This is a genomic window from Ruegeria sp. BF8, assembly GCF_056538625.1.
In genome coordinates this window covers 107956-216229 of record NZ_JBQFTL010000004.1, presented here as the reverse complement: position 1 = coordinate 216229, position 108274 = coordinate 107956, and the positions used below count along the sequence as shown (strand labels likewise).

General features: G+C 62.6%; 119 protein-coding genes (2 of these 119 running past the window's edge). 67 read left to right on the top strand and 52 right to left on the bottom strand.

What is annotated here, in order from left to right; translation table 11 throughout:
* The 4 genes from ACR0LD_RS14715 to pheT all read left to right on the top strand — a co-directional run.
* On the top strand, positions 1-553 hold the final stretch of the coding sequence (locus ACR0LD_RS14715; protein WP_170342329.1) for a glutamate--cysteine ligase. Its footprint begins 818 nt before the window's first position; the window shows 553 of its 1371 coding nt (coding positions 819-1371); its start codon lies beyond the left edge, outside the window; the stop codon is at positions 551-553.
* A gap of 112 nt (positions 554-665) precedes the next feature.
* Positions 666-1733 (top strand): Hint domain-containing protein, encoded by a 1068-nt coding sequence (locus ACR0LD_RS14710; RefSeq protein WP_480637628.1) that lies wholly within the window; start codon positions 666-668, stop codon positions 1731-1733.
* 73 nt (positions 1734-1806) lie between these two features.
* Positions 1807-2880, top strand: coding sequence for a phenylalanine--tRNA ligase subunit alpha (gene pheS / locus ACR0LD_RS14705; protein WP_093963563.1), 1074 nt, complete (start codon positions 1807-1809; stop codon positions 2878-2880).
* A 74-nt stretch (positions 2881-2954) separates the two neighbouring features.
* The gene (gene pheT / locus ACR0LD_RS14700) at positions 2955-5351 is read left to right on the top strand and encodes a phenylalanine--tRNA ligase subunit beta (protein ID WP_480637626.1); all 2397 of its coding nucleotides are present in this window, start codon (positions 2955-2957) and stop codon (positions 5349-5351) included.
* Positions 5352-5397: 46 nt separating this feature from the next.
* Here pheT and ACR0LD_RS14695 read toward each other — a convergent pair whose 3' ends face one another.
* A complete protein-coding gene (locus ACR0LD_RS14695) occupies positions 5398-6282 on the bottom strand; it encodes a LysR family transcriptional regulator (protein WP_480637624.1) in 885 nt (294 codons plus the stop codon).
* 84 nt (positions 6283-6366) lie between these two features.
* Here ACR0LD_RS14695 and ACR0LD_RS14690 point away from each other — a divergent pair, with 84 nt between their 5' ends.
* Both ACR0LD_RS14690 and ACR0LD_RS14685 read left to right on the top strand, forming a co-directional pair.
* Positions 6367-6999 carry a class I SAM-dependent methyltransferase gene (locus ACR0LD_RS14690; RefSeq protein ID WP_170359999.1) on the top strand — a complete coding sequence of 211 codons (633 nt, stop codon included), beginning with the start codon at positions 6367-6369 and terminating at the stop codon, positions 6997-6999.
* 89 nt (positions 7000-7088) lie between these two features.
* Positions 7089-7538 (top strand): YtoQ family protein, encoded by a 450-nt coding sequence (locus tag ACR0LD_RS14685; protein ID WP_093963775.1) that lies wholly within the window; start codon positions 7089-7091, stop codon positions 7536-7538.
* A 48-nt stretch (positions 7539-7586) separates the two neighbouring features.
* Here ACR0LD_RS14685 and ACR0LD_RS14680 read toward each other — a convergent pair whose 3' ends face one another.
* The gene (locus ACR0LD_RS14680; protein ID WP_170461071.1) at positions 7587-8285 is read right to left on the bottom strand and encodes a glutathione S-transferase family protein; all 699 of its coding nucleotides are present in this window, start codon (positions 8283-8285) and stop codon (positions 7587-7589) included.
* Positions 8286-8499: 214 nt separating this feature from the next.
* Here ACR0LD_RS14680 and ACR0LD_RS14675 point away from each other — a divergent pair, with 214 nt between their 5' ends.
* The gene (locus ACR0LD_RS14675; RefSeq protein ID WP_170367577.1) at positions 8500-9306 is read left to right on the top strand and encodes a mechanosensitive ion channel family protein; all 807 of its coding nucleotides are present in this window, start codon (positions 8500-8502) and stop codon (positions 9304-9306) included.
* A gap of 88 nt (positions 9307-9394) precedes the next feature.
* Here the strand turns inward: ACR0LD_RS14675 and ald are convergent, their stop codons facing one another.
* Entirely contained in the window at positions 9395-10513 is a 1119-nt protein-coding gene (gene ald / locus ACR0LD_RS14670) for an alanine dehydrogenase (protein ID WP_170342313.1), read from the bottom strand.
* Positions 10514-10648: 135 nt separating this feature from the next.
* Between ald and ACR0LD_RS14665 the strand changes: the two genes are divergently transcribed.
* Together ACR0LD_RS14665 and ppk2 are read left to right on the top strand one after the other, a co-directional pair.
* The gene (locus tag ACR0LD_RS14665) at positions 10649-11107 is read left to right on the top strand and encodes an Lrp/AsnC family transcriptional regulator (protein ID WP_093963556.1); all 459 of its coding nucleotides are present in this window, start codon (positions 10649-10651) and stop codon (positions 11105-11107) included.
* A 150-nt stretch (positions 11108-11257) separates the two neighbouring features.
* Complete coding sequence (ppk2, locus tag ACR0LD_RS14660) at positions 11258-12175, top strand: polyphosphate kinase 2 (protein WP_170360005.1); 918 nt, start codon at positions 11258-11260, stop codon at positions 12173-12175.
* A gap of 46 nt (positions 12176-12221) precedes the next feature.
* On the opposite strand, the gene ACR0LD_RS14655 is transcribed toward ppk2, so the two are convergent.
* Both ACR0LD_RS14655 and rpsU read right to left on the bottom strand, forming a co-directional pair.
* Positions 12222-13298, bottom strand: a complete 1077-nt coding sequence (locus ACR0LD_RS14655) for a CAP domain-containing protein (protein ID WP_480637621.1) — start codon at positions 13296-13298, stop codon at positions 12222-12224.
* 308 nt (positions 13299-13606) lie between these two features.
* A complete protein-coding gene (rpsU, locus tag ACR0LD_RS14650; protein WP_005614280.1) occupies positions 13607-13813 on the bottom strand; it encodes a 30S ribosomal protein S21 in 207 nt (68 codons plus the stop codon).
* A 111-nt stretch (positions 13814-13924) separates the two neighbouring features.
* On the opposite strand from rpsU, the gene ACR0LD_RS14645 reads away from it, so the two are divergent.
* Together ACR0LD_RS14645 and ACR0LD_RS14640 are read left to right on the top strand one after the other, a co-directional pair.
* Positions 13925-14617, top strand: a complete 693-nt coding sequence (locus tag ACR0LD_RS14645; protein ID WP_170342311.1) for a COQ9 family protein — start codon at positions 13925-13927, stop codon at positions 14615-14617.
* Between the two features lie 64 nt (positions 14618-14681).
* Positions 14682-15668, top strand: a complete 987-nt coding sequence (locus tag ACR0LD_RS14640) for an NAD(P)H-quinone oxidoreductase (protein ID WP_480637619.1) — start codon at positions 14682-14684, stop codon at positions 15666-15668.
* Between the two features lie 35 nt (positions 15669-15703).
* Here the strand turns inward: ACR0LD_RS14640 and ACR0LD_RS14635 are convergent, their stop codons facing one another.
* Positions 15704-16561, bottom strand: a complete 858-nt coding sequence (locus ACR0LD_RS14635) for a DUF2189 domain-containing protein (protein ID WP_170343022.1) — start codon at positions 16559-16561, stop codon at positions 15704-15706.
* Positions 16562-16753: 192 nt separating this feature from the next.
* Here ACR0LD_RS14635 and ACR0LD_RS14630 point away from each other — a divergent pair, with 192 nt between their 5' ends.
* Positions 16754-17737 carry a quinone oxidoreductase family protein gene (locus ACR0LD_RS14630; RefSeq protein ID WP_480637618.1) on the top strand — a complete coding sequence of 328 codons (984 nt, stop codon included), beginning with the start codon at positions 16754-16756 and terminating at the stop codon, positions 17735-17737.
* Positions 17738-17785: 48 nt separating this feature from the next.
* Here the strand turns inward: ACR0LD_RS14630 and ACR0LD_RS14625 are convergent, their stop codons facing one another.
* The 9 genes from ACR0LD_RS14625 to ACR0LD_RS14585 form a co-directional block, all read right to left on the bottom strand.
* A complete protein-coding gene (locus tag ACR0LD_RS14625) occupies positions 17786-18319 on the bottom strand; it encodes an outer membrane protein (protein ID WP_480637616.1) in 534 nt (177 codons plus the stop codon).
* Positions 18320-18575: 256 nt separating this feature from the next.
* Positions 18576-19049, bottom strand: coding sequence for a YHS domain-containing (seleno)protein (locus ACR0LD_RS14620; RefSeq protein ID WP_093963550.1), 474 nt, complete (start codon positions 19047-19049; stop codon positions 18576-18578).
* 197 nt (positions 19050-19246) lie between these two features.
* A complete protein-coding gene (locus ACR0LD_RS14615) occupies positions 19247-19516 on the bottom strand; it encodes a hypothetical protein (protein WP_480637614.1) in 270 nt (89 codons plus the stop codon).
* The gene (plsY, locus tag ACR0LD_RS14610; protein ID WP_170360019.1) at positions 19513-20118 is read right to left on the bottom strand and encodes a glycerol-3-phosphate 1-O-acyltransferase PlsY; all 606 of its coding nucleotides are present in this window, start codon (positions 20116-20118) and stop codon (positions 19513-19515) included. The genes ACR0LD_RS14615 and plsY overlap by 4 nt, the downstream gene beginning before the upstream one ends.
* Positions 20118-21398 carry a dihydroorotase gene (pyrC, locus tag ACR0LD_RS14605; RefSeq protein ID WP_170445466.1) on the bottom strand — a complete coding sequence of 427 codons (1281 nt, stop codon included), beginning with the start codon at positions 21396-21398 and terminating at the stop codon, positions 20118-20120. The genes plsY and pyrC overlap by 1 nt, the downstream gene beginning before the upstream one ends.
* Positions 21395-21781 (bottom strand): hypothetical protein, encoded by a 387-nt coding sequence (locus tag ACR0LD_RS14600; RefSeq protein WP_367646421.1) that lies wholly within the window; start codon positions 21779-21781, stop codon positions 21395-21397. The genes pyrC and ACR0LD_RS14600 overlap by 4 nt, the downstream gene beginning before the upstream one ends.
* A complete protein-coding gene (locus ACR0LD_RS14595; RefSeq protein WP_480637612.1) occupies positions 21766-22284 on the bottom strand; it encodes a hypothetical protein in 519 nt (172 codons plus the stop codon). The genes ACR0LD_RS14600 and ACR0LD_RS14595 overlap by 16 nt, the downstream gene beginning before the upstream one ends.
* Entirely contained in the window at positions 22281-23216 is a 936-nt protein-coding gene (locus ACR0LD_RS14590) for an aspartate carbamoyltransferase catalytic subunit (protein ID WP_480632373.1), read from the bottom strand. Before ACR0LD_RS14590 ends, ACR0LD_RS14595 begins: the two co-directional genes overlap by 4 nt.
* 65 nt (positions 23217-23281) lie before the next feature.
* The gene (locus ACR0LD_RS14585) at positions 23282-23983 is read right to left on the bottom strand and encodes a scavenger receptor class F, member 2 (RefSeq protein ID WP_254438978.1); all 702 of its coding nucleotides are present in this window, start codon (positions 23981-23983) and stop codon (positions 23282-23284) included.
* On the opposite strand from ACR0LD_RS14585, the gene ACR0LD_RS14580 reads away from it, so the two are divergent.
* The 6 genes from ACR0LD_RS14580 (at position 23982) to ACR0LD_RS14555 (ending at position 31480) form a co-directional block, all read left to right on the top strand.
* Positions 23982-24749, top strand: coding sequence for a uracil-DNA glycosylase (locus ACR0LD_RS14580; RefSeq protein WP_480637609.1), 768 nt, complete (start codon positions 23982-23984; stop codon positions 24747-24749). The two genes, ACR0LD_RS14585 and ACR0LD_RS14580, sit on opposite strands and share 2 nt — an antisense overlap.
* Complete coding sequence (locus ACR0LD_RS14575) at positions 24746-25345, top strand: metallophosphoesterase family protein (RefSeq protein ID WP_170367588.1); 600 nt, start codon at positions 24746-24748, stop codon at positions 25343-25345. The genes ACR0LD_RS14580 and ACR0LD_RS14575 overlap by 4 nt, the downstream gene beginning before the upstream one ends.
* Positions 25342-25962, top strand: coding sequence for a LysE family translocator (locus tag ACR0LD_RS14570; protein WP_480637607.1), 621 nt, complete (start codon positions 25342-25344; stop codon positions 25960-25962). Before ACR0LD_RS14575 ends, ACR0LD_RS14570 begins: the two co-directional genes overlap by 4 nt.
* Before the next feature lie 6 nt (positions 25963-25968).
* A complete protein-coding gene (gene moaB, locus ACR0LD_RS14565; protein ID WP_170360033.1) occupies positions 25969-26511 on the top strand; it encodes a molybdenum cofactor biosynthesis protein B in 543 nt (180 codons plus the stop codon).
* Between the two features lie 107 nt (positions 26512-26618).
* On the top strand, positions 26619-28073 hold the full coding sequence (locus ACR0LD_RS14560; RefSeq protein WP_170365470.1) for an efflux RND transporter periplasmic adaptor subunit: 1455 nt from the start codon (positions 26619-26621) through the stop codon (positions 28071-28073).
* A 5-nt stretch (positions 28074-28078) separates the two neighbouring features.
* Complete coding sequence (locus ACR0LD_RS14555; protein ID WP_480637605.1) at positions 28079-31480, top strand: efflux RND transporter permease subunit; 3402 nt, start codon at positions 28079-28081, stop codon at positions 31478-31480.
* On the opposite strand, the gene ACR0LD_RS14550 is transcribed toward ACR0LD_RS14555, so the two are convergent.
* Together ACR0LD_RS14550 and ACR0LD_RS14545 are read right to left on the bottom strand one after the other, a co-directional pair.
* A complete protein-coding gene (locus ACR0LD_RS14550) occupies positions 31447-31878 on the bottom strand; it encodes an NUDIX hydrolase (protein ID WP_170367592.1) in 432 nt (143 codons plus the stop codon). The genes ACR0LD_RS14555 and ACR0LD_RS14550 overlap by 34 nt on opposite strands.
* Positions 31879-31882: 4 nt before the next feature.
* Positions 31883-32695, bottom strand: a complete 813-nt coding sequence (locus ACR0LD_RS14545) for a protein-disulfide reductase DsbD domain-containing protein (protein WP_480637604.1) — start codon at positions 32693-32695, stop codon at positions 31883-31885.
* 141 nt (positions 32696-32836) lie between these two features.
* Here ACR0LD_RS14545 and ACR0LD_RS14540 point away from each other — a divergent pair, with 141 nt between their 5' ends.
* A complete protein-coding gene (locus ACR0LD_RS14540; RefSeq protein ID WP_093963536.1) occupies positions 32837-33391 on the top strand; it encodes a YqgE/AlgH family protein in 555 nt (184 codons plus the stop codon).
* Here the strand turns inward: ACR0LD_RS14540 and ACR0LD_RS14535 are convergent, their stop codons facing one another.
* Positions 33392-34342 (bottom strand): L-threonylcarbamoyladenylate synthase, encoded by a 951-nt coding sequence (locus ACR0LD_RS14535; RefSeq protein ID WP_170360045.1) that lies wholly within the window; start codon positions 34340-34342, stop codon positions 33392-33394.
* Between the two features lie 135 nt (positions 34343-34477).
* On the opposite strand from ACR0LD_RS14535, the gene ACR0LD_RS14530 reads away from it, so the two are divergent.
* The 7 genes from ACR0LD_RS14530 to ACR0LD_RS14500 all read left to right on the top strand — a co-directional run bounded on the left by ACR0LD_RS14530 (position 34478) and on the right by ACR0LD_RS14500 (position 41009).
* Positions 34478-36181 (top strand): acyl-CoA dehydrogenase, encoded by a 1704-nt coding sequence (locus ACR0LD_RS14530; RefSeq protein ID WP_480637850.1) that lies wholly within the window; start codon positions 34478-34480, stop codon positions 36179-36181.
* Positions 36181-37227: an MBL fold metallo-hydrolase gene (locus ACR0LD_RS14525; RefSeq protein ID WP_170452200.1), complete on the top strand. Its 1047-nt coding sequence runs from the start codon at positions 36181-36183 to the stop codon at positions 37225-37227. The genes ACR0LD_RS14530 and ACR0LD_RS14525 overlap by 1 nt, the downstream gene beginning before the upstream one ends.
* Before the next feature lie 4 nt (positions 37228-37231).
* The gene (locus ACR0LD_RS14520; protein WP_170342276.1) at positions 37232-37684 is read left to right on the top strand and encodes a DUF6173 family protein; all 453 of its coding nucleotides are present in this window, start codon (positions 37232-37234) and stop codon (positions 37682-37684) included.
* 64 nt (positions 37685-37748) lie between these two features.
* A complete protein-coding gene (locus ACR0LD_RS14515) occupies positions 37749-39587 on the top strand; it encodes a glycerophosphodiester phosphodiesterase family protein (RefSeq protein WP_480637601.1) in 1839 nt (612 codons plus the stop codon).
* Positions 39574-40134, top strand: coding sequence for a hypothetical protein (locus ACR0LD_RS14510; RefSeq protein ID WP_480637599.1), 561 nt, complete (start codon positions 39574-39576; stop codon positions 40132-40134). Before ACR0LD_RS14515 ends, ACR0LD_RS14510 begins: the two co-directional genes overlap by 14 nt.
* A 91-nt stretch (positions 40135-40225) precedes the next feature.
* The gene (locus ACR0LD_RS14505; protein WP_093963530.1) at positions 40226-40360 is read left to right on the top strand and encodes an aa3-type cytochrome c oxidase subunit IV; all 135 of its coding nucleotides are present in this window, start codon (positions 40226-40228) and stop codon (positions 40358-40360) included.
* A 16-nt stretch (positions 40361-40376) separates the two neighbouring features.
* Positions 40377-41009: a hypothetical protein gene (locus tag ACR0LD_RS14500; RefSeq protein ID WP_093963529.1), complete on the top strand. Its 633-nt coding sequence runs from the start codon at positions 40377-40379 to the stop codon at positions 41007-41009.
* Here the strand turns inward: ACR0LD_RS14500 and ACR0LD_RS14495 are convergent.
* Both ACR0LD_RS14495 and ACR0LD_RS14490 read right to left on the bottom strand, forming a co-directional pair.
* Positions 40998-41330 (bottom strand): AzlD domain-containing protein, encoded by a 333-nt coding sequence (locus ACR0LD_RS14495; RefSeq protein ID WP_170360054.1) that lies wholly within the window; start codon positions 41328-41330, stop codon positions 40998-41000. The genes ACR0LD_RS14500 and ACR0LD_RS14495 overlap by 12 nt on opposite strands.
* The gene (locus ACR0LD_RS14490) at positions 41327-42043 is read right to left on the bottom strand and encodes an AzlC family ABC transporter permease (protein ID WP_170342980.1); all 717 of its coding nucleotides are present in this window, start codon (positions 42041-42043) and stop codon (positions 41327-41329) included. The genes ACR0LD_RS14495 and ACR0LD_RS14490 overlap by 4 nt, the downstream gene beginning before the upstream one ends.
* On the opposite strand from ACR0LD_RS14490, the gene ACR0LD_RS14485 reads away from it, so the two are divergent.
* From ACR0LD_RS14485 to ACR0LD_RS14465, 5 genes are read left to right on the top strand one after another with little or no spacing between them, the layout of a single operon-like run.
* A complete protein-coding gene (locus tag ACR0LD_RS14485; RefSeq protein ID WP_480637596.1) occupies positions 42042-42986 on the top strand; it encodes a formate dehydrogenase accessory sulfurtransferase FdhD in 945 nt (314 codons plus the stop codon). The genes ACR0LD_RS14490 and ACR0LD_RS14485 overlap by 2 nt on opposite strands.
* Positions 42976-43632, top strand: coding sequence for a molybdenum cofactor guanylyltransferase MobA (mobA, locus tag ACR0LD_RS14480; protein WP_480637594.1), 657 nt, complete (start codon positions 42976-42978; stop codon positions 43630-43632). The genes ACR0LD_RS14485 and mobA overlap by 11 nt, the downstream gene beginning before the upstream one ends.
* Positions 43629-44138, top strand: coding sequence for a molybdopterin-guanine dinucleotide biosynthesis protein B (gene mobB / locus ACR0LD_RS14475; protein ID WP_480637592.1), 510 nt, complete (start codon positions 43629-43631; stop codon positions 44136-44138). The genes mobA and mobB overlap by 4 nt, the downstream gene beginning before the upstream one ends.
* 20 nt (positions 44139-44158) lie before the next feature.
* Positions 44159-45418 (top strand): molybdopterin-binding protein, encoded by a 1260-nt coding sequence (locus ACR0LD_RS14470; RefSeq protein WP_480637590.1) that lies wholly within the window; start codon positions 44159-44161, stop codon positions 45416-45418.
* The gene (locus tag ACR0LD_RS14465; protein ID WP_480637589.1) at positions 45415-46011 is read left to right on the top strand and encodes a GNAT family N-acetyltransferase; all 597 of its coding nucleotides are present in this window, start codon (positions 45415-45417) and stop codon (positions 46009-46011) included. The genes ACR0LD_RS14470 and ACR0LD_RS14465 overlap by 4 nt, the downstream gene beginning before the upstream one ends.
* Here the strand turns inward: ACR0LD_RS14465 and ACR0LD_RS14460 are convergent.
* The 3 genes from ACR0LD_RS14460 to ACR0LD_RS14450 all read right to left on the bottom strand — a co-directional run bounded on the left by ACR0LD_RS14460 (position 46008) and on the right by ACR0LD_RS14450 (position 48102).
* Positions 46008-47000 (bottom strand): hypothetical protein, encoded by a 993-nt coding sequence (locus ACR0LD_RS14460; protein WP_480637587.1) that lies wholly within the window; start codon positions 46998-47000, stop codon positions 46008-46010. The two genes, ACR0LD_RS14465 and ACR0LD_RS14460, sit on opposite strands and share 4 nt — an antisense overlap.
* Positions 47001-47012: 12 nt before the next feature.
* Positions 47013-47483, bottom strand: coding sequence for a transcription elongation factor GreA (greA, locus tag ACR0LD_RS14455; protein ID WP_005978981.1), 471 nt, complete (start codon positions 47481-47483; stop codon positions 47013-47015).
* 238 nt (positions 47484-47721) lie between these two features.
* On the bottom strand, positions 47722-48102 hold the full coding sequence (locus ACR0LD_RS14450; RefSeq protein ID WP_170526097.1) for a VOC family protein: 381 nt from the start codon (positions 48100-48102) through the stop codon (positions 47722-47724).
* 89 nt (positions 48103-48191) lie between these two features.
* Between ACR0LD_RS14450 and soxR the strand changes: the two genes are divergently transcribed.
* The 4 genes from soxR (at position 48192) to ACR0LD_RS14430 (ending at position 53059) form a co-directional block, all read left to right on the top strand.
* A complete protein-coding gene (gene soxR / locus ACR0LD_RS14445; RefSeq protein WP_480637584.1) occupies positions 48192-48647 on the top strand; it encodes a redox-sensitive transcriptional activator SoxR in 456 nt (151 codons plus the stop codon).
* 136 nt (positions 48648-48783) lie between these two features.
* On the top strand, positions 48784-50430 hold the full coding sequence (locus ACR0LD_RS14440) for an electron transfer flavoprotein-ubiquinone oxidoreductase (protein ID WP_480637582.1): 1647 nt from the start codon (positions 48784-48786) through the stop codon (positions 50428-50430).
* Positions 50431-50535: 105 nt separating this feature from the next.
* Positions 50536-52248, top strand: a complete 1713-nt coding sequence (locus tag ACR0LD_RS14435) for a tetratricopeptide repeat protein (RefSeq protein ID WP_480637580.1) — start codon at positions 50536-50538, stop codon at positions 52246-52248.
* Positions 52238-53059, top strand: a complete 822-nt coding sequence (locus tag ACR0LD_RS14430; RefSeq protein WP_480637578.1) for a 4-(cytidine 5'-diphospho)-2-C-methyl-D-erythritol kinase — start codon at positions 52238-52240, stop codon at positions 53057-53059. Before ACR0LD_RS14435 ends, ACR0LD_RS14430 begins: the two co-directional genes overlap by 11 nt.
* On the opposite strand, the gene ACR0LD_RS14425 is transcribed toward ACR0LD_RS14430, so the two are convergent.
* A complete protein-coding gene (locus ACR0LD_RS14425; protein ID WP_170342960.1) occupies positions 53052-54050 on the bottom strand; it encodes a polyprenyl synthetase family protein in 999 nt (332 codons plus the stop codon). The two genes, ACR0LD_RS14430 and ACR0LD_RS14425, sit on opposite strands and share 8 nt — an antisense overlap.
* A 56-nt stretch (positions 54051-54106) precedes the next feature.
* On the opposite strand from ACR0LD_RS14425, the gene ACR0LD_RS14420 reads away from it, so the two are divergent.
* The 3 genes from ACR0LD_RS14420 (at position 54107) to ACR0LD_RS14410 (ending at position 55377) form a co-directional block, all read left to right on the top strand.
* Positions 54107-54322 (top strand): putative signal transducing protein, encoded by a 216-nt coding sequence (locus ACR0LD_RS14420; protein WP_093963516.1) that lies wholly within the window; start codon positions 54107-54109, stop codon positions 54320-54322.
* Positions 54319-55092 (top strand): tRNA1(Val) (adenine(37)-N6)-methyltransferase, encoded by a 774-nt coding sequence (locus ACR0LD_RS14415; RefSeq protein ID WP_170367608.1) that lies wholly within the window; start codon positions 54319-54321, stop codon positions 55090-55092. The genes ACR0LD_RS14420 and ACR0LD_RS14415 overlap by 4 nt, the downstream gene beginning before the upstream one ends.
* A 120-nt stretch (positions 55093-55212) precedes the next feature.
* The gene (locus ACR0LD_RS14410; protein WP_093963770.1) at positions 55213-55377 is read left to right on the top strand and encodes a YdcH family protein; all 165 of its coding nucleotides are present in this window, start codon (positions 55213-55215) and stop codon (positions 55375-55377) included.
* Here the strand turns inward: ACR0LD_RS14410 and yddG are convergent.
* The 10 genes from yddG to ACR0LD_RS14360 all read right to left on the bottom strand — a co-directional run bounded on the left by yddG (position 55374) and on the right by ACR0LD_RS14360 (position 63374).
* A complete protein-coding gene (gene yddG / locus ACR0LD_RS14405; RefSeq protein ID WP_480637577.1) occupies positions 55374-56240 on the bottom strand; it encodes an aromatic amino acid exporter YddG in 867 nt (288 codons plus the stop codon). The two genes, ACR0LD_RS14410 and yddG, sit on opposite strands and share 4 nt — an antisense overlap.
* Entirely contained in the window at positions 56237-57184 is a 948-nt protein-coding gene (locus ACR0LD_RS14400; protein WP_480637575.1) for a transcriptional regulator GcvA, read from the bottom strand. The genes yddG and ACR0LD_RS14400 overlap by 4 nt, the downstream gene beginning before the upstream one ends.
* Before the next feature lie 298 nt (positions 57185-57482).
* Entirely contained in the window at positions 57483-58205 is a 723-nt protein-coding gene (gene phbB, locus ACR0LD_RS14395) for an acetoacetyl-CoA reductase (RefSeq protein ID WP_480637574.1), read from the bottom strand.
* Between the two features lie 186 nt (positions 58206-58391).
* Entirely contained in the window at positions 58392-59567 is a 1176-nt protein-coding gene (locus ACR0LD_RS14390) for an acetyl-CoA C-acetyltransferase (protein ID WP_093963511.1), read from the bottom strand.
* Positions 59568-59763: 196 nt separating this feature from the next.
* On the bottom strand, positions 59764-60597 hold the full coding sequence (locus ACR0LD_RS14385; protein WP_170360083.1) for an EAL domain-containing protein: 834 nt from the start codon (positions 60595-60597) through the stop codon (positions 59764-59766).
* A gap of 101 nt (positions 60598-60698) precedes the next feature.
* Entirely contained in the window at positions 60699-60890 is a 192-nt protein-coding gene (locus ACR0LD_RS14380) for a hypothetical protein (protein WP_093963509.1), read from the bottom strand.
* A gap of 92 nt (positions 60891-60982) precedes the next feature.
* Positions 60983-61954, bottom strand: coding sequence for a sterol desaturase family protein (locus ACR0LD_RS14375; RefSeq protein ID WP_170360087.1), 972 nt, complete (start codon positions 61952-61954; stop codon positions 60983-60985).
* Positions 61951-62337 carry a hypothetical protein gene (locus tag ACR0LD_RS14370; RefSeq protein ID WP_170391838.1) on the bottom strand — a complete coding sequence of 129 codons (387 nt, stop codon included), beginning with the start codon at positions 62335-62337 and terminating at the stop codon, positions 61951-61953. Before ACR0LD_RS14370 ends, ACR0LD_RS14375 begins: the two co-directional genes overlap by 4 nt.
* 59 nt (positions 62338-62396) lie before the next feature.
* Complete coding sequence (locus tag ACR0LD_RS14365; protein WP_170367613.1) at positions 62397-62726, bottom strand: hypothetical protein; 330 nt, start codon at positions 62724-62726, stop codon at positions 62397-62399.
* A gap of 81 nt (positions 62727-62807) precedes the next feature.
* Complete coding sequence (locus ACR0LD_RS14360) at positions 62808-63374, bottom strand: TlpA disulfide reductase family protein (RefSeq protein WP_170360092.1); 567 nt, start codon at positions 63372-63374, stop codon at positions 62808-62810.
* A 21-nt stretch (positions 63375-63395) separates the two neighbouring features.
* On the opposite strand from ACR0LD_RS14360, the gene argH reads away from it, so the two are divergent.
* The gene (gene argH / locus ACR0LD_RS14355; RefSeq protein ID WP_480637570.1) at positions 63396-64787 is read left to right on the top strand and encodes an argininosuccinate lyase; all 1392 of its coding nucleotides are present in this window, start codon (positions 63396-63398) and stop codon (positions 64785-64787) included.
* Positions 64784-64966, top strand: coding sequence for a hypothetical protein (locus ACR0LD_RS14350; protein WP_480637568.1), 183 nt, complete (start codon positions 64784-64786; stop codon positions 64964-64966). The genes argH and ACR0LD_RS14350 overlap by 4 nt, the downstream gene beginning before the upstream one ends.
* A gap of 242 nt (positions 64967-65208) precedes the next feature.
* Here the strand turns inward: ACR0LD_RS14350 and ACR0LD_RS14345 are convergent, their stop codons facing one another.
* Together ACR0LD_RS14345 and ACR0LD_RS14340 are read right to left on the bottom strand one after the other, a co-directional pair.
* Positions 65209-65595, bottom strand: a complete 387-nt coding sequence (locus tag ACR0LD_RS14345) for a glycine zipper family protein (RefSeq protein ID WP_480637566.1) — start codon at positions 65593-65595, stop codon at positions 65209-65211.
* A gap of 93 nt (positions 65596-65688) precedes the next feature.
* The gene (locus ACR0LD_RS14340) at positions 65689-66078 is read right to left on the bottom strand and encodes a DUF8051 family protein (protein ID WP_480637848.1); all 390 of its coding nucleotides are present in this window, start codon (positions 66076-66078) and stop codon (positions 65689-65691) included.
* Positions 66079-66260: 182 nt separating this feature from the next.
* On the opposite strand from ACR0LD_RS14340, the gene ACR0LD_RS14335 reads away from it, so the two are divergent.
* The 3 genes from ACR0LD_RS14335 to ACR0LD_RS14325 all read left to right on the top strand — a co-directional run bounded on the left by ACR0LD_RS14335 (position 66261) and on the right by ACR0LD_RS14325 (position 70792).
* The gene (locus ACR0LD_RS14335; RefSeq protein ID WP_480637564.1) at positions 66261-66848 is read left to right on the top strand and encodes a TetR/AcrR family transcriptional regulator; all 588 of its coding nucleotides are present in this window, start codon (positions 66261-66263) and stop codon (positions 66846-66848) included.
* Positions 66849-66946: 98 nt separating this feature from the next.
* Complete coding sequence (gene lysA, locus ACR0LD_RS14330) at positions 66947-68212, top strand: diaminopimelate decarboxylase (RefSeq protein ID WP_170367620.1); 1266 nt, start codon at positions 66947-66949, stop codon at positions 68210-68212.
* A 36-nt stretch (positions 68213-68248) separates the two neighbouring features.
* The gene (locus ACR0LD_RS14325) at positions 68249-70792 is read left to right on the top strand and encodes a TIGR02302 family protein (RefSeq protein ID WP_480637562.1); all 2544 of its coding nucleotides are present in this window, start codon (positions 68249-68251) and stop codon (positions 70790-70792) included.
* Positions 70793-70801: 9 nt separating this feature from the next.
* Here ACR0LD_RS14325 and ACR0LD_RS14320 read toward each other — a convergent pair whose 3' ends face one another.
* Positions 70802-71575 (bottom strand): zinc-ribbon domain-containing protein, encoded by a 774-nt coding sequence (locus ACR0LD_RS14320; protein WP_480637560.1) that lies wholly within the window; start codon positions 71573-71575, stop codon positions 70802-70804.
* A gap of 181 nt (positions 71576-71756) precedes the next feature.
* Here ACR0LD_RS14320 and ACR0LD_RS14315 point away from each other — a divergent pair, with 181 nt between their 5' ends.
* The 4 genes from ACR0LD_RS14315 to ACR0LD_RS14300 are packed head-to-tail and all read left to right on the top strand — an operon-like array spanning position 71757 to position 74662.
* Complete coding sequence (locus ACR0LD_RS14315; protein WP_170342228.1) at positions 71757-72434, top strand: cell division ATP-binding protein FtsE; 678 nt, start codon at positions 71757-71759, stop codon at positions 72432-72434.
* Positions 72431-73330 (top strand): cell division protein FtsX, encoded by a 900-nt coding sequence (locus ACR0LD_RS14310; protein WP_170342226.1) that lies wholly within the window; start codon positions 72431-72433, stop codon positions 73328-73330. The genes ACR0LD_RS14315 and ACR0LD_RS14310 overlap by 4 nt, the downstream gene beginning before the upstream one ends.
* Positions 73330-74073, top strand: a complete 744-nt coding sequence (locus ACR0LD_RS14305) for a lysophospholipid acyltransferase family protein (RefSeq protein WP_170360110.1) — start codon at positions 73330-73332, stop codon at positions 74071-74073. The genes ACR0LD_RS14310 and ACR0LD_RS14305 overlap by 1 nt, the downstream gene beginning before the upstream one ends.
* Positions 74057-74662, top strand: a complete 606-nt coding sequence (locus ACR0LD_RS14300) for a pyridoxamine 5'-phosphate oxidase family protein (RefSeq protein WP_480637558.1) — start codon at positions 74057-74059, stop codon at positions 74660-74662. The genes ACR0LD_RS14305 and ACR0LD_RS14300 overlap by 17 nt, the downstream gene beginning before the upstream one ends.
* On the opposite strand, the gene ACR0LD_RS14295 is transcribed toward ACR0LD_RS14300, so the two are convergent.
* On the bottom strand, positions 74663-75256 hold the full coding sequence (locus tag ACR0LD_RS14295; protein WP_170445556.1) for an NAD(P)H-dependent oxidoreductase: 594 nt from the start codon (positions 75254-75256) through the stop codon (positions 74663-74665). It lies immediately after the preceding gene.
* Positions 75257-75358: 102 nt separating this feature from the next.
* Between ACR0LD_RS14295 and ACR0LD_RS14290 the strand changes: the two genes are divergently transcribed.
* Positions 75359-75937 carry a TetR/AcrR family transcriptional regulator gene (locus ACR0LD_RS14290; protein ID WP_480637557.1) on the top strand — a complete coding sequence of 193 codons (579 nt, stop codon included), beginning with the start codon at positions 75359-75361 and terminating at the stop codon, positions 75935-75937.
* Positions 75938-75955: 18 nt separating this feature from the next.
* Here ACR0LD_RS14290 and lpdA read toward each other — a convergent pair whose 3' ends face one another.
* The 7 genes from lpdA to sucC all read right to left on the bottom strand — a co-directional run bounded on the left by lpdA (position 75956) and on the right by sucC (position 84898).
* Positions 75956-77344: a dihydrolipoyl dehydrogenase gene (gene lpdA / locus ACR0LD_RS14285; RefSeq protein WP_480637555.1), complete on the bottom strand. Its 1389-nt coding sequence runs from the start codon at positions 77342-77344 to the stop codon at positions 75956-75958.
* Between the two features lie 72 nt (positions 77345-77416).
* Complete coding sequence (locus ACR0LD_RS14280) at positions 77417-77686, bottom strand: hypothetical protein (protein WP_170342212.1); 270 nt, start codon at positions 77684-77686, stop codon at positions 77417-77419.
* A 2-nt stretch (positions 77687-77688) separates the two neighbouring features.
* Positions 77689-79191 carry a 2-oxoglutarate dehydrogenase complex dihydrolipoyllysine-residue succinyltransferase gene (gene odhB / locus ACR0LD_RS14275; RefSeq protein ID WP_170436057.1) on the bottom strand — a complete coding sequence of 501 codons (1503 nt, stop codon included), beginning with the start codon at positions 79189-79191 and terminating at the stop codon, positions 77689-77691.
* A gap of 6 nt (positions 79192-79197) precedes the next feature.
* Positions 79198-82152 carry a 2-oxoglutarate dehydrogenase E1 component gene (locus ACR0LD_RS14270; RefSeq protein WP_480637553.1) on the bottom strand — a complete coding sequence of 985 codons (2955 nt, stop codon included), beginning with the start codon at positions 82150-82152 and terminating at the stop codon, positions 79198-79200.
* The gene (locus ACR0LD_RS14265) at positions 82149-82691 is read right to left on the bottom strand and encodes a DUF805 domain-containing protein (protein ID WP_170360119.1); all 543 of its coding nucleotides are present in this window, start codon (positions 82689-82691) and stop codon (positions 82149-82151) included. Before ACR0LD_RS14265 ends, ACR0LD_RS14270 begins: the two co-directional genes overlap by 4 nt.
* Before the next feature lie 44 nt (positions 82692-82735).
* Positions 82736-83620 (bottom strand): succinate--CoA ligase subunit alpha, encoded by an 885-nt coding sequence (gene sucD, locus ACR0LD_RS14260; RefSeq protein WP_170360120.1) that lies wholly within the window; start codon positions 83618-83620, stop codon positions 82736-82738.
* Between the two features lie 84 nt (positions 83621-83704).
* Positions 83705-84898, bottom strand: a complete 1194-nt coding sequence (gene sucC, locus ACR0LD_RS14255; protein WP_093963486.1) for an ADP-forming succinate--CoA ligase subunit beta — start codon at positions 84896-84898, stop codon at positions 83705-83707.
* 372 nt (positions 84899-85270) lie between these two features.
* Here sucC and ACR0LD_RS14250 point away from each other — a divergent pair, with 372 nt between their 5' ends.
* Positions 85271-86263 (top strand): zinc transporter ZntB, encoded by a 993-nt coding sequence (locus tag ACR0LD_RS14250; RefSeq protein WP_480637551.1) that lies wholly within the window; start codon positions 85271-85273, stop codon positions 86261-86263.
* A 104-nt stretch (positions 86264-86367) separates the two neighbouring features.
* On the opposite strand, the gene mdh is transcribed toward ACR0LD_RS14250, so the two are convergent.
* A complete protein-coding gene (mdh, locus tag ACR0LD_RS14245) occupies positions 86368-87330 on the bottom strand; it encodes a malate dehydrogenase (RefSeq protein WP_480637549.1) in 963 nt (320 codons plus the stop codon).
* 160 nt (positions 87331-87490) lie between these two features.
* Between mdh and ACR0LD_RS14240 the strand changes: the two genes are divergently transcribed.
* Positions 87491-88246: a sulfite exporter TauE/SafE family protein gene (locus ACR0LD_RS14240; protein ID WP_170342199.1), complete on the top strand. Its 756-nt coding sequence runs from the start codon at positions 87491-87493 to the stop codon at positions 88244-88246.
* 3 nt (positions 88247-88249) lie between these two features.
* Here the strand turns inward: ACR0LD_RS14240 and ACR0LD_RS14235 are convergent, their stop codons facing one another.
* Entirely contained in the window at positions 88250-88555 is a 306-nt protein-coding gene (locus tag ACR0LD_RS14235) for a hypothetical protein (protein WP_170436065.1), read from the bottom strand.
* Between the two features lie 168 nt (positions 88556-88723).
* On the opposite strand from ACR0LD_RS14235, the gene ACR0LD_RS14230 reads away from it, so the two are divergent.
* The 11 genes from ACR0LD_RS14230 (at position 88724) to ACR0LD_RS14180 (ending at position 97153) form a co-directional block, all read left to right on the top strand.
* On the top strand, positions 88724-89581 hold the full coding sequence (locus ACR0LD_RS14230; RefSeq protein ID WP_170440285.1) for an HpcH/HpaI aldolase/citrate lyase family protein: 858 nt from the start codon (positions 88724-88726) through the stop codon (positions 89579-89581).
* A 6-nt stretch (positions 89582-89587) separates the two neighbouring features.
* A complete protein-coding gene (locus ACR0LD_RS14225) occupies positions 89588-90142 on the top strand; it encodes an NnrU family protein (RefSeq protein WP_170343328.1) in 555 nt (184 codons plus the stop codon).
* A 12-nt stretch (positions 90143-90154) separates the two neighbouring features.
* A complete protein-coding gene (locus ACR0LD_RS14220; protein ID WP_170343327.1) occupies positions 90155-90361 on the top strand; it encodes a DUF1737 domain-containing protein in 207 nt (68 codons plus the stop codon).
* Entirely contained in the window at positions 90361-91389 is a 1029-nt protein-coding gene (locus ACR0LD_RS14215) for a MaoC family dehydratase (protein WP_480637546.1), read from the top strand. Before ACR0LD_RS14220 ends, ACR0LD_RS14215 begins: the two co-directional genes overlap by 1 nt.
* Before the next feature lie 60 nt (positions 91390-91449).
* Positions 91450-92112, top strand: coding sequence for a DUF1194 domain-containing protein (locus tag ACR0LD_RS14210; protein WP_170420745.1), 663 nt, complete (start codon positions 91450-91452; stop codon positions 92110-92112).
* 215 nt (positions 92113-92327) lie between these two features.
* Positions 92328-92714 (top strand): succinate dehydrogenase, cytochrome b556 subunit, encoded by a 387-nt coding sequence (gene sdhC, locus ACR0LD_RS14205; protein WP_170343324.1) that lies wholly within the window; start codon positions 92328-92330, stop codon positions 92712-92714.
* A gap of 11 nt (positions 92715-92725) precedes the next feature.
* Entirely contained in the window at positions 92726-93097 is a 372-nt protein-coding gene (gene sdhD, locus ACR0LD_RS14200; RefSeq protein WP_093963475.1) for a succinate dehydrogenase, hydrophobic membrane anchor protein, read from the top strand.
* Between the two features lie 19 nt (positions 93098-93116).
* Positions 93117-94922 carry a succinate dehydrogenase flavoprotein subunit gene (sdhA, locus tag ACR0LD_RS14195; RefSeq protein WP_093963474.1) on the top strand — a complete coding sequence of 602 codons (1806 nt, stop codon included), beginning with the start codon at positions 93117-93119 and terminating at the stop codon, positions 94920-94922.
* Between the two features lie 12 nt (positions 94923-94934).
* Positions 94935-95714 (top strand): succinate dehydrogenase iron-sulfur subunit, encoded by a 780-nt coding sequence (locus ACR0LD_RS14190; RefSeq protein WP_170343321.1) that lies wholly within the window; start codon positions 94935-94937, stop codon positions 95712-95714.
* A gap of 136 nt (positions 95715-95850) precedes the next feature.
* Positions 95851-95991: a hypothetical protein gene (locus ACR0LD_RS14185; RefSeq protein ID WP_170343320.1), complete on the top strand. Its 141-nt coding sequence runs from the start codon at positions 95851-95853 to the stop codon at positions 95989-95991.
* Positions 95992-96307: 316 nt separating this feature from the next.
* Positions 96308-97153, top strand: a complete 846-nt coding sequence (locus ACR0LD_RS14180) for an urea carboxylase-associated family protein (protein ID WP_480637542.1) — start codon at positions 96308-96310, stop codon at positions 97151-97153.
* A gap of 29 nt (positions 97154-97182) precedes the next feature.
* On the opposite strand, the gene deoD is transcribed toward ACR0LD_RS14180, so the two are convergent.
* The 3 genes from deoD to ACR0LD_RS14165 form a co-directional block, all read right to left on the bottom strand.
* Positions 97183-97893 (bottom strand): purine-nucleoside phosphorylase, encoded by a 711-nt coding sequence (gene deoD, locus ACR0LD_RS14175; protein WP_170367636.1) that lies wholly within the window; start codon positions 97891-97893, stop codon positions 97183-97185.
* 17 nt (positions 97894-97910) lie between these two features.
* Positions 97911-98228 carry an H-NS histone family protein gene (locus ACR0LD_RS14170; protein ID WP_170436077.1) on the bottom strand — a complete coding sequence of 106 codons (318 nt, stop codon included), beginning with the start codon at positions 98226-98228 and terminating at the stop codon, positions 97911-97913.
* A gap of 114 nt (positions 98229-98342) precedes the next feature.
* Positions 98343-100310 (bottom strand): protein meaA, encoded by a 1968-nt coding sequence (locus ACR0LD_RS14165; protein WP_480637539.1) that lies wholly within the window; start codon positions 100308-100310, stop codon positions 98343-98345.
* 146 nt (positions 100311-100456) lie between these two features.
* On the opposite strand from ACR0LD_RS14165, the gene ACR0LD_RS14160 reads away from it, so the two are divergent.
* The 6 genes from ACR0LD_RS14160 (at position 100457) to ACR0LD_RS14135 (ending at position 107353) form a co-directional block, all read left to right on the top strand.
* Positions 100457-101842 (top strand): 1-acyl-sn-glycerol-3-phosphate acyltransferase, encoded by a 1386-nt coding sequence (locus tag ACR0LD_RS14160; RefSeq protein WP_480637537.1) that lies wholly within the window; start codon positions 100457-100459, stop codon positions 101840-101842.
* A gap of 112 nt (positions 101843-101954) precedes the next feature.
* Positions 101955-103241, top strand: a complete 1287-nt coding sequence (gene ccrA / locus ACR0LD_RS14155) for a crotonyl-CoA carboxylase/reductase (RefSeq protein WP_170372225.1) — start codon at positions 101955-101957, stop codon at positions 103239-103241.
* Between the two features lie 362 nt (positions 103242-103603).
* Positions 103604-104323, top strand: coding sequence for a helix-turn-helix transcriptional regulator (locus tag ACR0LD_RS14150; protein ID WP_170342173.1), 720 nt, complete (start codon positions 103604-103606; stop codon positions 104321-104323).
* Positions 104324-104405: 82 nt separating this feature from the next.
* Positions 104406-105044: an acyl-homoserine-lactone synthase gene (locus tag ACR0LD_RS14145; RefSeq protein WP_170360153.1), complete on the top strand. Its 639-nt coding sequence runs from the start codon at positions 104406-104408 to the stop codon at positions 105042-105044.
* 51 nt (positions 105045-105095) lie between these two features.
* Complete coding sequence (locus tag ACR0LD_RS14140; RefSeq protein ID WP_480637534.1) at positions 105096-106628, top strand: ATP-dependent DNA helicase; 1533 nt, start codon at positions 105096-105098, stop codon at positions 106626-106628.
* Positions 106625-107353: an SDR family oxidoreductase gene (locus ACR0LD_RS14135; RefSeq protein ID WP_480637532.1), complete on the top strand. Its 729-nt coding sequence runs from the start codon at positions 106625-106627 to the stop codon at positions 107351-107353. The genes ACR0LD_RS14140 and ACR0LD_RS14135 overlap by 4 nt, the downstream gene beginning before the upstream one ends.
* Positions 107354-107356: 3 nt before the next feature.
* On the opposite strand, the gene ACR0LD_RS14130 is transcribed toward ACR0LD_RS14135, so the two are convergent.
* Both ACR0LD_RS14130 and ACR0LD_RS14125 read right to left on the bottom strand, forming a co-directional pair.
* Positions 107357-108121: a TIGR02186 family protein gene (locus ACR0LD_RS14130; protein ID WP_170360158.1), complete on the bottom strand. Its 765-nt coding sequence runs from the start codon at positions 108119-108121 to the stop codon at positions 107357-107359.
* Position 108122: 1 nt separating this feature from the next.
* A protein-coding gene (locus ACR0LD_RS14125; RefSeq protein WP_170343309.1) for a sulfite exporter TauE/SafE family protein crosses the window boundary here: on the bottom strand, positions 108123-108274 show its 3' end. Its footprint extends 769 nt past the window's final position; the window shows 152 of its 921 coding nt (coding positions 770-921); its start codon lies beyond the right edge, outside the window; the stop codon is at positions 108123-108125.

The following is a 108274-nucleotide window of genomic DNA, read 5'->3' as shown; positions in this document are numbered from 1 at the left end:
CGACGCCCTGGGCATGTCGTTCCGAGATTTTCTGCAGGGCAAGCTGCCCGCGCTGCCGGGCGAGACGCCGACGCTTTCGGATTGGGCCGATCACCTGACCACCGCCTTCCCCGAGGCGCGGATCAAGAAATTCATGGAAATGCGCGGGGCCGACGGCGGCCCGTGGCGCCGTCTGTGCGCGCTGCCCGCCTTCTGGGTAGGGCTGACCTATGACCAGTCCGCGCTGGATGCCGCATGGGATCTGGTCAAGGGCTGGGACGCCGAAACCCGCGAGGGGTTGCGCGTCGCCGCGGCCCGGGACGGGCTGCAGGCGCAGGTCGGCGGTATCAACATGCACGATCTGGCGCGCGAGGTGGTGGCCATCGCCGAGTCCGGCCTGAAGGCGCGGGCGCGGCCGGGTGCAGGCGGGCTGGTCCCGGACGAGACCCATTTCCTGAACGCGCTTAAGGAAAGCATCCAGTCCGGCAAGGTGCCGGCCGACGAGCTGCTGGAGCATTACCACGGCGACTGGCAGGGCGATCTGACGCGGATCTACCCCGAATACAGCTACTGACCGCGACCTGTTGCAATTAGGGGCCTGTTAGCCACATTCCCGGATCGCGCCTTGTTCGGCGGCGGCGTTTGCGCGATACATTCGGGTCAGGTTTTCCGGTCGTGGTGCTTTCATGGCGCGTATCAGTGAGTTGCATTATTCCAATGCCTATGCCGCGAATTCGGGCGTGTCCGAATTCTTGGAGGTGTCCCTTCGCCCCGGCGAAGATCCGGCGGATTTCACCGTGTCCTTCTATCAGGCGAACGGGCAGGTTGGGATCGAGATCCCACTCAACGATCCCTCCGTTCAGGTCACCGTCGACCCCGACAACAACGAGATCGTCTATGTCATCTCGGCCGATGATTTTCCGATCTTCCTGACCGATCCGGATGGTGGCGGCCCAACCAATTACGAAGCCTATGCGCTGACCAACACCGCCACGGGTGAGGTAATAGATTTCTACGACATCGGTGGCGGCACGCAGAACATCGTCGCGGTCGATGGGTTGGCGGCCGGGGAAACCTCGGTCAACCTGCCGGTGCTGGTCGGGCCGAACCAGACCACGACGACCCTGCAGTTCAATCAACCCGATCCTGACACGCTGACCTATGGCCCCTTGTCGCCCGGGGATACCGGGGCCGCCTGTTTCACGGCCGGAACCCTGGTGGATACCCCCGAGGGGCCGCGCCGGATCGAGACGCTGCAGCCCGGCGATACGGTCCTGACCGTCGATGACGGCCCCTGCCGGGTGCGCTGGATCGGCGGCCGCACGGTGCGCGGCGTGGGTCGTTTCGCGCCGGTGCGCATCCGCGCGGGTGTTCTGGGCGCCAAGACAGACATTCTGGTCTCGCCCCAGCACCGCATTCTGGTCGGAGGCTGGCAAGCCCAGCTTCTGTTCGGCGAGGATGAGGTTCTGGTCCCCGCCAAATCGCTGGTCTACGGCGATACCGTCACCGTGCAGCCCTGTGACATTGTCCGCTATGTCCACCTGTTCTTCGACCAGCACCAGCTGGTCACCACTTCAGGTCTTGTGTCCGAGAGCTTCTTTCCGGGGCAGGAGGCGCTCTCGGGGCTGGAGCAGGAGGCCGCGCGCGAACTGTTTGCGCTGTTCCCCGAACTGCAGACCCATCCGCAGGGCTATGGCCCCACGATCCGCCCGGTCCGGTGTGATCGACAGGCAGCGGTTCTGCGCGCGACCTGATCGCGCGGCCCGGCCCTCTTGCTTTCGCGCGCTGCTGTGATAGCAGGACAGCAACAGAATTCAGGGGACCGTCATGGACGATCTTAAGGCAAAATACCTGGGTCAGATCGCTGACGCAGGCGACGAAAGCACGCTGGAAGCGATCCGCGTGGCCGCGGTGGGCAAAAAGGGCGAAGTGGCGCTGAAGATGCGCGAACTGGGCAAGATGACGCCCGAGGAACGCCAGGTCGCCGGCCCCGCGCTGAACGCGCTGAAGGACGAGATCAATTCGGCGCTGGCCGCCAAGAAGGCCGCATTGGCCGATGCCGCGCTGGACGAACGTCTGCGGACCGAGTGGCTGGACGTGACCCTGCCCGCGCGCCCGCGCCGCCAAGGCTCGATCCACCCGGTCAGCCAGGCGACCGAGGAACTGACCGCGATCTTTGCCGAACTGGGCTTTTCCGTCGCCGAAGGTCCGCGGATCGAGACAGATTGGTACAATTTCGACGCGCTGAACATCCCCGGCCACCACCCCGCGCGGGCCGAGATGGACACGTTCTACATGCACCGCGCGCCGGGCGACAATCGCCCGCCGCATGTGCTGCGCACCCATACCTCGCCGGTTCAGATCCGCTCGATGGAAAAGCAGGGCGCGCCGATCCGCGTGATCTGTCCGGGCGGTGTCTATCGCGCCGACTATGACCAGACCCACACGCCGATGTTCCACCAGGTCGAAGGCCTGGCCATCGACAAGGATATCTCGATGGCGAACCTGAAATGGGTGCTGGAGGAATTCGTCAAGGCGTTCTTCGAGGTCGACGACGTCGAACTGCGCTTCCGCGCCTCGCATTTCCCGTTCACCGAACCCTCGGCCGAGGTCGATATCCGCTGTTCTTGGGAAGGCGGCCAGCTGAAGATCGGCGAGGGCGACGACTGGATGGAGATTCTGGGCAGCGGCATGGTCCACCCCAAGGTGATCGCCGCCGGCGGGATCGACCCCGAGGTCTATCAGGGCTTTGCCTTCGGCATCGGCATCGATCGTCTGGCGATGCTGAAATACGGCATCCCGGATTTGCGGGCGTTCTTTGACAGCGACCTGCGCTGGCTGCGGCACTATGGGTTTGCGGCGTTGGATATGCCGAACCTGCATGGTGGCTTGTCACGATGAAATAGCGTGGGGCTTGCCCTGCTGCCCAAGAGAATTCGGCGGGCTGGCCCGCCTAACCGGACAGGAAAACAGAAATGAAATTCACCCTCTCCTGGCTGAAAGACCACCTGGACACCGACGCCTCGGTTGATGAGATCGCCGAGGCGCTGACCGATCTCGGGCTCGAGGTCGAAGAGGTCATCAACCCGGCCGACAAGCTCAAGGATTTTACCCTGGGCTATGTGAAACATGCCGAGAAACACCCCGATGCAGACAAGCTGCGCGTCTGCAAGGTGGACACTGACGAGGGCGAGTTGCAGATCATCTGCGGCGCCCCCAACGCGCGCGAGGGCATCACCGTCGTAGTCTGCAAGCCGGGCATGTATATCCCCGGTCTGGATCTGACGATCAGCGTTGGCAAGATCCGCGGCGTCGAAAGCTTTGGCATGATGGCGTCCGAGCGCGAGCTGGAACTGTCGGACGAACATGACGGCATCATCGAGCTGCCCTCGGGCGAGGTGGGCCAGCGGTTCGTCGACTGGCTGGCCGAGAACGACCCCGCCAAGATCGACCCGGTGATCGAGATCGCCATCACTCCCAACCGCCCCGATGCGCTGGGCGTTGCAGGCATCGCGCGCGATCTGGCGGCGCGGGGTCTGGGCACGCTGAAGCAGCGCGACTATGCCCCGGTGCCGGGGGATTTCGAAAGCCCGATCAAGGTGACGATCGACGACGACACGCTGGATGGCTGCCCGCATTTCACCGGCCGCCTGATCCGCGGCGTCAAGAACGGCCCCAGCCCGCAATGGCTGCAGGATCAGCTGAAGGCGATCGGCCTGCGTCCGATCTCGGCCCTGGTGGATATCACCAACTACATGACCTTCGACAGCAACCGCCCGCTGCACGTCTTTGACGCCGACAAGGTCAAGGGCAACCTGCGGGTGCACCGCGCCAAGGGCGGTGAGAAACTGGTGGCGCTGGATGAAAAGGAATACACGCTGCAGCCCGGCATGATGGTGATTTCCGACGACAACGGCCCGGAATCCATCGCCGGCATCATGGGCGGGCAAGAGACCGGCTGTACCGAGGATACGGTGAACGTGTTTTTGGAAAGCGCCTTCTGGGATCATGTCCAGATCGCGTTGGCGGGGCGCGCGCTCAAGATCAACTCGGACGCGCGTTACCGGTTCGAGCGTGGAGTCGATCCGGAATACACGCTGGAAGGGTTGGAGCACGCAACCCAAATGATCCTGGATATCTGCGGCGGCGAGGTTTCCAAGGTGGTCGAGGCCGGCAAAGCGCCGGACCATTCGCGCGCCTATCGGCTGGATGCGGCGCGGGTGCAGTCGCTGGTGGGCATGGACATCCCCGAAAGCGAGCAGCGCCAGACCCTGACCCGGCTGGGTTTCCGTCTGGAAGGCGACATGGCCCATGTGCCCAGTTGGCGCCCCGACATCCAGGGCGAGGCCGATCTGGTCGAGGAGGTCGCCCGCATCGCCTCGCTGACCAAGCTGCAGGGCAAGCCGCTGCCGCGTGTCACGGATGGTATTCCCAAGCCGGTCATGACCCCGGCCCAGCGGCGTCAGTCGATGGCGCGGCGCAACTGCGCGGCGCTGGGGTACAATGAATGCGTCAGCTACACTTTCATCGATCAAGCCTCGGCCGCGCTGTTCGGTGGCGGCGATGACGCGACGATGCTGGAAAACCCGATCTCGTCCGAGATGAGCCACATGCGCCCCGACCTGTTGCCCGGCCTGTTGCAGGCCGCGGCGCGCAACCAGGCGCGCGGCTTTGCCGATCTGGCCCTGTTCGAGGTCGGCCCGGTCTTTCATGACGGGGAACCCGGCGAGCAACGCACCCAGATCGCAGGCCTTCTGGTCGGGCGGACCGGTCCCAAGGATGTGCACGGCGCCGCTCGCTCAGTCGACGTGTTCGACGCCAAGGCCGATGCCGAGGCCGTGCTGACCGCCATCGGGGCCCCCGCCAAGGTGCAGATCCTGCGCGACGGCGACGCCTGGTGGCATCCGGGCCGTCACGGCAAGATCTGCCTGGGCCCCAAAAAGGTGCTGGGCGTGTTCGGCGAACTGCACCCACGCGTGCTGCAGCAGCTGGACATCAAGGGCCCGGCCGTGGCCTTCACCATCTGGCCGGACGAGGTGCCGCTGCCGCGCAAATCCGGCACCACCCGCTCGGCGCTGGAGCTGCGTGACCTGCAGGCGGTTGAGCGTGACTTTGCCTTTGTCGTCGATGCCGATGTCGAGGCGCTGACGCTGGTGAATGCCGCCGCCGGGGCCGACAAGGCACTGATCGAAGAGGTGCGCGTATTCGATGAATTTATCGGCGGCAGCCTGGGTGAGGGCAAGAAATCTCTGGCCATCACCGTGCGTCTGCAGCCGACCGACAGCACGCTGAAGGAAAAAGACATCGAGGCGGTGGCCGAAAAGATCATCGCCAAGGTCACCAAGGCAACCGGCGGCGTTCTGCGCGGTTGAAGCGGCTTCAACCCGAAGTGGCACGCGCGCCAATGGCGCGCGTGTTTCATTTTGCGAAGAACTCTGCCAGCAGGTCAAAGACTAGCCGGATGCGCCGGCTGGTATGCAGCTCGCGGTGGGTGGTCAGCCAGATCGGGAACCGTAGCGGCTCCATTTCGGGAAGGACCCGCTCCATACCCGAAGTGGCATCGCCCACCGGCTCGGACATGGGCGCGATGCCAAAGCCCTGCCGGGCAAACTCCCACGAGACGATGCCGTTCTGCGACCCCAGGCGGAAGTTTTCTTCGGTCAGGCGCAGCCCGATCGGTTCGAAATAGGCGATCATCTGCGCGGTGTCGCCGAAACTGATGAACTCGTGCCGGGACAGGTCCGACAGGGACTTGGGGCGTCCAGCGCGGTTCAGGTAGGCGGTGGCGGCATAGAAATGCCCGTCAGCCTCCTGCACCAGTTTTGCGATCAGGTCGGGCTGGTCGGGGCGGACATGGCGGATGGCGATATCCGCCTCGCGCCGCATCAGATCGCGAATGTCGTTCGCGGCGATCACGTCGATCCGCAGTTTCGGAGCCTGCGCGCGGATCTCGCGCAGCAGGTCCGGCAGGATATAGGCCGACATCACGTCGCTTGCGGTGATCCGCACCTGCCCCTCGATCGACTGCGCCTGACCGGACGCGGCCAGCGCAATGCGATCTGCGGCGGCGCCCATGGTCCGGGTGTGCTCCAACAGCTCGATCCCGGCGGTGGTGATCTGAAGTGATCGGCCGACCCGTTCGAACAGCATCACGCCCAGGTCGGATTCAAGCGCGGCGATCTGGCGGCTGAGGGTCGGTTGCGTCTGGTCCAATCGCCGTGCCGCCGCCGAAAGCGAGCCGGTCTCGGCCGTGGCCAGAAAGGCGCGGATATGGTTCCAGTCGAATTTGCGCGGATCATCCATGCAAGAATGTATAAGGATTCTGCGAATTTCGGCAATTCACCTTTGAAACGCGTATCACTAGCTTGCGCTCAAAGGAGAGCCGACATGACCGCCACAGCCAAATTCTGGGACGGAATCGCCGAGAAATACGCGAAATCCCCGATCCGGGACATCGAGTCCTACGAGCACACGTTGCAACGCACGGTGTCCTATTTGAAGCCAACCGACCAGGTGCTGGAACTGGGCTGCGGAACCGGGCGCACCGCGCTGCGGCTGTCCGGCCATGCGGATACGATCACGGCGAGCGATGTCTCTCCGGGCATGTTGGCCGTGGGCCGCAGGTTGGCACAAGAGGAGCAGATCGAAAACGTCGTCTTTGTCGAGGCCGACGCGAACCGCCCCCCGAATTGGGCCTATGATGTGGTGATGGCGTTCAATCTGCTGCACCTGATCCGGGATCTGGAGGCGACGCTGGCCGGGGTTCATGAGGTGTTGAAACCCGGCGGTCTGTTCATTTCAAAAACGCCCTGTCTTGCCCAGGGTGGATTGGGGTTCAAGTTCGGCTTGCTCAAGCTGCTGCTGCCGATCATGCAGCTTTTGGGCAAGGCGCCATTCGTCAGTCAATTCGACATCAAGACGCTGGAAACCGCCATTGAAAAGGCCGGGTTCGAGATTATCGAAAGCGGGAACTTCCCGGCAAAACCGCCCTCGCGCTATCTGGTGGCCCGCAAGCTGTGACGCCAGCGCCGCATCGGCAGGCAACTTCCGCATTGGGCTTTGCGGGTTTGGACAGTAAACAGGGCCAGAAGCAAAAGGCGGAGGCTGCAATGGGTTTGAATGTCTACCTGTCGGGCGAGATCCACACGGATTGGCGCGAACAGATCATCGAAGGCGCGCAAGGGCTGGACGTCACGTTCAACAGCCCGGTGACCGATCATGCGGCCAGCGACGATTGCGGGGTCGCCATTCTGGGGGCCGAGCCGAACAAGTACTGGCACGACCACAAAGGTGCGATGGTCAACGCGATCCGTACCCGCAAGGGGATCGCCGATGCCGACGTCGTCGTGGTGCGATTCGGGGACAAGTACAAGCAGTGGAATGCGGCCTTCGACGCGGGCTATGCCGCGGCCCTGGGCAAGTCGATCATCGTGCTGCACGGTCCCGAGCATCAGCATGCGCTGAAAGAGGTCGATACCGCCGCGTTGGCGGTGGCCGAGGAGCCCCGCCAGGTGGTCGAGATTCTGCGCTATGTGCTGACCGGGAAACTGCCTGGTTGATGGAACGGAATGCCGACGCCGCTTGCAAGGCGGCGACGGCGTGATCCCTTACCCGCGCGGAGGCGTGACCAGACCCTTTTGAACCGCGGGCCGGTCCAGGAACCGGTTCAGATAGGCGATGGTGTTGCGATGATCGTCCCAGCCGACCAACTCTTTGGCGCCGTAGAAATCAAGGCCGCGCAGCCACGGGGCCAAAGCGATATCGGCAATTGAGTACTCACCGGCGATCCAGTCCTGCCCGTGCAACTGGGTCTCGACGACATTCAGCAGCCGTTTGGCCTCGTAGATATACCGCTCGCGCGGGCGCGGGTCTTCGATCGCGCTGCCGGCGAACTTGTGGAAGTAACCCAGCTGCCCGAACATCGGACCCACGCCGCCCATCTGGAACATCAGCCATTGCGTGATCCGATACTTGTCAGCCATGTTCTGGCCGAGGAACTTGCCGGTTTTCTCGGCCAGGTAAAGCAGGATCGCACCACTTTCGAACAGCGCCAAGGGCTGTCCGTCCGGGCCGTCAGGATCGATGATCGCCGGAATCTTGTTGTTTGGGTTCAGCGACAGAAACTCGGGGCTTTTGACGTCAGCGTCTGACAGGGTGACCTTGTGCGCCTCGTAGGGCAGGCCTGTTTCTTCGAGCATGATGGACACCTTCACGCCGTTCGGCGTCGGGAAGGAATAGAGTTGGATCCGCTCCGGCGAATGCGGGGGCCATTTGGTCATGATCGGGAAGGTGGCGGTGTCCAGCATGGCAAGCTCCTTGTTCGGGTACTATTGCAAGCTAGGCATTCAGGGGCGGATTGTTAGATGGCGGTCTGTGCAACCCCGGGCAGCGACTGTTTGCTGAAGCACAGCGGGGAAATCCGGGACATTTCAAACCTAGACCTGTGCGGTTTTATCGCCCAATGTTGAGGAAACCCCGCGCAAAAGTCGCGGGTTTGTTGCTGTTGGAAAGGAGACGCCCGTGGATGAGGTCGTGACGCAGGTAGGGGCATTTGCCCCATTGATCATGAGCGCGGTCAAAGCCCTGATCGTTCTTGTTGTCGGCTGGATAGCCGCTGGCATGATCGCAGGGATCGTTCGCCGCCGAATTAATTCGACCCCGCAAATCGATCCGACTTTGGGGAATTTCGTTGCCAGCACCGTCAAATGGGTGATCCTGGCCATTGTCCTGGTTGCTGTGCTTGGCATCTTCGGAATCGAAGCGACGAGTATCGTTGCCATTCTGGGTGCCGCTTCGCTGGCCATCGGCCTTGCGCTGCAGGGCACGCTCAGCGATCTAGCCGCAGGTGTGATGCTGGTGGTTTTCCGGCCATACAAGCTGGGTCAGTTCGTGGATATCGGTGGGACAGCCGGCACGGTGAAGGACCTGAACCTGTTCACGACCGAACTGGTCACGCCCGATAATGTGCAGATCATCGTTCCCAACGGTCAGGCCTGGGGGTCGATTATCACCAACTACTCGGCCCACGACACGCGGCGTGTCGATCTGGTGTTCGGGATCGACTATGGCGACAGTGCGGATGCGGCCATGAAGATCATTCTGGATGTGGCCAAGGCGGACAAGCGCATACACTCGGACCCCGAGCCCTGGGTGCGTGTGACCAACTTGGGAGACAGCTCGGTAGACCTGACCGCGCGGTTGTGGTGCGCGGCCGCCGACTATTGGGACGTCAAGTTTGATCTGACCAAGGCCGTCAAGGAAGCGTTTGACAGCAAGGGCATTTCGATTCCCTACCCGCACTCGGTGGAAATCCACAAAGAGGGCTGAATGCTCCCGCCCGTCCGTCGGGCATTGGAAATGCCCATCTCCGGATGGGCCAAGCGCCGCGCAGATGCGCGGCGCTGTTGCGTTTCGATCAGGCCTTGACGACCATTGCGGGCGAAACCACGTCGATCCCCAGTGCCTTGCCTACAGCATAGTATGTCAACTGGCCGGCGTGCACGTTGAGGCCCGCCAGAAGGTGGGGATCGTCCTGGCACGCCTGCTTCCAGCCCTTGTCGGCCAGCGCCAGCATGAACGGCATTGTTGCGTTCCCCAGCGCGATGGTCGAGGTCCGTGCCACCGCACCCGGCATATTGGCCACGCAGTAGTGCATGATGCCATCCACCTCATAGATCGGATCCGCGTGTGTCGTTGCCTTGGAGGTTTCGAAGCAGCCGCCCTGGTCGATGGCAACGTCGACAAGCACGGCGCCCGGCTTCATGGTCGACAATTGCTCGCGGGTGATCAGTTTCGGGGCGGCCGCGCCCGGGATCAGAACGGCCCCGATCACCATATCCGCCGACTGGATCAGCTCGGCCGTAGCACCGGCGGTCGAGTACTGGTTCTTGAACCGGCCACCGAAGACGTCGTCCAGATAACGAAGGCGCGGCAGCGAACGGTCCAGAACGGTCACATCAGCGCCCATGCCCGCCGCCACCTGAGCCGCATGCGTGCCGACGACGCCGCCACCGATCACGACAACCTTGGCCGGGCCCACACCGGGGACGCCGCCCATCAGAACGCCGCGCCCGCCATTGGCTTTTTGCAGGGTCCACGAACCCACTTGCGGGGCCAGACGACCTGCGACTTCGGACATCGGGGCAAGCAGCGGCAGACCACCGTTGGAATCAGTTACCGTTTCATAGGCGATCGCCGTGCAGCCCGAGGCCAGCAGATCGTGGGTTTGCTCAGGGTCGGGCGCAAGGTGCAGGTAGGTGAACAGCAGCTGGCCTTCGCGCAGCATCTTGCGCTCGACCGCTTGCGGTTCCTTGACCTTGACTATCATGTCGGCGGTCGCGAACACCTCTTCCGCGGTGTCCACGATGCGCGCGCCTGCGGCGACATAGGCGTCGTTGTCAAATCCTGAACCCAGCCCGGCGCCGGTTTCGATGATGACCTCGTGACCACGGGCAACCGCTTCCTGCGCGGCGTTGGGGGTCATGCCTACGCGGAATTCCTGCGGTTTGATTTCCTTTGGGCATCCGATTTTCATGGGGCTCTCCATTCATAAACTGCACAAATTATGTGCAGAAAGCGGTGCAATTTCTGTGAAACTCGGTGCGTAACTGCGCTAATATGTGGGAAATTTTTCGATGAAATGAGAAAATCTTGCAACGGATGTGCGTGAATGTCACTTGATGCGACTGACCGAAAGATTCTGGCGGCCCTTCAGCGCAAGGGGCGTATGTCGAACGCGGAACTGTCCGAGCAGGTCAACCTGTCACCGTCGGCCTGCCATCGCCGGGTTCAGCGGCTTGAGGCGGAAGGCTATATCCGGGATTATGTCGCGCTGTTGAATGCGCGCAAACTGGGGGTGCCGACAACCGTATTCGTCGAAATCACATTGCAGGGTCAGGCCGAGGAGGTGCTCGAGGCCTTCGAGCGGGCGGTCCGGCGCATTCCGGACGTTCTGGAGTGTCACCTGATGGCCGGGTCGGCGGATTATGTCCTGAAGGTGGTCGCCGAAAACACCGAGGATTTTGCGCGCATCCACCGCCAGTATCTGTCGCGCCTGCCCGGAGTTGCGCAAATGCAAAGCTCGTTCGCCCTGCGGACCGTTTTCAAGACGACCGCACTGCCTGTTTGACCCTGGTGCGGCAGTCTTGCCGATGCGGTTGTATCTGCCGTTGAGCCGGTTCAATATTGGCCTTCGGGGCGGGAAAAAGGTCGGCATGACATTGGCCGGTTACACGTACCCGATATGGTCCGAGACTGTTGAAAGATAAGGAGCAGGCCCTTGGCTGAAGACTATGAGAACACAGTCGACGATTGGCTGGAAGCCGAGTTGCAGGACACACTGGACGAGGATTTTGAGATCGAGTTCAGTGAACCCATGCTGTCGATGGAGGTCCGCAAGATCTATCGCGAACAGCATCCTGAAATGCTGGATCGCAAGGTCTATTTCCGCAACCTGTTGCGCCTGCAGGCCGAACTGATCAAGGTTCAGGACTGGGTGCAGCATACCGGCGCCAAGGTTTGCATCCTGTTCGAAGGGCGCGACAGCGCTGGAAAGGGCGGGGTAATCAAGCGGATCACCCAACGGCTGGACCCGCGGGTTGCACGTGTCGTTGCTTTGCCTGCCCCCAGCCGGCGCGAGCAGAGCCAGTGGTATTTTCAACGCTATGTGCCGCATTTGCCGGCGGCGGGTGAGATCGTTCTGTTCGACCGGTCGTGGTACAACCGGGCGGGCGTTGAACGGGTGATGGGCTTCGCCACCGAGGCCCAGGTCGAGCAGTTCTTTCAGGACGTTCCCGAATTCGAGCGCATGTTGGTTCGGTCGGGGATCATCTTGCTGAAATACTGGTTCTCGATCACGGACGAAGAACAGCAACTGCGCTTTCTGATGCGAATCCACGATCCGATGAAGCAGTGGAAACTGTCACCGATGGACCTGGAATCGCGGATCCGCTGGGAAGACTATACCAAGGCCAAGGAAGATATGCTGTTCCGAACCAACATTCCCGAGGCCCCCTGGTACATTGTCGAAGGCAACGACAAAAAGCGGGAAAGGTTGAACTGCATGGAGCATATTCTGACCAAGATTCCGTACGAAGAGGTGCCCCACGAAAAGGTCACTCTGCCGGATCGGAAATACAATCCCGAGTATGAACGGCGGGTTCTGCCGGACGAATTGTACGTGCCCAAGATTTATTGAAAGAAAGTGCCCCAGAATCGGGGCACTTTTTTCGGCCGCAACTGCCTCAGAAGATGAATGAGTCGCGGTCGAGATCAGCCAGCAAGGTATCCTCGAGGATCACCATGTGGCCTTTGCCATCGTCGATCACCACATCGTTGCCTGACTGAGAGATATGGTTGTTCATCAGATCCTTGTAGCTCTTGATGGCGGCGCTGCTGCGCAGCACAACCTGGTCGCCGTCTTCGAAATCGGTAACGCGGTTGATACCGTTGCTGAAGAAAAAGTCATCTGCGCCGGTGCCGCCGGTCATGATGTTGGTTCCGCTGCCGCCACGTAGAACGTCGTCACCCGTGCCACCCGACATCGTATCGTCGCCGGCCTGACCTTTCAGGATATCGCGATCATCGCCGCCTTCCAGAGTATCATTGCCCTGTCCGCCGAACAGCCTGTCACGGCCGCCTTCGCCGCGCAGAGTGTCATCCCCGGACCGCCCCAGAAGGGTATCTCGACCACTTTGCCCGGTCAGAGTGTCATCGCCGCCGCGCCCGTCCAGTCGCCCGGCTTTCCCGACTTCCAGGGTAAACCAGTTGTCTTCGGCATTCCCTGTCTTTCCGGGTTTGACAAAAATCTCCACAGGGCCGGCGGGTGTTGGGGCCGGGGCGGGGGATGGCAACGGAGTTCCTCCGCCGCCGGAACCGCCGGTATCCAGTTGGACCGCCGCCGAAGTCCGCGCGAAGTTCTGCGTGACCATGATGGCGTCGTAATTCACGCCGTTATGCAGGTATTTCCCGGTCTCGATCCCGATCCCGATCACGGCCACGTTCGGATCGAGTATGTTGGCCTTGTGGCCGGGGCTGTTCATTAGGCTGTCGTGCAGGTTCTGGACGTCATCGGCCAGACCTGGGGCACCGCGGACACTTTGCCATGCTATGTTTTCGGTCGCACGCCAGCTGCCTGAAAACACAAAGCCGGCATCTTCCATCCGATCCCACGGCTGGGACTTGCCGACACCCGTGTGGCTGAACTTGTATACGTCCAGCATCCATTGGCTGTGATCCTCAGCGGCGTCGTTCAGCCTCAGTTCCAGCTGGACGGGCTGCAGGCCTCGGCTGGCGCGCTCGGCATTTATGAGCTCCAGCATTTGCCTTTCAAGTGAACTTGCGACTGACGCGATTCTGCCTCCATTGGATTGCGTTATTTTGAGGTGACATTAGTGGCGAGAATTTGGCGTAGAAAAGTCACAAATCTGCCGGGTGGAATCGGACGGCGAATTGCCACCAAAACTTGCTGATTCATGTGCGGCAACTTGCTGAGTGATGCCAGACGGCGTCAGTTTTCGGGCTTGGATTTGCAGGCACACCGGGGATTTGTTCCCCAGAAACGACAAACCCCCGGGCGATGCCTCGGGGGTCGTCAAATAGTGTCATCCAAAGCTGGACGAGGAAGATCTTAGAGCAGACCTTCGCGCTGGGCTTTCTTGCGTGCCAGTTTACGGGCACGGCGGATCGCTTCAGCTTTCTCGCGCGCTTTTTTCTCGGACGGTTTCTCGAAATGTTGCTTCAGCTTCATTTCACGGAACACGCCTTCGCGCTGCAGCTTTTTCTTCAGGGCACGAAGCGCCTGATCGACATTGTTGTCGCGAACACTAACCTGCATGTGGTTGTCACCACCTTTCTAGATAGAGTTGCAAGGAAATTGCAGGAGTTGGCCGTATAGCAAAGCGGACCTAACTTGTCTAGTACTGGGCCCAACAGTCGGAGGACCGCCATGACCGTGACCTATGAAGATGCAAAACAGCAATTGCTGGACGCAATTCTGACCCATGTTCCTTTTGATGGTTGGTCCGAAGAGAGCTTTCGCGCGGCCATTGCCGACTGCGATCTGGACGAAGGTCTGGCCCGTGTCATCTGCCCGCGGGGCGCCGTGGATCTGGCGCTCGCATTTCACGCCCGCGGGGACGCCGAGATGCTTGAACGGCTGAAGTCCGAGGACCTGAGCGATCTGAAGTTCCGCGACAGGATTGCCGCCGCAGTGCGCTTCCGCCTGCAGGCTGTCCCCGACAGGGAGGCGGTGCGCCGAGGCGTGACTTTGTTTTCGTTGCCGTCATATGCAGCAGATGGCGCCAAAGCGGTCTGGGGCACCTGTGACCTGATCTGGGATGCGCTGGGCGACACTTCGGATGATGTCAACTGGTACACCAAACGCGCAACACTGTCGGGTGTGTATTCCTCGACCCTCTTGTTCTGGTTGGGCGATGACAGCCCGGACCACCAGCGGACCTGGGAATTCCTGGATCGCCGCATTGCGGATGTGATGCAGTTCGAGAAGCTCAAGGCGCAGGTGAACAACAATCCGCTGTTCAAACCGTTCCTTGCGGTTCCCAACTGGCTGGCAAGTCAGGTTCGGGCGCCAGTCAGGATGCGGGCCGATCTGCCGGGTCTTCTGAACCCGCGCAAGTAACCGCCTCTTGTTGCTGGGCCTTTCCCGATTCGCCTGATACCCATCGCGCAAAGGAGTTTTGCCAATGCCCCAGATGATGCGCGCCATTGAGATCACCACGCCCGGAGGTCCGGACGTTCTGCAACTGACGGAACGACCCATGCCCGAGCCGGGTCATGGTCAGGTGGTTTTGAAAGTGGCCTATGCCGGCGTCAACCGCCCAGACGCTCTGCAGCGGGCCGGGGCCTATGATCCGCCGCCGGGGGCCAGCGACCTTCCCGGGCTCGAGGCTTCGGGCGAGGTGGTGGCCATTGGCTCCGGGGTCTCGGGGTTGGCACTGGGGGATCAGGTCTGTGCGTTGTTGCCCGGCGGCGGGTATGCAGAATACGTGGTAACACCGGCGGCACATTGCCTGCCTGTGCCCTCGGGCCTGAGCCTTAAACAGGCCGCCTGCCTGCCCGAAACCTTCTTTACGGTCTGGTCAAACGTGTTCACTCGTGGCGGGCTGAAGGCTGGCGAACGGTTCCTTGTACATGGGGGATCGAGCGGGATTGGTACCACGGCCATTCAACTGGCCAACGCTTTCGGAGCCCGGGTCTTCGTGACGGCTGGTTCGGACGAGAAATGCCAGGCCTGTCTGGACCTGGGGGCCGAGAGGGCGATCAACTACAAGACCGAGGATTTTGTTGCTGCCATTCGGGTCGAAGGTGGGGCGGATCTGATTCTCGACATGGTTGGCGGCGATTACATCCCTCGCAACGTCAAGGCGTTGGCCGAAGATGGCAGGCTGGTTCAGATCGCGTTTCTGCAAGGACCCGTCGTCGAGTTGAACTTTGCGCTGATGATGGTCAAACGCCTGACCCTGACCGGCAGCACACTGCGGCCACAGAGCGACCTTGCCAAAGCGCGCATCGCGCAGGATCTGCGTGAGGCGGTCTGGCCGCTGCTTGAGGCTGGAAAAGTTGCCCCGGTCATGGACAGCGAATATGATCTGGCCGATGCCGTCGCTGCGCATGCCCGCATGGAAAGCTCCGGCCACATTGGCAAGATCGTTTTGAAAGTATCAGGCTAGGCGCTATCAGCGCGGAGGGTTGCCCCGCGCTTTGCTCAGGCGATGGCGCGTCTATACAGGTGCCATGTCGCGTGCCCCAAGACAGGCATTGCGACGATCAGGCCCAACAGCAGCGGGATCGCACCAAGAACCAGCAGCGCGGCGACGATGAAACCCCAGGTCAGGATCACGGTCGGATTGTGCCGCAGGACCCGGACCGAGGTGACCACGGCCACGGGCAGGCCGACCTTGCGGTCAAGCAGTAACGGGAAGCTGACAACGCTGACGGCCAAGGCCACCAGAGCAAACAGAAACCCAACCGCCGATCCGACGATGATCATGGTCCAGCCGGGGCCGGTGGTCAGAGCCCGTGTCAGAAATTGGCCCAGCGTCTCTGGCGGCTGCGGACCCAGTGTTTCGATATAGATGCCGTGTGCCACCATCAGCCAGACCAGCAACAGCATGACAAGGTAAAAGGCCAGTGCCAGTATGGCGCCGAACGAGGGGGATCGAAAAACACCCAACGCGTCCAGCCAGTGAACCTCGTGCCCCTGTTCCCGCTTGCGGCTGATCTCATACAAGCCCAGTGCAGCGACCGGACCGATCAGCGCAAACCCGGCCACCAGAGGAGCCAGAAGTGGCACCATGTTGGCTTGCATCGCGAATCCGAACATCAAAAGCCCCGCGATCGGGTAGATCAGAACGATGAAAATGGCATCGGCCCGGATCGCCAGAAAGTCTTCGTATCCGGCGCGCAGGCACTCTCGCAAGTCTTGCAACGTCAGCGTTTGTACCGTCGGCAGATGCTGGGTGTCAGCGCTGCCGATGCCCGTTACGTTTTCAGCGATGTGATCGCTGGTCGCGCCGAGTTGCTGCGCGGTCCAACTGATCGGGTTTCCGATTGTCTTTGCCATTGTCATCCCTTTCCTTGGCGCAGGTGCGCCGCAGGATGCATCCGGCGAAAAGTTGCCCGTGGCCGGATGACCCGGCAACGCCTGACCCTAGTGTACCACAGTTTTTTCCAATCCTGGTTCACCCTTGCGAGATCGCCGGATTGCCCTGCGGCGCCGAAGTGATAGCTTGGATCCAGGCAAAAGGAGGTCAGCATGCTGAAAACGGCGCGTACCGTAGTCATTCACGAAACCGGCGGCCCCGAGGTGCTGAAGATCGAGGATAGACCGTTGGGTGACCCGGGACCGGGTGAAGTTCGGATCCGCCATCACGCCTGCGGTCTGAATTTTATTGATGTCTACCAGCGGACCGGTCTGTATCCGATGGAACTGCCGCACGCGCTGGGAATGGAAGCCGCCGGGGTGATCGAGGCGGTCGGCGAAGGCGTGACGCATCTGAAACCGGGCCAGCGGGCGGCTTATGCCGCGGTGCCGGCCGGTGCCTATTGCGAGGCGCGGGTGATGCCCGCGTCGCAGGTGTGCCCCTTGCCCGGCGGAATCTCATTCGAGACCGCGGCGGCCATGATGCTCAAGGGCTTGACGGTTGAATACTTGTTTCACCGCACCACGCCGCTGAAACGTGGTGACACGGTTCTGTTCCATGCCGCCGCCGGGGGTGTCGGCCTGATCGCGTGCCAGTGGGCCAAATCCGAAGGCATCAAGCTGATCGGCACGGCCGGGACCGATGACAAGTGCCGTCTGGCCCAGTTCAACGGCGCCACACACTGCATCAACTACCGGACCGAGGATTTTGCGTCCCGCGTGGCCGAGATAACCGGCGGAAAAGGGGTCGATGCGGTCATGGACTCTGTTGGTGCCGATACGTTCGAAGGCTCGCTGGACTGCCTCAAGCCATTGGGGATGATGATTTCCTTCGGCAATGCGTCTGGACCCGTGCCACCGTTCAACATCGGCATTCTTGGGCAGAAGGGGTCGTTGAAGATCACCCGGCCGACGCTGTTCACCCATATCGCGGACCATTCCGTGTGTCAGGCCATGGCCCGGCGGCTGTTCGGCAAGGTGGCCGGCGCCGAGGTCAAGATTCACATCGATCAACGCTTTGAACTGGATCAGGTCGCCGATGCGCACCGCGCACTGGAGGCGCGGCAGACAACCGGAAGCACGATCCTGGTGCCATGAAAAAGGCCCGGCACGCTGTGCCGGGCCCGTTCGATTCTGCGCGAGGGATCAGAAGCGGTATGCCGCCCGGATCTGGAACGTGGTTGCATCCACGTCGACACCGGTCGAGTTGAAATTGTCGAACTCGTGGTACAGCAGCTCGCCCGCGATGCTGACGTTCGGCGCGACGATCTGTTCATAACCGGCGCCGATGAACCATCCATCGTCGCTGCCCAGCGTGTCCGTTCCCGCATCCGCGTAACCGGCGACACCGTACAGCAGCCCCTGCGGGTTGACCTTGTAGCCGGCGCGGGCTTTCAGCCGCCAGACGTCTTCGACCGTTGCGGCACCCGAAAGGTCGACATCAGACCAGTCATAGTCAAAGCCGCCGCCCACGACCCAGTCGCCCAGATCATAGTCGTAACCAAGGATCAGACCGCCGATGGCCCCGTTTCCGTCCACACCGGACAGGCTGGTGCCGATATCCGCGTAGCCGACCTGCGCACCTGCATAGAACCCGGTCCAATCGCCCGAGGACTGCGCTATGGCGGTGCCGGCTGCAAAAGTTGCGACGGTGGTCAAAAGTGCCAGTTTGCTCGTCATCTTGCTATCCTTTCGTTGGAAGTTATCTGCCTCGGCCCTTGGTTGGCCTGAAGGTTTGTATTGATCTTTACGTTCCGGTCGGTGGGCCGGATCATTGGTTTTTCGCTGTGATTCCGACCCGGATTTCCGCAAGGTCGGCGTCTGGCCGCCCTATTGGAGTGTTGTTCTGATCAGATAGGTTCGGGGTCGTGGGGCTTCAAATCACGATCGGCGGCAGAAGCATTCTGCCGCCGATCCTTACCGCCAATTCAGCAGATTATTGCTGCAGTTCGGCCGGATCCTTGTCGGCGATCGTTTCCCAGTTGACGCTGGCTTTCTCGATGAAGCCGGGGATGTCGCCTTCCCAACGCTGCTGGATGTCTTCCGACAGGTTCAGGTACAACTTGTTGTCCACGATCTTCCAGTAGGTCGGATCGCCGTCAAACTTGAACCCCATGGCCGCTCCGAAGGCGCAGTAGCCGCCGTAGGCCGGCAGGTAGGCCTCGGGATTGGCTTCGAACGCAGCCTTGTTCTCTTCGGTGGCAAAACGGTACAGCGCATCGTTGTGCAACGCCGTGATCTTGTAGCTGCCTTTGGTCGGCTCGCCTTCAGTGAAATACGCCACCGGGTCGTAACCCTGCATCGCCAAACCGGTCGACGAGGCGTTGATTTCTACCCCGGCCGCCAGGGCCGAGCTTGCGATTGCCACAGACAGCGCAACGCCGCCCAACAGGGATTTGATCTTGTTCATGGTTCCACCTTTCGTGATCGGGCTGCCCGGCATGTCCAAGCGCGGGCGTTTCAGCACCGAAATTGCGTTTCGTGCACCCGGTAATTGAGCGTCACGAAAACTCAGGTGGGAAAGGCGGCGATCACGTTCAAAGCAATCAAACGTGAATGTGCGGAAATACCAGGCGGTCTGTTCGCAAGCGCAGATCGGTCTGCGGTTCAGCTGTCGGGTACCAGGGCCAGAACAAAGCGTACGACCTTGGCGGCAGGCACCTCGCAGGGGCGCAGCAAAGCGCCGCTTTGATCCGTCAGGTACAGGTTCATACTGATGTATTCCGCACCACCCCGTTCATGGGCGACCAGCTTGTGCGATTTGCCGCCGGCCATCGCCAGCCGCGTGACCGAATAGCTTCGACCGTTTGCGGTTCCGGTGAACGAACCCGCCGGCAAGGCAAAGAATGCGTCCAAAAAGTCGGCCGGCGCGGTCACGATTTCCCGATCTTGGGCTCTGTTCCCGCCTTGATGCGGGCCAGATTTTCGCGATGGCGCCAGTAAATCAGCAGCGTCAGAACGACGCCCAGCAAAAAGGTCGACCCGTCCGTCAGGATCATCACCCATGTTGTCGACAGGGCTGCCGCGGCCAGCGCGCCGAGGGACGAGATTCGCCAGATCGCAGCAGCGACCAGCCATGTCAGACAGCACGCAACGCCCACCCGCCAGTCCAGCGCCAGCCACAGGCCCAGGAAAGTTGCCACGCCCTTGCCGCCCTTGAAGCTCAGCCAGACCGGGTAGCAATGGCCGACAAAAGCCGCCAGCGCCGCGACCTGGGCGGCATCGTCGCCGGCCAGTGCCCGGGCCAGCAGGACCGCGACCACGCCTTTGCCGGCGTCGAACAGAAGAGTCAGCGCCGCCGCCGCCTTGCTGCCGGTGCGCAACACGTTGGTGGCACCAATATTGCCGGACCCGATCTGGCGCAGGTTGCCCAGTCCCATCACCCGCGCAACGATCATGCCATAAGGTACCGACCCCATCAGGTATCCGATCGCGGCCCAGATAATCAGTTGGGTCGTCGAGCTGTCGAAAACGGGCATCAGGATCTCCGGAAAATTTCTTTGCCTGCAACGTAGGTTGCGGTGACCTTACCCTGCATCCGCTGTCCGTCAAACGGGGTGTTCTGCGATTTCGATTTCAGCGTGAACCGGTCCAGCACGAAGGGCACATCCGGGTCGAACAGAACCAGATCGGCCGGGGCGCCCGCGCTCAGGCGGCCGCAGTCCAGCCCCAGTCGTTTCGCCGGATTCAGTGTCATGGCCCGGAACAGGGTCGGCAGGTCCAGTTGATCGGCATGATACAGGCGCAGTGCGGCCGGCAGCAGGGTTTCCAGCGCCACCGCGCCCGAGGCCGCCTCTTCGAACGGGAGGCGTTTGCTTTCCTCGTCCTGCGGCGTGTGCATCGAACTGATCGTGTCGATCAGGCCGGACCGAACGGCCTCGATAACCGCCTTCCGGTCGTCCTCGGAGCGCAGCGGCGGCTTGACCTTGAAGAAGGTGCGATAGTCGGCCACGTCCAGCTCGTTCAGCGTCAGGTGGTGGATCGAGGTGCCGGCGGTGATGTCCAGCCCGTTGCGCTTGGCCCGTTCCAGGGCGGGCAGGGCGCGGGCCGTGGTGATCTGATCGGCGTGATAGGCCGCGCCGGTCATTTCAAGCAAGGCGATGTCGCGGTCCAGACCCATGCGCTCGGCCATGGGCGAAACGGCGGGCAGACCGCGCAGGGCGGCGAATTTGCCGCTGGTGGCGGCAGCACCGTGGCTCAGCCCCGGGTCCTGTGGGTGGGCGATGACAAGCGCGCCGCAGGCCCGGGCATAGGTCAGCGCGCGGGAAAACACCTTGGTGTCCGTCACCACATGGTCGCAGTCGGTGAAAGCCACCGCGCCCGCATCCATCAGAAACCCGATCTCGGTCATCTCGCGCCCGTCGCGGCCCTTGGTCAGAGCGGCCATGGTCAGCACGTTGACGGGCGTGTCGGCCTGCGCGCGTCGGGTGACGAACTCGAGCGTTTCCGGCGTGTCGATCGCAGGCAGGGTGTCGGGGCGGGTGACCATTGTGGTCACGCCTCCGGCCGCGGCGGCAAGGCCCGCGGATTTGTAGCTTTCCTTGTGTCGCTCGCCCGGCTCGCAGACCTTGACGCCGATATCGACGATGCCGGGGGCCAGACACTGACCGCCGCAATCAATCACCTGCGCGTCCGCCTCGGGCGCCGGATCGTCGCCGCTGGCCAAGATGCGCCCGTCGGCCACATGCAGCCAGCCCAGGGCGTCGGTTCCGGCTTCGGGGTCGATCAGGCGGGCGTTGGTGAAGATCAGGTTGGTCATGCCATTGCCCTTTCAATCGCGGCTTTGGTGGCGGCCGGGTCGGCCTGGTACTTGATCAGGTGCTTGTCGCCGCCTTTGGTGACGATCTGCACGAAGCTGCCCATGATATTCACGGCCGCGATCTGGTTCAGCGGCACGCTGCGCCCGCCGGGTCCGGTCAGGGTGGTGTCGGTCATCTGCCAGTTGGCCACCAGTTCCTCCGAGGCCAGGTACCACGCCCGGACGCCCACCGCCGCCAGACCGGCCGGGGCGCCGGTCCAGACATAGGGATTTCCGATCAGCCACAGCACGAGCATCGCCCCCGCCATCGCGCCCGCGGCCAACCAGGCGTTGGTACGGACATAGGCGCCCTTGTCCGGCGCAAAGGTCACAGGATCAGCCACAGAGCACCTCCGATGACCAACAGGATGATCAAGGCAAGCAAGGCCGATCCCGTCCGGCGGGGTTGCTCGCTCGAAACTGGATTTTGCGCGGCCGAGTAGGGTCGGGCGCTTTCGGTCTCGATGGCGCCACCGCTCCAGTTCGTGGCCTCTTCGGTGTAAAGGCCTATCAGGCGCAGGCGCGGGTCGGGGCTCAGCGTGGCCGCGCGCGCGCTCAGGGCCGCGCTGCGCAGCACCAAAACCCAGCCGTCGACCGACTCCAGTTTGGCCCGGTCCAGCTGGTCCTCGGACACGCCGCAGCCCTCGCTGAGATAGCCGTAGAGGCCCAGGTCCTCGAGGTCGGACACCGGAAACACGTCGATCTGCTCGGGGTCCAGCCCCGAGACCCCAAGAACCTGATCCGCCGCGCCGGGCTCGCGCAGGAATTTCGCCTCTTCGGGGCGCATGTCCAGCGCGAACAGGCGGATCACGCCGCGCTCGCCAGCCGAGATGTCCAGATCGCTCATGCCGCCTCCTCCAGGTTGCGAGCCAGCAGTTCCATCGCGGCCATGCGCACGGCGACGCCCATCTCGACCTGCTCCTGGATGACCGAGCGGTTGATGTCGTCAGCCAGCGTGCCGTCGATCTCGACCCCGCGGTTCATCGGGCCGGGATGCATCACGATGGCGTCCGGCTTGGCCAGCGCCAGCTTGGCGGCGTCCAGACCATAGCGGTGATAGTATTCCCGTTCCGACGGGATGAACCCGCCATCCATCCGCTCTTTCTGAAGGCGCAGCATCATCACCACGTCCACGTCGCGCAGGCCCTCGGTCATGTCGTCATAGATCTCGGCCCCGAATTCGGCGAATTGCGCAGGCACCAGCGTCGGCGGGCCGATCAGGCGGATGCGGTTCTCCATCTTGCCCAGCAGGATCAGGTTCGATCGCGCGACGCGGGAATGGGCGACATCCCCACAGATAGCCACGTTCAACCGGTGCAGCCGCCCCTTGGCCCGCCGGATGGTCAGCGCATCCAGCAGCGCCTGCGTGGGGTGCTCGTGCCGCCCGTCGCCGGCGTTCAGCACCGCGCAGTTGACCTTCTGCGCCAGCAGGTCTACCGCGCCCGAATGCGGATGCCGCACTACCAGCAGGTCGGGATGCATGGCGTTCAGCGTCATCGCCGTGTCGATCAGGGTCTCGCCCTTTTTGATCGAACTGGCCTGCATCGCCATGTTCATCACATCCGCACCCAGCCGCTTGCCCGCCAATTCGAAACTGGCCTGCGTGCGGGTCGAGTTCTCGAAGAACATGTTGATCTGGGTCAGCCCCGCCAGAACGTCCGAGTGCTTGGCCGATTGCCGGTTCAGATCGACGTATTTTTCGGCCAGGTCCAGAATGGCGGTGATGTCGGATTGGGACAGATGCTCGATGCCAAGTAGGTGACGATGGGCGAAACGCATGGGCCGGGCTCCTGTCTGACAGTCGCGCCGCTTATAGAAAGCGCAGCGCGTCGGGGCAACTGGAGTCAGTCCCCGTCGGGCAGTTTCTCGCATCCGCCTTCGGGCAGGCACTGCTCGCCGGGCCGGCACCACTTGCCGTATCCGCAATCGACGGCCTTTCTGGGCACGCAGCCCTGATTAGCCGAGCATTTGAACCCGGTGCGGCATTGCGATCCGGTCTCTTCGCACAGATACCAGCCGGGGCGCGTACAGCCGCCGCCCGGCAGGCAGGTCGAACCGGCTGCGCAGGTCCGCCCGTCATCGCAGGGTGTTGCCGGTTTCGGTGAGGGGTCGAAATCCGGCGAACTGCGCTCGCATTCGCCGCGCGCGTTGCAGAAGGACCCGCTGGGGCAATCCAGCCGCGAGGCGCATTTGTTCGCGCCCGCGGGCGCACATCGGGTGCCCCCGGCCACGCATTTCTCGAACGGTCCGCAGGACCGCCCGCCGCCGCAATAGGTGCCCCCGGCCTGAATGCAGAACCCGTCATAGCTGCAGCGCTGGCCGACCGAGCAGCATTTCAGACCGCACTGAAACTGGCCCCCACGGCATTGGCCTTGATTGTTGAGAAACGACTGCGCCTCCGACCCGCCGGGCAGCAGGGCGAACAGAGTGATCAGCAGAAGGCCCAGGGTTCGCGTCATGACGGGGACCATCGTCGGCCCGGCAATGCGCCAAGGCAAGGCCAATTTGCTTTCCCTTCCCGCAAAGCTGAGTAGATTGATGGTCATGGAATCGGCCCTTGACCCTTACACCGCGCGTGCCCTGCTGGAATGGCAGGTTGAGCTGGGCGTAACCGACGCGATCGTCGACGCGCCGGTTGACCGCTATGCATTGCCGGATACCGCGCCAAAGGTCAAAAAATCCGCCGTAGCGCAGCCCGCGGTGCAAAAGCCCGCCAAGGCGGATCCGGTGGTCGAGGCAAAGAAGGCTGCGTCTGCGGCATCGTCTCTGGATCAGCTGCGCGCCGCTCTGGAGGCGTTCGAACACTGCGATCTGAAGCGTGGCGCGCGACAGTTGGTCTTTGCTGATGGGACACCCGGTGCGCCGGTCATGATCGTCGGTGAGGCCCCGGGCCGTGAAGAAGACCGCGCTGGAAAGCCGTTCGTTGGCCGCGCCGGGCAGTTGCTGGATCGGATGCTGGCCGCGATCGATATGGACCGCGCCCAAAACGTCTACATCACCAATGTCCTGCCCTGGCGCCCGCCGCAGAACCGGGACCCGCGGCCGGACGAGATCGCGATGATGCAGCCGTTTTTGGAACGGCACGTGGCCCTGTCCAAGCCAAAGGTCCTGGTAGTGATGGGCAACATCAGCTGCCAGGCGGTTCTGAACAAGCGCGGCATAACGCGTCTGCGCGGGCAGTGGGATCAGGCGCTGAATCTGCCGGTTCTGCCCATGCTGCACCCCGCCTATCTGCTGCGCCAGCCCCATGCCAAGCGCCAGGCCTGGGCCGATCTGTTGGATCTGCGCGCATATTTGGAGAACAAGGAATGAAGATTCTGGCCTTTTCCGACCTGCACATGGCCCGCAATCGGGCTGCGGAACTGGTGGCAGCCAGCGTCGAAGCTGACCTGGTGATCGGCGCGGGTGACTATTGCAACATGCGTCAGGGTCTGGACGAGGCGATGGATATGCTTTCCGGCATTTCCGCGCCGATGGTTCTGGTTCCCGGCAACGCCGAAAACGCCGAGGAGCTGGCGGCAGCTGTGCCGGACGGCGTGCATGTTCTGCACGGAACAGGCATGACCGTGGACGGGCTGCGCTTGTTCGGACTTGGCTATGGCGTACCGGTCACGCCATTTGGTGACTGGTCCTGCGACCTGACCGAAGCCGAGGCCGCAGAGCTGCTCAATCGCTGCGCGTCGGCCGACATCCTGATCACGCATGCCCCGCCCAAGGGCAAAGGCGACCGGACCTCGCAGGGGCAGTCGATCGGATCGAGCGCAGTGCGCGACGCGGTGGAACGGATTCAACCTGACTTTGCTCTGTGCGGTCATATCCACGACAGCTGGGGTTATCGCGGCGAGATCGGTCGCACCCGGATCGCGAATCTGGGGCCCAAGGTGAATTGGTTCGAGGTCGATCCATGATCGAATACGCAACGCTGTTGACCTTCATCCCAGCCGCCATAGCGCTGAACATGACGCCGGGGGCTGACATGATGTTTTGCTTCGGGCTTGGGCTTCGGTCGGGCGCCCGATCGGCCATCGTGGCCAGTGCCGGTGTCTCGACTGGTCTGATGGTTCATGTTCTGCTGGCTGGGCTGGGACTTGGCGCGGCGGTCGCGACTATGCCCTGGCTGTTCGACGTCATTCGCTGGCTGGGCGTGGCCTACCTGCTGTATCTGGCCTGGGGCACCATCCGGAACGGTGCGGTCCGGACTGACGCTCCAATGCAGCCTTCGGGCCATGCCTTTCGCGAGGGGATGCTGGTCAACATGACGAATCCCAAGATCATTCTGTTTGTTCTGGCTTTCATCCCGCAATTCGTATCGCCGGCCAACGGATCGGTTCTGGCTCAGTTTCTGCTGCTGGGCGCGATCATCGCTGTGGGCGGGTTCGTCGTGAATGCCCTGGTGGGGTCATTTGCCGGCGGCGCCGGGCGAGCGCTGATTTCAAGCCCGCGGGCTTCGCGAATTCTCGGCTGGGTCAGCGGCGGCGTGTTCGTCACTCTGGCGGCCCGGCTGGCCATCATGGAAAGAGCCTGACACGACATGTCCCGAATTGATGAAACCATGGAATTCATCCCCATCCGCATCGCTGTTCTGACCGTATCGGACACGCGGTCACTGGCCGAAGATCGTTCGGGGCAAACGTTGGTCGACCGGATCGAGCGTGCGGGGCACTCCGTGGCCGACCGCAAGATCATTCAGGACGAGCGCGCCCAGATCGCCGAGCAGTTGCGGGCGTGGGTCGCCGACCCCGAGATTGACGTGGTGATCTCGACCGGCGGCACCGGCTTGACCGGGCGCGATGTCACGGTCGAGGCGCATCGCGATGTCTACGAAAAGGAAATCGAGGCTTTTGGCACCGTCTTCACCCTGATTTCGATGGAGAAGATCGGAACCTCGGCTGTACAGTCGCGGGCCACAGGTGGCGTCGCCGGCGGAACCTATCTGTTTGCCCTGCCGGGCAGCCCAGGGGCCTGCAAGGATGCCTGGGACGGCATTTTGGAAAAACAGCTGGATTATCGCCACCGGCCCTGCAATTTCGTGGAAATCATGCCCAGATTGGACGAACATCTGCGACGGAAGTAGACTGGTCGTACGTTTAACGGCTCATAACCGCCTTGTGGGTTGGTATTTTTTCCGGCCCGGCTACCTATTAATAGACGGCGTCCCGTTGCAACCGGAGTGAAAGATCAATGCGATTTCTGCGGCAGAGCCTCATCGGTGTCTTTCTGGCATCCCTGATGCTTGCGCTGTTGATTGTCGCGGCGCAGATGATCACCGGCGCAGTGCAAGAGGTCATGACCCGCGACAACAAACCCCCGCAGGCGCGCGAACGCGTGTTCGCCGTCACGGTTCAGAGGGCCGAGCCACAAACCGCCACCCCCTATCTGGAAGCATTTGGCGAAGTTCAAAGCCGCAGGCGTCTGGAGTTGCGGGCGGCGCTGGGCGGCCGCGTCATCGGGCTGGCGGAAAACTTCGAGGATGGAGGGGTTGTGCGTGCAGGCGAAGTTCTGGTCGAGCTGGACCCGGCCGATGCGCAGGCGGCGCTGGACCGGGCGCGGTCGGACCTGCTGGATGCCCAGTTTGAAGAACGCGATGCCGAACGCGCCCTGCTTTTGGCACAGGATGAATTGAAGGCCGCCGAGTCCCAATCGGATCTGCGGGAACGGGCCCTGCAGCGTCAGAAGGATTTGCTGGACCGTGGCGTGGGCGCGACCGCCAGCGTTGAAGAGGCCGAATTGGCCGCGGCCTCGGCCCGGCAGACCGTGTTGTCGCGCCGTATCGCTTTGGCGCAGGCCGAGTCCCGCGTCGATCAGGCAACGACGTTGCTGGCGCGGGCCCGTATCGCTTTGGAATCGGCGGAACGCGATCTGGAAGACATGACCATCCGCGCCCGGTTCGACGGGACGCTGACTGGTGTCACGCTGGTTGAAGGGCGCCTGGTCACGGCAAATGAAAAGCTGGCCGAACTGGTCGACCCGTTCGCGCTGGAGGTCGCGTTCCGTGTTTCGACCGCGCAATACGTGCGGTTGCTGGACGATCAGGGCAAGCTGATCCCGGCACCGGTGACCATCTCGCTTGAGGTGACGGGCACGGACCTGAGCGCCACCGGTCGGATCAGCCGCGACAGCGGGTCGGCCGGCGAGGGCCAGACCGGCCGGTTGCTTTATGCCCGGCTTGATGACGCGCCGGGGTTCAAGCCCGGCGATTTCGTGACCGTTTCGGTCGAGGAACAGCCGCTGGATAATGTCGTGCGTCTCCCGTCTTCGGTTCTGGATGCGCAAGGCACCGTGCTGGTGCTGGGCGACGACGACCGGCTGGAAACGCTCCCGGTCGAGCTGGTGCGCCGGCAAGGGGACGAAGTTCTGCTGCGCGGCGCCGGGCTGGAAGGGCGCGAAGTCGTGGTGGGTCGGACCCCGCTGCTGGGATCGGGGGTCCGCGTGCGCCCGGTTCGCATCGAAGACAGCGCCGCGGTCGAGCCGGACATGGTCGAGCTGACCGACGAGCACCGCGCGCGGCTGGTGGCGCAGGTCGAGGCCAGCGACCGCATGTCCCAGGACGCCAAGACCCGTGTTCTTGCTCAGTTGAGCGAGGCGAAGGTGCCGTCGTCTCTGTTGCGGCGGCTTGAAAACCGGGCCGGGGGATAGGCGCCATGATGCGCGAGATCCCGGGCGCGGCCAGCGGCATCCTCAGCTATTTCACGCGTCACCGGACCATTGCCAACCTTCTGCTGGTGATCATGCTGGTCCTCGGCGCGGCTTCGGCGCCGAACATGCGGGCGCAGTTCTTTCCGGACGTGATCCTGGAACGGGTCAATGTCAACGTCGAATGGGATGGTGCGGGGCCCGAGGATGTGGACAACGGGATTGTCCAGATCCTTGAACCTGCATTGCTGGCGGTCGAAGGCGTTGCCAGCACCGAGTCGACCTCTCGCGAAGGATCGGCCCGCATCGCGCTGGAATTTGAACCCAACTGGGACATGAGCCGCGCCGTCGAAGAAGTGCGCACTGCGGTCGACAGCGTGACCAACCTGCCTGAGGACGCCGAAGAACCGTCCATCCGGCGGGCCGCGTGGCGAGACCGGGTGACGGATGTTGTCCTCACCGGCCCGATCGAGACCGGGCAGCTGGCCAAATTCACGGATGAGTTGATCAATCGGCTGTTCGCTGCCGGTGTCACGCGGACCACGATCCGCGGCCTTGCGGCCCCACGCATCGTGGTCGAAGTTCCCACCGCGCAGTTGATCGCCAACGACATCACCCTGTCCGAGATCGCCTCGGCGGTCGCGGCCGAGGTCACGGCCAATCCGGCCGGGGACGTGACCGGCGCAAACGCCCGGATCCGCACCGGTGTCGAAAAGCGCACCCCGGAGGAGATCGAGCGCATCGCTTTGCGCACCTATCCGGACGGGTCCAAGCTGGTGGTCGGCGATGTCGCGCAGATCCGGGTCGAGGGCGTTACCCGCAATCGCAGCTATTTCGTGGGCGAAAATCCGGCCATGTCCGTCCGGGTGGACCGGTCGAACCTGGGGGACGCGATCGACATTCAGCACACGGTCGAGGATGTGGTTGCCGAGATGCAGGCGAGCCTGCCGGATGGTATCTCGGTCGAGCTGATCCGTACCCGGGCGCAGGCCATCACCGACCGGTTGGACATTCTGATCGACAACGGGCTGGTCGGGCTGGGCTTGGTGGTGTGCCTGCTGTTCCTATTCTTGAATGCACGCATCGCTTTTTGGGTCGCAGCCGGTATTCCGGTGGCCATGTCGGCGGCCATCGCCTTCATGTATATCGGCGGGCTGTCGATCAACATGGTCTCGTTGTTCGGCCTTATAATCACGCTGGGTATCGTGGTGGATGATGCGATCGTGGTGGGGGAACACGCCGATTTCCGGGCCCGCCGTTTGGGCGAGCCACCGGTCGTTGCCGCCGAGCGCGCCGCCCGGCGCATGGCGATGCCGGTTTTTGCGGCCACGGTCACGACCGTGATCGCCTTTTTCGGTCTGACCGCCATTGGCGGACGGTTCGGAGAGCTGATCCGGGACATTCCCTTTACGGTGATCGCTGTACTGATCGCCTCGTTGATCGAGTGTTTTCTGATCCTGCCGAACCACATGGCGCATGCCATCGCACATTCGGCCAAGGAACACTGGTATGACTGGCCCAACCGGGTTGTGAACAGGGGTTTTCGCTGGGTGCGCGACACTCTTTTCCGACCTTTGGTGGCGTGGGCAATCTGGGCGCGATACGTGATCGTGGCCCTGATGATCGCCATTCTGGCCAGCCAGATAGCGCTGTTCATCAAGGGCGACGTCAATTGGCGGTTTTTCAACGCGCCCGAGCGGGGCTCGGTCACCGGCAATTTCATCATGGCCGAAGGCGCTACCCGCGCCGACACGATCGAAATGATGCACATTCTGCAGCGCGCCACCGAAGAGCTGGGCCAGATCTACGAAGAACGCCACGGTCGCAACCCGATCGACTATGTTCTGGCCGAGATCGGGGGCAGCGCCGGCTATGGTCTGTCCGCCGCCGATGGCAAGGATGGCGATTTGCTGGGCGGTATCTCGATCGAGCTGATCGATGCCGACCTGCGACCTTATTCCAGCTTTGAATTCGTGGGCGAGCTGCAGGAATTCGTTCCGCGCCATCCCAAGGTCGAATTGCTGACGTTCCGCGGCTGGCGCTCGGGTCCGGGTGGTGATGCCATCGACGTGCAGCTTTTCGGCGCGGACGTGAACACACTGAAATCCGCGTCCGAGGCCCTGCAGGCGGAACTGTCGAAATACCCCGAGGTTTCAGCGCTGGAAGACAATCTGGCCTATGACAAGGAAGAATACATTCTGGATCTGACGGCACAGGGTGAGGCGTTGGGTTTCCGCATCGAGACATTGGGCAGGGTTCTGCGTCACCGTTTGAACGGGATCGAGGCGGCGACATTCCCCGACGGTCCCCGCAGCGCCGAGATCCGGGTCGAACTGCCCGAAAGCGAGCTGACCGCAGATTTCCTGGAACGCACGTTGATGCGGTCACCGGACGGGGTCTATGTCCCGCTGGCTGACATCGTCTCGGTCAAGCGCGAGTCGGGGTTCTCGACGGTGCGCCGGGAAAATGGCCTGCGGGTGATCGCAGTGAACGGGGACATATCCGAGGATGACCCGGCCCAGGCCGCGGAAATCACCCGCGCCATGCGCGAGGAAATCCTGCCTGATATCGCCGCCGAGTATCAGGTCGAGTGGCGCATGGCCGGTCTGAGCGAACAGGAGGACGAGTTCCTGACCGAGGCGCGTACCGGTCTGATCCTGTGCCTGACCGGAATCTATCTTGTTCTGGCGTGGATCTTCGCCAGTTGGACAAGGCCGCTTGTGGTGATGGCGATCATTCCCTTTGGACTGGTCGGCACCATCTGGGGGCATTACATCTGGGGCGTTCCGCTAAGCATGTTCACGGTCGTCGGCCTGTTGGGCATGACCGGTATCATCATCAATGACTCGATCGTTTTGATAACGACCATTGATGGGTATCAGCAGGATCGCGGGCTGGTGCCCTCGATCATAGAAGGAACCGCTGACCGGTTGCGTCCCGTGATGCTGACCACGCTGACGACGGTGATGGGGCTGGCCCCGTTGCTGTACGAAGGGTCGCAGCAGGCGCAATTCCTCAAACCCACGGTGATCACACTGGTCTACGGGCTCGGGTTCGGCATGGTGCTAGTGCTGCTCCTGGTTCCCGCGTTGCTGGCGATCCTGAGTGATATTTCTCGCCCGATGACGGCCATGCGCCGCGCCTTGCGGGCGCCGGACAAGGTGGTCCGGGTCGCGGCCGCGGGGACGGGCGGTGCGATGATCCTCTGGCTGCTGGTCACCATGGTCTGGCCGGTTCTGGCCGGCGCGCCGCTGGGTGTGCTGTCCGGGCTGTACGGCGGCGAGGACGGTCTGGCGTTGCTGAGAATGGGGCTGGGAGCGTTCGCGGCCGGTGCGGTTGCCATTCTGGTCGTCAGCCTGATCGTGTCCGGGGCGCTTTATGTCAGGCTTTCATCCCGGGCCAGTGCCTGAGACAGAAGGTCGGGCACCCGGGCGCTCATGGCAAGGTCGCGGTCCAGCACCTGCCGGATTGGGAACCAACGCGCATCCTGCGCATCATCCGCTGCGACCGGAGTGCCGGATCCGAAGCGGCAGGACACGCCGACCAGCAAATAGTGGGCGGTGATCTGTCCGGCCGAATCCCGGACCAGCAGATCAAGGTTGCCCAGATATGCCTGCGGGGTTGCTTCGATACCGGTTTCTTCCATCAACTCGCGCGCGGCGGCCTGCAAGACGGTTTCGCCCCACTCCACATGGCCGCCCGGAAATCCCCAGAGACCGGCATCGGGGGCCTTGCTGCGTTGCACCAGCAGGACATGGCCCTGATCTACGACAACCGCCAGTGCGCCGATCCGGGGAACCTGCTGCATCCGCTCAGCCCGCGCTGCAGCCCAGAATGTCGACCGCGTGTTTGGTCCCCAGAACCGTGATCCGCACGGCGGACCGGTCCAGCGCAAAGGGCTGACCGTCTGGGCTGATCACCTCGGACGTGGCGGTCAGCCGGTTGCCTTGCCGCTTGGTTTCAGTCTGCGAGGCCCACAGGGCCGGGTTCCCCGGTTCGATCACCGCAAATTCGGCACCACCGGCCGAGGGCATGTCGATCTGTACCTGAACCTGCAAACCGTCCGCGGTCGGGCTCAGGCGACAGGCCGCGCCGGTAACGCCAGCCTCGCGTGCAGAGAAGGGCCTTTGCGCAAGCGCAGCCGCGATCGCCGGATTTCTTGCTGCGCCGGCGTCCAGTTCGTGGTCAAATTTCAGCGATGCGGGAATGCAGACATCATTGCACACTCCCAGATCGACCTCGCCGCGCAACCGTACCGGTTTGGATGCGTCCTTGGGGGTAATCCGAACCGGCAACACCAGCTGGGTTTCATAGCCGATGGACTTCAGGCCGTTCTGGTCAAAGACATGCGGCGTGGGCCAGGTGATCGCAACCGCGCCGACATTGCCGGAGCGGCGCCAGTCGAATTCAGGCGGAATGCCGGCGTCACCGGGGGCCCGCCAATAGGTCTTCCATCCGGGTTCCAGATCCAACCGGATCGCGGTGAGATAGGTTCCATCCTCGGATTGGCCGCCATCGATCACGTCCAGCCGGACGATCGAGTCGATCGATTGCCCCTGCGCAGGTGCGGCCAGGGCCAGACAAGCTGAAACAACGGTCAGGACGGGTTTGAACAGCGATCTCATGATCCATACATGCGACTTGCGGGCAGGTTTGCCAAGTCACGTTCTGGTCACCGGCAGAAATCGCGGGATTTCAGGCGTGATCCCTTGCCAATCCGGCTTCCGCAAGGTCATTGTAAGGGAATAAGCCGCACGAGTTTTTTGATGGATCTGACTGGAAAACTGTTGATTGCGATGCCCGGCATGGGCGATCCGCGCTTTGATCATTCAGTGGTGTATCTGTGCAGCCACGGCGATGACGGCGCGATGGGTCTGATCGTGAACAAACCGTCGGATTTGCGGATCAAGACGCTGCTTGAACAGTTGAACATCGCGTGCCGCATCCCGGTTGTCGGAGAACGCCTTGTGCATTTTGGTGGTCCCGTCGAATTGTCCCGGGGGTTTGTGCTGCACAGCGCGGACTACGACGCAAATCTGCATTCGCTGCACGTGGCCGGCGATTTCAGCATGACGGCGACGCTGGACGTGCTCGAAGATATCGCTTCTGGCAAGGGGCCGCTGAACTCGATGCTGATGCTGGGCTATTCGGGATGGGGGCCGGGGCAGCTGGAAGATGAGATCGCGGCCAATGGCTGGTTGACGACCGATGCCACATCGAAACTGGTTTTTGACGTTGCCGACGACGAAAAGTGGGAGGCCGCCTTGGCTACGCTGGGTGTCGATCCGCTGACGCTGTCGGCCAGCGCCGGTCGGGCCTGATCAGGAATTGCGCGGCGCCGCGGCCCGGCGCAGGCGGTCGTTGATGGCCGCCCCCACGCCCTCGGAAGGGATCGGGCTGACGGCAATCGGCCGCCCCGTACCGTCCAGTTCGTGCAGATACGCAAACAGGTTTGCCGCCGCTTCGATCAGGTCACCCCTGGCAGACAGGTTGCGGTCGCAATCGACATTGCCAAATCCCAGCAGCAGTTCGTCCCCGCGCCGCTCGGTGGCGTTCAGCCGCACCGGTGCATCCGGAGCATAATGTGACAGCAACTGCCCCGGAGCGGTCAGCAGATCTCCGGGCTTGTGGCGGGTCAGGCGCGTGCCCAGAACCGTTTCGATCTGTTCCAGTGCCACACCGCCGGGCCGCAGCAAAGCGGGGGTGCCGGCCAAGCCCACGATGGTCGATTCCAACCCGACTGAACAGGGTCCGTCATCCAGTACGGCGGCGATCCGACCGTCCAGACCTGCGCGCACATGCGCCGCAGTGGTCGGGCTGATCCGACCGGAGGGGTTTGCCGATGGGGCAGCGACGGGTCCGTCAACTGCGCTCAGCAATGCGCGCGCGGTTGGGTGGGCTGGCACCCGCACGGCCAGCGTCTCCAGCCCTGCCGTCACCAGCGAGGACACGCCATGCCCTGCGCGCAGCGGCAGCACCAGCGTCAGCGGACCGGGCCAGAACGCAGCTGCCAGTTTTTCGGCATTGTCCGACCACTCGACATAGCGTTTGGCGGCCTCGACCGAGGCGACATGCGCGATAAGCGGGTTGAAACTGGGTCGCCCTTTGGCGGCGTAGATCGCGGCGACGGCTTCGCCGTTGCGGGCGTCGCCGCCCAGCCCGTAGACGGTCTCGGTCGGGAAGGCGACCAACAGTCCCTGACGCAGCAGGTCGGCCGCGGCTGCAATCCCGGCGGGATCAGCATCCAGATATTGCGTGCTGTTGGGGATCATGGGTGGTGACGCGGCGTTTTGGTTGCTTGCAACAGGGGGACGGATAGGTAATCGAACAAGCTTAGATGAATACCGGCGCGGGCCATGGATTCCAAGCCCGCCATTGCGACCGACACACGATTTCCGGGGGAAACCATGCCATATCGCGCTCCTGTCACTGATTACGAGTTCCTGATGGACAAGGTGGTGGGGTTCAAGGACGTCGCCGCGACCGAGAAATTCGCCGAGGCCACCCCGGACGTGGTCAGCGCCATCCTGACCGAGGCCGGCAAGATGTGCGAAGAGGTAATGGCCCCCCTGCAGCGCCCCGGCGATCTTGAGCCGGCGCGACTGGAAAACGGGGTTCTGCGGACCTCGCCCGGCTATGCCGATGGCTGGAAGGCGATCGCCGAGGGTGGCTGGATCGGCATGAGCGGTGACCCCGAATACGGCGGCATGGGCCTGCCCATGACCGTGACCACCGCCGTCAACGAGATGATGAGCGCCGCCTGTCTGTCGCTGCAGCTGGCCCCGTTGATGAGCCAGGGTCAGATCGAGGCGCTGGAACACCACGCCAGCGAAGAGCTCAAGGCGCTGTACCTGCCCAAACTGATGTCGGGCGAATGGTCGGGCACGATGAACCTGACCGAACCGCAGGCCGGGTCTGACGTCGGCGCGCTGACGTCCAAGGCCGAACCCAACGGCGATGGCACCTATGCGATCACCGGGCAGAAGATCTACATCTCGTGGGGCGACAATGATTTCTGCGAGAATGTCTGCCACCTGGTTCTGGCCCGTCTGCCCGATGGCGCGCCGGGGACCAAGGGGATTTCCCTGTTCCTGGTGCCCAAGTTCATCCCCGATGAAAACGGTAATCCGGGCGTGGCGAATGACCTGAAGGTGGTGTCGTTGGAACACAAGATGGGACTGCATGGCTCGCCCACCTGCGTGATGCAGTATGACGGCGCCAAGGGCTGGCTGGTGGGCCAGGAACACAAGGGCATGGCCGCCATGTTCACGATGATGAACAACGCGCGCCTCGGCGTCGGCGGGCAGGGCGTGGGCGCGGCCGAGGGCTCCTATCAGCACGCGTTGGCCTATGCTCTGGAACGCAAGCAGGGCAAGACGCCTTCGGGCACGATCATCGATCATGCCGATGTGCGCCGGATGCTGATGGACATGCGGGCCGACCTGTTCGCCGCCCGTGCGATCATGCTGGCCAATGCCGCGGCCATCGACATGGCCAAGGCCACCGACAACGCCGACTGGGCCGCGCGGGCGGCCCTGCTGACCCCGATCTGCAAGGCTTTCGGCACCCAGACCGGCATGCGCGTGGCCGAGACCGGCCTGCAGGTGCATGGCGGCATGGGGTATGTCGAGGAAACCGGCGCCGCGCAGTATTACCGCGATGTTCGCGTCACCGCGATCTACGAGGGGACCAACGGCATTCAGGCCATGGACCTTGTCGGCCGCAAGATGATGGACGGGGGCGAAGCCGCCGCCCGCCTGCTGGACGAGATCGAAGATCATGCCGAGCGCGCCCGCGCCACCGTGCCCGAGCTGGCCGGCCCGGTATGGGAGGCGACTGAATCCCTGCGCGAGGCGACCGAGTGGCAGGTGGCGCAAGAGGACATGAACAATCGCTTTGCCGGGGCCGTGGCCTATCTGAACGCCTTTGCCCGCGTGCTGGGTGCGCATTACCACCTGATCGCCGCTTTGGCCGATCCGGATGGTCCGCGCGCCAAGCTCGCGCGGTACTACATCACCGCGCGCCTGCCGGAATACGCGGGCCTGCTGGATCAGGCGCAGATCGGGGCCAAAGACCTGTTCGCGCTCAGCGCCGACGAACTGGCCGCGTGATGGACGGCGCGCGGCCTCCGGCGTTTCGCCATCCCTGGCCCGAGCCGCCCGCGCCCGGACAAGCCACCGAGATCGCCGAGGGCGTGCTTTGGATGCGCCTGCCGCTGCCGATGGCGCTGGACCACGTCAATGTCTACGCGCTGGATGACGGCGATGGCTGGACGGTGATCGACACCGGGATTTCATCGAAAAAGACGCGCGGCCTGTGGTCCGACCTGATGGCCGGGCCGCTTGCGGGCAAGCCGGTGACCCGGGTGGTGGTTACGCATCACCACCCCGACCACGTCGGAAATGCCGGGTGGTTCCAGTCGGAGCACGGCGCCGATCTGGTTTCGAGCCGTACCGCATGGCTGTTTGCGCGAATGCTGACGCTGGACGTGCAGGAGAGCTGGCCGGAAGAGACGCTGGAATTCTACCGCAGCGCCGGCATGGCCCCCGAGATCCTGGCCAAGCGCATGTCCGAGAGGCCCTTCAATTTTGCCGACACGGTCTATCCGATGCCTCTGGGCTTTGTCCGCATCAAGCAGGGCGACGTGATCCGCATGGGCGGGCGGGACTGGGACGTGCATATGGGCAATGGCCATGCCCCCGAACACGCCACGTTCTGGAGCCGCGACGACAACCTGGTGATCTCGGGCGACCAGATCCTCAGTTCGATCAGCCCGAACCTGGGCGTCTATGCCACCGAGCCGATGGCTGACCCGGTGTCCGACTGGCTGGAGGCCTGTGAGCGCCTGCAACAGCTGGCACGGCCCGATCAGGTGGTGTTGCCGGGCCACAAGCTGCCCTTCATCGGCCTGCCGATCCGCATGAAGCAACTGATCGAGAACCATCACGGCGCTCTTGCACGCCTGCTGGACGATCTGGACGCGCCCAAGGCGGCCTCGGATTGTTTCGTGACCCTGTTCAAACGTCCGATCCGCGACGGCGAATACGGTCTTGCGCTGGTCGAAGCGGTTGCGCATCTGAACCAACTTTATCACACTGGAGCCGTGACCCGGGCGCGCCGTGAGGACGGCGCATGGGTGTATCAGCGCAAAGGTTGAGACGATGCAGGACAAGATCGAAACCTCGGCCGAGGCCGCCGAAGCGGCGGCTCTGCCCCGGTGCTATGAGGTTCATGCTGACCCGGACAGCACGTCGGGCACCAAGGATCTGCCCGAACCCCTGCGCCAGCCGGTCGACAGCAAAAGCCCCGCCCAATGGGCGTATGAGCGGCTGATCCTGTACATCCAGAACTTCGAGCAGACCCTCGATGCCGATCACGAGGTCGCCATGGGCTTTACCGGCGGTGACGCCGGGGTGATGCGGATCGAGGGGATGGGATATTTTGACCCCGACGTGATCACCTTCTACGGCTCGGACGGTTCGGGCGCACGCACCCAGCTGGTGCAGCATGTCAGCCAGCTGAACGTCATGCTGCGCGCCCTGCCCAAAACGGTCGAGGACAAGCCCGCCAACCGGATCGGCTTTCGCCTGGCCGCCAAGCTTGAGGAAAGCTGAGCGTCACGCTTGCAATTCACATCTGCGCGGCCTTGAATGAATTCAGCATTCAAAGGGGGCCGGCGTGTCACATTTCTCAACCGTAACAGATGCCTATCGCGGGGCCTGGGTCCGACGCCGGACCTTTGTTCCCATCTATCTGGCGGTGCGTCTGCTGCTCATCGCGCTGATCGCACCCGGCGTGGCCTTCACCGTGAACCTGGCGGTGATGCTGTCCGATCAAACTGCGCTGACCGATCAGGACATCGCCATGTTCATCCTGTCGCCGGTTGGCTTCGTGGCGGCGGTGGTCATTCTGGGCCTGTTCCTGTTGGCCGAGGTGTTCGTCTTTTCGGTCATGGCCGGATCGCTCAGGATGGGCGAGAGCGACCCGTGGCGGGCCGGCGGGTCGGCGCTGCGATTGATCCTGTCGCGCCTGCCGACGCTGTTTTCCTTCGCGGTGCGCTTCATTCTGCGGGTGCTTGTTCTAGCGGTGCCTTTCGTGGCGGTCGCGGGCCTGATCGCGTGGTGGACGCTGACCGAATACGACATCAACTATTACCTGACCTTCCATCCGCCCGCCTTCCAGGTGGCCGTCGCGCTGATCGGGCTGGTGGTGCTGGCTTTGGCTTGGGTGCTGATCCGCCGCCTGTCGGCCTGGGCGCTCGCCCTGCATCTGGTGCTGTTCGAGGGAATTGCGCCCTCGGACGCCTTCGCCGAAAGCGCCCGGCGAATGGAGGGCAAACGCGGCCGGTTGAAGATCGAACTGGCACTGTGGCTGGCCGTACGTCTGGCGATTGCTGCGCTGATTGCCGCTGTGGCCAGCCTTTTGTTCCACCTTGTACCTCTCGAACAGGGTACGAACCTGCGGTTTGCCCTGACGCTCAGCCTGCTGGTGGCCGGGCTGTGGTCTCTGGCCGGATTGGTGCTGGCGGCTGTGGCGCTGGGCGCGCTGGCGGTTCTGCTGGATGGGTTTTTTGAACCTCGCGCGGCAGAGCTTCCCCATCCCGAAGCCGGAAATCTGCGCGCCCCGGTTCTGGTGACCGTTGCCGCGGCAATCGTGGCCCTGCTGGCCGGGATCTGGTTCAGCCAGGACGTCCTGGACCAGATATCGGCACCCGATCATGCCGACGTGATCGGCCACCGGGGCGCGGCGGCGCTGCGGCCGGAAAACACGATGGCTGCGGTGCTGAAGGCCATCGAAGACGGGGCCGACTGGGTCGAGATCGACGTACAAGAAAGCGCCGACGGCGAGGTGATCGTGGCCCATGACAGCGACTTCATGAAGCTGGGCGGGGTCAATCTGAAAGTCTGGGATGCCACGATGGAGGATGTGGCGCAGATCGATATCGGCAGCTGGTTCGACCCCGAATATGCCGATCAGCGCACTCCGACCCTGCGTGAGGTTCTGAAGGCAGCGAAGGGCAATTCCAAGGTCATCATCGAACTGAAATACTATGGCCATGATGTCGACCTTGAAAACCGCGTGGCCGCCATCGTCGAAGAATTCGGGATGGAGCAGGACATCGCCACGATGTCGCTCAAATACCCGGCGGTGCAGAAGATGAAAGCGTTGCGCCCGGACTGGCGCGCCGGCGTTCTGGCTGCCACGGCGGTGGGCGATCTGACCGGGCTGGAGGGCGATTTCGTCGCGGTGAATGCCGGGATGGTCACGCCCGGGCTGATCCGCTCGGTCCATGATGCAGGCAAGGATATCTATGTCTGGACGGTGAATGACCCGCTGCAGATGTCGTCGATGGCCTCGATGGGTGTCGACGGTCTGATCACCGACCGCCCCGCCATGGCGCGTGAAGTGCTGCGTGTCCGCGCGGAAATGGAACCGGGCGAGCGCTTGCTGCTGTGGCTGGCCACGACCTTCGGCCTGTCGGTCGATACCGAGGCGATGCGCGATGAAAGCCCCTAGCTTCGGTTTTTTGCTCGCCTGCCTTGCCGGTTCGGCTTCGGCGCAGGATCTGATGCGCGGCGTCGAGATGCCCGCGCATCGGGCTTTGATCGCGCAATCGGTTGGGCAACCATTGAGCGCGTTTGAAACCGATGGCTGCTCGGGGGGCATGTCGTCCAGCTGGCGGCTGGTGGCAGAGACCTTTCCCAGATTTCGCGCGGTTTACGAAAGCCACCCGCCGTGGGAATCCTGCTGCGTAACTCATGATCGCGCGTATCACACCGCCGGGGGCGCCACGTCCGCCGACGCCAGTTTCGACGCCCGGCTGGAGGCTGACCGCGCCCTGCGCGCCTGCGTCAAGGAATTCGGAGCCGTGCATGCGCAGGACTATGCCACGCAGTACGACATGACGCCCGAGCAGGTGACGTCGGCCATGTCGATCACCGCCGAGGCGATGTTCATGGCCGTCCGATTCGGAGGTGGCCCCTGCACCGGCCTGCCGTGGCGGTGGGGCTTCGGGTATCCCGGCTGCTCGGTTTTTGCCACCGATGAGGCTACGGGCGACTGAACTCGGGCATCTGCGCGCGATTGACGTCGTGACAGGCCGGAAAATATGATTTATCCAAACCGGCAAACACGCGAATTGGGAATCTTTCGAAATGGCTGAACACAAGCACGGCGAGATGGACATCACAGTCCAGACCAAAACCTTCAACGGGTTCATCAAATTCACCACCTACAGCGTCGTGGTGATCTGCTTCATTGCCCTGTTTCTTGCGATCTTTGGGGCATAAGCCGGACTGACGGGTCATGTTTCGCATCTTGATTGCCTGCCTGCTGGCAGTGACCGTCGCAGGCTGTGCCACGTCGCAGCGCCCTCAGGCCGACCAGTCCGAGATCGTTGCGCGATCCTACCGTGACCCGGGGCCCTCAACGCTGACCCTGTACACGATGATCAACACGCGTACGGGGTCTGGCGCGCATACCTCGCTGATGATCAGCGCCAGCGAGCGGGTAATTTTCGACCCCGCCGGGTCGTTCCGCGCCGACGTGGTGCCGATCAAGGATGACGTGCTGTATGGCATCACCCCCGCGGTCGAGCGTGCCTATCGCAGCTCGCACGCACGCGAAACGCATTATGCGCGCATCCAGACCATCCAGGTGACCCCCCAGCAGGCCGAGATCGCCTATCAGCTGGCCAAACAGTCCGGACCGGTTCCGGGCGCCTACTGCGCCAACTCGACGGCTCGGCTGCTGCAGCAGGTTCCCGGGTTCGAGCAGATCCAGACCACCTTCTACCCGGTCAAGTTGTCCGATCAGTTCGGGCAGATTCCGGGGGTCGTCACGACCGAATATCGTGAAAACGACAGCGCCGATCTGCAGGCGGGGCTGGCGGCCAACAACGCCGCGCTCAACCAGCTGGAAGCGGCTTCAACCAACTAGGTACAGCAGACCATACAGCGTGCCGGCCCCGGCAAAGATGGCGGCCAGCACGTTCTTGGTGATCAACCCGACGCTCAGGGCAACCACGGCCGAGGCCATGCGCGGCAGGTCCGGCTGGCCCTCGGTGGCCGTGGGCCACATGACCAGAGGGGCAATCAGGGCCGGCAGGATGGCCACCGCCGTATAGCGTAGATGCCGCAGCAACCATGGCGGCAACGGACGGTCTCCGACAAAGCCGATGAACACGAAGCGCAGGGCATAGCTGCCGAGCGCCAGCCCGACGATGATCGTCCAGACCGTTGTCTGATCGGGGGTGGTCATAACGCTACCTTTCTGCGTTCCAGCATCACTTCGGCCTGCGCACCGGCCATCATGCCCGCGCAGCCCGCGATCAGCAGGCCAAGATTGTAGGGGATTGCCACGCATAGCAGCGACACGACGATGGCGACCAGAGCCGCGACCACATGGGCCGGAGTGCGCATCATCGGGCCGATCATGGCCAGAAAGGTGATCGGCAGCGCGAAATCCAGTGCCCAGCTATCCGGGATCTGCGTTCCCAGGTAGGCGCCAATAAAGGTTGCCAGTACCCACATGGGCACCAGCGGCGAAACCGACCCCATGAAATAGGTCATGCGCTGCGGAACCGACATGTCCGGTTCCTTTTCGAACTGGACGATCGAGCAGGCATAGGATTGGTCGACCGTAAGATAGGCGGCAAAGGCCCGTTGCCACAGGGGCGCCGCGCCCAGATAAGGCGTCAAAGACGCTGAATACATGGCCATCCGCAGGTTCACGGCCAGTGCCGAAACCAGAATGATGGCCGTGGGTGTGCCGTCCTGCAGCAGCTGCAGCGATGCAAACTGCGCGGCGCCGGCAAATACGGCTGCGGTGAACACCATGGTCTGCAGAATGCTCAGGCCCGCCTCAGTCGCGAAGACGCCGAACAGGGTGCCGAAGGGCACCGCCACGAAGATGAACGGGGTCCCGTCGCGAAAACCCTGCCAATAGTATGACTTGGATGTGGAGGTTGCCATGGCTAGATCCTATGGTGGTCTGCGCAGCAGTAGCGGGTCAGTGAGAGGGTTGCAATTGGCCACCGAAACCGATCTGTCGGAATACATCATCGCCCCCGATCCCGGCGCGGCGCGGTTGACCCGCGCGGTCGAGGGGGTGGACCAGAACGGCGAGGTCAGCCGCATCTCGGTTGTCGAGGAGCGCCCGCTGACGATCTTCCTCAATTCGCAAGAGATCGTGACGGCCATGACTATCGGCGATTACCCGGAATATCTGGCGCTGGGCTTTTTGCGCAACCAGGGCATGTTGCGCCCCGATGACGAGATCACGCGGGTCGATTACGATGACGATCTGGAAACCGTCGTGGTGCGCACGACCCGCGAAACCTCGTACGAGGACAAGCTGAAGAAAAAGACCCGCACCAGCGGCTGCGCGGTGGGCACGGTGTTCGGCGACATGATGGAGGGGCTGGAGGGCGTGCGCCTGCCGCAGGTTCAGGTGCGCACCTCGTGGCTGTATGATGTGGCGGCCAAGATCAACCGCACGCCGTCGCTGTACCTGCAGGCCGGGGCGATCCACGGCACGGTTCTGTGCCGTGAGAGTCGCCCGCTGGTCTATATGGAGGACGTGGGCCGCCACAACGCGGTGGACAAGATCGCGGGCTGGATGTTGTCCGAAGGCGAGGCGTCCGGCGACAAGATCCTGTACACCACCGGGCGGCTGACCTCGGAAATGGTGATCAAGACGGCGATGATGGGCATCCCGGTTCTGGCTTCGCGGTCCGGCTTTACCGCGTGGGGCGTCGAAATCGCGCGCGAGGTCGGCCTGACCCTGATCGGCCGGATGCGTGGCCAACGTTTCGTCTGCCTGTCGGGCGAAGACCGGCTGCTGCGCGACGCGGACCCGGCCACCGTCCCGGTCGAGGACAGGAAGCATCGAAGGAAAAGCGCCGATGGAAGTTGAAGCATCACGCCCCCTCGGCGTCATACTGGCCGGAGGTCTGGCCACGCGGATGGGCGGCGGAGACAAAGGGTTGCTGCAACTGGGGGGGCAAAGCCTGTTGGCGCATGTGATCGACCGGTTGGCGCCGCAGGTGGCCGGGCTGGCGCTGAACGCCAATGGCGACCCTGCGCGCTTTGCCGATCTTGGCCTGCCGGTCCTGCCGGACAGCATCACGGGTTACGCCGGGCCGTTAGCGGGCGTTCTGGCCGGGTTGGATTGGGCGGCGGGGCAGGGCGCTGATTGCATCGTCACCGCTGCCGCCGACACGCCGTTCTTTCCGCGCGATCTGGTCGAGCGGCTGACGCGGGCGGCGCAGGGGCAGGCTCATCCGCTGGCTCTGGCCACCACGCCGCGCACCGGTGACGCGGCGCTGAAATCGGGCGGTGGCCGCCGGGTGAACCGGCACCCGACCTTCGGCCTGTGGCCCGTCGCTCTGCGCGACGATCTGCGCGCGGCCCTGACGGACGGGTTGCGCAAGGTGGTCCTGTGGACCGACCGCCATGACGGGCGCGAGGCGCTGTTTCCGGCCGACCCGTTCGATCCGTTCTTCAACGTCAACACGCCCGAAGATCTGATCCGGGCGCAGCACCTGTTGGAGCAGGCATGAAGGTCTACGGCGTTACCGGCTGGAAGAATGCGGGCAAGACCGGATTGATGGAGCGGCTGGTGGCCGAGATCACCGGGCGCGGGTTCAGTGTCTCGACCGTCAAACACGCTCACCACGCGGTTGACGTGGACCAGCCGGGCACCGACAGCCACCGCCACCGAACCGCCGGGGCGTCCGAGGTTCTGCTGGCATCCAGCCGCCGCATCGCCGTGATGCAAGAGCTGCGCGGCGCGCCCGAGCCGCCGTTGGACGATCTTCTGGCGCGTCTGTCCCCGGTCGATCTGGTGCTGGTCGAGGGATACAAGCGCGCGCGCCACCCCAAGGTCGAGGCTTTTCGCGCCCAGCCTGGAAACCCGCTGATCGCCGCCGACGATCCGACGATCCGCGCGGTGGCCAGCGACACGCCGCTGGATCTGGACCGTCCGGTTTTCGATCTGAACGACACGCCTGCCATTGCCGATTTCATCCTGGCCGAGGTCGGCTTGGGGCCGCGGCCCAGCCCCTGACCATGCCCGAGGACCGGACCATGCCAAAGATTGCGCCTCCACCGCTGAAAAACGACTGTTTCGCCCTGCCGCCGGGGGTCGAATGGACCCCGGTCGATGACGCGCTGGCCCTGCTGCGCGACCGGTTGCACCCGGTTGCCGGCGTCGAGACCCTGCCCGTTGGTCAAGCCTGCGGGCGCGTTCTGGCGCAGGAAGTGATCGCGCAACGGTCGAATCCGCCGCTGCCCAACACGGCAGTGGACGGGTACGGTTTTGCCGGTGGTCGGCCCGAGGGTCCGCATGTTCTGCCGCTGGCCGAGGGACGCGCGGCGGCGGGCGTGCCGTTTGCGGGGGCCGTGCCGGAGGGGCAGGCGCTGCGCGTTCTGACCGGCGCGCCGCTGCCCGAGGGGGTGGATACCGTCATTCTGGAAGAGGACGTGACCGTGCAGGACGGTCACATCGCCTTCAACGGGCCTTTGAAGGCCGGTGCCAACACGCGCAAGGCCGGCGAAGACGTGCAGGCCGGGGCCTTGGCTCTGTCTGGCGGGCGACGCCTGACGCCTGCCGATCTGGCGCTGCTGTCGGCGGTGGGCGTGGCCGAGGTCCCGGTCCGCACGCCCTTGCGCGTGGGGGTTCTGTCTACCGGCGATGAATTGCGTGATCCGGGTCAGGCCGCGGGGCCGAGCCAGATCTATGATGCGAACCGCCCGATGCTGTTGGCGATGCTGCAACGGATGGGTTTTGTGGCGGTCGATCTGGGCCGCGTGGGCGACGACCGGGCCGCGCTGCGGGACCGGTTGGACCAAGCTGCGCAACAGACCGACGCGATCCTGACCAGCGGCGGCGCTTCGGCGGGGGACGAGGATCATGTCTCGGCCCTGCTGCGCGCGGCGGGGGCCTTGCAAGAATGGCGCATCGCGCTGAAGCCGGGCCGCCCGCTGGCGCTGGGCCTGTGGCAGGGCACGCCGGTGTTCGGCCTGCCGGGCAACCCGGTTGCGGCGATGGTCTGCACGCTGATCTTTGCCCGGCCCGCGCTGGGCCTGATGGCGGGCGCGGGGTGGCGGCAACCGCAGGGCTTTGACCTGCCCGCCGGGTTCGCCAAGCGCAAGAAACCGGGCCGCCACGAATACCTGCGCGCCCGGGTCCGCGAAGGCCGGGTCGAGGTGTTTCATTCGGAAGGGTCGGGTCGCATCAGCGGGCTCAGCTGGGCCGAAGGGCTGGTCGAGCTGCCGGACGGCGCGCAAGACATCCAGCCCGGAGACCCTGTGCGTTTCATACCCTATGGCAGTTTCGGCCTGTGACGGTTTCGGTCTCGCGCGGGTTTTCCCCTGATGAGCGCGCGCGGGCGGCCGCGCTGTTCTGGCAGGCGTTCTCGGGAAAACTGTCGCGCGTGATGGGTCCGGACGCGCGCGGGTTGGCCTTTTTTGAACGGGTGCTGAACCCCGATTTCGCCCTGGTGGCGCGGGATGCGGATGGGCGGATGCTGGGGCTGGCCGGGTACAAGACCCGCGACGGCGGGCTGACGCAGGGCGGGCTGGCGGATCTGGCCCGGGTCTATGGCTGGTTCGGCGCCCTGTGGCGGGGCCTTGTCCTGAGCGTTCTGGAGCGCGACCTGAAGCCGGGCGTGTTCCAGATGGATGGCATATGCGTGGCGACCGAGGCGCGCGGGCAAGGTGTCGGGACCCTGCTGCTGCGGGCGATCAAGGACGAGGCCCGGAGGTTGGGCATGCACGAGGTGCAACTGGACGTGATCGACACCAACTCGCGCGCGCGGACCCTGTACGAGCGCGAAGGGTTTCAGGCGATCGGGCAGGACTATACCGGCCCGTTCAAGCATCTTTTCGGATTCAGTTCGGCCACGAAAATGCGGTGGGTCGTGCCCAACGGTGGCTAGTCGAACGTTCCGGCCACTCGGCCCAGCAGCATGAAGGCGCGCGCCGTGCGCGTGTCGCCCAAGGCGGTCAGGTCGGCGTCGCTGGCCACAGGCTCGAACTCGACGATCATGGTGTCGAACCGGCGCAGGAAGTGATGCACCGCATCGCGAAAGATCGGGTCCTGTTTCATCCGTGCCGAGGTCAGCGCCAGGCACGACCGGTCGCGGATGCCGCCCAAAGCGGCGACCGCACGCCCGCGTTCGCCCTTGGCGAACTGCCGCCAGACCTCGGGGCGGGCCATGTCGGGGCGCAGGTCGTCCATGTAGATGCCTTCCTGGCTGAGCAGGGTCAGCACATCCTCGGCGGCCTGCACCAGTTGCGCGGTCTTGCGATCCTTCATCGCGCGGCGCAGGGCGTTGAAGCCTTCGGTATCCTCGGCGGTTTCGGGAAAGTTCAGCGCGCGGATGAAAACGTCGGTGGGCAGAGTAGTCGTGATCTCTTCGGCCGGAGTGCCCAGTTCCAACGAGGTCTGGCCCGAGGGTGCCGCAGGTCTTGCCAGCGGCGCAAGATCCCGCCGCTTGCTGGAGAACGTGGCCAGCGTGCTTTGGGTGTGCCGGGCGGCCGCGGCGATTTCATCCAGTTTCCGGGCCACCGCGGGTTCGTAGGTGCTGGCCGACCGCTGTTGCTGCGATACATAGGCCTGCCGGATCGCGTCGATCGCGGTCTGCAGCCGGGCGCTTTCTTCGCGCATGATGCGGCTGGCGCGCATGGCCAGCGCCGCGACCCAGATCATCGCGACCGGCATGAACACCGCCAGCAGCATCACGATGAAACTGCCGGCCTGCGTCTGCTCGGGCAGCACAAGAAAGGCTACGGCCACCACCAGCCAGATCAGGCTGAGGGCCGCGGCCGCAATCTCGATCCCGGTGACGCTGGGGCGGCCCGGACGGTCATAGATGCCCAGCCAGGTGGGGCGTTTGCTGTCCGGATCAGGGTCTTGGCCCGACATGGCGCGCTCCGATCAGGCGTAGTGGATGCTCAGCACTTCGTACGAGCGCACGCCGCCGGGGGTGCGCACCTCGACGCTGTCGCCTTCTTCCTTGCCGATCAGGGCGCGGGCGATGGGCGATTTGATGTTCAGCAGGCCCTTTTCGATATTGGCCTCATGCTCGCCCACGATCTGCCAGGTCTTCTCCTCGTCGGTGTCCTCGTCCACCAGGGTGACCTTGGCGCCGAACTTGATCGCGCCCGACAGTTTGGTCGGGTCGATCACCTCGGCCAGCGACAGAACGCCTTCCAGTTCCTTGATGCGGCCTTCGATGAAGCCCTGCTTTTCGCGGGCCGAGTGGTATTCGGCGTTTTCCTTCAGGTCGCCCAGTTCGCGCGCCGAGGCGATGGCCTCGATGATGGCGGGGCGTTCAACGGACTTGAGTTGCTTGAGCTCTGCCTCGAGCGCGGCAAAGCCCGCGGGCGTCATGGGGATCTTTTCCATATCTTCTTTTTTCCACGCACAAATTGAGTCGCCCCGCCGCATGAGACCAGCGTCGGGGCGAAAGATGGGTTGGCAATTACCTGACCCAAATATGGCGTGAAATGCAAGAGGCCAAGGGGTTTGGCCCCTGCAATCCGCAACTTAACGCCGTCGGGGCGGTGGGGGTTTCCGATTGTGCCGATGCCCCAGCAGATCACCGCGTTTCCAGCGATGCGCCTCGGCGCCGAACCAGAGCATCTCAATCATATTGAACGACCTCGAATTCGATTCCGTTGTCATCGTCGAAATAGAACCGGCGGCCGGGCTCATAGTCGGCGTGGTTGTGCGGCTCGAAGCCCGCGGCGCGGACCTTGGCCTCGGCCGCGTCGATGTCCTCGACCAGCACGCCCACATGGTTCAGTCCGCCGACGATGTCATAGCTGCTTTCGCCCGACGGTTTCGGGTCGGCCGGGGCGTAAAGCGCCAGATAGGTATGCGCGCTGCCCACATGCACGGTATAGCCGCCCGCGATGGCCGGGCCTTCCCAGCGGGTTTTCCATCCGAATACGTCCTGCATCCAGGCGGCAGTTGCCTGCGGGTTGCGGACGGTGAAGTTCGTGTGTTCCAGCGTCGCCATCATGGGGTCTCCTTTTCATGTTCAGGCTTGTTTCGACTCACCGTAATTCCTAAACCTAACTTTAGCTCAAGAGATTTTTTCGGGAGGAGATCATGCCCGCATCCGAAGGCCTTTCCATCGGCGCGCTGGCGCGCCGCACGGGGTTGGCGGTGTCCGCCATCCGCTATTACGAGGCGCAGGGGTTGATTTCCCCCTGGCGCAATCCGGGCGGTCAGCGGCGATATCAGCGCGCCGACATCCGTCGGTTGAGTTTCGTGATGATCGCCCAGCAGTTCGGTCTGACCCTGCCCGAAATCCGCGAGGTTCTGGCCGGGCTGCCCGACAACCGCACGCCCACGCCGGCGGATTGGAAAAAGATCAGCGTCAGCCTGCGCGCGCATCTGGACCAGCGAATCGATACTCTGCTGCGTCTGCGCGACAATCTGGACGGCTGCATCGGGTGCGGTTGCCTGAGCCTGCCGAAATGCGCGCTCTACAACCCCGACGATCGGGCCAAGGCCCATGGTAGCGGTCCCAGGTACCTGATGGGTGACGCGCCCGAGGGCTGATCTGCCGCATTGCAGCAATGTTACGCCGTGTTTTGATTGACCAAGGTCTTTTCCAGCAGGTAATCAGCCGGGAAACAAAATTTCGCCGAGCCCGCGCCCCAGGCGCCAATTCGGATAGTTAGCGGAGGAGCCCACGATGGCCGAAATTGAACGCGAAGCGATGGAATACGACGTGGTGATCGTGGGCGCAGGCCCGGCGGGCCTGTCGGCGGCCATTCGTCTGAAACAGCTGGACGCCGACCTGAACGTGGTTGTGCTGGAAAAGGGCTCGGAAGTGGGCGCGCATATCCTGTCGGGCGCGGTGCTGGACCCGTGCGGTCTGGATGCGCTGATCCCCGACTGGAAGGAAAAGGGCGCGCCGCTGAACGTGCCGGTGCGCGAAGACAACTTCTATATGCTGGGCGAGGCCGGCAAGCTGCGCATCCCAAACTGGCCGATGCCGCCGCTGATGAACAACCATGGCAACTACATCGTCTCGATGGGCAATGTCTGCCGCTGGATGGCCGAACAGGCCGAGGAACTGGGCGTCGAGATCTTCCCGGGTATGGCTTGTTCCGAACTGGTCTATGGCGACAATGGCGAGGTCAAGGGTGTCGTGGCAGGTGTCTTCGGGCTGGAACCCGACGGGTCCTATGGCCCCAACACCGAGCCGGGGATGGAACTGCACGGCAAGTACGTCTTCCTGTCGGAAGGGGTGCGCGGGTCGCTGTCCAAGGAAGTGATCACGAAATACGACCTGTCCGCCGGGAAAGAGCCGCAGAAATACGGCATCGGCATGAAAGAGATCTGGGAGATCGACCCCGCCAAGCACAAGGAAGGCAGCGTCACCCACACGATGGGCTGGCCGCTGGGCGGAAACGCCGGGGGCGGGTCGTTCATCTATCACCTGGAAAACAACCAGGTCTATGTGGGATTCGTGGTGCACCTGAACTACAAGAACCCGCACCTGTTCCCCTACATGGAATTCCAGCGGTTCAAGCACCACCCGGTGGTGGCCGACCTGCTGAAAGGCGGCAAGCGCGTGGCCTATGGCGCCCGCGCGATCACCGAGGGCGGATATCAGTCGATGCCGAAGCTGGTGGCGCCGGGCGTGGCGCTGCTGGGCTGTTCGGCGGGCATGGTCAACGTGCCGCGCATCAAGGGCAACCACAACGCGATGCTGTCGGGCAAGGCAGCGGCCGAGGCCGCGTTTGAGGCCCTCAAGGCCGACCGGTCTGGCGACGAGCTGTACGCCTATGAAGACGAGGTGCGCAACGGTACGATCGGCCGCGACCTCAAGAAGGTTCGCAACGTCAAGCCGCTGTGGTCGAAATACGGCCTGACCGCTTCGCTGGTGCTGGGTGGCATGGACATGTGGACCAACACGCTGGGCTTCTCGCTGCTGGGGACGCTGGGCCATGGCAAGAACGACGCCGAGGCGACCGAGGATGCCAGCAAGCACCCCCCCATCGACTATCCGAAGCCCGATGGCACGCTGTCTTTCGATCGTCTGACCAACGTGGCTTTTTCGTTCACCAACCACGAAGAAAGCCAACCCTGTCACCTGAAGCTGACCGACCCCGAGATTCCGGTGAAGGTCAACCTGCCCAAGTTTGACGAACCGGCGCAGCGGTATTGCCCGGCGGGCGTGTACGAAGTGGTGAAGGACGAGGCCGAGCCGCGATTCGTGATCAACTTCCAGAACTGCGTCCACTGCAAGACCTGTGACATCAAGGATCCCAGCCAGAACATCACGTGGACCACGCCGCAGGGTGGGGACGGACCGAACTACCCCAACATGTAGGCAAAAACCCGGGCAATGGCGGGGCCGTGAACGCTCGGCCATTGCCTCTGGCGGGCCAAGGCCCTAGCTTGTTCTGCAATCATAGGCAGACAAGGCAGGTATTAGGTGGTTTCACTGGTTCGTCGCACGGCGCTGGCCGTGTTTCTTGCGACAGCGGCTGTCGTTCCGGTTCACGCGGATTCCGGCGCGGGATCCTATCTGGCTGGACGCCAGGCCATCTATGAAAGCGACTACAAGGCTGCCGAGGAGTACTACTCCAAGGCCCTGATTTTCGATCCGGGCAACACCAAGCTCAAGGAAAGCGTGCTACTGGCGCGCGTGGCGCTTGGCGATGTGGAACGTGCATTGCCGATCGCCGAGGACATGGAGGCGAACGGGCAGCCCAACCAGGCCGCACGTATGGTTGTTTCCGCCAAACTGGTATCTGACGGAAAGTTCGACGAATTGCTGGCCCGTGACCCGGAAAATCAGGGCGTTGGCCCGCTGGTCGATGGGCTGATGACGGCCTGGGCGCATCTGGGCAAGGGCGAAATGACCAAGGCGATGGCGCAGTTCGATAAGGTCGCCCAGCAGGACGGTCTGCGGGAATTCGCGCTGTATCACAAGGCGTTGGCGCTGGCGTCGGTTGGCGATTTCGAGGGGGCCGAGGCGATCTTTGCGGCCGACGACAGTATCGTTGCGCGATTCTCGCGACGTGCAGCGCTGGCGCGGGTCGAAGTCTTGTCGCAGCTCAACCGCAATGACGAAGCTCTGCTATTCTTGGAAAACGTCTTTGCGGCAGGCAGCGATCCGTCGATCGAGTCCTACGTGGACACGCTCAGTGCCGGTGGCACCTTGCCATTCACCCATGTCGGATCGGCCACCGAAGGCGTGGCCGAGGTCTTTTTCTCGGTCGGGGCGGCGTTGAACACCGAGGCTGCACATGACTATGTGCTGCTCTACGCGCGGATCGCGACATACCTCCGGCCCGATCACATCGATGCGATCCTGCTGAGCGCGGAACTGCTTGAGCAGTTGAGCCAGTACGACCTGGCCGCCGAAGCCTATCGAAAGGTTCCCACGGGTAGCAGCGATTTCCACGCAGCCGAGCTGGGGCGTGCCGAAATCCTGGCTCAGTCGGGGAAACCGGATGCGGCGATCGAAGTGCTGGAAAATCTGGCGGCCCGGCAGCCCAACCTGCCCAGTGTCCACGTCGCCTTGGCCGACCTGCAGCGGCGTCAGGAAAACTACGCCGCAGCCGTCACCTCGTATGACCGAGCCATCGAACTGACCGAAACCGGTTCGGGTGGCAACTGGTTCCTGCACTACGCCCGCGGCATCTGCCACGAACGGCTCAAGGCCTGGGACAAGGCCGAGGCGGATTTCAGGCGTGCCCTGGAGTTGAATCCGGATCAGCCACAGGTTTTGAACTATCTCGGGTACTCGCTGGTCGAGCGGCAGGAAAAACTGGAAGAGGCGCTGGACATGATCGAGCGCGCCGTCGCGATCCAGCCTGACAGCGGCTATATCGTCGACAGCTTGGGCTGGGTCCTGTTTCGCTTGGGCCGGTACGACGAGGCGGTCGAGCATATGGAGCGCGCCGTTGAACTGATGGCCGTGGACCCGGTGGTCAACGACCATTTGGGCGACGTCTACTGGGCCGTCGGGCGCACTCGTGAGGCCGATTTCCAATGGCGGCGCGCGTTGTCCTTCATCGATCTCGAAGACACCGATGGCGAGGCCGACCCCGACCGGATCCGTCGCAAACTCGAGGTCGGGCTGGACGCGGTGCTGGCCGAGGAAGGCGCGGCCCCCCTGAAGGTCGCCAATGGCGACTGAGGCCTTTGCGCTCGCGAAGATCAACCTTTCCTTGCATGTGACCGGACGGCGGGCCGACGGATACCATATGCTGGACTCGCTGGTCGCCTTTGCCGATGTGGGAGACACGTTGATCCTGTCACCCGGGCCCGAGATTCGCCTGACCGTGACCGGCCCCCATTCCGCCGGGGTGCCGACCGACGACCGCAACCTCGTCTGGCGGGCTGCTCGGGCAATGGGATGGAGCGGGCAAATCCAGTTGGACAAGGTTTTGCCGCATGGCGGGGGAATCGGCGGCGGCTCATCGGATGCCGCTGCGACTTTGCGGGCCATCGCAGGGGAAGACGCGGAAGTTCCGCTGGAAACGGCTTTGGCCCTGGGCGCGGATGTTCCTGTTTGTGTACTGGGCAGAGCAGCACGGATGCAGGGCATTGGTGACCGGGTCGCCCCGGTTGCATTGCCCGCTTTGCCCGCGCTGCTGGTCAATCCGGGTGTGCCGGTTCCGACGGGGCCGGTGTTCAATGCGCTGGATTCGCGCGACAATCCGGGGATGCCGGATGAGATCCCGGCATTCGAAACGCCCGAGGCGTGTGCTGATTGGCTGGCCGGGCAACGGAATGATTTGCAGGAAGCGGCAATAGGCTTGGCGCCCCAGATTTCAGACGTGTTACAGGCGCTGGGTGAAACGCGGGACGTTCTGCTGGTGCGCATGTCGGGGTCGGGTTCGACCTGCTTTGCGCTGTACCCGTCCATGAAGGCCGCACATTTTGCGGCCTACGAGATTGGTGTTTCCCAGCCGGACTGGTGGTGTCGCGCAAGCGTCCTCAGTTGAGGCGGGATACGACGTAATCGGCCAGATCACCGAGCAGGTCGCGCAACTCGTGATCGGGCAGCGCGGTCAGAGCGGTTTTGGCCTTTGCTGCCCATGCCAGAGCGTCTGTCCGGGTCTCCTCCAGGGTGCCGTATTTGCGCATGAGGTTCAGGGCCAGGTCCAGGTCTCCATCCTGTTGCCGGCCCTTCTCGATCGTGCGCTCCCAGAACGCACGCTCGTCGGGTGTGGCCTGGGCCACGGCCTTGATCACCGGGAGGGTCAGTTTGCGCTCGCGGAAGTCGTCGCCCACGTTCTTGCCGGTGGCCTTGCTGTCGCCCTGATAGTCCAGCAGGTCGTCGGCGATCTGGAAGGCGATGCCCAAGGCGTCGCCATAGCTGAACAGTGCCCGGACCTGTTCCTCGGACGCACCGGCGATCACACCGCCCACCTCAGTTGCCGCGGAGAACAGCGCGGCGGTCTTGCCGCGCACCACCTGCAGGTAGACGGCCTCATCCGTGCGCAGGTCGGTGGCTGCGGTCATCTGCAGCACCTCGCCTTCGGCGATGGTGGCCGAGGCATTGGCCAAGATGTCCAGAACCCGCAGAGACCCGGTTTCCACCATCAACTGGAAGCTGCGCGAAAATAGATAGTCGCCGACCAGCACGCTGGACTTGTTGTCCCACAGCAGGTTGGCGGTGGGCCGGCCGCGCCGCTGGGCGCTTTCATCCACGACGTCGTCGTGCAACAGCGTGGCGGTGTGGATGAACTCGACCGTGGCGGCCAGGCGGATGTGATGGTCACCGCCATAGCCGAACAGGCGCGCGGCGGCCAATGTCAGCATCGGGCGCAGGCGTTTGCCGCCGGCTTCGACCAGATGCGCGGTGACTTCGGGGATGCGGGGCGCGTGTTCCGAGGCCATGCGGGTGCGGATCAGAGTGTTTACCGCCTCCATTTCCCCGGCCAAAATCTCGGCCAGTCGCTCATGCGGTTTCGAGATCGTGCTGATCGTCATCACACTCCTGATACAAGGCTCGACTTTCGTCCTGCCTTGCCCTTACATCCATCCCCATGAAAGAACTTCTGCGCAGCACCGATCCGACCATCATCGCCTTTGCATCCGCTCTTCTTGAGGGCGAGGATATAGACTGCTTTGAGATGGACGTAAATATGAGCGTCCTCGAGGGAGGCATCGGAATCTTTCCGCGCCGCCTCATGGTTCGGACCGATGACCTCGAGCGGGCGGAGCGGGTGATGCGTGACAATGACATTCCGCTGGGAAGATGACCGGGTTTCCTGACAGCGCGCTGACTTGCAACGACTTTCTGGGTGGCCGACTAAAGCTGTGGCAGCCGCGAGACGGTTATCGCGCCGGTGTCGATCCGGTGCTGCTTGCTGCCGCGGTTCCGGCCAAAGCCGGGCAGTCGGTGCTGGAGCTGGGCTGCGGGGCGGGCGCTGCGGTTCTTTGTCTCGTGACCCGCGTTCCCGGTCTGCGGCCGACGGGGGTCGAGCTTCAGGCCGACTATGCCGCTCTGGCCGCAAGAAACGCGCAATGCAACGAGATCGATTTGTCCGTCCACGTGGCCGACCTGTCCAATATGCCGACTGATCTGCGTCAGCAGCACTTCGACCACGTGATCGCAAACCCGCCCTATTATCGGCCCGGTGCACATAGCGCGGCCGTCGATGCTGGTCGGCGAACGGCGCTGAGCGAGCAGACGCCGCTGTCCGACTGGTTTGATGCGGCGGCGCGCAGGCTGACACCGCGCGGGTACCTGCACATGATCCAGCGCGTGGAACGCTTGCCGGACATGCTGTCGGCCTGCGCGGGTCGGTTGGGCTCGGTAGAAGTTCTGCCCATCGCGCCGCGCATGGGGCGCGGGGCCGAGTTGCTGATCCTGCGGGCGCGCAAAGGGGGACGCGCGGATTTTCGGTTGCATGCGCCGCTGATTCTCCACAGCGGTGACCGCCATGAAAGGGACGGCGACAGCTATACCGACACGGTATCCGGCATCCTGCGCGAGGGCCGACCAATGCCCTGGCCGGACGCCCGATAGGCAATGACCAGCCGAAATTGTCGGATTTGAACAAGAATCCGAGCGTCTGCGGCGTGACAGGCTGGAAATGATGTGATCAACTTCCCATGTGATATTCAGAAACAGAGAAGGAGGATCGCCATGAGCGTAAGCGCACATCTGACGGAACTGAAGAAGAAGCACGAAACCCTCAGTCTCGAAGTGGAACAAGCCCAGCGCTCGCCCGGTATCGACGATCTCCACATTGCTCAACTCAAAAAGAAGAAGCTGAAGCTGAAGGAAGAGATTGAACGCCTGTCGGCTTAATGTCGCAGGCTGGCGCGTGCCGCGATTGCAGCGCCGCCGGTAACAAGCAATGCCGCGATCGCCAGCGTCCAGGACGGCGTGGCGATCCCGGCGACCACAAGCACCAGAGTTGACAGCAGGGGTGCCGCGTACGAGCTGGTGCCTAACATCTGGATGTCACCGTGCTTGACCCCGATATCCCAGACATAGAACGCCAGCCCAACGGGCCCCAACCCCAGGGCAACGGTCGACATCCAGGCCAGTGCGTCGGGCGGCCAGACTGTCTGCTCAAGGCTGAAATGCAGGATCCACGAGGCGATGGCGGTCAGCACGCAGAACACTGCTACCGAGCTGGTGGGCGTTTGACCCAACCTGCGCGACAATACGGAATACCCGGACCACGTAAGGGCGCACAAAAGCGCCAGCGCATAGCCCGGCAGATGTTCGGCCTGAAACCCCGCGGTTCCGCCGCCAGTGATGATCAGCGCGGCCCCGGAGAAGCCCAGACATGCCCCGAGCAGATGCCCCAGTCGTAGCGTTTCGCCGGGAAGAAACCCTGAGAAAAGCACGATCAGCAAGGGCCAGAGGTAGGCGATCAATCCGGCCTCGGCCGCAGGTGCCATGCGCAGAGCCGAAAAATACAGGGCGTGGTATCCGAACAAGCCAACCGTGCCGAAGGTGAATACCTTCCAACTAACCTGTTTCAGTTGCCCAAGCCCACCGCTGTGCCATGTCCAGATCAAGCCAAGGGTTCCGCCGATCGTGAAGCAGATGGCGTTCAGCAAAAGCGGCGGGGTCGGCGCCGAGCCAACCGTGAACAGCGCCAGCAGTGCCCACAAAAGGACGGCGACAAAGCCGATGGCGGTGGCGCGGTTCTTTGTCATGCGGGTGGGATTTCCTCGACGGGTATGATTTCAAGACCGTCGGATATGTGCGCGGTTTTTTCGATCTCTGCAAGGAACCAATCCCGGAAGGCGGCAATCTGAGGGCGCGTCTCTTCTCCCGAACGGCACAGGAACCGGAAGCGGGCCTTGGTTTCGATGGCGGTTTTGAAGGGCATGACCAGTCGGCCTTCGATCACATCCTTGATGATCATTGGGCGCCGTCCCAACGCGACGCCGACACCCGCCACCGCGGCATCAATGGCGTGATCCGCGTTCGAGAAATGCGCGCCATGAGTCGGCGTGAAGTCCACCCCGACCACGCGAAACCAGGCGGGCCAGTCACAGGGCGGATTCAGGAAGTTGATCGAGTCATCGTGGATCAGCGGTGCTCTGGTCAGATCCTGCGGCGTCGGAAACCGGGCCGCAAGCTCGGGCGTCATGACAGGCGTCAGCCACTCTTGCCGCACGGGAACTGAATACAGCCCGTCATCCTGCCCGTACCCGAACCGGATCGCGACATCCACGTCGTCGCGCTCGAAATCGAGATTGCGCAGCGTGGCTGAGAATCTCAGGTCGATCTCGGGATGGGCGCGGGCGAACTCGTAAAGGCGGGGGGCCAGCCATTTGGCTGTCAGGGCCGGCCCAGCGGTCACTGTCAGTGTTGTGTTGTCCTGCAGGCGGCGGGTGGCCGACCAGGCCGCCTGCAGCGCAGCAAACCCTTTTTCCGTGCCTGGGGCTAGGGTTCGTCCGGCCTCGGTCAGCTCGACCGCACGGTTCAATCGGCGGAACAGCGGCTGACCCAGATGCTCTTCCAGAGACTTGATCTGAAACGACAGCGCGGCTGGTGTCACGTTCAACTCGTCTGCGGCCTTGGCAAAGGACATATGGCGGGCGGCGGCGTCAAAGGCCCTGAGGGCGGTGAGTGGGGGAAGTCGGTCGCTCATCGTCACATAATATTTTCTAAACTGAAGGCGGAAAAACTCTCGTTTGTACCTATTAAAAACAACAGGCATGTTGAATGCAAGTCAAGTTCACCTTTAGTAGAAGGGAAAAGCCATGATCGAGATGACGACCAATCCTGCCGCACAAAAGGCAATTCTGCGCGCTCATCAAGAGCGCGGCAAGGCGATCCGGAGTTTCTGGAAGTGGGTTCTGGGTTCCCGCTGAACGCTGCGCGCGCGTTCTTACGGGATCAAAGGAGGGCCGACCCGTTGGGTCGGCCCGTTTTCATATAAGCCGCGATCAGACGAAAAACTGCGCGCCGTTGGCCGAAATCGTCGACCCGTTGATGAACTGCGAATCTTCCGAGGCCAGGAATGCGACGCAGCGGGCAATTTCCTCGGGTTCGCCCAAACGGCCTGCGGGGATCTGGCCGATGATGGCTTCACGCACCTTTTCCGGAACGGCCATGACCATCTCTGTCGCGATGTATCCGGGGCAGATGGCGTTTGCGGTGATGCCGGCGCGCGCGCCTTCCTGAGCCAGGGATTTGACGATGCCCAGATCACCGGCTTTGGTGGCGGCATAGTTCACCTGAGCGAACTGGCCCTTTTGCCCGTTGATCGAACTGATCACGATCACCCGACCGAACTTGCGCTCGCGCATACCGGGCCAGACGGGGTGTACGGTGTTGAACACCCCGGTCAGGTTGGTGTCGATCACCTGGTGCCACTGTTCCGGTGTCATCTTGTGGAACGGCGCGTCGCGGGTGATGCCGGCATTGGCGACAACGATGTCGATCGGGCCGAGCTCGGCTTCGACCTTTTCGATGCCCGCCTTGGACTCGTCATAGTCGGCCACGTTCCATTTATAGGTCGCAATGCTGGTTTCCTCGGTGAACTTGGCCGCGGCTTCGTCATTCCCCGCATACGAGGCGGCTACATTGTATCCTTCGGCCTTGAGCGCTTTGGAAATTGCTGCGCCGATGCCGCGGGTGCCGCCGGTTACGAGTGCTGTACGTGCCATTTAGGACTCCTCCAAATTTAATCGTGTTGGTAATTCTGTTACTCTGAGAGATTGAGTTGCGCAATATCGTTTCGTCGCGAGATGGCTCTTTCCGTTTGGTGATATTGTCGCATCCTAGGGATATTCCCGGAGTGTAACAAAAAAGGGCGCCCATTGGACGCCCTTATTCGTGACTTGTCAAAGCACTTAGACGCGCTCCACGCACAGGGCGACGCCCATGCCGCCTCCGATGCAGAGGGTTGCCAGGCCCTTTTTCGCGTTCCGGCGCTTCATTTCGAACAGCAGCGTGTTCAGAACCCGGCAGCCGGATGCTCCGATCGGGTGGCCGATGGCGATCGCGCCGCCGTTCACGTTCACGATCGAGGGATCCCAACCCATGTCCTTGTTCACGGCGCAAGCCTGTGCCGCGAAGGCCTCGTTGGCTTCGACCAGATCCAGATCGTCAACCGACCAGCCGGCCTTTTCCAGCGCCTTGCGCGAGGCATAGATCGGTCCGACACCCATGATCGACGGGTCCAGCCCGGCGGTCGCATAAGACGCGATGCGGGCCAGCGGTTCGATCCCGCGCTTTTCGGCGTTGTCGGCCGACATCAGCAGGGTTGCTGCCGCGCCGTCATTCAGACCCGAGGCGTTGGCCGCAGTCACCGAGCCATCCTTCGTGAAGGCTGGACGCAGCTTGGCCATCGCCTCCATGGTCGCGCCGTGACGGATGTACTCGTCACTATCCATCACGATGTCGCCCTTGCGGGTCTTGATGGTGAAGGGGACGATCTCGTCCTTGAACTTGCCGGCCTTCTGCGCGGCCTCAGCTTTGTTCTGGCTGGCCACGGCGAATTCGTCCTGCATGTCGCGGCTGATCTGCCACTTCTCGGCCACGTTCTCGGCGGTCTGGCCCATGTGGTAGCCGTTGAACGCATCCCACAGGCCGTCGCGGATCATGGTGTCGATGTATTTCATGTCGCCCATCTTGTGGCCCGCGCGCAGCGATGCGGCGTGGGGCGACAGGGTCATGTTTTCCTGACCGCCCGCACAGACGATCTCGGCATCGCCCAGCTGGATGTGCTGAGCGCCCAGTGCAACGGCACGCAGGCCTGAACCACAGACCTGGTTGATGCCCCAGGCCGCGCTTTCCTGCGGCAGGCCGGCGTTGATGTGCGCCTGGCGTGCGGGGTTCTGGCCTTGGGCGGCCGTCAGAACCTGACCCATGATGGTTTCGCTTACCTCGGACTTGTCGATCCCGGCGCGTTCCACGACGGCTTCGAGGACGGCAGCGCCCAGATCATGTGCGGGGGTGTTCGCAAAGGAACCGCCAAAGCTGCCGACGCCCGTGCGTGCGGCGGATGCGATTACTACGTTGGTCATACAGTCAATCCTTTACCGTCAAGGTCCTGTGGGAAATCTGACGGCGCAGGTCGCACAGAGCCTCTCTGGCGATGCAAGAGCGCCTCGTGATCCCCCGCTCCAGCACTTTCTGCCATAGCGCAATGCTGCACGTGCAGCAACGGACAGCTTGTCTCATGAGAAAGCCTCGGCTGGATAGCGCCCAAGGGAATTGGGTTCAACTTCCTGTTTTGGCTTCTTTTTCCGGTTGCCACGGGGCTTTCACCGTCGGAGCGCCGAATAGGTAGCCCTGCAGACAGTCCACACCGCTGGCCACCAGAAACTCGGCATCTTCACGCGTTTCGACCGATTCGGCGATGACCAGAATCTCGAATTCACGGGCGACGGCGATCAGCGCGCGCACCAGCGCCTGATTGTCCGGGTTGGTGCTGACACCCCGTACGAACTGCCCGTCGATCTTCGCCGCGTCAAAGAAGAACTCGCGAAAATACCTGAAGCTGAAGTTGCTGGCGCCGAAGTCATCCAGCGCAAAAGCGATCCCGCGATCCTGAAGCCGGTCCATGAAATCGATCACCAGTTCGGGAACCTGCATTGCCGAGCTTTCGGAGATTTCGAGGATAAGCCGCTCGCCCAGCGTTTTGTCCCGCTTGAGAAACCGGTCCAGGATCCGCGACCAGCGCGCGTATCCGATCGAGCGTGCGGACATGTTGACCGAAAGCCGGATTTCCGGATTGCGAGACAGGGCGCGCAATCCTTTTTCCAATGCTATGCAGTCCAATTCCCGGCCGATTGGTGTGTTTTCCACCTGCGGCATGAACTCCCGCGCGGGGATCACACGGCCGGTTTCGTCCAGCACGCGGATGAATGCCTCATAGAAGGCAACGCCGTGCGGGTCTCGTGCTTGCATGACGGGCTGGAACGCCAGGCGGCATTGCTGATGCTTGACAGCCTCGGTCGCCATTTGAACGGTCGAAGTATCTCGCGCGGCGACGGCCGAATTCAACGGGCTGTCCCCACCCTCTGGCAGATCTGCAAAGTCCTTTTTCCGCATCGACGCCGAATCCCCGTACGTGTCCGAAACCGGTCAGCACGTAGTTTCGGGTCGTACCGGTGAATTTGCGGTTAATGCGCGTCGGGAATCAGTCGGCGGGATCAGCGGGTCGTCTGGGCTGCGTGGCGCAATTCGACTACGGCGCCAATCACGGCGCCCAGGAAGCCTGTGCCCACCATAGCAACTCCAAGCATCATCACCGCCGGCGCAGGCTGCTGGCCAAGGGCGCTGAGCATCGCGATTACCAGGCCCAACAGACCGGTTGCGGTGAAGATGGCTGTAACGCGGGACATGGTGGAACTCCGACCGAACAAACTTGTCACTTGTCCGGATATGGAGCACGCGCGCCGGAATTCAAGCGCCCGCCCGGCAGACGCCGCCAGTCTCAGGCCTGTTTTGCCTGTTGGTTGGGCAGGTTTTCGTCAAATTGCTCGAAACCGGGCGTTCCGCGATCTTCGGGGTGGCGGGCCAGGTGCTTGGACTTGATCTGCTCGGAGCTGTCGCGGCTGCCGTCATGGCTGTAGCCCGGCGGGGCAAAGCAATAGGCCAGCCGCTGTTTCAGGGTCAGGCCCGGCTGGGTCGCGTCGCGCCAGATGGCCACCCATTCGTGAAAGGCCACCCGCAGCGGGTTGAAGGTGCCGATATTGTGCACCAGGCCATAGTCGACCCGGTCGTGCTCCTGCTCGGGGACGAAGGTGCCGAACAGCTTGTCCCAGATGATGAACACCCCGGCATAGTTGCAATCCAGATAGCGCGCGTTGCGGCCGTGGTGGGCGCGGTGATGGCTGGGGGTGTTCATGACCGCCTCGAACCAGCGGGGCATCTTGCCGATGGCTTCGGTGTGGATCCAGAACTGGTAGATCAGGTTCAAGCCGCCGCAGAACAGCACCATCGCCGGGTGGAAGCCCAGCAGGATCAACGGCGCGCGCACAACCATCATGAAGGTGAAGGTATAGGTCCAGGTTTGCCGCAGGGCGGTTGTCAGGTTGTAGTGCTGCGAGCTGTGGTGGTTTACATGGCTGGCCCAGACCCAGCGGATGCGATGCCCGAACCGGTGCACCCAGTAGTATCGCAGGTCATCCAGCACAAAGCACAGGATGATCACCGGGATCGATGTGCCCAGATCCAATGGCGTAATCTTCCACAGCCACATGAAGAACCCATAGGCGATGAAGCCCAGCAGGAATCCGGACGCGATGTTGCCCGCTCCCATGATCAGCGAGGTCACGGCGTCGCGGGTTTCATACCGCCCGCCACGGCCCTTCATGGCGATCCACAGAAATTCGGCCAGGATTGCGGCGATAAAGAACGGCACGGCCCATTGGACGACATCGGGAAAGCTGATCTGGTCGGTCATGCGGGCTCCAGCAGGTGGCGCCAGTGACGGCGCTCGGTTTCATCAAGGCGGACGGTGACGCCGGGGGTGGCGAAGTCGTGGAACTGGACCTCGATGCCCTCGGGGTGGTCGATCCAGTCGAAATCGCGCAGGTGGCGGGCCACTGTATCGGCGCCAAAGGACCACAACAGGCCCGGCCCGGTCTCGGTGCGCAGCAATGCGGCGTGTCCGTCATGGGCCAGGGTGACGTCGATGATGGTGTCGTCGGGGAAATGGCGCAGCCATTCGGCGCGCGCGACATCGGCGCTCAGCACGCGCTGGCGCGATTTGCCCGTCAGATGCAGCAGTGCGGTGATGCCGGCAATGCCACCGACCACCAGAACCAGCAGGATTTCCAGCGGCATGATGTCCTCCCGCGGACAGAGTGCAAGCGGGGTCAGGCCCTGTCAAAGGTGGCGTTGCGTCAGGGGGTGTTGTGCGGCTCAAGCAATTCGTGCCGGACAACGCGCTCGACGAAGGGCACCAGCCCTTCGGGTCCCGAGGCGCGATCCTTGAGGTGAATGCAGATATCCGGCCGCCGCGCCGCGATGATGCCCACCAGTTCGCCGCGCACCTTGTCATCGAGGCCCGCGCCCATAATCGCGCAGGCGATGCGCGGTTCGGCGTCCAGTTGCCGCCGCACCTCGTCGGGATCATGCGCGCCCAGCCACCGGATCGGAAGATGCTCCAGTTGCCGCGCCACGTCGCCGATCACGTTGGGCAGCCGGCCGATCAGTAAAACCACCGGTTTCATCTCAGCCTCCTGTCTGTTGCCAATGAAAAACCGGCCCTGTTCAGGCCGGTTCCAGTCTAGCACAAAAGGCCCGTCAGGTGGTCAGCTTTCGGGGTTCAGCAGGGCCGCGATGATCGCCTTGGCACTGTCCGAGTTCCATTCGGCGTCGCCGATCAGCCGCGCGATTTCCTGGCCGTCGGGGTCGATGATTATGGTGATCGGCAGGCCGACGATGCCCATCTCACGCGCGACGGCCTGTTTCGGGTCCTGGTGGCGGGGCAGGTTGGTGATGCCGTTTTCGTCAAAGAACTTCTTGATCCCCGCGGGCGAGTTGCGCCCGGTGGCCAGCGTCAGAACCTCGAACTGGTCTCCGCCGAATTCCTCCTGCAACTCGGCGATCTGGGGCATCTCCTTGCGGCAGGGCGCGCACCAGGTGGCCCAAAAGTTCAGCAGAACGTATTTGCCGCGATAATCTGCCAGCGTGGCGGTGCCGCCGTCATCTTCCAGCAGGAATTCCGCGTCCGAGACCGGTTTCGGCTCGGAATGAAGGATCAGGCGTTTCAGGCTGCCGTCGCGCAGGTCGGCCAGGGCCTGCGTGTCGGCGGCCAAAGCGGCATTTGCACCCAGCGCAAGGGCCATATAAAGGGGGATCAGACGAAACAGGCGCATATCAACTCCGGGTTTTCCAGCATGACCGAACAATCCTCGAACCAGATGTGGGGCGGCCGCTTTGCCGCCGGACCAGACGCGATCATGGAGGCGATCAATGCCTCGATCGGGTTCGACCGACGGATGGCGGCCCAGGACATCGCGGGCTCGCGTGCCCATGCCGCCATGCTGGCCGCCACGGGCGTCATAAGTGATAGTGACGCCGAGGCCATTCGGGAAGGGCTGCTCACCGTTTTGTCAGAGATCGAACGTGGTGAGTTCCAGTTCTCGACAGCGCTGGAAGACATCCACATGAACGTCGAGGCGCGCTTGAAAGAGATCATCGGCGAGCCCGCAGGCCGCCTGCACACCGGCCGCAGCCGCAATGACCAGGTCGCGACCGATTTCAAACTGTGGGTCCGCGATCAGCTGGACGCCGCCGAATCCGGTCTGCTGGCCCTGATCCGCGCGCTTTTGGCGCAGGCCGAGGCCGGGGCCGATTGGGTCATGCCCGGATTCACCCACCTGCAGACCGCGCAGCCGGTGACCTGGGGCCACCACATGATGGCCTATGTCGAGATGTTCGGCCGCGACCTCAGCCGCGTGCGCGACGCGCGGGCGCGGATGAACGAATGCCCGCTGGGTGCTGCGGCGCTGGCCGGCACGTCCTTCCCGATCGACCGCCACATGACGGCGCAGGCGCTGGGCTTTGACCGGCCCGCCGCCAACTCGCTGGATGCGGTCAGCGATCGCGATTTCGCGCTGGAATTTTTGTCGGTGGCCTCGATCTGCGCGGTGCATCTGTCGCGGTTCGCCGAAGAACTGGTGATCTGGTCCTCGGCCCAGTTCCGCTTTGTCACCCTGTCCGACCGGTTCTCGACCGGATCGTCGATCATGCCGCAGAAAAAGAACCCCGACGCCGCCGAGCTGATCCGCGCCAAGGTGGGTCGGATCTTTGGCGCCAACACGGCGCTGATGATGGTGATGAAGGGCCTGCCGCTGGCCTATTCCAAGGACATGCAGGAAGACAAGGAACAGGTCTTTGACGCCGCCGACAACTGGATACTGGCGCTGGCCGCGATGGAGGGCATGGTCAAGGACATGACCGCCAACCGCGACAGCCTGGCCGCTGCCGCCGGCTCGGGCTTTTCCACCGCGACCGATCTGGCCGACTGGTTGGTGCGGGTGCTGGGCCTGCCCTTCCGTGATGCGCACCACGTTACCGGATCGCTGGTCGCCATGGCCGAAAAGAAGGGCTGCGACCTGCCCGATCTGACGCTCGAGGACATGCAATCGGTCCACGCGGGCATCACGCAGGATGTCTATTCTGTCCTTGGCGTGGATAATTCGGTAAACTCGCGCCAGTCCTATGGCGGTACGGCCCCGGACCAGGTCCGGGCGCAGATCGCCCGCTGGAAGGAGATGCTGGAATGACAATCTTGCGTGTGATTGCCCTGATCGGGGCCGTCTTCACCTTGGCGGCCTGCGGCGCTGACGGAGAGCCCGTCCAGCCGACCCTGAACGCCAATGTGGGCGTTTCGACCAGTGGCACATATGTGAGCGGGGGCGTCGGCCTGCACCGAGGCCCCCTCAGCGTGTTTCTGGGGATCTGAACGCTCTGCGGTTGAAAGCGACGTGCCAGTCGCCATTTAGCAAGTGATCCAACAAATGAAGGCAGCGAAATGAAACCACTCGGCCTTATCCTGTCGCTTGCCATACTGGCGGCGTGTGAGACCACGAATCCGCCGCGTTCGCAGCCAGTAGAAGAGCCCGCGCGCTCGGGGGCTGGAGTGTCCGTATCCGGATACGCTCGGGCCGGGGTGTCGACGAATTTCTGAATGAGCCGTTGATGCGTTCAGCCGGCCGCTGGGTGCCCGCGCTGCCGCAGACACTCGATTAGAATGTCACGCCGGGTGTTGCGCATCTCGGCGGCTCCGGCGACGGCACCTGCCGCTGATCCCACTGCTGCGCCGGCTATGGCGCCTTCTGTGTTTCCAACCGTGTCGTCCGAAATGCCTGCCAGTGCGCCGACCCCGGCGCCGATCAAGGCCTGTGACCGGGTTTCCGGGTTCCACAGGTCCTGAGACTTGGCCAATGCGCGGCACTGGTCCAGATCAGCGGCGTAGGCCGGGCCCGGCTCGGCAGACAGGACGGGTTGGTGTTGGGCACCGGTGCCGCTGCATGCGGCTGTGACCAGGGCCAGCGGCAAGACGGTCAATGTGAATCGTTCCTTGAACAGCATGAGTTGTCTTTCTTTGTAGGTATTCCGGCGGAACCCGGAGCCACTTCCTTTTGCTGTGGCTTCGGCCCCTATACGAGGGCGTGCCGGGCGGGTTCAGATGTGGCCCAGGCCACGATGAGCCAAGGCCAGGACGTAGAAAGCCAGGATGAAATCCAGAATTTCGATCAGTCCCAGCATCAGCGGAATCGGGTCGGGTGAAGTGGGGAAGACATGACCCAGGTCCAGCAGGACCACGAAGATGTATCCCCAGGCCGCCACGATGGCGCCCCAGCTTGCCGTTGCCGAACCGCGCAGCATGGCCACCGCCGACCCCACGGCCAGCAGGGCAAGCGCGATCAGAAAGGCGTTGAAACCCCAGAACACCGCTCCACCCAGCCCGGAAAAGTCCCGGGTCTCGATCGGTCCGCCGGGGACCAGCGTGACAAAGCTGGCAACGAGGACAAGCATCAGTTTGGCGGCTGTTGCCGTGGGTTGGGACGCCATAGGCCGTGTTGGGCCGGCGTTGATTTGTGACGAATGCACCATGACAGAATCCTTTTAATGACTGGCGGGTCATAAATGGAGATGGCGTTACTGACCGTCAAGTCATTAAAAGATTGAATTTGCGTGACGCCGCGTACAATCTGAGTCAAGAGGGGCGCGCCGGAAGAAAATCGGGGGGCAAGATGCCGAAGATCGTCGATCGCGAAGAGATGCAGGGGCGGATATTGGATGCCGCCATGGCCTGCTTTCTGGATCAGGGCTATCACGCCACCAAGATGCAGGACGTGGCCCATCAGGCCGGGATGGCCAAGGGCACGTTGTATCTGTACTTCCAAAGCAAGGAGGCTTTGCTTCTGGCGTTGCTGCAGCGGTATTTCGAGGATATCCGCGCTCGCATCAACGACATCCCGGCCCCGCAGACGCTGGACCAGTTCATGACCGGGCTACGTCTGTCCATGCCCGCTGACCGTCTGGCGGCGACGCGGCTGTTCTTTGACGTGTTGGGCCCCGGATTTCAGGACCCGCGCGCGGCCGAGGTCATTGGCCGGTTCTTCGCCTGGCTTGCCGATCATTATGCGGCTCACTTCGCTCCTTTGATCCGCGCGGGTGAAATCCGCGGCGATCTCAGTGCGCTGGCCGCCGCGCAGGCGGTGACGGCGATGCTGGATGGATTAGTTATCCATCTGGCGATCTTCGGGGGCGATGAAAGCGACTTTGAGGCGCGGCGCGATGCGACCCTTTCGTTGCTTGAGGCCGGCCTGCGCGGATAAGCCGTTGCGCCCGACTACTGTGCGGTTCGCACCGGATTGCGTGCCCACGTCGCAAATCCCGTTGATCCACAGGCCTGTTTTGGTCTAAGCGCGCAGATATGGATCACTTTCTTTACCGCGATGGCGTGTTGTGCGCCGAGGACGTCCCGGTCGCCGAGATCGCTGCTGCGGTCGGCACGCCGTTCTATGTCTATTCCACGGCGACGCTGCTGCGGCACTACAACCTGTTCGACGAGGCGTTGGCAGGTACCGACCACGTGGTCTGTTATGCGATGAAGGCCGCCAGCAATCAGGCCATTCTGAGAACGCTGGCGCAGGCGGGCGCGGGGATGGACGTGGTTTCGGGCGGCGAGTACCTGCGGGCCAAGGCAGCGGGTGTGCCGGGCGAAAAGATCGTGTTCTCGGGCGTCGGCAAAACGGCCGAGGAAATCCGCATCGCGCTGACCGGCGGGATTCGCCAGTTCAACGTCGAATCCGAGCCCGAGATGGAGGTGATCAACGCCGTCGCGCAGGACCTGGGCGTGATCGCGCCGATCACCGTTCGCGTGAATCCGGACGTCGACGCCAAGACCCACGCCAAAATCGCCACCGGTAAATCCGAAAACAAATTCGGCATCCCGATCGTCCGTGCACCCGAGGTCTATGCCCATGCGGCCAGCCTGCCCGGCCTCAAGGTGGTGGGCATCGACGTGCATATCGGCTCTCAACTGACCGATCTTGAGCCATTCCGCCTGGCCTACTCCAAAGTCGCCGAACTGACCGAACAGCTGCGCGCACAGGGCCACGACATTCACCGTCTGGACCTGGGTGGCGGGCTGGGCATTCCCTATGCCCGCTCGAACGAAGCACCGCCGCTGCCGTTGGAATACGGTGCGATGATCAAGGAAACGCTGGGCCATCTGGGCTGCGAGATCGAGATCGAGCCGGGCCGTCTGATCGCGGGCAACGCGGGGCTGATGGTGTCAAAGGTGATCTATGTGAAGTCGGGCGAAGGGCGCGATTTCCTGATCCTCGACGGGGCGATGAACGATCTGATCCGCCCGGCCATGTACGACGCCTATCATGACATCGTTCCCGTCATCGAGCCCGCGCCGGGGGTCGAACAACGCCCCTATGACATTGTCGGGCCGGTCTGCGAGACCGGGGATACCTTTGCGAAACAAAGGGCGATGCCACCGCTGAACCCGGGGGATCTGGTCGCATTTCGCAGCGCCGGCGCCTATGGCGCGGTTATGTCCAGTGAATACAACACCCGGCCCCTGATCCCCGAAGTTCTGGTTCATGGCGATCAATTCGCGGTTATTCGTGAACGGCCAACCTTTGACGAAATCATAAACCGCGATACCATACCTGAGTGGCTGTGACGCGATAACCGCGCGGGCCCGACCCGGAGGCCTGACGTGACCGACACTCGCAACCTGCCGATCCCCAGACTGTCCCTGTTGCTGACGCGCACGGGGATGCTGGCCGAGCAGGTGATGCGCGCTTTTTGGCCGTTCCTGTCGATTGCGGCCCTGATCATGGCGGCCTTGCTGCTGGGCCTCCACGACCTCGTCGGCGTTGAAACCGTCTGGATCATCGGAGCCGCATCCATTCTGGCGTTTACGGTTGCATTGGTCTGGGGCGCGCGGAGGTTTCGGTTCCCCACCCGCACGCAGGCGCTTGTCCGACTGGACGAGACACTGCCGGGCCGTCCCATTCAGGCGTTGCTGGACGATCAGGCCATCGGGGCGATGGACGAAGCTTCGCGCGCTTTGTGGCAGGCCCATCAGGCGCGCATGGCCGCCCGCGCCGCGCGGGCAGGACCGGTCAAGCCTGACCTGAACCTTGCCGCTCGTGACCCCTACGCGCTGCGCTATGCGGCGCTTTTGGCGCTGGTGGTCGGATTGCTGTTCGGATCGTTCTGGAAAGTTGGATCGGTCGCCCAGATGACACCCGGCACGGCCGTAGCCGGCCAAGGCCCCAGCTGGGAAGGCTGGGTCGAGCCACCTCGCTATACCGGCCTGCCGACGCTGTATCTGGCCGATCAATCCGGTCCGACGCTGACAGTGCCACAAGGCAGCCACGTCACTTTGCGCTTCTATGGCGAGGTCGGCGCGCACAGCTTGACCGAAACCAGTTCCTCCGCTTCCACCACGACAGCAACCGATCCGGATCAGGAGTTTGTCGTCGAGCGTTCGGGCCGATTGTCGATCGAGGGCCCTGCAGGACGTGATTGGGGTGTCGAGGTCATTGCGGACGCGCCGCCGGTAATCGCCGTGGCCGAACCCGCCACCGCCGAGGCTGGTGGCCAGATGAAACTGCCGTTCTCGGCGCGTGACGATTATGGCATCCTGTCAGGCACCGCGTTGATCGAGTTGGACCTGTCTGCGGTCGATCGTCGCCATGGTCTGGCCGTTGAGCCCGAACCTCGCGACGCGGTCACCGTCGACCTGCCCATGCCGATCGCTGGTGACCGGAGCGATTTCACGGAAGACCTGATCGAGGACTTTTCGGAACACCCTTGGGCGCACCTGCCGGTCAAGATTACCCTTTCGGCCGTCGATGCCGCTGATCAGGTGTCGGAGTCGGATGTCTACCGGACCGACCTTCCCGCCCGCCGGTTCTTTGATCCGCTGGCTGCAGCGGTGATTGAACAGCGCCGCGATCTGCTGTGGTCGCGCGACAATGCCAAAAGGGTGGCTCAGCTGTTGCGGGCGGTTTCGCACCGGCCCGAAGATGTCTTCCGTTCGGAAACCGCATATCTGCGACTGCGCTACATTCTGCGCCGGTTGGAAACCTTTGCGGAATTCGGCCTGGGCCCCGAACAGCAGACCGAGATCGCGCAAGCCTTGTGGGATCTGGCCATCCTGATCGAAGAAGGCACGCTCGCCGACGCGCTGGAGCGGATGCGTCGCGCTCAGGAACGTCTGACCGAAGCGATGCAGAACGGTGCCAGCGATGAGGAGATCGCCGAGTTGATGCAGGAACTGCGTGAAGCGACCGACGAGTATCTTCGTCAGCTGCAGCGGCTGGCGCAGGAAAACCCGGACGGCCAGCAGGGCCAGCAGAACCAATCCGGTGAATCCATGCAGATGACGCAGGATGACCTGCAGCGGATGATGGACCGGATCCAGGAACTGATGGAGCAGGGCCGCATGGCCGAGGCCCAGCAGGCGCTGGAGGAGTTCCAGCAGATGATGGAAAACATGCGGGTGACCCAGGGCCAGGGACAGGGGCAACAATCCGAAGGCCAGCAGGCCATGGAAGGATTGGCCGAAACCCTGCGTGAGCAGCAGGGCCTGAGCGACGAGGCCTTCCGTGACTTGCAGGAGCAATTCAATCCCGGCGCGCAGGCCGGTGAAAGCCAGGGCAATGAAGGCCGCTCGGGCGGTCAGGGGCGCGGCCAGAGCCATGAGGGTCAGGGCGGCCAGGGCCAAGGATCGGATCAGGCGGGCGAAGGCCAGCAAGGGCAAGGGACTCTGGCTGACCGCCAACAGGCGCTGCGCGATGAACTGAATCGCCAGCAGCAGAACCTGCCGGGCGCCGGAACACCCGAAGGCGACGCCGCACGCGAGTCGCTGGGGCGTGCAGGTCGTGCCATGGATGAGGCCGAAGATGCCCTGCGGAGCGACGACCTTGCCGAAGCGATCGACCGCCAGTCCGAAGCAATGGAAGCGTTGCGCGAAGGGATGCGCGAGCTGGGTGAGGCCATGGCCCAGAACCAGCAGAACCAGCCCGGTCAGGGTACGCAGGAAGGCGACATGCAGGCCAACAACCGCGATCCGCTGGGTCGGAATCCGGGCGCTGCGGGCTCGATCTCGACCGAGGAGAACCTGCTGCAGGGGGATGATGTGTACCGCCGTGCCCGCGAGTTGCTGGATGAAATCCGTCGCCGCACGGGCGAAACCGACAGGCCCAGAATCGAACTGGAATACCTCAAAAGGCTGCTCGAGCGGTTCTGACCGGCAGAGTTACTCGGTCGCGGAGCCAGCCTGCGATTCCAGCCAGATCCGGGCCTGATCGACCATCGAGACATACGACTGCAACACAGGCTCGGCCTGGGGAACTGCCTCGCTGATCTGGCGGGCGTTGCCGTAGATCAGGAACAGGATGACCCCGATGATCAGGATCAGCGCAAAGCCCCGCAGGAACCCGCCCGATTTCCGCGGCGGGGCTTCGGCCGGCTCTGCCGCGGTCGGGGCGTCGTCGCTGCGCAAAGTCGAATTGATGCTGTCCACATCCGGCAGCGCCTCTTTCTGACCGGTTCCCGAGGCGGTTTCGGTCGCCGCAGGAGGTTTGGGCTTGGGGGCCGGTTCCGGCTGCTGATCCAGGCCCAGATCCGGCTGACTTTCCAGGCCGGACCCTTCCTTGGCGCGCAGTTCGGTCTCACGCGCGGCTTCCTCTCGCAGGATTGTCGCAACGGCCGGATCGACGTTGCCGGTCGGAGCGGCTGGCCGGGCTTCGTCCGTGGGTTCGGGATCGGGCTGTTCGGCTTCGACCTGTTCGTCTTCTGCCTGCTCCGGTTCCGGCGCAGCAGCTTCGGCGGCCGGCGGCTCAGACGTATCCGAGGGCGCGCTTTCGGTCGGCCCGTCATCGGTTTCGGCCGCGACAGGCTCAGCCTCCGGGTGTTTGGGTTGGAACCAGGTCTGCTCGCAGCTCGAGCATTGCACGTCTCGGCCTTCTTCCGGAATGACCTCATCCGGAACCTCGTACTGGGCATTACAGTTCGGGCATGTTAGTCGCATACTGCCTCCCCGGCCGCCAGCGGCCTGTCGTCGTTTTTCCAAGAATGATAATCCGTTAAGGCGAAACAGCAAAGCGCGTTTTCGGCCCGGTGGATCAAGTGTCGCCAAATGGACTCGGTGCAGGCATTGAAACCGTGGTCGTGCTCGGGCAAGAAGGGCGCAAGCAATATTGAGGGCAGGCGTGATCGAGCTTGAAAATGTCAGCTACAGCTATGGCGGCGGTGAACTGCTGAGCAATGTCTCGGTCCAGTTGCAGCCGGGGTCGTTCCATTTTCTGACCGGCCCGTCCGGAGCGGGCAAAACGACCCTGTTGAAACTCTGCTATGGCGCGTTGCTGGCCAGTTCGGGGCGGATCAGCGCCTTTGACCAGGACATTGCCCGACTGGACCGGGACCAGATGGCCCTGCTGCGCCGCCGCATCGGTGTCGTTCATCAGGACTGCCGGTTTCTGGACCACATGACTCTGGCTGAGAATGTCGCCCTGCCACTGATGGTGTCGGGACGCTCTGTCGAGTCCGAGCAGGAAGATCTGACCGAACTCCTGTCCTGGGTCGGTCTGGGTGGCCGCCTGGACGCACTTCCGCCGGAGCTTTCGGGCGGCGAGCGGCAACGGGCCGCACTGGCGCGGGCGGTCATCCTGTCACCGGACGTGGTGTTGGCCGACGAACCCACCGGCAACGTCGACTGGGAGATGTCCCAGCGTCTGCTGCGTCTGCTGATCGAGCTGAACCACATGGGAAAGACCGTGGTGATCGCCACCCATGATCTGAGCTTGATCCGGGCGGCCAAAAGCCAGGTGCAGGCCCGGGTTCTTCGGATCTCGCAGCGGCGGCTGCAACTGGCGGGGGCGGATCTATGATTGCCGATGACATTCGTGCCCTGCTGCGCCGGGACGCCCGGGCTGACCGCGTCGTGCCGCCAACCGGATTTACGGCGCACCTGACCCTTTTCGTGTCAGGTGCGATGGCCTTTCTGACAGTATTCGCGCTTGCGCTGTCGCTGGCCTCGGGCCGGTTGGCCGATCGCTGGGCCTCGGAGCTGGCCGGAGCGGCCACTCTGCGAATCAATGCGCCTGCTGAACAGCGTGCCGCGCAGACCGAGGCCGCTCTGGAGGTTCTGAAACAGACCTCGGGCGTGGCTTCGGCCCGCGCGCTCAGCGCCGAAGAACAGGCCGCGCTGCTGGCGCCTTGGTTCGGGCCGGACCTGCCGCTGGACACGCTGCCGGTGCCGCAGCTGATCGAGATCATCGAGGGCGAGCCGGGGCTGGACACGATGGGCCTGCGCCTGCGGCTGGCGGCCGAGGTGCCCGGCGCAGTTCTGGATGACCATTCCCGCTGGCGCGAGCCGCTGGTCGATGCAGCCACCTCGCTGCGGCGGTTGGGCTGGATCTCGATCCTGCTGATCGGCGGGGCCACGGCGGCGATGATCACGCTTGCGGCCAATGCCTCGCTTGCGGCCAACGCCCAGATCATCGAGGTGCTGCGTCAGGTCGGTGCACGCGACCGTTTCATCGCCGGTGCCTTCGTGCGGCGCTTCACCTGGCGCGCGTTTTTCGGTGCCGTGGTGGGGACGGTTCTGGGCCTGACCGGGGTGCTGCTGCTGCCCGAGGCCTCAGATGCGGGCGGTTTCCTGACCGGCCTTGGATTCCAGGGCGCCGACTGGCTGCTGCCCGCCGTAATCCCCGTTTTGGGCGCGGCAGTGGCCTTTGCCGCCACATGGTCGGCGGCCCGTCGCAAATTGAAGGAGCTTTCGTGATGGCAATGGCGGTCCAATGGGTGCGCTCGCTGATCTTCATGGTCACGATCTACGCATGGATGGCGGTTCTGGGCCTGGTGTTCGCGCCCTATGCGCTGTTCTCCAAGCGCGGGGCGCTGCGCGCCTGCAAGACCTATGCGCGCACGACCATATGGCTGGCGCGCTGGATGGTGGGCATTCGCGGCGAGGTGCGCGGCAACGTGCCCACGGGTGAGGTGGTCATCGCCGCCAAGCACCAATCCTTCTTCGACATCATTCTGATCTTTGACGCGATCCCCCATGGCAAGTTCATCATGAAGCGCGAACTGCTGTGGACCCCGATCATCGGCATGTATGCCCGTCGTCTGGGCTGTATCCCGGTCAATCGCGGCAAGCGAGGCGCGGCAGTGGCCAAGATGGTCAAGGACGTTTCCAAAGAGTTTACCGAGCCCGGGCAACTGGTGATCTATCCGCAGGGCACCCGCGTGGCGCCGGGGGTCTACAAGCCCTACAAGGTCGGCACCGCCGTTCTGTACGAGGGGCTGGGCTTCCCCTGCGTGCCGGCGGCCACCAATGTCGGTGTCTTCTGGCCCCGGTCGGGGATTCTGCGCAAACCGGGCCATGCGATCGTCGAATTCCTTGATCCGATTGAACCGGGCGTTGATCGCGACTCGTTCCTGGCCCGGCTGGAAGAGGTGATCGAGACGCGCTCGAACGCGCTTATGCGCGAAGTGGGGTTTGATCCGGATGCAGTACATCAATGACATCACCGCGCTCGAGGCGCTGTACGGCACCCCCGGCGCGGCCTCGATGCGGAAGGTTGCGCGGCAACTGACGCCGCTCTATCGCAAATGGATCATGGCGTCGCGGCTGTGCGTGCTGTCCACAGTGGGCCCCGAAGGCGTGGATGGCAGCCCCCGGGGCGATGACGGCCCGGTGGTCAAGGAACTGGACCCCGGTACCCTGGCCTTGCCCGACTGGCGCGGCAACAACCGCCTGGACAGCCTGCGCAACATCGTGCGCGATCCGCGTGTGGCGTTGATGTTCATGGTGCCCGGCTCGAACAACGTGGTGCGGGTGAACGGCACCGCCCGGTTGACGGCCGACGCCGACCTGCGCGCCCGGTTCGAGAAAAAGGGCAAGCAACCGGCCACCGTGATCGTTATCGAAATCGGGGAAATCTACACGCAATGCGCCCGGGCCCTGATGCGGGCCGAAACCTGGACCGGCGGCGATCTCAGCGCTGATTTGCCGACGGTGGGCGAGATCCTGGCCGAGGTGTCGCAGGGCGAGGAAGGCGGCGCACGCTATGATCGCGAATGGGGCGCGCGCGCCGCAAAGACGATGTGGTGATCACGCTGCCGCTGCGCCCAGCCGGGTGACCCGCGCGATCCATTTCTGGACGCTGTCCTGCTTGGGATAGCTGGCACCGGAAAACCAGGTGAACCGCGTCGGCTTGAACCCGACAAATCCCAGAACCTGACCGCGCATCTGGTGAATCAGCGCCCGGCGGTAAACCAACCGCATGAACCAGCCCGGCGTGTCCGAGGTGATGATGACGCGCGCAGTTCGGCCGTCGAGCATCGGCGCCGGGAATCCCAGTTTGTTGGGATTGCGGGTGTCGAACGTACGGCCCGGGATGAACATCCGGTCGATCAGCCCCTTGAGCTTGGCGGGCAGGCCGCCCCACCACATGGGCGTGGTCAGAACCAGGTGATCGCTCCATTCGAAATCCTGCAGAACCTGTTCCAGAACCGGCTCCAGCGGTTTGAAATCATGATAGTTGCCCTGTCCGAAATCGAAATCGAACTCCAGCTCGCTGAGGTGGACGATCTTTACGTCATGGCCCTTGGCGCGGGCGGCTTCGGCATAGGTGTCAGCAAAGGTGCGCGACAGGCTGCTTTCGGCGGGGTGACCGTCGAGGATGAGAATTTTCTTGGGCTGCATCGGGGTTCTCCTAAAATTGACCACGGTCAGTTTATAGAATCAAAAATTGACCATGGTCAATATTAAATTTGACCACGGTCAAAAAACATGCGAACAAGCCTCATGCAGAAGACGATTCAGAAACGAACCCTGAAGACCCGCGCCAAGCTGCTGCAGGCGGCGGCGGACGTGGTGCAGAAGAACGGATACCAGGCGTTGCGCGTGGAAGAGGTGGTACAGGCCGCCGGCGTGGCCAAGGGCACCTTCTTTGCCCATTTCCACGACAAGGACGCGCTGATGGAGATATTGATCAGCGAAAAACTGGACGCCTGTCTGGATCAGGCGCAGGCGGCGGAGCCGCCGAAAACCGTGCCCCAGATCATCGAGGCTCTGGCCCCGGTGCATGATTTCATGATGTCGGAACGCTACGTGTTCGACCTGCTGATCCGTTATTCCGGTGCCGCCGCGATCTCTGAAATCGGGCCGATCGCCTATTGCTTCGAGAAATACTTCCGGATCGTGATGATGTGGCTTGATCAGGCCGAGGTTAGAAAGGACGTGTCGACTGACCTGCTGGCCGAGGGCGTGCAGGCCTTTGCCATCCAGGCCATGTCACTGAAATTCTGCGCCCTGCATTCGGCGACGACATTCACCGATCGCCTGGAAACCTATCTGCGGGCGTGGCTGACTCCGGCGGCCTGACCGCCGGAGCCGAACTCATCAGGCGTGGATCGGACCGTCGCCGCAGGCCAGCGCCGCTTCGCGCACGGCCTCGGAATAGGTCGGGTGCGCGTGGCAGGTCAGCGCCAGATCCTCGGCCGAGGCGCCGAACTCCATCGCAACGCAGACCTCGTGGATCAGGTCGCCCGCGCCGGGGCCGATGATGTGGCAGCCCAAGATGCGGTCGGTCTCCTTGTCGGCCAGGATCTTTACGAACCCGTCGGCAGCAAAGTTCGCCTTGGCGCGGCCATTGCCCATGAAGCTGAACTTGCCCACCTTGTAGGCGCGGCCCTGCTCCTTGAGGGTGGCTTCGGTCTCGCCGACATTGGCAACCTCGGGCCAGGTGTAGATCACGCCTGGAATGACGCCGTAATTCACGTGCCCATGCTTGCCCGCGACCACTTCGGCGGCGGCCATGCCTTCGTCCTCGGCCTTGTGGGCCAGCATCGGGCCTTCGATCACGTCGCCGATGGCGTAGATGCCCGGCACGTTGGTCTGCCAGTCCTTGCCGACCTTGATCTGGCCGCGCGGAGTCAGCTCGACCCCCAGCGCCTCCAGACCCAGCCCGTCATGGAACGGCTTGCGCCCGGTGGCGACCAGAACGGTGTCGGCCTCGATCACGTGCTCGCTGTCATCCTTGCGCAGCTTGTAGGTCACCTTGGCCTTGGTCTTGGTGGTCTCGGTCTTTTGCACGGCGGCGCCCATGACGAAGTTCAGGCCCTGTTTTTTCAGGATGCGCTGGAAGGTCTTCTGCACCTCGGGGTCCATGCCCGGGGTGATGACGTCCAGATATTCGATCACCGTCACCTCGGCGCCCAGACGCTGATAGACCGAGCCCAGTTCCAGCCCGATCACGCCTGCGCCGATCACCACCAGCTTTTTCGGGATCTTGCCCAGCTCCAGCGCGCCGGTCGAGGTCACGACGACCTTTTCGTCGACCTCGACGCCGGGCAGCGACGCCGCCTCGGAGCCGGAGGCGATGATGATGTTCTTGGCCTCATGCACCTCATCACCGACCTTGACCTTGCCCGCCGCCGGGATCGAGCCCCAGCCCTTGAGCCAGTCGATCTTGTTCTTCTTGAACAGGAACTCGACGCCTTTGGTGTTGGTGTCGATCACGTCCTGCTTGTAGGCCAGCATCTGTTTCCAGTCGACCGAGGGGCTTTTGCCCTTGAGGCCCATCTTGGCAAAATTGTGCTCGGCCTCGTGCAGCTGATGGCTGGCATGCAGCAGCGCCTTGGACGGAATGCAGCCCACGTTCAGACAGGTGCCGCCCAGCGTCTCGCGCCCTTCGACGACGGCGGTTTTCAGGCCCAGCTGCGCGCAGCGGATGGCGCAGACATAGCCGCCGGGACCGGCGCCGATTACGATGACGTCATAGTTAGCCATTTTGTTCTCCCAAATCCGCGGAGTGTTCTTTTTGAAAAGGCGACCCACGGGGTGGATCGCCTGGGTGCCTGTTCAGACGGGTGTCAGAACCTTCACCTGAATATGTGCGACGCCGCCACGTTCATGGTGCATGGCCAGCTCTTCCGATTCGATGAAGCTCTGGGCCCGGTCCAGATCGGTAATCTCGAACAGGGCAACCGCATGATCGCGCTGTTCGGGGTCTTTCCAGACGTGCAGATCGACAATCCCGGCCGCCTTGCGCATCGGCTTGTCCTCGCGGAACACCTTCAGCCAGGCGTCGAAATCGGCCACGTCGGCCTGCCAGAGTACGTGCGTCGCCATGATCACAGATCCATCAGCAGACGGCGCGGGTCTTCCAGCGCCTCTTTCACGCGCACCAGGAAAGTGACCGCGCCCTTGCCGTCGACGATGCGGTGGTCATAGGACAGCGCCAGATACATCATCGGACGGATCTTGATCTCGCCATTGATGACCATCGGACGTTCCTGAATCTTGTGCATGCCCAGAATGCCCGACTGCGGAGGGTTCAGGATCGGCGAGGACATCAGCGAGCCATAGACGCCGCCATTCGAGATGGTGAAGGTGCCGCCCTGCATTTCGGCCATGCTCAGCTTGCCGTCACGGGCGCGTTTGCCCTTCTCGGCGATGGCTTTCTCGATCTCGGCGAACGACATGCGGTCCGCATCACGGATCACCGGAACCACCAGGCCCTGCGGAGTGCCGGCGGCGACGCCCATGTGGACGTAGTTCTTGTAGACGATGTCATTGCCGTCGATCTCGGCATTGACCTCGGGCACCTCTTTCAGCGCGTGGCAGCAGGCCTTGGTGAAGAAGGACATAAAGCCCAGGCGGACGCCGTGCTTCTTCTCGAACTGGTCCTTGTACTGGTTGCGGAGGGCCATCACCTCGGTCATGTCCACCTCGTTGTAGGTGGTCAGGATCGCGGCAGTGTTCTGCGCGTCCTTCAGACGCTTGGCGATGGTCTGGCGCAGGCGCGTCATGCGCACGCGTTCCTCGCGGGCGGCGTCCTCGGCGGCGACGGGTGCGCGCGGGGCTGCGGCCGGTGCCGGAGCGGCCGCGGCAGGGGCGGCGGCGGTTGCGACGGCGCGGGCCACGTCTTCCTTCATGATGCGACCATCGCGGCCGGTGCCGGTGACCTGATCGGCCGACAGACCGGCTTCGGCCATGGCCTTTTCGGCCGACGGCGCATTGGCCACGTCCTTGCCGGTGGCGGCTGCTGCCGGGGCAGGGGCTGCCGCGGCTGGCGCAGCCGGTGCGGCGCCTGCTTCAGCGCCCGAGATCACGGCAAGCTTGGCGGCCGCGTCGACCGTCGCGCCCTCGGGGGCCACGATCTCCGCGAGTACACCCGCAGCCGGAGCTGGGACCTCAACCGAAACCTTGTCGGTCTCCAACTCGCACAGCATTTCGTCCTGTGCGACGGTATCGCCGACCTTCTTGAACCAGGTCGATACTGTCGCTTCGGTGACGGACTCACCCAGTGTCGGAACCATCACGTCGACGCTGCCGCCCGAGGCCGCAGGTGCCGCTGCCGGCGCGGCTTCAGCTTTTGGAGCGGGGGCCGCACCCTCACCGGCCTGGATCGTTGCCAACAGCGCATCAACGCCGACCGTCTCACCTTCGGCGGCTACGATCTCGCCCATCACGCCGGCTGCGGGCGACGGAACCTCGACGGTGACCTTGTCCGTCTCAAGCTCGCACAGCATCTCATCCACGGCGACGGCATCGCCGGGTTTCTTGAACCAGGTTGCGACCGTGGCTTCGGTGACGGACTCGCCCAGCGTGGGAACACGAACTTCAATCGTCATCGTTAATTATCCTTCAATGGTCAGCGCTTCGTTCACCAGCGCTTCTTGTTGGGCTTTGTGTTGGCTGGCCAGACCCGTTGCGGGCGAGGCCGATGTGGCGCGGCCGGCATAGATCGGCCGGGTATGCTTGGCGCCGATGCGGGACAGGACCCATTCGATATTGGGTTCAATGAATCCCCAGGCACCCTGGTTCTTGGGCTCTTCCTGGCACCAGACCATCTCGGCCTGTTTGAACCGCTCAAGCTCGTTGATCAGCGAATGGGCCGGGAACGGATAGTATTGCTCGATCCGCAGCAGATAGACGTCGTCGATCCCGCGCGCATCGCGTTCTTCAAGCAGGTCGTAGTAGACCCTGCCCGAACACATCACCACGCGCTTGATCTTGTCGTCGGGCACCAGCTGGGTGTCCGAGTTGCCTTTTTGCGCGTCGTCCCACAGCACCCGGTGGAAGCTGGACCCGGTGGTGAAGTCCTCGGCATTGCTGATCGCCAGCTTGTGGCGCAGCAATGATTTGGGCGTCATCAGGATCAGCGGCTTGCGGAAAGTGCGGTGCAGCTGACGGCGCAGGATGTGGAAATAGTTCGCAGGCGTGGTGCAGTTGGCGACGATCCAGTTGTCCTGGCCGCACATCTGCAGGAACCGCTCCAGTCGCGCCGACGAGTGCTCGGGGCCTTGCCCCTCGAACCCGTGCGGCAGCAGGCAGACCAGACCGGACATGCGCAACCATTTGCTTTCGCCCGAGCTGATGAACTGGTCGAACATGATCTGCGCGCCGTTGGCGAAATCGCCGAACTGGGCCTCCCACAGAACCAGCGCGTTGGGCTCGGCCAGCGAATAGCCGTATTCGAAGCCCAGCACCGCGTATTCCGACAGCATCGAGTCGATCACTTCGTACTGCGACTGTCCGGCGCGGATGTGGTTCAGGGGATAGTAGCGCTCCTCGGTCTCCTGGTTGATGAAGCCCGAGTGGCGTTGGCTGAAAGTGCCGCGGGTAGCGTCCTGCCCCGACAGGCGTACCGGATAGCCCTCGGTCAGCAGCGACCCGAAGGCCAGCGCCTCGCCGGTGGCCCAGTCAAATCCCTGACCGGTTTCGAACATCTGCTTCTTGTGTTCAAGAAGGCGGCCCACCGTCTTGTGCAGTGCAAAGCCATCGGGCACCGTCACCAGCGCCTTGCCGACCTCGGCCAGCGTATCCGGCGTGATTGCAGTGTCGCCGCGGACATATTCTTCCTTGTTCTTGTCCAGATGCGACCACCGGCCATCCAGCCAGTCGGCCTTGTTGGGTTTGTAATCCTTGCCGGCCTCGAACTCGTCGTTCAGATGCGCCTGGAAGGCGGCCTTCATGTCCTCGATCTCGCCCTCGGGGATCAGACCGTCCTTGACCAGCCGCTCGGTGTACAGCGACAGCGTGGTTTTGTGGGTCTTGATCTTCTTGTACATGATCGGGTTGGTGAACATGGGCTCGTCGCCCTCGTTGTGACCGAACCGGCGGTAGCAGAAGATGTCGATGACCACGTCCTTGTGGAACTTCTGGCGGAACTCGGTCGCGACCTTGGCCGCGTGCACCACCGCCTCGGGGTCGTCGCCGTTCACGTGGAAGATCGGCGCCTCGACCATCAGCGCGATATCGGTCGGGTACGGGCTCGACCGCGAGAAATGCGGCGCAGTCGTAAAGCCGATCTGATTGTTCACGACGATATGCATGGTGCCGCCGGTCTTGTGACCGCGCAGACCGGACAGGCCAAAACCTTCGGCCACGACACCCTGGCCGGCAAAAGCCGCGTCGCCGTGGAGAAGAATGCCCATGACCTTGCTGCGATCGGTGTCGCCAAGCTGGTCCTGCTTGGCCCGGACCTTGCCAAGAACAACCGGGTTCACGGCCTCGAGGTGGGACGGGTTCGCCGTCAGCGACAGGTGCACGGTGTTGCCGTCGAACTCACGGTCGCTGGACGCACCGAGGTGATATTTCACGTCGCCCGACCCATCCACGTCCTCGGGCTTGAAGCTACCGCCCTGGAACTCGTTAAAAATGGCGCGGTAGGGTTTGCCCATCACGTTGGCCAGGATGTTCAGACGTCCGCGGTGCGGCATGCCGATCACGATATCGCTCAGGCCCAGGGCGCCGCCACGCTTGATGATCTGTTCCATCGCCGGGATCAGCGCCTCGCCCCCGTCCAGACCGAACCGCTTGGTGCCCATGTATTTCACATGCAGGAACTTCTCAAAGCCCTCGGCCTCGACCATCTTGTTCAGGATCGCCTTGCGGCCTTCCCGTGTGAACGAGATTTCCTTGCCATAACCTTCGATCCGCTCTTTCAGCCAGGCGGCCTCCTCGGGGTTCGAGATGTGCATGTACTGCAGCGCGAAAGTGCCGCAATAGGTGCGTTTCACGATCTCGACGATCTGGCGCATGCTGGCCATCTGCAGACCCAGCACGTTGTCGATGAAGATCGGCCGGTCCATGTCGGCATCGGTAAAGCCATAGGTCTTGGGGTCCAACTCGGGATGGTTGGTCGCGGCGCGCATGCCCAGCGGGTCCAGATCAGCGGCCAGGTGACCCCGGATTCGATAGGCCCTTATCAGCATCAGCGCGCGGATCGAATCCAGCACGGCGCGCTTGATCTGTTCGTCGCTGACATCAACCCCCGCCTTGGCAGCCTTTTCCTTGATCTTGTTGCCTGCAGCTTTGGCGTCGACCTCGATCCACTCGCCGGTCAGGGCGCCGGTCAGGTCATCATTCGGCTCCGGTGGCCAGTCGGTGCGCGCCCACGACGGCCCTTCGGCCTCTTTCTGGACGTCCGGTGCCGCGTCTCCCATCTGCCGGAAAAACTCGGCCCAGGCCGCATCGATCGCGCCGGGATCCTTTGTGTACTGGGCGTATAGCTGCTCCAGGTACTCGGCATTGTGCCCCTGCATGAAGCTCGAGGCATGGAAGGCAGAATTGGGCGAGTGTTCGGTCATTGGGTTACCTCATATGGGTTGGGACCGTATTTGTTGGTGCCTGGCTGGCTGGGGCGGGACAGCCACCACAGAACCAGGAGGGGCGACACCAGAAGAACAAGCAGTGTCGGAATGACGATCAGCAGCGTGGCGCGCGTGAACAGGATGTCGAGGCTTCCGCCATGCTGGAAGCTTGAGGCGAGGCCGATGCCGAAGACCAGAACGGCAAAAGCCCCAAGGATCAAAAGGATCGGCAGCAGCGCGTAGAGACCGTTGCGCCCGGTGTCATGCATGCGCCGCCACGCCACGGCCAGATGCGGAAAGAACACGATCAGTGACACGATGCTCTGCACCGGCTGGCTGGATGTTGCGGTCACCTCGACCGAGCCTTCGGATTGCACGGTCGTGACCTGCCCGAAGAAATGCCAGTCGATCACCGTGGCGATTGCGCTCCAGACCAGAATGAACAGAAAAAAATACCAATACTCGGGGCGAGAGGCCCGCCCCGAGAATGTGAAGTATTTGGAGAAACACGTTTTGACGGCTTCGTTGAAGGTCATGTGTTTCGCTCCGCTGAGGCCAGCCCACGCAAGGGGCCGGCGGTTTACTTGCCGATTGCTTCCAGCACAGCCTCACCCAGCTGCGCCGGGCTTTCGGCCACGACGATGCCGGCGCTGCGCATGGCTTCGATCTTGTCCTCGGCACCTCCTTTGCCGCCGGCAACAATCGCGCCCGCGTGGCCCATGCGGCGGCCCGGAGGCGCCGTGCGGCCGGCGATGAAACCGGCAACGGGCTTCTTGCGGCCCCTCTTGGCCTCATCCGCCAGGAACTGCGCGGCTTCTTCCTCGGCCGAGCCGCCGATCTCGCCGATCATGATGATCGACTCGGTCTCGTCATCGGCCAGGAACCATTCCAGCACGTCGATATGCTCGGTGCCTTTGATCGGGTCGCCGCCTATGCCCACGCAGGTGGACTGGCCCAGACCCACATCGGTGGTCTGCTTGACCGCCTCATAGGTCAGGGTGCCGGAACGCGACACGACGCCGACCGAGCCACGCTTGTGGATGTGGCCGGGCATGATGCCGATTTTGCAGGCGTCGGGCGTGATGACGCCGGGACAGTTCGGGCCGATCAGGCGCGATTTGCTGCCTTCCAGCGCGCGCTTCACCTTCATCATGTCCAGAACCGGGATGCCTTCGGTGATGCAGACGATCACTTCCATCTCGGCGTCGATGGCTTCGAGGATCGAATCCGCGGCAAACGGAGGCGGCACATAGATCACGGTGGCGTTGGCTTCGGTCACGTGCTTGGCTTCGTGGACCGAGTTGAACACGGGCAGGCCCAGATGCTCCATCCCGCCTTTGCCCGGGGTCACACCGCCGACCATCTTGGTGCCATAGGCGATGGCCTGTTCAGAGTGGAACGTGCCCTGCGAGCCGGTAAAGCCCTGACAGATCACTTTGGTATTTTCGTCGATGAGGACTGCCATTTGGCGTTCTCCTGTTTTCGGCGGGATCTGACCCGCCAGCATTCATCGGAATGGCGGGCCGCGACCCGCCCTGATTTATCGGGTTCAGCCTTTGACTGCCTTCACGATCTTCTCGGCACCGTCTTTCAGGTTGTCCGCCGCGATCACGTCCAGGCCAGAGGTGTTGATGATCTCTTTGCCTTTTTCGACATTCGTGCCTTCCAGACGCACGACCAGCGGAACCTGCAGGCCGACCTCTTTCACCGCGGCGACCACGCCCTCGGCGATGACGTCACAGCGCATGATGCCGCCGAAGATGTTGACGAGGATGCCTTTGACGTTGGGATCAGACGTGATGATCTTGAACGCCTCGGTCACTTTCTCTTTGGTGGCGCCGCCGCCGACGTCGAGGAAGTTGGCAGGCTCCGCACCGTAAAGCTTGATGATGTCCATCGTCGCCATCGCCAGACCCGCACCGTTGACCATGCAGCCGATCTCGCCGTCCAGCGCGATGTAGTTCAGGTCGTATTTGCTGGCTTCCAGTTCCTTGGGGTCTTCCTCGGTGGTGTCGCGCAGTTCGGCGATGTCGGGGTGGCGGTAGACCGCGTTGCCGTCAAAGCTCAGCTTGGCGTCCAGCACCTTGAGGTCGCCGCCTTCGGCCACGATCAGCGGGTTGATCTCCAGCATCTCCATGTCCTTCTCGACGAAGGCCTTGTACAGGATGCCCATCAGACGCACGCATTGCTTGACCTGCGCGCCTTCCAGACCCAGCGAGAAGGCGATGCGCCGGCCGTGATACGGCTGGTACCCAGTGGCCGGGTCAACCGAGAAGGACAGGATTTTCTCGGGCGTCGCTGCGGCTACTTCTTCGATGTCCATACCGCCTTCGGTCGAGCACACGAACGAGATGCGGCTGGTCTGGCGGTCCACCAGCAGGGCCAGGTACAGCTCGCGCTCGATGCCCGATCCGGCCTCGATGTAAACGCGGTTGACCTGCTTGCCTACGGGGCCGGTCTGGTGGGTGACCAGCGTGCGGCCCAGCATCTTCTTGGCTTCTTCGGCGGCTTCTTCCACCGATTTGGTCAGACGGACACCGCCTTTTTCACCGGCATCGGCCTCTTTGAAGTGACCTTTGCCGCGGCCGCCCGCGTGGATCTGTGCCTTGACCACCCAAAGGGGGCCGTCCAGTTCACCGGCGGCTGTTTTGGCTTCCTCGGCGCGCAGAACTGCACGTCCGTCGGAGACCGGAGCGCCATAGCTGCGAAGAAGAGCCTTGGCCTGATATTCGTGAATGTTCATCGAAACTGTCCCGTCTGACTGCGATTAGATCGTTATAGGGGTGTCTAGCGGCAAAAATTAAAGGGTTTTCTGTCTGGATCGGGTTATTTACCGAAGATTTTCAGCATTTGTGATCACACATTTTCGGGGTGTGATCACAAACAAACCGGTGCCAAAAAATGATTCGAGCGAGTCAGAATAGGCTTTGAAAACATATTCGAAGACCGTGTTCGCAACCCGTTTGCGCCAACATTTCCGGTAGCGTTCGAAGTGGCGGGACCGGACCTGCCAGGCTTTCGGGGCTTGGCGCATTCTCGCAGGCTGGCTAATCTGACCGGGCCTGTGCGGGTCCGGTTGGGTCGGGCCGGTCAAACATGAACAAGCTCCGAGCAGATGACAGTGCCGAACCCAGATTTCCCCGATGTCATGACCTGGATCTTCGATGGATCCGGCAAAGCCGTGTCACTGGACGCCGATGAATTTGCCAGCTGGATACCGGCCGGACCGGAGGGGCAGTTCGCTTGGCAACACCTGAGGCTGGAAGCGTCTGGCACGGTTCCGCTTCTGCGCGCCGGCGGGCTTGATGAGTTCGTGATCGACGCTCTGACGGCGGACGAGACCCGGCCCCGCTGTACCGTCCATGGCGATGGCGTAATCCTGAACCTGCGCGGAGTGAACCTGCAAGAAGGGCAACCGCCCGAAGACATGATCTCGGTCAGGCTGTGGTTGACGGAGAACAAGATCATCGGTGTCTGGCGCCGCCCCTTGGATGCGGTTGCGGACATGCTGGCGGCAATCGACCGCGGGCAGGCACCGAAATCGCCGGGTGACTTCGTCGCGCGCTTGGCCTTGCGGCTGGCAGATAGGGCCGAACCTGCGATCACTGATCTGAACGAACGTGTGGATGATCTAGAAGAGGCGCTTCTTGAGGCGAATGCCGAGATTTCCCGGTCTGAGCTGGCGGCGATCCGCAGGTCCTCCATCGTTCTGCGCCGGTATCTGGTACCCCAGCGCGACGCGTTGACGACGCTCGAGATTGAAGACGTGCCGTGGCTGCAGGCTCACGACCGGTCGCGGTTGCGCGAAGCCTCGGAGCGCATCTACCGGATCGGCGAGGATCTGGCGGCTGTACGGGAGCGGGTTCAGATCATACACGATCAGCTGATGGATGAACGGGCCGAACGTATGAACAACCGTATGCTCGTGCTGTCAGTGGTCAGCGCTGTCTTTCTGCCGCTGGGCCTGGTGGCGGGTGTTCTGGGGATCAATGTCGGTGGCATTCCCGGCGCCGAAAGTCCGCATGCGTTCTGGGTCGTTTGCGCCTTGCTGGTCGCACTTGGCGGGATGCTTCTGGGAGTAGCCAGGTGGCTTGGGATGTTCCGATAGAACTCGAGAGCTCAAAAGAAATGCCCCGCCGGTTGGAGCCAGCGGGGCAGGGTGTCATGCCTTTGGCCGGATCTTTGGTGGGGTCCAAAGATCCGATCAATGTATCAGGCCAATGAGCTGTCGATGCCCTTGCAGGCCTCGATCAGACCTTTCACGGCGTTGACCGAATTGTCGAAACCGGCCTGCTCTTCTTCATTGAGCTGGATGTTGACGACCTTTTCGATTCCGCCGGCGCCGATCACGGTCGGGACGCCCACATACATGCCCTTCACGCCCAACTCGCCATCGCAATAGGCGGCGCAGGGCAGAACGCGCTTCTGATCCTTCAGATAGGCTTCGGCCATTTCGATCGCCGAGGTCGCGGGGGCGTAATAGGCCGAGCCGGTCTTCAGCAGGCCGACGATCTCGGCGCCGCCGTCACGGGTGCGCTGTACGATGGCGTCCAGCTTCTCTTGCGTGGTCCAGCCCATCTTGACCAGATCGGGCAGCGGGATGCCCGCAACGGTCGAATAACGAACCGACGGTACCATCGTGTCGCCATGGCCGCCCAGAACAAAGGCGGTGACGTCCTTCATCGATACGTCGAACTCTTCGGCCAGGAAGTGGCGGAAACGGGCCGAGTCCAGCACGCCGGCCATGCCGCAGACCTTTTTGTGGGGCAGGCCCGAGAATTCGCGCAGCGCCCAGACCATCGCGTCCAGCGGGTTGGTGATGCAGATGACGAAGGCGTCGGGTGCATTGGCGGCGATGCCTTCACCGACCGACTTCATGACCTTCAGGTTGATGCCCAGCAGGTCGTCGCGGCTCATGCCCGGTTTGCGCGGCACACCGGCGGTCACGATGCAGACATCGGCACCGGCGATGTCCTCGTAGGATTGGGTGCCTTTCAGCTTGGCATCAAAGCCCTCGGACGGGCCGGATTCGGCGATGTCCAGCGCCTTGCCTTCCGGGATGCCCTCGGCGATGTCGAAAAGAACGACATCCCCCAGTTCCTTCATTGCTGCGAGGTGGGCAAGCGTGCCCCCGATCTGACCTGCGCCGATCAGCGCGATCTTGGGTCTGGCCATTTGGATTGTCTCCGGTCGGTTTTGAAATCGCGGTTTTGCTAGTCGCTAAAACGCCGTTGCGCAAGGGTTCTGCGGCGCGGCATGCGACCGCATACCGTTTGCCTGCCCCCTGCCGGTTGCGCTAAACCACCCGCAGGACAAGCCGTTTCGGGGCCGCCGCATGGTTGAATTGAACCTGATGTTTTTTGCCGTGGCGATCCCGGCTGTGATCTTTGCGGGCATTTCCAAGGGCGGCTTCGGCTCGGGCGTGGCTTTTGCGTCGTCGTCGATTCTGGCGTTGATCCTTGATCCGGGGCAGGCGCTGGCGCTGATGTTGCCGATCCTGATGGTGATCGACCTGGCCACCCTGCGCCCCTACTGGAAACGGTGGAACTGGCCCGACGCGCGTCTGCTGATGCTGGGGGCAGTGCCGGGTGTGGCGCTGGGCGCGCTGCTGTACCGGGCGACCGACGAAGACCTGCTGCGCCTGCTGATCGGGGGCATCTCGGTGGGCTTCGTGGTCTGGCATGTGGCGCAATCCCGCGGCTGGGTGCGCGGTTTCGCCAACCGCCTGCCGCCTCCGGCCGGGCTGTTCGCCGGGCTGGTCGCTGGCTTCACCAGCTTTGTCAGCCACGCCGGCGGCCCGCCCGCCGCCGTCTACCTGCTGTCGCAACGCCTGACGAAAACCGAGTTCCAGGCCACCACCGTGCTGGTCTTCTGGGTCATCAACATCGCCAAGTTCGTCCCCTACGCCTATCTGGGCATGTTCACGCTGCAGACCGCCTGGGCCGACCTGCTGCTGACCCCCTTTGCCATCCTTGGCGCCTGGCTGGGCGTGCGTGCCCATTGGATGATGTCCGAGCGGCTGTTCTTCGGCATCGCCTATGTTCTGCTGACCCTGACCGGGTCAAAGCTGATCTGGGACGCGCTGACCTGATCCTCAGGTGTTCGGCGGCAGAGCTTCGGCCAGCACCTCATAGGCCTCGCCCGCGGCCACCAGGCAGGTCAGCCCGTTGGGCAGGGTCACGGTGATCGTCCAGGTGCCGGTGTCGTCCGAGGCAAAGACTTCCATCACCGTACCCTGCCGCGCCATGCCGATGCCGCGCCGGGTCTCGCCATAGGTCTCGGCCAACCGCTGCAGCACGTCCGGCCGGGGCGCGCAGTTCGGCGTTTGCGCTTGTACCTGCTGCGCCGCCAGCACCATGATGCCCAGCCCCATCGTCATTTGAAACAAACGCTTATTCATTTCCGGCCCCCTTTGCCTGTTGACCGAGGCAAGGCTGCCGGAACCCTCTGCAATTGCGGTAAAACCACCGCGCGTTGCGTCACATGCTGCAATGCGGCGATTTTCGCCTTGAAGTTTCCGGCAAAAAATGCCCCATTCTGCGCAACTTTATTTCAACGAGAGGTTCCCATGGACCCGCGCCAGCGCCCCTACCGATCCGTTTTGTATATCCCCGGCTCCAAGGAGCGGGCGCTCGACAAGGCGCGCTCGCTGCCGGTCGATGCCATTATCTTCGATCTGGAAGACGCGGTTGCCGCTGATGAAAAGGACAATGCACGCGAAACGCTCAAGGCCGCTCTGGCCACAGGCGGTTATGGCCCGCGCGTCAAGATCGTGCGAATCAACGGTCTGGACACCCCTTGGGGTCGCGCCGATGCCGAGGCCGTGCGCCAGATGGATGCCGACGTGGTTCTGCTGCCCAAGGTCAACTCGGCCGCCGACGTGGATGCGCTGGCCGCGATCACCGGCGACCTTCCGATCTGGGCGATGATGGAGACCCCGCGCGGCATGCTGAACGCGGCCGAGATCGCGGCGCATCCGCTGATGGCGGGCTTTGTCATGGGCACCAACGATCTGGCCAAAGAGCTTCAGACCCGCTTCCGCCCCGACCGCCTGCCGCTGATGACGTCGCTGGGCCTGTGCCTGCTGGCCGCCAAGGCCGAGGGGTTGGTGATCGTCGATGGCGTCTACAACGCCTTCAAGGATACCGAAGGTCTGGCTGTCGAATGTGCGCAGGGCCGCGACATGGGCTTTGACGGCAAGACCCTGATCCACCCCGCGCAGGTCGAGACCGCCAACACCGCCTTTGCCCCGTCCGAGGCCGAGATCGACCTGGCCCGACGCCAGATCGCCGCTTTCGAAGAGGTCGAGGCAAAGGGGCAGGGCGTTGCCGTGGTCGATGGCAAGATCGTGGAAAATCTGCACGTTGTAACTGCCCGCGAAATTCTGGCAAAAGCAGAGGCGATATCAGCTTTGCAAGCGGGGTAAGCCAGCATGGGCTTCGTTCTTCTCATTCTCGGCGTGGCGCTTTGGTGGGCCGCGCATCTGTTCAAACGCCTGATGCCGGCGCGCCGCGCGGCCATGGGCGATGCCGGAAAGGGCGCCGTCGCGGGTGCGCTTGTCGTGTCGATCCTGCTGATGATCTTCGGCTATCGCATGACCGATTTCATCCATGTCTGGGCACCGCCCAGCTTCATGATCCACATCAACAACCTGCTGGTGCTGATCGCCATCTGGATGATGAGCCCGGCCGGAACCAAGGGCCGACTGCTGAACAAGGTGCGTCATCCGATGCTGGGCGGGTTCAAGCTCTGGGCCTTTGCGCATCTGCTGGTCAATGGTGATCTGGCGTCGATCATCTTGTTCGGCGGCCTGTTGGCCTGGGCCGTGGTCGAAGTGATCGTCATCAACAAATCCGAGCCCGACTGGACCCCGGGCGAGCCCGGAACGCTGGGCAAGGACGCGATGTTCTTCGTGGCCTCGATCGTGCTGCTGGGCATCATCGGCTACATTCATGGGCTGGTCGGCCCGTCTCCGTTCCCGGGCTAGGCAGGTGATGTGATGGCAAAACTTTATCGACTGCTGACTGAAGAGGACACCTCGGACTTCTGCCACAAGGTGTCCGAGGCGCTGGCCAAAGGGTGGGAGCTGCACGGCTCTCCGGCCTATGCGTTCGACCCGTCCACCAGCAAGATGCGCTGTGCGCAGGCTGTGACCAAGGAGGTCGCGGCCGACTATTCCCCCGACATGAAACTGGGACAGCAATAATGGCAAAGACCAATTCGGGCCGCTTTTTCGAGGATTACTCCATCGGGCAGGTGCTGCACCACGCGGTGCCGCGCACCGTGACGGTGGGCGAGCGCGCGCTCTATCATGCGCTCTATCCCGCGCGCCACGCGCTCTATTCCTCGGACGAGTTCGCCCGGAGCTGCGGCCTGCCGCAAAGCCCGATCGACGATCTGGCGGCGTTCCATGTGGTGTTCGGCAAGACGGTGCCGGACATCTCGCTGAACGCGGTCGCCAATCTGGGCTATGCCGAGGGTCGCTGGCTGCAGCCGGTCTATCCCGGTGACACCCTGCGGTCGGAATCCGAGGTCATTGGCCTCAAGCAGAATTCGAACGGCAAGACCGGCGTGGTCTGGGTGCGTACGCGCGGACTGAACCAGCGCGACGAAGTGGTGATCGAATATGTGCGCTGGGTGATGGTGCGGAAATCGAACCTTGATGCGGTGGCGCGCGAAACCGTGGTGCCGGACCTGAAGAAGGCGTTGGCGCCCGAAGACCTCGTGGTGCCGAACGGGTTGGATTTCAGCAAATACGACTTTGCTCTGGCCGGTGAACCGCACCGCTGGGGAGACTACCAGATCGGCGAAACCATCGACCATGTCGACGGCGTGACCGTGGAAGAGGCCGAGCACATGCTGGCCACCCGCTTGTGGCAGAACACTGCCAAGGTGCATTTCGACCTGACCTTCCGCCCCGATGGGCGGTTGATCTATGGCGGCCATGTGATCTCGATGGCGCGCGCGCTGTCGTTCAACGGGCTGGCCAATGCGCAGATGATCGTCGGTTTGAACGGCGGGGCCCATGCCAACCCCTGTTTCGCCGGAGACACCGTCAAGGCGTGGTCCGAGGTGCTGGACAAGGCCGAAACCGGCGTGCCCGGCGTGGGTGCGATCCGGTTGCGACTGGTGGCGACCAAGGGCGGCGAGGCCTTTGCGCTGCGCGGCCCGGATGGAAAATACAGCCCCGACGTCCTGCTGGATCTGGACTATTGGGCGCTGATGCCGATCTGAGCGGGCTGGCCCCCACAGTCTTGTGATCCCGACCGGGCCGAACCGTGCTAGGTTCGGCTCATGTCTTTTCTGCGTATCCTTGCCGCTGCACTTTGCCTTGCCCGCCCGGCGTCGGCCTGCGATCTGGCGCTGGCGCTGGCCGTGGATGTGTCCGGCTCGGTCGACAGTTCGGAATACCGCATCCAGATGGATGGCCTGGCGGCCGGACTGCGCGACCCGGTCGTGTCCGAGGCGCTGGTGCGCGGCCAGGCCCGGTTGATGCTGGTGCAATGGACCGGGACCTCGCGGCAGCGGATCACCATCCCCTGGACCAAAATTGACGGGTTCGACGCACTGGATGCGTTTGCCGCAAAAGTGTCGGCCGATCCGCGTGTCTGGCGCAATTTCTCGACCGCGATCGGTGAGGCGCTGGAAATGACCGTGAACAGCTTTCTCGAGGTGCCCGAGTGCAAGCGTCATCTGATCGACATCTCGGGGGACGGCGTCTCGAACGAAGGGGTTGAACCCACCGAGATCCGGGACCTTTTGCGCCGTCAGGGGATTACGGTGAACGCAATTGCGATCGAGGAGAGCGAACCAGACCTGACGGCCTATTTCTTTGAAAACGTCATAGTCGGCGAAGGGGCCTTCGTCGTATCGGCTGCCGGTTTCAAGGACTATCCCGAACGGATCCGGAAAAAACTTCTGCGTGAAGTCACGCGGCAGACTGCCGATCTGCGCTGAGCGCAGAAAGATTCGTGATCACATTGCTTGACCCTTGAAAACGCTAACATTGGAGGGTTGGAATGCATTTTGTGATCACGAGAATATTTTGTGTGATCACGTTTCCGAATTATCGGCCGAATTGCGGGTGATTTGATCTTTTTTGCACGCGCAGCGCGTGACAGGGTCGCAAAATGGAGTAAAAACTTCGGTAGCCAACCTCAAAAGGAGCCGCCATGGCCGATGTCAATCGGGGGAACCGCCCGCTATCGCCGCATCTGTCGATCTATCGTCCGCAGTTGACCTCTGTCACTTCCATCCTGACCCGGATCACCGGCAACGCCATGTTGGTGGCCGCGCTGTTGATCGTCTGGTGGTTCCTGGCCGCAGCCACGTCGCCCGAAGCCTTTGATCGCGCCAATGGTGTGATCACGTCGCTCCTCGGGGACTTGGTCATGGCACTGTCGCTTTGGGGTCTTTGGTACCACACGCTTGCCGGCATCCGGCACCTGATCTGGGACAACGCGATCGGACTGGATATCCCGACAGCCTACAAGCTGGGCTGGGCGGTCGTGATCGGCTCTTTCGTGCTGACTTTTCTGACACTGTTGATCGTTGCCTGAGGGAGGCTGACATGCGTTATCTTACCGACCGCAAACGCGCCGTAGGCCTGGGATCGGCCAAGTCGGGCACCGAACATTTTTGGGCGATGAAGGTCAGCTCGGTTGCGCTGCTGATCCTTGTCCCGCTTTTTGTCTTCACATTCGGCCCCACGCTGGGACAGCCCTTTGACGTGGTGCTGGACTATTACTCGCGGCCATTCCCGGCGATCGTGGCGGCCCTGACGCTGGCCGTCGGGTTCAAGCATTTCGCTGATGGTGCCCAGGTGATGATCGAGGACTATGTGCACGGCACAATGGAAAAGGTTCTGATCATCCTCGTGAAGTGTCTCTCATATGGCGCCGCGGCCGCAGGTATCTTCGCCGTCGCCCGCATTGCCCTCTAACACCCCGGAGCTGAATGAAATGGCTGCTTACGAATACGAAACGCACGAATATGACGTGGTCGTGGTCGGCGCCGGTGGGGCCGGTCTGCGTGCCACGCTCGGCATGGCCGAACAAGGTCTGCGCACCGCTTGTGTAACCAAGGTTTTTCCGACCCGTTCGCACACCGTTGCGGCGCAGGGTGGCATTGCGGCGTCGCTGTCGAACATGGGCCCCGACCATTGGCAGTGGCACATGTATGACACCGTCAAGGGCTCGGACTGGCTGGGTGACACCGACGCGATGGAATACCTGGCGCGCGAGGCACCCAAGGCCGTCTATGAGTTGGAGCATTACGGTGTGCCGTTCTCGCGCACCGAAGAAGGCAAGATCTATCAGCGTCCCTTTGGTGGCCACACGACCGAATTCGGTGAGGGCCCCGCAGTTCAGCGCACCTGTGCTGCTGCCGACCGGACCGGTCACGCGATTCTGCACACATTGTACGGGCAGTCACTGAAGAACAACGCGGAATTCTACATCGAATATTTCGCCATTGACCTGATCATGTCCGAAGACGGCCAGTGCCAAGGCGTTGTCTGCTGGAAGCTGGACGACGGCACCATGCATGTCTTCAACGCCAAGATGGTGGTTCTGGCCACGGGCGGTTACGGCCGCGCCTATTTCAGCGCGACCTCGGCCCACACCTGCACCGGCGACGGCGGCGGCATGGTGGCCCGTGCCGGCCTGGCCTTGCAGGACATGGAATTCGTGCAGTTTCACCCGACCGGCATCTACGGCTCGGGCTGCCTGATCACCGAAGGCGCCCGCGGCGAAGGCGGATATCTGACCAACTCGGAAGGTGAACGGTTCATGGAGCGCTACGCGCCCCAATACAAGGACCTCGCACCGCGCGACTATGTCTCGCGTTCGATGACAATGGAAATCCGCGAAGGGCGCGGCGTCGGTCCCGAAGGCGACCATATTCACCTGAACCTGAGCCATCTACCAGCCGAAGCCCTGCATGAGCGTTTGCCGGGCATCTCGGAAAGCGCAAAGATCTTCGCCGGCGTGGATGTCACCAAGGAACCGATCCCGGTTCTTCCGACCGTGCACTACAACATGGGCGGTATTCCGACCAACTACTGGGGCGAGGTGTTGAACCCGACCGCCGACGATCCGAACGCCGTTGTGCCCGGCCTGATGGCCGTCGGCGAAGCCGGTTGCGCGTCGGTTCACGGAGCGAACCGGTTGGGGTCGAACTCATTGATCGACCTCGTGGTCTTTGGCCGTGCGGCGGCGATCCGGGCCGGCAAGGTCGTCGACCCCGAAACGCCCAACCCGGTCCTGAACCAGGCCTCGGTCGACAAGGCGTTTGATCGGTTCGATGCGGTGCGCAATGCCAGCGGCGCAATCCCGACGGCCGATCTGCGGCTTGAAATGCAGAAAACCATGCAGGCGGATGCTGCGGTGTTCCGGACGGCCAAGACCCTGGCCGAAGGGGTCGAGAAGATGACTGCAATCGCGGCCAAGATGGAGGACATCAAGGTCACGGATCGCAGCCTGATCTGGAACAGCGACTTGATGGAGACGCTGGAACTGACCAACCTGATGCCCAACGCGCTTGCCACAATCGTCGGAGCCGAAGCGCGGAAGGAATCCCGCGGCGCTCATGCACACGAAGACTTCACCGAGCGCGATGACGAAAACTGGCGTGTTCACACCGTGTCCCGGGTTGACGGGAACAAGGTCGAACTCAGCTATCGCCCGGTCATCGTCGATCCGCTGAGCACCGAGGCTGAAGGCGGTATCAGCCTTGAAAAGATCGCGCCCAAGGCGCGGACATTCTGAGGAGAGGAACACATGGTCCAACTGACCCTCCCTACGAATTCCCGGATTACGACGGGCAAGACCTGGCCGAAGCCGGAAGGCGCGAGCAACGTGCGTAAGTTCCAGATCTATCGCTGGAATCCGGATGACGGGCAGAACCCTCGGGTCGACACCTATTTCGTCGACATGGACGATTGCGGGCCGATGGTTCTGGATGCGCTGATCTACATCAAAAACAAGGTCGACCCGACCCTGACATTCCGCCGGTCGTGCCGCGAGGGGATCTGCGGCTCCTGCGCGATGAACATCGACGGGATCAACACGTTGGCCTGTATCTACGGCATGGACGAGATCAAGGGCGACGTGAAGATCTACCCGCTGCCGCACATGCCGGTGGTCAAGGACCTGATCCCGGATCTGACCCATTTCTATGCGCAGCACGCTTCGATCATGCCATGGCTGGAAACCAAGACCAACCGCCCTGCAAAGGAATGGAAGCAGTCGATCGAAGACCGGAAAAAACTGGATGGTCTGTACGAATGCGTGATGTGCGCCAGCTGCTCGACCTCGTGCCCCAGCTATTGGTGGAATGGCGACCGGTACCTTGGCCCCGCCGCGCTGCTGCACGCCTATCGCTGGATCATCGACAGCCGCGACGAGGCCACCGGCGAGCGTCTGGATCAGCTTGAGGATCCGTTCAAGCTGTATCGGTGCCATACGATCATGAACTGCGCAAAGACCTGCCCCAAGGGTCTGAACCCGGCCAAGGCGATTGCCGAGATCAAGAAGATGATGGTCGAACGCGCAGTTTGACCGATGACGACCAACGTGCTTGCTGCGTTGCGGCAAGTGCATGGCCCACATGCGAAATCATTGGATGTGGGCCGCCCCGGCCAAGACTATGTTCGGCACCGGGGAGGAGTGACGGATTGGAAACAGGATCACTCCGATGAAGAACGAATCCAAAAAAACAGACGCAGCCAAAGCCTTGGAATATCTTGAGCAAGCCTGGGCCTATTACGAGCCCGAGCCGGTCAAGCCTGCAAAAGATGCAGAGCCGGAGCTGTTTGAATACGCCAACGCGGCCTGAGTTTACCAAGCCAAGTCTTGAGTCCCGGCGCATATTGCGCAAAGCAGGGGAATGCCTGTTCTTCTGCTTCTGCTCGGCGCCGGCGTGTTCGCCTATTTCGTTTGGCGGTCCCGCACGTCTTCTTTGACTCGGGACTGCCGGTGGCGACAGCACAGGCAGGCCGGCACGTGGAGTTGTGCGTATTGCGGAGCGGTTTCCGTCTCCGAGACGCAGCCCACGCGATGCGAACGGAAATAAGCCTTATTGCCTGCGGGAAACGGGGTTTTCCCAAAGCTCGTTCTGGGTCACTCTGCGCAAAACAGCGGAAAGATGCAGAATGCCAAATCCTCCTTCGGATGCCGCCGCCCGCCGCGGGATCGCTCCAGTCATTTGCTACCCAAATGACACCCTGCCCAGCGTTGACCTTGACCTGCTGCTGGACGCCCGAAAGAGCGCGCGAAAGACAGCCGAAGTTCTGGTGCCGCCACGTGATGCCCGTTGCTTTGAGGTGCCGGCCGGACACTTCTTTCGGATCACCTCAGTCGAAGGCTCGCAGGTCGGCGACCTGAACCTGTGGAACTTGCACGATCTGAACGAACGTTTCTATTCGGGCAAGACGCGTGCATTGCATGGCACCCATGTCACGACCAGCGAGCGGCTATGGTCCAGCTTTCCCTATCTGCGCCCGATGGCCACGATCGTTGCGGACACCTTGGACTGGTACGGAATCGATCAATATGGCGGGTCGGTGCATGACGTGATCGGAACGCGTTGCGATCCCTATACCGGAAACTTGCTGTCGGGCACTCAATACCATCATTGCTGCCACTCCAACCTGACCCGGGCGCTGGCTGACCATACTGGTTTGGAAATTCCGGTAGCCGAGCGTTTGGTGCACGACGTGTTGAACGTATTCATGTGCACTGGCTTTACCCGCGATACGGGGCAGTATTTCATGAAGGCTTCACCGGTTCGACCGGGTGACTACTTGGAGTTCTTCGCGGAAATCGACCTACTGGGTGACCTCAGCGCCTGTCCGGGTGGGGATTGCTCGTCCGAGCACTCGTCGGATACCGCCGCCTGTCACCCGCTGTTGGTCGAGGTTTTCGAACCTGCCGAAGGCACGCTGAGCGGATGGCAAAGTCCGGCGCCCAATGGCTATGACCGTACGCATGGGCGCTGAGGCCCGGGGGTGACCCGGGCCGGTTTGTGTCAGGCGTTCGGGAAGGCGGCCTGCAGTGCGATTTCCACCATGTCACCAAAGCTGCTCTGGCGCTCGGACGAGGGCAGGGCCTCGCCGGTCAGAAGGTGATCGGACACGGTCAGAACCGCCAAGGCCCGGCATTTGTGCCGCGCGGCCAGGATATACAGCTCGGCTGCCTCCATTTCGACACCCAGGATTCCGTGACGCACCATCTGTTCGTTCAGGTCGGGGCGTTCGTCATAGAAAACGTCAGACGAGTAGATGCCGCCGATATGGGTTGCCGTGCCCTTGGCCTCGGCTGCTTTGGCGGCAGCCTGCAGCAGGCCCCAATCTGCACAAGGCGCAAAGTTGAGCTCTTTCATGATGCCCCGGGACGGGGTGCTGAGCGTCGTTGACGTCATGGCCAGGATAACATCCCGGACCTTCACGTTTTCCTGCATGCCGCCGCAAGACCCGATGCGGATCAGGGTTTTTGCACCGTAGTCCCGGATCAGTTCATTCACGTAAATGGACAGCGACGGCATTCCCATTCCGCTGCCCTGAATGGTGACCGGGTTTCCTTTCCATTCGCCGGTGAAACCCAGCATCCCGCGGACATCGTTGATTTGCCGCACATTGCTCAGAAAAGTTTCGGCGGCCCATTTCGCACGATACGGATCACCCGGCAAAAGCACGGTCTCGGCGATTTCGCCTTTTTCGGCGCCAATGTGAATTGTCATTTTGATACTTTTCCCGTTCAGATTTCGAGATCGGAAATATCTGCCCCGGCTTTCAGCGCTTCGTGGACCCATTTCGGTTTTCGCCCACGCCCCGTCCAGGTTTGCGCCGGATCGGCCGGATTGCGATATTTCGCTTTGGCTTTCGATCCCTTGCCGGACCGCGTGGGCTGAGACGCCAAGTCGGACAAGGAAAACCCGTAAGCGGCAGCTGCTTTTTCAGCGGCCATCAATGCTTCCTGACGCTCTCTGGCCTCAGCGTTTTCCAGCGCCTTGTCGACCTGATCGCGCAATTCAAGCAATTCCTTACGCGACAGCTTTTCCAGATTTATGCCCATTGTCGTTCTCCGTACCCACCTGATTCATTTTTTACTCATCAGGCAACGTTACGGAGAATCCCAATCAATGGCCATTCTTAAAACGAAATGAGCAATGGAATTAATTTTGGGCGATTATTCCGCGGCCAGCGTTTTTGGATCGGCCAGCAAAACGATATCCCCCATTATGGCATTCAGCTCGAAATTCTTGGGCGTATAGACCTTGGCAACACCCATTGATCTGAGACGATCCGCGTCTTCGTCGGGAATGATGCCCCCGACGACAACGGGAACATCACCCAAGCCAGCTTCGCGCAGGCGGGTCATGACGTCCTGTACCAACGGCAGGTGGCTACCGGACAGGATCGACAGGCCGATCACATGAGCTTGCTGCTCGATGGCCGACTTCACGATTTCCTCGGGGGTTAGGCGGATGCCGTCATAAGTAATGTCCATGCCGCAGTCGCGGGCGCGGAACGCGATCTGTTCGGCGCCGTTGGAATGGCCGTCCAGCCCCGGCTTGCCGACCAGGAATTTCAGACGACGCCCCAGGCGGTCGCTGACCGCATCCACCGCCGCGCGCAGATCGTCCAGACCCTCGGTCTTGTTCGAGACCGACCCCGAAACGCCCGTCGGACCGCGATAGGTGCCAAAGACGCGGCGCATCTCTTCTGCCCATTCGCCGGTGGTGACACCGGCCTTGGCCGCGGCGATCGACGGCTCCATGATGTTGGCGCCCGATTGCGCGGCGGCGCGCAGATCGGCCAGAGCCGCGGCCACGGCGGCCTCGTCGCGGGCGGCACGCCAGTCGTTCAGGCGCGCGATCTGTTCCTGTTCGACCGCCGGATCGACGACCATGATCCCGCCATCCTCGGTCTGCAGGGGCGAGGGTTCGCCCTCGGTCCAGCGGTTCACGCCGACGACGATGGTTTCATTGCGCTCGATCCGGTTGAGACGCTCGGCGTTGGAATCCACCAGCCGCGATTTCATGTAGTCGATCGCCGCAACCGCACCACCCATCGAGTCCAGATTGGCCAGTTCGGCCCGGGCGCCCTGCTTCAGTTCCTCGACCTTGGCGTCGACCACCGGGTTGCCATCGAACAGGTCGTCGTATTCCAGCAGGTCGGTCTCATAAGCCAGGATCTGCTGCATCCGCATCGACCATTGCTGGTCCCAGGGGCGCGGCAGGCCCAAGGCCTCATTCCACGCTGGCAGTTGCACCGCCCGGGCACGCGCCTTTTTCGACAGGGTCACGGCCAGCATTTCGATCAGGATGCGATAGACGTTGTTCTCGGGCTGCTGCTCGGTCAGGCCCAGAGAGTTGACCTGAACACCATAGCGGAATCGGCGGAACTTGGGGTTTTCCACGCCATAGCGCTGTTGCAGGATTTCATCCCAAAGATCGACGAAAGCCCGCATTTTGCACATTTCGGTGACAAACCGGATGCCCGCATTCACGAAAAACGAGATGCGGCCGCACAGCGCCGGAAAGTCCTCGGCCGGAACGCGGGGGCGCAGCTCGTCCAGTACCGCGATGGCGGTGGCCAGCGCATAGGCCAGCTCCTGCTCGGGCGTCGCGCCGGCCTCTTGCAGGTGGTAGGAACACACGTTCATCGGGTTCCATTTCGGTACGTTCGAATAACAATACTCGGCCACGTCCGCGATCATCTTCAGTGAAGGTTTGGGCGGGCAGACATAGGTGCCGCGGCTCAGGTATTCCTTGACCAGGTCGTTCTGCACCGTGCCCTGCAGCTTGGACACATCGGCGCCCTGTTCCTCGGCCACCGCGATATACAGCGCCAGCAGCCAGGGGGCCGTGGCGTTGATCGTCATCGAGGTGTTCATCTGCTCCAGCGGGATCTGGTCGAACAGCACCCGCATGTCGCCCAGGTGGCAGACGGGCACCCCGACCTTGCCGACCTCGCCCCGGGCCAGGGTGTGATCGCTGTCATATCCGGTTTGCGTCGGCAGATCGAAGGCCACCGACAGACCGGTCTGCCCTTTGGCCAGGTTGGATCTGTAAAGCGCGTTCGAGGCTTTGGCCGTGGAATGACCGGCATAGGTTCGGATGAGCCAGGGGCGGTCTTTCTGCGTCTGCGTCATGGTCAGAGCCTCATGCGTCGATGGGTAACAATATTTCTCTCATGGGTTCTAAAGCGCAATTTTCAGCACATGTCAATTCGCTGCGTTGCGGCATGTACGGCGTGCTGCCGATTGTGACAGCGGCGGTTTGATGGCACTGTGCGGGCATGACGCAGACCGTTGAGTTACCGATTTGGCTGTTTGTTCTGATCGTGGTGTTTGCCGCGGTCACCTTCGCCTCGCATTTCCTGTTCCCGTCGGTGCGCTGGTTCTTTCGCCGCCGGCTTGAACGGGCTGTTGAACGGTTGAACCAGCGCCTGCAACGGCCGATCCAGCCGTTCAAACTGGCCGAGCGTCATGACATGATCCAACGCCTGATCTATGACCCGCAGGTTGGTCAGGCTGTTCAGCACCACGCCGAAGAACATGGAATCCCCGAAGCGGTCGCGTTCGAGCAGGCCCGGCGCTACGCCCGGGAAATCGTCCCGTCGTTTTCGGCCTTCATGTACTTCAGCTTTGCCATTCGGTTGGCTAGATGGTTGAGCAACGCGTTCTACAATGTCCGCCTCAGCCACGAGGACGAGGCCGCATTGAAGGAGATCGATCCCAAAGCAACCGTGGTCTTTGTGATGAATCACCGGAGCAACATGGATTATGTTCTGGTGACCTATTTGGCCGCGCAACAGTCGGCGCTGTCCTATGCGGTGGGCGAGTGGGCACGGGTCTGGCCGCTCAGCCGGTTGATCCGCGCGATGGGGGCCTATTTCATCCGGCGCAAGTCCGGCAGCGAACTCTACCGGCAGGTTCTGGCCAGCTATGTGCGCCTGGCCACCAATGCCGGTGTGACTCAGGCGATGTTCCCCGAGGGCGGTCTGAGCCTCACCGGGTCTTTGGGACGACCCAAACTGGGACTGCTGAAATACATCATCGACGGCACCAGTCCCGATGGTCGCGACGTCGTGTTCGTACCGGTTGCGCTGAACTATGACCGGGTGCTGGAGGATACGATTCTGACCGCCGCCGCCTTGGGCAGCGAACGGCGGTTCCGCGCGCGGATCGGCGTGATCACAAGGTGGAGCCTGAAACAGATATGGCGCCGTATCATCGGGCGTTACAAACGGTTCGGTCTTGCCTCGGTCCGATACGGCCTGCCCATTTCGCTGCAGGAGTTTCGCGAACAAGCCGGCCCGGACCTGATGACGGATCTGGCTCGAGAGTTGATGCGCCGGATTGGCCGGGCGATTCCTTTGGTCCCAGCGCCCGCCGCGTGCTGGCTCGTTCGCGAAAACGGCACCATCTCCGAGTCTGACGTTCAGTCACGGATCGTCGAGCTGATGCGGCGCGAGGGCGCCACGGACGAAGACCTGAAGGCCATCCCGCCAGCGATCGAACAACTGGTCGAACGGCGAATACTGAGCAGAAACAACGGTATGCTGTCGCCATCGGTCGAGCGGCTGGATCTGATGAAGTATTATGCGGCCTCAGCGCCCATCAGCGAAGACCCGGATGGTTCTGCGACTGCAAAAGAAATTTCTGCGGCCGCTGGGTCATAAAATTTCAATAATGATCCGAAATGGGTTGCAAAATTACTCATGGGCCAATATTCCAGCCTATGAAGCGCGCGATTCTGCGTCGCGGCGAACATGTTTGACAGAGGAGGCCACAATGGCTTTGGACACCGACGGCGGCATCGCGTCCTACGAGGCACCGGAAAAAGACCTCTATGAGATGGGTGAAATCCCTCCGATGGGATATGTGCCCAAACAGATGTATGCGTGGGCCATCCGTAGAGAGCGCCACGGCGAGCCCGACACTGCGATGCAGTTGGAGGTGGTCGATGTGCCCAAGCTGGACAGCCACGAAGTGTTGGTTCTGGTGATGGCGGCGGGCGTCAACTACAACGGTGTTTGGGCCTCGCTCGGCAAACCGATCAGCCCCTTTGATGGCCACAAGGCCCCGTATCACATCGCGGGCTCGGATGCGTCGGGCATCGTCTGGGCGGTGGGCGACAAGGTGAAACGCTGGAAGGTCGGCGACGAGGTCGTGATCCACTGCAACCAGGACGACGGCGACGATGAAGAGTGCAACGGCGGCGATCCGATGTATTCGCCCAGCCAGCGCATCTGGGGCTATGAAACGCCCGATGGGTCATTTGCGCAATTCACCAACGTGCAGGCACAGCAGCTGATGCCGCGCCCCAAGCACTTGACCTGGGAAGAAAGTGCCTGCTATACGCTTACGCTGGCCACTGCCTATCGGATGCTGTTCGGACACGAGCCGCATGATCTGAAGCCGGGCCAGAACGTTCTGGTCTGGGGCGCGTCGGGGGGTCTGGGCTCCTATGCGATCCAGCTGATCAATACAGCCGGAGCCAACGCGATCGGCGTGATCTCGGACGAAAGCAAGCGCGACTTCGTCATGGGGTTGGGCGCCAAGGGCGTCATCAACCGCAAGGACTTCAACTGCTGGGGCCAGTTGCCCACGGTCAACACGCCTGAATATGCCGAGTGGTTCAAGGAAGCCCGCAAGTTCGGTAAGGCGATCTGGGACATCACGGGCAAGGGCGTGAACGTCGACATGGTGTTCGAACACCCCGGCGAGAGCACCTTCCCGGTCTCGACCTTTGTCGTCAAAAAAGGCGGCATGGTCGTGATCTGCGCCGGGACCACCGGCTACAACCTGACCTTTGATGTTCGGTACATGTGGATGCACCAGAAGCGTCTGCAGGGTTCGCATTTCGCGCATCTCAAGCAGGCGTCCGCTGCAAACCGGCTGATGCTGGAGCGGCGTCTCGATCCCTGCATGTCCGAAGTGTTCACTTGGAAAGAACTGCCCGAGGCGCACATGAAAATGATGCGGAACGAGCACAAGCCGGGCAACATGTCTGTCTTGGTTCAGGCCCCGCGTACGGGCATGCGGACCTTGGAAGAGGTTCTGGACGCCCGCGGTTGATCACCGCGCTTTGAAAGCAAGCGCCCGCGAATCGTTCAGACGGTTCGCGGGCGTTTTGCGTTCAGAAGATGGGATATTGTTTTTCAATGCCATGCAAATTCGGGACCCGCTGTTTTTGGGGAGTAGAAAGCAGTGAATAGGCAAGAAAACAGCGTACATGTTATGGTTGTGTTAACCCTTCGTTAACTGTTTCGGAGAGACCATGATGGCGCGAAATGAGTGGATACTGGACGTATTGTCGGACCTCAACGCCTTCGCCGTTGCGAATGGGTTGACCGCGCTGGCCGAGCAGCTTGACGACACCAGGCTGATCGCCGCGGCCGAAATTGCGTCCCTGAACGATGAGGCAAAAGCGCCGTCGAATGGGAACACAGTTCGATTTGAGCCAGGTCCTGGAGGATTTGGAAAACACCAGCACGCTTGACGAGCTGGGTGCGGTTGCTGTCCGCATCAGGGACAAACTGAAGGTCGATCACATCGTCTATCACTGGGTCGATGGCGCCGGCGATCAATATGGCTACACCACCTATCCGGATGCCTGGGCCGACCGATACCGTGAACGCAACTATCACCGAATAGATCCCGTAATCCTGGGCTGCTTCCAGCGGTTTCATCCGGTCAATTGGAAATCTCTGAACTGGTCTGGCAAGGTCGCAAAAGCCTTTCTGCAGGATGCTTTGGATCATGGTGTCGGCAATCAGGGCTATTCGATCCCAATTCGTGGGCCGAATGGCCAGTTCGCGCTTTTTACGGTCAATCACAGTTGCAGCGACGAGGCTTGGGGTGCCTTCATCGTGACCTACAGCCGCGAGTTGATACTGCTCGCCCACTACTTCAACCGCAAAGCTTTGGATTTCGAGCAGGACCGCAGACCTGAATCCGCGCGCGGTCTCTCTCCGCGCGAGATCGACGCGATGACGCTGCTGGCCTTGGGCTACAGCCGGGCGCAGGTCGCGCACTCCCTGTCTATTTCCGAGCACACATTGCGTGTCTATATCGAAAGCGCCCGGTCCAAGCTGGGTGCTCTGAATACAACCCATGCCATCGCCACTGCCCTCAGCAGAGGATTAATAGTGGTTTAAGGCCCGCGCGAGGGCCACACGGTAAATTAACCACGACTTTGTACCCCCTTCGTTCCAGTACTGGACGACAAGGGGAAAAGTCATGCTGCGTTATGTTTACGCTGACGAGCTTCATAAATTTCCAAAATTGGCCGAGGGGATGTTTCGCGACCGCGCAGATCAATTCAAAACCCGCCTCGGATGGGATGTTCATGTCAATTCCAAAGGAGAGGAACGGGATCAGTATGATGATCTGAACCCGCTGTATGTCATCTGGGAAGAGCCGGACGGCAGTCACGGCGGATCGATGCGGGTATTGCCCACGACTGGCCCTGTCATGGTAAATGAGGTGTTCGGGCATCTGACCGGCGGCAGCCCAATCCGCAGCCCGCTGATCTGGGAAGTGACGCGGTTCTGCCTGTCCCGCACCGCTCATCCACACACGGCCGGGGCAATCATGCTGAGCGGGGGGGAGATCATGGAAGGCTTCGGTCTGACCCACATCGCCGGGGTCTTTGATGCAAGGATGATCCGTATCTATCGGCTAATCGGTTCCTCGCCGGTGGTCTTGGGCTCGGAGGGGGCGGGCCGTGACCAGATTTCGGTCGGTCTTTGGCCCTATTCCGCTGACGATTGCAACCGCGTGGCCGAGCGGGCGGGCATCCCGCGCGAACTGTCGCGATTGTGGTTCAAGACTGCGTTCGGGTCCGCCGCGCGGCATCGGTTCGCACTGTCTGCCTGACGTTGAATTCCGCATCTGGCGCAGGTTGGCGCGGCCCTGTAGGGTCGCGCCATGTCTCTGCCTAAGGTTACTTTTTCCGAAGATCAGGCCGCCGCGTTCGACAGCATTGCCCAGATGCTGAAAACCGCAGGCGTGGACCTAGAAGATGATGCGCTGCTCAAGCTGCCCGGCCAGGGCGAATCGGGGGTCATGGCGGTGATCGGCAAGGCCGGGTCGGGCAAGACCCTGCTGTTGGCCGAACTCTACAAGGCGCTGGCTGAGACCGGAGTTCAGATCGTCTCGGGCGACTATGAAAGCCGCAAATCGAAAGACAAGCGCAGCCTTGCCATTTTGGCCCCGACCAACAAGGCCGCCAGCGTGTTGCGATTGCGCGGTGTTCCGGCCACCACCATTCACCGCATTCTGTACACGCCGGTCTATGATCCGGAATACGAACGGATCGCCGAGTGGCTGGCGGGCAATGACGACCGCCCCGAGATCGAAGGCCTGACCGACGAGGCGTTGGACCGCGCGGCCGCGTTCTATGCCAACAACAAGTCCATCCCGGGTGCCCTGGCCGCCGCCGGCCTGCGCGGGTCGGATTTCATAACCGGATGGAAACGTCGCGACGAGCCGCTGGATATCGGGTTCGTCGATGAGGCCTCGATGCTGGATGACCGGCAGTTCGAGGATCTCAAGGAGATCTTTCCCACTTTGCTGCTGTTCGGCGATCCGGCACAGTTGGCACCAGTGAATCAGTCCGGGTCGATGGTGTTCGATGCTCTGCCCGAACCGCGCAAGCTGATCCTGCACCGGGTGCACCGGCAAGAGGCCGACAACCCCATCCTGGACCTGGCTCATGCGCTGGCCGATCCTGCGATGGGGTTCGAGGATTTCGAACGCCTTGTCGAGCAGACCGCACGCACGGATGACCGCGTGGTCTGGGGCCAGCGGGTCGAGGTCGACCTGATGGCCCGAAGCCCGGTTTTGGTCTGGCGGAATGCGACGCGTATCCGGCTGATCCAGGCCTTCCGCCAGGTGCATGGCGCCCCCGAGACCGAGCTGTTGGAAGGTGAACCGTTGATCTGTGACGGGATCGAGCTGCCGCTGAAGCACCGCAAGAAGCGGCTGGACCTCGAGGCGCGCGGGCTGATCAAGGGCGCGCAGGTGATCTATCTGGGGCCGGGGCGCAAGCCGGGGTTCTCGCGGCTGCATGTCATGGGGGCCGAAGACCCGCAGGTCAGCGCCGCGTCGATCGTGCAGATCGAAAAGCCCGACGAGGAAGAGCCCTTCATCCCCTTTGCCGCGCGCATGGGGGCCACGTTTCTGCATGGGGCCGCGGTGACGATCCACAAGGCGCAGGGCTCGCAATGGGACACGGTGCAGGTCTTTGCCCCTGACCTTTACGCCGCCGCCCGCATGGGCCGGACCGAGGCCCGGCAACCCCTGTGGAAACGGCTGGCCTATGTGGCCATCACCCGGGCGCAAGAGCGGCTGATCTGGGTGGTGCGCAACCGGCTGTCCAAACCAAGCCACCCGCTGCGGGTTGACGACCTGCGTGCGGTCCCGGCCGCAAAACTGACGCTGGAGGCGGAGGAGACGTGAAGACGATCATCGTAACTGGGGCAAGTTCGGGCATCGGGCAAGCGAAGGCCGAGCTGTTTCTGGACCAGGGCTGGCAGGTCGGCCTGCTGGCGCGAAGCGCGGACAAGCTGAGCCAGGTGGCCGCGATGCGCGAAAACGCCATTCCGCTGGTGGCCGACGTGACGGACCCCCAAGCGGTGTCAGCGGCCTTCGATGAATTTCAGGCGCAGGCCGGGCGATTGGACGTTCTGTTCAACAACGCGGGCATTTTTGCGCCCGCAGGCACGATCGACGAAATCGCGCTGGACGACTGGTATCAGAGCGTCAACGTGAACCTGAACGGGATGTTTCTGTGTGCTCGCGCGGCCTTTGGCTTGATGCGCAGGCAGGTACCCCAGGGGGGCCGCATCATCAACAACGGCTCGATCGCGGCGCATGTACCGCGCCCGAATTCGGTTCACTACACCGCCACTAAACACGCGATTACCGGGCTGACACGAAGCCTGTCGCTTGACGGCCGCGCTCATGGGATCGCCTGTGGGCAGATCGACATCGGAAATGCCAGAACCCAGATGGTGCAGAACCTGGTCGATACGGCGGTTGCTGAAGGGCGAGAGCCTGATCCGACGATGGAGGTCGAAGACGCCGCGCGCTCGGTCCTGCACATGGCCAGCCTGCCGCCCGAAGCCAACGTCCAGTTTATGACCGTGATGGCAACGACGATGCCGTATATAGGGCGCGGGTAGCGGTCAGTTTTCGCGCAACAGTCGGAAAGCCGTCGAAGCGCCCCAGCCTGCGGCGATGGCAATGACGAGGGACATCAACCCGTACCAGACCGGCTGTTGACGCGACATGTTGTAGAGAAACCGCTCGAGCCCGACTTTCCGAACGTCGATAACCGTCTCGAACTGCGAAATGACTTCGCCGTTCCGCATCAGGAAGATGCGGGTCAGGTAGTCGCCTTCGGTCAAGTCGGCCGGCATCTCGATGGAGGTGCGGAATAGCGTTTGCTCATCCACGGCAACCGTGTTCTCCCGGATCGAGTACAGGCCCTCATCCTCGCGGATCCTGACGACGGCCCGGGCGAAATCCTGAGCCTCCCGAATATGCATGGCTGCCCCGACGGACCGGATCGCGCGCCGGATCGAGATGCGATAGCGCAGATCTTCGGTGTCGGTGATGATGTCCGTGAACGGTGCGCTTGTGGCGACTGCGTAGAAGCTGGGTGCGGAATCGACCAGAACGCTGTCGGTATTCACCCAGATGCCGAATTTCTTTTCCTTGCGCCGCACCATGACCGGCTCGGACGGGCCTGCGACTGCCACGATCACCTCCAGCGGAGGGCCGGGTGGGATCGGCGCTTCGCGCTTGACGGCGCCAAAGATCAGAATCTCGGATCCGTCGAAATCGGCGGTGATGGCCACGCGATCCTGGCTGAGGCCAAGAACGACCTGCTCATCCGCGGCATGGACGGGGAGGGTCAGGAACACAAGGGCGATGAACCAGCGCAACACGTCAATGCCCCCCATCGGTGCCAAGCGAGTACAGCTCGGCCGGTTGCAACAACAGATCCAGGGCCAGCTTTCCGCAAACCGCCAAGACAAGAGCGGCCAGCAGAACGCGCAGCTGCTCGGCCGGGATGCGTGCCCCCAGCACGGTCCCGATCT

What these genes read in the sequence shown, in the direction of transcription:
- ACR0LD_RS14410 (WP_093963770.1), top strand. Translation starts at nt 55,213, where the DNA reads ATGAGCGTAAGCGCACATCTGACGGAACTGAAGAAGAAGCACGAAACC.
- ACR0LD_RS14620 (WP_093963550.1), bottom strand. Translation starts at nt 19,049, where the DNA reads ATGAACAAGATCAAATCCCTGTTGGGCGGCGTTGCGCTGTCTGTGGCA.
- ACR0LD_RS14420 (WP_093963516.1), top strand. Translation starts at nt 54,107, where the DNA reads ATGAAAGAACTTCTGCGCAGCACCGATCCGACCATCATCGCCTTTGCA.
- pyrC (WP_170445466.1), bottom strand. Translation starts at nt 21,398, where the DNA reads ATGACCAACCTGATCTTCACCAACGCCCGCCTGATCGACCCCGAAGCC.
- ACR0LD_RS14535 (WP_170360045.1), bottom strand. Translation starts at nt 34,342, where the DNA reads ATGATCCCCAACAGCACGCAATATCTGGATGCTGATCCCGCCGGGATT.
- ACR0LD_RS14665 (WP_093963556.1), top strand. Translation starts at nt 10,649, where the DNA reads ATGTCACTTGATGCGACTGACCGAAAGATTCTGGCGGCCCTTCAGCGC.
- ccrA (WP_170372225.1), top strand. Translation starts at nt 101,955, where the DNA reads ATGGCTTTGGACACCGACGGCGGCATCGCGTCCTACGAGGCACCGGAA.
- ACR0LD_RS14430 (WP_480637578.1), top strand. Translation starts at nt 52,238, where the DNA reads ATGGCGACTGAGGCCTTTGCGCTCGCGAAGATCAACCTTTCCTTGCAT.
- greA (WP_005978981.1), bottom strand. Translation starts at nt 47,483, where the DNA reads ATGGAAAAGATCCCCATGACGCCCGCGGGCTTTGCCGCGCTCGAGGCA.
- ACR0LD_RS14695 (WP_480637624.1), bottom strand. Translation starts at nt 6,282, where the DNA reads ATGGATGATCCGCGCAAATTCGACTGGAACCATATCCGCGCCTTTCTG.
- ACR0LD_RS14210 (WP_170420745.1), top strand. Translation starts at nt 91,450, where the DNA reads ATGTCTTTTCTGCGTATCCTTGCCGCTGCACTTTGCCTTGCCCGCCCG.
- sucC (WP_093963486.1), bottom strand. Translation starts at nt 84,898, where the DNA reads ATGAACATTCACGAATATCAGGCCAAGGCTCTTCTTCGCAGCTATGGC.
- ACR0LD_RS14340 (WP_480637848.1), bottom strand. Translation starts at nt 66,078, where the DNA reads ATGGCGTCCCAACCCACGGCAACAGCCGCCAAACTGATGCTTGTCCTC.
- mobA (WP_480637594.1), top strand. Translation starts at nt 42,976, where the DNA reads ATGGAAGTTGAAGCATCACGCCCCCTCGGCGTCATACTGGCCGGAGGT.
- ACR0LD_RS14190 (WP_170343321.1), top strand. Translation starts at nt 94,935, where the DNA reads ATGGTCCAACTGACCCTCCCTACGAATTCCCGGATTACGACGGGCAAG.
- ACR0LD_RS14415 (WP_170367608.1), top strand. Translation starts at nt 54,319, where the DNA reads ATGACCGGGTTTCCTGACAGCGCGCTGACTTGCAACGACTTTCTGGGT.
- ACR0LD_RS14640 (WP_480637619.1), top strand. Translation starts at nt 14,682, where the DNA reads ATGCCCCAGATGATGCGCGCCATTGAGATCACCACGCCCGGAGGTCCG.
- ACR0LD_RS14365 (WP_170367613.1), bottom strand. Translation starts at nt 62,726, where the DNA reads ATGAAACCGGTGGTTTTACTGATCGGCCGGCTGCCCAACGTGATCGGC.
- ACR0LD_RS14305 (WP_170360110.1), top strand. Translation starts at nt 73,330, where the DNA reads ATGGCAATGGCGGTCCAATGGGTGCGCTCGCTGATCTTCATGGTCACG.
- ACR0LD_RS14585 (WP_254438978.1), bottom strand. Translation starts at nt 23,983, where the DNA reads ATGACCATCAATCTACTCAGCTTTGCGGGAAGGGAAAGCAAATTGGCC.
- ACR0LD_RS14140 (WP_480637534.1), top strand. Translation starts at nt 105,096, where the DNA reads ATGTCTCTGCCTAAGGTTACTTTTTCCGAAGATCAGGCCGCCGCGTTC.
- soxR (WP_480637584.1), top strand. Translation starts at nt 48,192, where the DNA reads ATGCCCGCATCCGAAGGCCTTTCCATCGGCGCGCTGGCGCGCCGCACG.
- ald (WP_170342313.1), bottom strand. Translation starts at nt 10,513, where the DNA reads ATGAAAATCGGATGCCCAAAGGAAATCAAACCGCAGGAATTCCGCGTA.
- ACR0LD_RS14550 (WP_170367592.1), bottom strand. Translation starts at nt 31,878, where the DNA reads ATGCAGCAGGTTCCCCGGATCGGCGCACTGGCGGTTGTCGTAGATCAG.
- ACR0LD_RS14545 (WP_480637604.1), bottom strand. Translation starts at nt 32,695, where the DNA reads ATGAGATCGCTGTTCAAACCCGTCCTGACCGTTGTTTCAGCTTGTCTG.
- ACR0LD_RS14485 (WP_480637596.1), top strand. Translation starts at nt 42,042, where the DNA reads ATGGCTAGATCCTATGGTGGTCTGCGCAGCAGTAGCGGGTCAGTGAGA.
- sdhD (WP_093963475.1), top strand. Translation starts at nt 92,726, where the DNA reads ATGCGTTATCTTACCGACCGCAAACGCGCCGTAGGCCTGGGATCGGCC.
- ACR0LD_RS14225 (WP_170343328.1), top strand. Translation starts at nt 89,588, where the DNA reads ATGGGCTTCGTTCTTCTCATTCTCGGCGTGGCGCTTTGGTGGGCCGCG.
- ACR0LD_RS14520 (WP_170342276.1), top strand. Translation starts at nt 37,232, where the DNA reads ATGCAGGACAAGATCGAAACCTCGGCCGAGGCCGCCGAAGCGGCGGCT.
- ACR0LD_RS14350 (WP_480637568.1), top strand. Translation starts at nt 64,784, where the DNA reads ATGACAATCTTGCGTGTGATTGCCCTGATCGGGGCCGTCTTCACCTTG.
- ACR0LD_RS14240 (WP_170342199.1), top strand. Translation starts at nt 87,491, where the DNA reads ATGGTTGAATTGAACCTGATGTTTTTTGCCGTGGCGATCCCGGCTGTG.
- ACR0LD_RS14230 (WP_170440285.1), top strand. Translation starts at nt 88,724, where the DNA reads ATGGACCCGCGCCAGCGCCCCTACCGATCCGTTTTGTATATCCCCGGC.
- ACR0LD_RS14170 (WP_170436077.1), bottom strand. Translation starts at nt 98,228, where the DNA reads ATGGGCATAAATCTGGAAAAGCTGTCGCGTAAGGAATTGCTTGAATTG.
- ACR0LD_RS14710 (WP_480637628.1), top strand. Translation starts at nt 666, where the DNA reads ATGGCGCGTATCAGTGAGTTGCATTATTCCAATGCCTATGCCGCGAAT.
- ACR0LD_RS14470 (WP_480637590.1), top strand. Translation starts at nt 44,159, where the DNA reads ATGCCAAAGATTGCGCCTCCACCGCTGAAAAACGACTGTTTCGCCCTG.
- ACR0LD_RS14690 (WP_170359999.1), top strand. Translation starts at nt 6,367, where the DNA reads ATGACCGCCACAGCCAAATTCTGGGACGGAATCGCCGAGAAATACGCG.
- ACR0LD_RS14320 (WP_480637560.1), bottom strand. Translation starts at nt 71,575, where the DNA reads ATGCGACTAACATGCCCGAACTGTAATGCCCAGTACGAGGTTCCGGAT.
- ACR0LD_RS14680 (WP_170461071.1), bottom strand. Translation starts at nt 8,285, where the DNA reads ATGCTGGACACCGCCACCTTCCCGATCATGACCAAATGGCCCCCGCAT.
- ACR0LD_RS14360 (WP_170360092.1), bottom strand. Translation starts at nt 63,374, where the DNA reads ATGCGCCTGTTTCGTCTGATCCCCCTTTATATGGCCCTTGCGCTGGGT.
- plsY (WP_170360019.1), bottom strand. Translation starts at nt 20,118, where the DNA reads ATGCCCGTTTTCGACAGCTCGACGACCCAACTGATTATCTGGGCCGCG.
- ACR0LD_RS14540 (WP_093963536.1), top strand. Translation starts at nt 32,837, where the DNA reads ATGGATCTGACTGGAAAACTGTTGATTGCGATGCCCGGCATGGGCGAT.
- ACR0LD_RS14505 (WP_093963530.1), top strand. Translation starts at nt 40,226, where the DNA reads ATGGCTGAACACAAGCACGGCGAGATGGACATCACAGTCCAGACCAAA.
- mobB (WP_480637592.1), top strand. Translation starts at nt 43,629, where the DNA reads ATGAAGGTCTACGGCGTTACCGGCTGGAAGAATGCGGGCAAGACCGGA.
- ACR0LD_RS14180 (WP_480637542.1), top strand. Translation starts at nt 96,308, where the DNA reads ATGCCAAATCCTCCTTCGGATGCCGCCGCCCGCCGCGGGATCGCTCCA.
- ACR0LD_RS14560 (WP_170365470.1), top strand. Translation starts at nt 26,619, where the DNA reads ATGCGATTTCTGCGGCAGAGCCTCATCGGTGTCTTTCTGGCATCCCTG.
- ACR0LD_RS14290 (WP_480637557.1), top strand. Translation starts at nt 75,359, where the DNA reads ATGCAGAAGACGATTCAGAAACGAACCCTGAAGACCCGCGCCAAGCTG.
- rpsU (WP_005614280.1), bottom strand. Translation starts at nt 13,813, where the DNA reads ATGCAGGTTAGTGTTCGCGACAACAATGTCGATCAGGCGCTTCGTGCC.
- sucD (WP_170360120.1), bottom strand. Translation starts at nt 83,620, where the DNA reads ATGGCAGTCCTCATCGACGAAAATACCAAAGTGATCTGTCAGGGCTTT.
- ACR0LD_RS14270 (WP_480637553.1), bottom strand. Translation starts at nt 82,152, where the DNA reads ATGACCGAACACTCGCCCAATTCTGCCTTCCATGCCTCGAGCTTCATG.
- ACR0LD_RS14390 (WP_093963511.1), bottom strand. Translation starts at nt 59,567, where the DNA reads ATGACCAACGTAGTAATCGCATCCGCCGCACGCACGGGCGTCGGCAGC.
- ACR0LD_RS14635 (WP_170343022.1), bottom strand. Translation starts at nt 16,561, where the DNA reads ATGGCAAAGACAATCGGAAACCCGATCAGTTGGACCGCGCAGCAACTC.
- lysA (WP_170367620.1), top strand. Translation starts at nt 66,947, where the DNA reads ATGGATCACTTTCTTTACCGCGATGGCGTGTTGTGCGCCGAGGACGTC.
- ACR0LD_RS14495 (WP_170360054.1), bottom strand. Translation starts at nt 41,330, where the DNA reads ATGACCACCCCCGATCAGACAACGGTCTGGACGATCATCGTCGGGCTG.
- ACR0LD_RS14185 (WP_170343320.1), top strand. Translation starts at nt 95,851, where the DNA reads ATGAAGAACGAATCCAAAAAAACAGACGCAGCCAAAGCCTTGGAATAT.
- ACR0LD_RS14400 (WP_480637575.1), bottom strand. Translation starts at nt 57,184, where the DNA reads ATGAGCGACCGACTTCCCCCACTCACCGCCCTCAGGGCCTTTGACGCC.
- ACR0LD_RS14440 (WP_480637582.1), top strand. Translation starts at nt 48,784, where the DNA reads ATGGCCGAAATTGAACGCGAAGCGATGGAATACGACGTGGTGATCGTG.
- ACR0LD_RS14500 (WP_093963529.1), top strand. Translation starts at nt 40,377, where the DNA reads ATGTTTCGCATCTTGATTGCCTGCCTGCTGGCAGTGACCGTCGCAGGC.
- ACR0LD_RS14295 (WP_170445556.1), bottom strand. Translation starts at nt 75,256, where the DNA reads ATGCAGCCCAAGAAAATTCTCATCCTCGACGGTCACCCCGCCGAAAGC.
- mdh (WP_480637549.1), bottom strand. Translation starts at nt 87,330, where the DNA reads ATGGCCAGACCCAAGATCGCGCTGATCGGCGCAGGTCAGATCGGGGGC.
- odhB (WP_170436057.1), bottom strand. Translation starts at nt 79,191, where the DNA reads ATGACGATTGAAGTTCGTGTTCCCACGCTGGGCGAGTCCGTCACCGAA.
- ACR0LD_RS14380 (WP_093963509.1), bottom strand. Translation starts at nt 60,890, where the DNA reads ATGTCCCGCGTTACAGCCATCTTCACCGCAACCGGTCTGTTGGGCCTG.
- ACR0LD_RS14490 (WP_170342980.1), bottom strand. Translation starts at nt 42,043, where the DNA reads ATGGCAACCTCCACATCCAAGTCATACTATTGGCAGGGTTTTCGCGAC.
- ACR0LD_RS14145 (WP_170360153.1), top strand. Translation starts at nt 104,406, where the DNA reads ATGCTGCGTTATGTTTACGCTGACGAGCTTCATAAATTTCCAAAATTG.
- ACR0LD_RS14150 (WP_170342173.1), top strand. Translation starts at nt 103,604, where the DNA reads ATGGGAACACAGTTCGATTTGAGCCAGGTCCTGGAGGATTTGGAAAAC.
- ACR0LD_RS14595 (WP_480637612.1), bottom strand. Translation starts at nt 22,284, where the DNA reads ATGAGCGATCTGGACATCTCGGCTGGCGAGCGCGGCGTGATCCGCCTG.
- ACR0LD_RS14655 (WP_480637621.1), bottom strand. Translation starts at nt 13,298, where the DNA reads ATGCTGGAGCTCATAAATGCCGAGCGCGCCAGCCGAGGCCTGCAGCCC.
- ACR0LD_RS14250 (WP_480637551.1), top strand. Translation starts at nt 85,271, where the DNA reads ATGACAGTGCCGAACCCAGATTTCCCCGATGTCATGACCTGGATCTTC.
- pheT (WP_480637626.1), top strand. Translation starts at nt 2,955, where the DNA reads ATGAAATTCACCCTCTCCTGGCTGAAAGACCACCTGGACACCGACGCC.
- ACR0LD_RS14570 (WP_480637607.1), top strand. Translation starts at nt 25,342, where the DNA reads ATGATCGAATACGCAACGCTGTTGACCTTCATCCCAGCCGCCATAGCG.
- ACR0LD_RS14235 (WP_170436065.1), bottom strand. Translation starts at nt 88,555, where the DNA reads ATGAATAAGCGTTTGTTTCAAATGACGATGGGGCTGGGCATCATGGTG.
- ACR0LD_RS14425 (WP_170342960.1), bottom strand. Translation starts at nt 54,050, where the DNA reads ATGACGATCAGCACGATCTCGAAACCGCATGAGCGACTGGCCGAGATT.
- argH (WP_480637570.1), top strand. Translation starts at nt 63,396, where the DNA reads ATGACCGAACAATCCTCGAACCAGATGTGGGGCGGCCGCTTTGCCGCC.
- ACR0LD_RS14460 (WP_480637587.1), bottom strand. Translation starts at nt 47,000, where the DNA reads ATGTCGGGCCAAGACCCTGATCCGGACAGCAAACGCCCCACCTGGCTG.
- ACR0LD_RS14685 (WP_093963775.1), top strand. Translation starts at nt 7,089, where the DNA reads ATGGGTTTGAATGTCTACCTGTCGGGCGAGATCCACACGGATTGGCGC.
- ACR0LD_RS14220 (WP_170343327.1), top strand. Translation starts at nt 90,155, where the DNA reads ATGGCAAAACTTTATCGACTGCTGACTGAAGAGGACACCTCGGACTTC.
- ACR0LD_RS14590 (WP_480632373.1), bottom strand. Translation starts at nt 23,216, where the DNA reads ATGCGTTTCGCCCATCGTCACCTACTTGGCATCGAGCATCTGTCCCAA.
- ACR0LD_RS14530 (WP_480637850.1), top strand. Translation starts at nt 34,478, where the DNA reads ATGCCATATCGCGCTCCTGTCACTGATTACGAGTTCCTGATGGACAAG.
- ACR0LD_RS14310 (WP_170342226.1), top strand. Translation starts at nt 72,431, where the DNA reads ATGATTGCCGATGACATTCGTGCCCTGCTGCGCCGGGACGCCCGGGCT.
- ACR0LD_RS14370 (WP_170391838.1), bottom strand. Translation starts at nt 62,337, where the DNA reads ATGCCGCTGGAAATCCTGCTGGTTCTGGTGGTCGGTGGCATTGCCGGC.
- ACR0LD_RS14450 (WP_170526097.1), bottom strand. Translation starts at nt 48,102, where the DNA reads ATGATGGCGACGCTGGAACACACGAACTTCACCGTCCGCAACCCGCAG.
- moaB (WP_170360033.1), top strand. Translation starts at nt 25,969, where the DNA reads ATGTCCCGAATTGATGAAACCATGGAATTCATCCCCATCCGCATCGCT.
- ACR0LD_RS14280 (WP_170342212.1), bottom strand. Translation starts at nt 77,686, where the DNA reads ATGGCGACGCACGTACTCTGGCAGGCCGACGTGGCCGATTTCGACGCC.
- ACR0LD_RS14300 (WP_480637558.1), top strand. Translation starts at nt 74,057, where the DNA reads ATGCAGTACATCAATGACATCACCGCGCTCGAGGCGCTGTACGGCACC.
- yddG (WP_480637577.1), bottom strand. Translation starts at nt 56,240, where the DNA reads ATGACAAAGAACCGCGCCACCGCCATCGGCTTTGTCGCCGTCCTTTTG.
- ACR0LD_RS14265 (WP_170360119.1), bottom strand. Translation starts at nt 82,691, where the DNA reads ATGACCTTCAACGAAGCCGTCAAAACGTGTTTCTCCAAATACTTCACA.
- ACR0LD_RS14385 (WP_170360083.1), bottom strand. Translation starts at nt 60,597, where the DNA reads ATGCGGAAAAAGGACTTTGCAGATCTGCCAGAGGGTGGGGACAGCCCG.
- ACR0LD_RS14510 (WP_480637599.1), top strand. Translation starts at nt 39,574, where the DNA reads ATGAAAGCCCCTAGCTTCGGTTTTTTGCTCGCCTGCCTTGCCGGTTCG.
- deoD (WP_170367636.1), bottom strand. Translation starts at nt 97,893, where the DNA reads ATGACAATTCACATTGGCGCCGAAAAAGGCGAAATCGCCGAGACCGTG.
- ACR0LD_RS14525 (WP_170452200.1), top strand. Translation starts at nt 36,181, where the DNA reads ATGGACGGCGCGCGGCCTCCGGCGTTTCGCCATCCCTGGCCCGAGCCG.
- ACR0LD_RS14645 (WP_170342311.1), top strand. Translation starts at nt 13,925, where the DNA reads ATGACCGTGACCTATGAAGATGCAAAACAGCAATTGCTGGACGCAATT.
- sdhC (WP_170343324.1), top strand. Translation starts at nt 92,328, where the DNA reads ATGGCCGATGTCAATCGGGGGAACCGCCCGCTATCGCCGCATCTGTCG.
- lpdA (WP_480637555.1), bottom strand. Translation starts at nt 77,344, where the DNA reads ATGGCTAACTATGACGTCATCGTAATCGGCGCCGGTCCCGGCGGCTAT.
- ACR0LD_RS14160 (WP_480637537.1), top strand. Translation starts at nt 100,457, where the DNA reads ATGACGCAGACCGTTGAGTTACCGATTTGGCTGTTTGTTCTGATCGTG.
- ACR0LD_RS14555 (WP_480637605.1), top strand. Translation starts at nt 28,079, where the DNA reads ATGATGCGCGAGATCCCGGGCGCGGCCAGCGGCATCCTCAGCTATTTC.
- ACR0LD_RS14335 (WP_480637564.1), top strand. Translation starts at nt 66,261, where the DNA reads ATGCCGAAGATCGTCGATCGCGAAGAGATGCAGGGGCGGATATTGGAT.
- ACR0LD_RS14215 (WP_480637546.1), top strand. Translation starts at nt 90,361, where the DNA reads ATGGCAAAGACCAATTCGGGCCGCTTTTTCGAGGATTACTCCATCGGG.
- ACR0LD_RS14165 (WP_480637539.1), bottom strand. Translation starts at nt 100,310, where the DNA reads ATGACGCAGACGCAGAAAGACCGCCCCTGGCTCATCCGAACCTATGCC.
- ACR0LD_RS14580 (WP_480637609.1), top strand. Translation starts at nt 23,982, where the DNA reads ATGGAATCGGCCCTTGACCCTTACACCGCGCGTGCCCTGCTGGAATGG.
- phbB (WP_480637574.1), bottom strand. Translation starts at nt 58,205, where the DNA reads ATGGCACGTACAGCACTCGTAACCGGCGGCACCCGCGGCATCGGCGCA.
- ACR0LD_RS14375 (WP_170360087.1), bottom strand. Translation starts at nt 61,954, where the DNA reads ATGACCGACCAGATCAGCTTTCCCGATGTCGTCCAATGGGCCGTGCCG.
- ACR0LD_RS14575 (WP_170367588.1), top strand. Translation starts at nt 24,746, where the DNA reads ATGAAGATTCTGGCCTTTTCCGACCTGCACATGGCCCGCAATCGGGCT.
- pheS (WP_093963563.1), top strand. Translation starts at nt 1,807, where the DNA reads ATGGACGATCTTAAGGCAAAATACCTGGGTCAGATCGCTGACGCAGGC.
- sdhA (WP_093963474.1), top strand. Translation starts at nt 93,117, where the DNA reads ATGGCTGCTTACGAATACGAAACGCACGAATATGACGTGGTCGTGGTC.
- ACR0LD_RS14345 (WP_480637566.1), bottom strand. Translation starts at nt 65,595, where the DNA reads ATGCTGTTCAAGGAACGATTCACATTGACCGTCTTGCCGCTGGCCCTG.
- ACR0LD_RS14625 (WP_480637616.1), bottom strand. Translation starts at nt 18,319, where the DNA reads ATGACGAGCAAACTGGCACTTTTGACCACCGTCGCAACTTTTGCAGCC.
- ACR0LD_RS14630 (WP_480637618.1), top strand. Translation starts at nt 16,754, where the DNA reads ATGCTGAAAACGGCGCGTACCGTAGTCATTCACGAAACCGGCGGCCCC.